The organism is Latilactobacillus parafuchuensis (genome assembly GCF_055271665.1).
This window is the reverse complement of sequence record NZ_CM143875.1, coordinates 461374-576716: the sequence shown is the minus strand read 5'-3', so window position 1 is coordinate 576716 and position 115343 is coordinate 461374. Positions and strand designations below refer to the sequence as shown.

Annotated in this window: 108 protein-coding genes, 1 other RNA gene, 2 pseudogenes, 1 riboswitch and 2 other annotated features (2 of these 114 only partly in view); of the genes and pseudogenes, 97 read left to right on the top strand and 14 right to left on the bottom strand. The window is 41.4% G+C overall.

Going from position 1 to position 115343, the window contains the following annotated elements; genetic code table 11:
* Positions 1-524, top strand: partial view of a metal ABC transporter permease gene (locus ACVPPQ_RS03150; protein WP_035438852.1) — the 3' portion only. 253 nt of this gene lie to the left of the window's left edge; only the last 524 of its 777 coding nucleotides appear in the window; its start codon lies beyond the left edge, outside the window; it ends in the stop codon at positions 522-524.
* Positions 525-730: 206 nt separating this feature from the next.
* On the opposite strand, the gene pepF is transcribed toward ACVPPQ_RS03150, so the two are convergent.
* Positions 731-2539 carry an oligoendopeptidase F gene (gene pepF / locus ACVPPQ_RS03145; RefSeq protein WP_463495657.1) on the bottom strand — a complete coding sequence of 603 codons (1809 nt, stop codon included), beginning with the start codon at positions 2537-2539 and terminating at the stop codon, positions 731-733.
* A 189-nt stretch (positions 2540-2728) separates the two neighbouring features.
* Between pepF and ACVPPQ_RS03140 the strand changes: the two genes are divergently transcribed.
* From ACVPPQ_RS03140 to ACVPPQ_RS03110, 7 genes are all read left to right on the top strand, one after another.
* Complete coding sequence (locus tag ACVPPQ_RS03140) at positions 2729-3922, top strand: LCP family glycopolymer transferase (RefSeq protein WP_463495656.1); 1194 nt, start codon at positions 2729-2731, stop codon at positions 3920-3922.
* A gap of 121 nt (positions 3923-4043) precedes the next feature.
* Positions 4044-5279 carry a NupC/NupG family nucleoside CNT transporter gene (locus tag ACVPPQ_RS03135; protein ID WP_463495654.1) on the top strand — a complete coding sequence of 412 codons (1236 nt, stop codon included), beginning with the start codon at positions 4044-4046 and terminating at the stop codon, positions 5277-5279.
* A 157-nt stretch (positions 5280-5436) separates the two neighbouring features.
* Positions 5437-6168 carry a GntR family transcriptional regulator gene (locus ACVPPQ_RS03130; protein WP_463495652.1) on the top strand — a complete coding sequence of 244 codons (732 nt, stop codon included), beginning with the start codon at positions 5437-5439 and terminating at the stop codon, positions 6166-6168.
* 175 nt (positions 6169-6343) lie between these two features.
* Positions 6344-8707: a phosphoketolase family protein gene (locus ACVPPQ_RS03125; protein WP_463495650.1), complete on the top strand. Its 2364-nt coding sequence runs from the start codon at positions 6344-6346 to the stop codon at positions 8705-8707.
* 134 nt (positions 8708-8841) lie between these two features.
* A complete protein-coding gene (gene gltX, locus ACVPPQ_RS03120; protein WP_463495648.1) occupies positions 8842-10326 on the top strand; it encodes a glutamate--tRNA ligase in 1485 nt (494 codons plus the stop codon).
* A gap of 152 nt (positions 10327-10478) precedes the next feature.
* A complete protein-coding gene (locus ACVPPQ_RS03115; RefSeq protein WP_463495646.1) occupies positions 10479-11249 on the top strand; it encodes a (S)-acetoin forming diacetyl reductase in 771 nt (256 codons plus the stop codon).
* A 269-nt stretch (positions 11250-11518) separates the two neighbouring features.
* Complete coding sequence (locus tag ACVPPQ_RS03110; RefSeq protein ID WP_463495644.1) at positions 11519-11746, top strand: hypothetical protein; 228 nt, start codon at positions 11519-11521, stop codon at positions 11744-11746.
* On the opposite strand, the gene ACVPPQ_RS03105 is transcribed toward ACVPPQ_RS03110, so the two are convergent.
* Positions 11741-12052, bottom strand: a complete 312-nt coding sequence (locus ACVPPQ_RS03105; protein WP_463495642.1) for a helix-turn-helix domain-containing protein — start codon at positions 12050-12052, stop codon at positions 11741-11743. The genes ACVPPQ_RS03110 and ACVPPQ_RS03105 overlap by 6 nt on opposite strands.
* 375 nt (positions 12053-12427) lie before the next feature.
* Between ACVPPQ_RS03105 and ACVPPQ_RS03100 the strand changes: the two genes are divergently transcribed.
* The 10 genes from ACVPPQ_RS03100 (at position 12428) to ACVPPQ_RS03055 (ending at position 21122) form a co-directional block, all read left to right on the top strand.
* On the top strand, positions 12428-12898 hold the full coding sequence (locus tag ACVPPQ_RS03100) for a hypothetical protein (protein WP_463495640.1): 471 nt from the start codon (positions 12428-12430) through the stop codon (positions 12896-12898).
* A gap of 21 nt (positions 12899-12919) precedes the next feature.
* Positions 12920-14047 (top strand): hypothetical protein, encoded by a 1128-nt coding sequence (locus tag ACVPPQ_RS03095; RefSeq protein ID WP_463495639.1) that lies wholly within the window; start codon positions 12920-12922, stop codon positions 14045-14047.
* Positions 14048-14076: 29 nt separating this feature from the next.
* The gene (locus ACVPPQ_RS03090; RefSeq protein ID WP_463495637.1) at positions 14077-15216 is read left to right on the top strand and encodes a hypothetical protein; all 1140 of its coding nucleotides are present in this window, start codon (positions 14077-14079) and stop codon (positions 15214-15216) included.
* 23 nt (positions 15217-15239) lie between these two features.
* The gene (locus ACVPPQ_RS03085; protein ID WP_463495635.1) at positions 15240-16208 is read left to right on the top strand and encodes a DUF4767 domain-containing protein; all 969 of its coding nucleotides are present in this window, start codon (positions 15240-15242) and stop codon (positions 16206-16208) included.
* A gap of 135 nt (positions 16209-16343) precedes the next feature.
* Positions 16344-17042 (top strand): GntR family transcriptional regulator, encoded by a 699-nt coding sequence (locus ACVPPQ_RS03080; RefSeq protein ID WP_463495634.1) that lies wholly within the window; start codon positions 16344-16346, stop codon positions 17040-17042.
* Between the two features lie 101 nt (positions 17043-17143).
* Positions 17144-17776, top strand: coding sequence for an ECF transporter S component (locus tag ACVPPQ_RS03075; protein WP_463495632.1), 633 nt, complete (start codon positions 17144-17146; stop codon positions 17774-17776).
* Entirely contained in the window at positions 17769-18509 is a 741-nt protein-coding gene (locus ACVPPQ_RS03070) for an energy-coupling factor transporter transmembrane component T (RefSeq protein WP_463495630.1), read from the top strand. Before ACVPPQ_RS03075 ends, ACVPPQ_RS03070 begins: the two co-directional genes overlap by 8 nt.
* A complete protein-coding gene (locus ACVPPQ_RS03065; RefSeq protein ID WP_463495628.1) occupies positions 18506-19360 on the top strand; it encodes an energy-coupling factor ABC transporter ATP-binding protein in 855 nt (284 codons plus the stop codon). The genes ACVPPQ_RS03070 and ACVPPQ_RS03065 overlap by 4 nt, the downstream gene beginning before the upstream one ends.
* Before the next feature lie 10 nt (positions 19361-19370).
* Positions 19371-20165 (top strand): energy-coupling factor ABC transporter ATP-binding protein, encoded by a 795-nt coding sequence (locus ACVPPQ_RS03060; protein WP_463495626.1) that lies wholly within the window; start codon positions 19371-19373, stop codon positions 20163-20165.
* Positions 20166-20186: 21 nt separating this feature from the next.
* Positions 20187-21122 (top strand): nucleoside hydrolase, encoded by a 936-nt coding sequence (locus tag ACVPPQ_RS03055; RefSeq protein ID WP_463495624.1) that lies wholly within the window; start codon positions 20187-20189, stop codon positions 21120-21122.
* A gap of 47 nt (positions 21123-21169) precedes the next feature.
* Here ACVPPQ_RS03055 and ACVPPQ_RS03050 read toward each other — a convergent pair whose 3' ends face one another.
* A complete protein-coding gene (locus tag ACVPPQ_RS03050; RefSeq protein ID WP_463495623.1) occupies positions 21170-22012 on the bottom strand; it encodes a MurR/RpiR family transcriptional regulator in 843 nt (280 codons plus the stop codon).
* 150 nt (positions 22013-22162) lie between these two features.
* Here ACVPPQ_RS03050 and gnd point away from each other — a divergent pair, with 150 nt between their 5' ends.
* Positions 22163-23062, top strand: a complete 900-nt coding sequence (gene gnd, locus ACVPPQ_RS03045) for a phosphogluconate dehydrogenase (NAD(+)-dependent, decarboxylating) (protein ID WP_463495621.1) — start codon at positions 22163-22165, stop codon at positions 23060-23062.
* A gap of 36 nt (positions 23063-23098) precedes the next feature.
* Entirely contained in the window at positions 23099-24634 is a 1536-nt protein-coding gene (gene gntK, locus ACVPPQ_RS03040) for a gluconokinase (protein ID WP_463495619.1), read from the top strand.
* 64 nt (positions 24635-24698) lie between these two features.
* Here gntK and ACVPPQ_RS03035 read toward each other — a convergent pair whose 3' ends face one another.
* Entirely contained in the window at positions 24699-27386 is a 2688-nt protein-coding gene (locus tag ACVPPQ_RS03035) for an HAD-IC family P-type ATPase (RefSeq protein ID WP_463495617.1), read from the bottom strand.
* A gap of 366 nt (positions 27387-27752) precedes the next feature.
* Here ACVPPQ_RS03035 and ACVPPQ_RS03030 point away from each other — a divergent pair, with 366 nt between their 5' ends.
* From ACVPPQ_RS03030 to ACVPPQ_RS02995, 8 genes are all read left to right on the top strand, one after another.
* Positions 27753-28919, top strand: a complete 1167-nt coding sequence (locus tag ACVPPQ_RS03030) for a cation:proton antiporter (protein WP_463495615.1) — start codon at positions 27753-27755, stop codon at positions 28917-28919.
* Between the two features lie 230 nt (positions 28920-29149).
* The gene (locus ACVPPQ_RS03025) at positions 29150-29368 is read left to right on the top strand and encodes a hypothetical protein (RefSeq protein WP_463495613.1); all 219 of its coding nucleotides are present in this window, start codon (positions 29150-29152) and stop codon (positions 29366-29368) included.
* Positions 29369-29652: 284 nt separating this feature from the next.
* Positions 29653-31050, top strand: a complete 1398-nt coding sequence (locus tag ACVPPQ_RS03020) for an Nramp family divalent metal transporter (RefSeq protein ID WP_025082647.1) — start codon at positions 29653-29655, stop codon at positions 31048-31050.
* A gap of 167 nt (positions 31051-31217) precedes the next feature.
* Positions 31218-32444, top strand: a complete 1227-nt coding sequence (locus tag ACVPPQ_RS03015) for an ArgE/DapE family deacylase (RefSeq protein WP_463495611.1) — start codon at positions 31218-31220, stop codon at positions 32442-32444.
* Between the two features lie 206 nt (positions 32445-32650).
* Positions 32651-33490, top strand: coding sequence for a PRD domain-containing protein (locus tag ACVPPQ_RS03010; RefSeq protein ID WP_463495609.1), 840 nt, complete (start codon positions 32651-32653; stop codon positions 33488-33490).
* 184 nt (positions 33491-33674) lie between these two features.
* On the top strand, positions 33675-35558 hold the full coding sequence (locus ACVPPQ_RS03005; protein ID WP_463495607.1) for a beta-glucoside-specific PTS transporter subunit IIABC: 1884 nt from the start codon (positions 33675-33677) through the stop codon (positions 35556-35558).
* A 14-nt stretch (positions 35559-35572) separates the two neighbouring features.
* A complete protein-coding gene (locus ACVPPQ_RS03000) occupies positions 35573-37033 on the top strand; it encodes a glycoside hydrolase family 1 protein (RefSeq protein ID WP_463495605.1) in 1461 nt (486 codons plus the stop codon).
* Positions 37034-37644: 611 nt separating this feature from the next.
* Positions 37645-37815 carry a glycosyltransferase family A protein gene (locus ACVPPQ_RS02995; protein ID WP_463496328.1) on the top strand — a complete coding sequence of 57 codons (171 nt, stop codon included), beginning with the start codon at positions 37645-37647 and terminating at the stop codon, positions 37813-37815.
* A gap of 546 nt (positions 37816-38361) precedes the next feature.
* Here ACVPPQ_RS02995 and ACVPPQ_RS02990 read toward each other — a convergent pair.
* Positions 38362-39576: a hypothetical protein gene (locus tag ACVPPQ_RS02990; protein WP_463495603.1), complete on the bottom strand. Its 1215-nt coding sequence runs from the start codon at positions 39574-39576 to the stop codon at positions 38362-38364.
* A 142-nt stretch (positions 39577-39718) separates the two neighbouring features.
* Here ACVPPQ_RS02990 and ACVPPQ_RS02985 point away from each other — a divergent pair, with 142 nt between their 5' ends.
* From ACVPPQ_RS02985 to ACVPPQ_RS02940, 10 genes are all read left to right on the top strand, one after another.
* Entirely contained in the window at positions 39719-41047 is a 1329-nt protein-coding gene (locus ACVPPQ_RS02985) for a PTS sugar transporter subunit IIC (protein ID WP_463495601.1), read from the top strand.
* 84 nt (positions 41048-41131) lie between these two features.
* Positions 41132-41893, top strand: coding sequence for a MurR/RpiR family transcriptional regulator (locus tag ACVPPQ_RS02980; protein WP_463495600.1), 762 nt, complete (start codon positions 41132-41134; stop codon positions 41891-41893).
* Between the two features lie 166 nt (positions 41894-42059).
* A complete protein-coding gene (locus ACVPPQ_RS02975; RefSeq protein WP_463495598.1) occupies positions 42060-42287 on the top strand; it encodes a CsbD family protein in 228 nt (75 codons plus the stop codon).
* 84 nt (positions 42288-42371) lie between these two features.
* The gene (locus ACVPPQ_RS02970) at positions 42372-43073 is read left to right on the top strand and encodes an MgtC/SapB family protein (RefSeq protein WP_463495596.1); all 702 of its coding nucleotides are present in this window, start codon (positions 42372-42374) and stop codon (positions 43071-43073) included.
* Between the two features lie 334 nt (positions 43074-43407).
* Positions 43408-44163, top strand: coding sequence for a DeoR/GlpR family DNA-binding transcription regulator (locus ACVPPQ_RS02965; RefSeq protein ID WP_463495594.1), 756 nt, complete (start codon positions 43408-43410; stop codon positions 44161-44163).
* A 170-nt stretch (positions 44164-44333) separates the two neighbouring features.
* Positions 44334-44801, top strand: a complete 468-nt coding sequence (locus tag ACVPPQ_RS02960) for a PTS sugar transporter subunit IIA (protein ID WP_463495593.1) — start codon at positions 44334-44336, stop codon at positions 44799-44801.
* Between the two features lie 22 nt (positions 44802-44823).
* Positions 44824-45141 carry a PTS sugar transporter subunit IIB gene (locus ACVPPQ_RS02955; RefSeq protein ID WP_463495592.1) on the top strand — a complete coding sequence of 106 codons (318 nt, stop codon included), beginning with the start codon at positions 44824-44826 and terminating at the stop codon, positions 45139-45141.
* 36 nt (positions 45142-45177) lie between these two features.
* A complete protein-coding gene (locus ACVPPQ_RS02950; RefSeq protein ID WP_463495591.1) occupies positions 45178-46656 on the top strand; it encodes a PTS galactitol transporter subunit IIC in 1479 nt (492 codons plus the stop codon).
* A gap of 5 nt (positions 46657-46661) precedes the next feature.
* A complete protein-coding gene (locus ACVPPQ_RS02945; protein WP_463495590.1) occupies positions 46662-46907 on the top strand; it encodes a hypothetical protein in 246 nt (81 codons plus the stop codon).
* 45 nt (positions 46908-46952) lie between these two features.
* Complete coding sequence (locus tag ACVPPQ_RS02940; protein WP_463496327.1) at positions 46953-47666, top strand: class II aldolase/adducin family protein; 714 nt, start codon at positions 46953-46955, stop codon at positions 47664-47666.
* A 107-nt stretch (positions 47667-47773) separates the two neighbouring features.
* On the opposite strand, the gene ACVPPQ_RS02935 is transcribed toward ACVPPQ_RS02940, so the two are convergent.
* Both ACVPPQ_RS02935 and guaD read right to left on the bottom strand, forming a co-directional pair.
* Entirely contained in the window at positions 47774-49105 is a 1332-nt protein-coding gene (locus ACVPPQ_RS02935; RefSeq protein WP_463495589.1) for a uracil-xanthine permease family protein, read from the bottom strand.
* Entirely contained in the window at positions 49089-50438 is a 1350-nt protein-coding gene (guaD, locus tag ACVPPQ_RS02930; protein WP_463496325.1) for a guanine deaminase, read from the bottom strand. Before guaD ends, ACVPPQ_RS02935 begins: the two co-directional genes overlap by 17 nt.
* 267 nt (positions 50439-50705) lie before the next feature.
* On the opposite strand from guaD, the gene yjeM reads away from it, so the two are divergent.
* The 11 genes from yjeM (at position 50706) to ACVPPQ_RS02875 (ending at position 62800) form a co-directional block, all read left to right on the top strand.
* Positions 50706-52196: a glutamate/gamma-aminobutyrate family transporter YjeM gene (gene yjeM, locus ACVPPQ_RS02925; RefSeq protein WP_025082680.1), complete on the top strand. Its 1491-nt coding sequence runs from the start codon at positions 50706-50708 to the stop codon at positions 52194-52196.
* A gap of 319 nt (positions 52197-52515) precedes the next feature.
* Positions 52516-53715 (top strand): quaternary amine ABC transporter ATP-binding protein, encoded by a 1200-nt coding sequence (locus tag ACVPPQ_RS02920; protein ID WP_463495588.1) that lies wholly within the window; start codon positions 52516-52518, stop codon positions 53713-53715.
* Between the two features lie 4 nt (positions 53716-53719).
* A complete protein-coding gene (locus ACVPPQ_RS02915; protein ID WP_025082682.1) occupies positions 53720-54562 on the top strand; it encodes an ABC transporter permease in 843 nt (280 codons plus the stop codon).
* A 13-nt stretch (positions 54563-54575) separates the two neighbouring features.
* Entirely contained in the window at positions 54576-55481 is a 906-nt protein-coding gene (locus tag ACVPPQ_RS02910) for a glycine betaine ABC transporter substrate-binding protein (RefSeq protein WP_463495587.1), read from the top strand.
* A 158-nt stretch (positions 55482-55639) separates the two neighbouring features.
* Positions 55640-56581, top strand: coding sequence for a N(4)-(beta-N-acetylglucosaminyl)-L-asparaginase (locus ACVPPQ_RS02905; protein WP_463496324.1), 942 nt, complete (start codon positions 55640-55642; stop codon positions 56579-56581).
* A gap of 17 nt (positions 56582-56598) precedes the next feature.
* Positions 56599-57315 (top strand): GntR family transcriptional regulator, LSA1692 subfamily, encoded by a 717-nt coding sequence (locus ACVPPQ_RS02900; RefSeq protein ID WP_463495585.1) that lies wholly within the window; start codon positions 56599-56601, stop codon positions 57313-57315.
* Between the two features lie 62 nt (positions 57316-57377).
* Positions 57378-58724: a PTS sugar transporter subunit IIC gene (locus ACVPPQ_RS02895; RefSeq protein WP_463495584.1), complete on the top strand. Its 1347-nt coding sequence runs from the start codon at positions 57378-57380 to the stop codon at positions 58722-58724.
* Between the two features lie 16 nt (positions 58725-58740).
* A complete protein-coding gene (locus ACVPPQ_RS02890) occupies positions 58741-59259 on the top strand; it encodes a GrdB-related putative oxidoreductase (protein WP_463495583.1) in 519 nt (172 codons plus the stop codon).
* A 14-nt stretch (positions 59260-59273) separates the two neighbouring features.
* Positions 59274-60341: a M42 family metallopeptidase gene (locus tag ACVPPQ_RS02885; protein ID WP_463495582.1), complete on the top strand. Its 1068-nt coding sequence runs from the start codon at positions 59274-59276 to the stop codon at positions 60339-60341.
* Positions 60342-60355: 14 nt separating this feature from the next.
* Positions 60356-61459, top strand: coding sequence for a M42 family metallopeptidase (locus ACVPPQ_RS02880; RefSeq protein ID WP_463495581.1), 1104 nt, complete (start codon positions 60356-60358; stop codon positions 61457-61459).
* A 21-nt stretch (positions 61460-61480) separates the two neighbouring features.
* Positions 61481-62800: a Sapep family Mn(2+)-dependent dipeptidase gene (locus ACVPPQ_RS02875; protein WP_463495579.1), complete on the top strand. Its 1320-nt coding sequence runs from the start codon at positions 61481-61483 to the stop codon at positions 62798-62800.
* Positions 62801-62875: 75 nt separating this feature from the next.
* Here ACVPPQ_RS02875 and ACVPPQ_RS02870 read toward each other — a convergent pair whose 3' ends face one another.
* The 3 genes from ACVPPQ_RS02870 to rpiA all read right to left on the bottom strand — a co-directional run bounded on the left by ACVPPQ_RS02870 (position 62876) and on the right by rpiA (position 66366).
* The gene (locus ACVPPQ_RS02870; RefSeq protein WP_463495577.1) at positions 62876-64222 is read right to left on the bottom strand and encodes a C1 family peptidase; all 1347 of its coding nucleotides are present in this window, start codon (positions 64220-64222) and stop codon (positions 62876-62878) included.
* 15 nt (positions 64223-64237) lie between these two features.
* Positions 64238-65560 carry a C1 family peptidase gene (locus ACVPPQ_RS02865; protein WP_463495576.1) on the bottom strand — a complete coding sequence of 441 codons (1323 nt, stop codon included), beginning with the start codon at positions 65558-65560 and terminating at the stop codon, positions 64238-64240.
* Positions 65561-65682: 122 nt separating this feature from the next.
* Positions 65683-66366: a ribose-5-phosphate isomerase RpiA gene (gene rpiA, locus ACVPPQ_RS02860; protein WP_463495574.1), complete on the bottom strand. Its 684-nt coding sequence runs from the start codon at positions 66364-66366 to the stop codon at positions 65683-65685.
* A 193-nt stretch (positions 66367-66559) separates the two neighbouring features.
* Here rpiA and ACVPPQ_RS02855 point away from each other — a divergent pair, with 193 nt between their 5' ends.
* The 14 genes from ACVPPQ_RS02855 (at position 66560) to rplA (ending at position 77288) form a co-directional block, all read left to right on the top strand.
* Positions 66560-67099 carry a dCTP deaminase/dUTPase family protein gene (locus ACVPPQ_RS02855; RefSeq protein ID WP_056950697.1) on the top strand — a complete coding sequence of 180 codons (540 nt, stop codon included), beginning with the start codon at positions 66560-66562 and terminating at the stop codon, positions 67097-67099.
* Between the two features lie 55 nt (positions 67100-67154).
* Positions 67155-68519 (top strand): DNA repair protein RadA, encoded by a 1365-nt coding sequence (gene radA, locus ACVPPQ_RS02850; protein WP_463495572.1) that lies wholly within the window; start codon positions 67155-67157, stop codon positions 68517-68519.
* 30 nt (positions 68520-68549) lie between these two features.
* Positions 68550-69662, top strand: coding sequence for a PIN domain-containing protein (locus ACVPPQ_RS02845; RefSeq protein ID WP_463495571.1), 1113 nt, complete (start codon positions 68550-68552; stop codon positions 69660-69662).
* 60 nt (positions 69663-69722) lie between these two features.
* Positions 69723-69920, top strand: a binding site (T-box leader).
* Positions 69921-69970: 50 nt separating this feature from the next.
* Complete coding sequence (cysS, locus tag ACVPPQ_RS02840) at positions 69971-71377, top strand: cysteine--tRNA ligase (RefSeq protein ID WP_463495569.1); 1407 nt, start codon at positions 69971-69973, stop codon at positions 71375-71377.
* Entirely contained in the window at positions 71374-71778 is a 405-nt protein-coding gene (locus tag ACVPPQ_RS02835) for a Mini-ribonuclease 3 (RefSeq protein WP_025082708.1), read from the top strand. The genes cysS and ACVPPQ_RS02835 overlap by 4 nt, the downstream gene beginning before the upstream one ends.
* A gap of 85 nt (positions 71779-71863) precedes the next feature.
* A complete protein-coding gene (gene rlmB, locus ACVPPQ_RS02830; protein WP_463496323.1) occupies positions 71864-72670 on the top strand; it encodes a 23S rRNA (guanosine(2251)-2'-O)-methyltransferase RlmB in 807 nt (268 codons plus the stop codon).
* A complete protein-coding gene (locus ACVPPQ_RS02825; RefSeq protein WP_463495567.1) occupies positions 72667-73200 on the top strand; it encodes an NYN domain-containing protein in 534 nt (177 codons plus the stop codon). The genes rlmB and ACVPPQ_RS02825 overlap by 4 nt, the downstream gene beginning before the upstream one ends.
* Positions 73201-73275: 75 nt before the next feature.
* On the top strand, positions 73276-73842 hold the full coding sequence (locus ACVPPQ_RS02820; RefSeq protein ID WP_463495566.1) for a sigma-70 family RNA polymerase sigma factor: 567 nt from the start codon (positions 73276-73278) through the stop codon (positions 73840-73842).
* A 63-nt stretch (positions 73843-73905) separates the two neighbouring features.
* Complete coding sequence (rpmG, locus tag ACVPPQ_RS02815; RefSeq protein ID WP_025082712.1) at positions 73906-74055, top strand: 50S ribosomal protein L33; 150 nt, start codon at positions 73906-73908, stop codon at positions 74053-74055.
* A 17-nt stretch (positions 74056-74072) separates the two neighbouring features.
* Positions 74073-74243: a preprotein translocase subunit SecE gene (secE, locus tag ACVPPQ_RS02810; RefSeq protein ID WP_199190592.1), complete on the top strand. Its 171-nt coding sequence runs from the start codon at positions 74073-74075 to the stop codon at positions 74241-74243.
* Between the two features lie 99 nt (positions 74244-74342).
* Positions 74343-74891 (top strand): transcription termination/antitermination protein NusG, encoded by a 549-nt coding sequence (gene nusG, locus ACVPPQ_RS02805; protein WP_463495564.1) that lies wholly within the window; start codon positions 74343-74345, stop codon positions 74889-74891.
* A gap of 192 nt (positions 74892-75083) precedes the next feature.
* Positions 75084-75950, top strand: a complete 867-nt coding sequence (locus tag ACVPPQ_RS02800; protein WP_413476232.1) for an alpha/beta fold hydrolase — start codon at positions 75084-75086, stop codon at positions 75948-75950.
* 116 nt (positions 75951-76066) lie between these two features.
* Positions 76067-76492 carry a 50S ribosomal protein L11 gene (rplK, locus tag ACVPPQ_RS02795; RefSeq protein WP_254680682.1) on the top strand — a complete coding sequence of 142 codons (426 nt, stop codon included), beginning with the start codon at positions 76067-76069 and terminating at the stop codon, positions 76490-76492.
* A gap of 106 nt (positions 76493-76598) precedes the next feature.
* Positions 76599-77288 carry a 50S ribosomal protein L1 gene (gene rplA, locus ACVPPQ_RS02790; protein ID WP_025082717.1) on the top strand — a complete coding sequence of 230 codons (690 nt, stop codon included), beginning with the start codon at positions 76599-76601 and terminating at the stop codon, positions 77286-77288.
* A 77-nt stretch (positions 77289-77365) separates the two neighbouring features.
* On the opposite strand, the gene ACVPPQ_RS02785 is transcribed toward rplA, so the two are convergent.
* On the bottom strand, positions 77366-78550 hold the full coding sequence (locus ACVPPQ_RS02785) for an acetate/propionate family kinase (RefSeq protein ID WP_463495563.1): 1185 nt from the start codon (positions 78548-78550) through the stop codon (positions 77366-77368).
* 161 nt (positions 78551-78711) lie between these two features.
* Positions 78712-78829: a sequence feature (ribosomal protein L10 leader region), on the top strand.
* Between the two features lie 46 nt (positions 78830-78875).
* Between ACVPPQ_RS02785 and rplJ the strand changes: the two genes are divergently transcribed.
* From rplJ to ACVPPQ_RS02680, 21 genes are all read left to right on the top strand, one after another.
* Positions 78876-79379, top strand: a complete 504-nt coding sequence (gene rplJ, locus ACVPPQ_RS02780) for a 50S ribosomal protein L10 (RefSeq protein ID WP_025082719.1) — start codon at positions 78876-78878, stop codon at positions 79377-79379.
* 51 nt (positions 79380-79430) lie between these two features.
* Positions 79431-79796: a 50S ribosomal protein L7/L12 gene (gene rplL / locus ACVPPQ_RS02775; protein WP_025082720.1), complete on the top strand. Its 366-nt coding sequence runs from the start codon at positions 79431-79433 to the stop codon at positions 79794-79796.
* 617 nt (positions 79797-80413) lie between these two features.
* The gene (locus ACVPPQ_RS02770; RefSeq protein ID WP_463495561.1) at positions 80414-81655 is read left to right on the top strand and encodes a hypothetical protein; all 1242 of its coding nucleotides are present in this window, start codon (positions 80414-80416) and stop codon (positions 81653-81655) included.
* On the top strand, positions 81645-82346 hold the full coding sequence (locus tag ACVPPQ_RS02765; RefSeq protein ID WP_463495560.1) for an ABC transporter ATP-binding protein: 702 nt from the start codon (positions 81645-81647) through the stop codon (positions 82344-82346). The genes ACVPPQ_RS02770 and ACVPPQ_RS02765 overlap by 11 nt, the downstream gene beginning before the upstream one ends.
* On the top strand, positions 82339-83448 hold the full coding sequence (locus tag ACVPPQ_RS02760; RefSeq protein WP_463495558.1) for a hypothetical protein: 1110 nt from the start codon (positions 82339-82341) through the stop codon (positions 83446-83448). Before ACVPPQ_RS02765 ends, ACVPPQ_RS02760 begins: the two co-directional genes overlap by 8 nt.
* Before the next feature lie 355 nt (positions 83449-83803).
* Positions 83804-86428 (top strand): bifunctional lysylphosphatidylglycerol flippase/synthetase MprF, encoded by a 2625-nt coding sequence (gene mprF, locus ACVPPQ_RS02755; RefSeq protein ID WP_463495557.1) that lies wholly within the window; start codon positions 83804-83806, stop codon positions 86426-86428.
* A 10-nt stretch (positions 86429-86438) separates the two neighbouring features.
* Positions 86439-87050 (top strand): class I SAM-dependent methyltransferase, encoded by a 612-nt coding sequence (locus ACVPPQ_RS02750; RefSeq protein WP_463495555.1) that lies wholly within the window; start codon positions 86439-86441, stop codon positions 87048-87050.
* 67 nt (positions 87051-87117) lie between these two features.
* Positions 87118-87462, top strand: coding sequence for a hypothetical protein (locus ACVPPQ_RS02745; protein ID WP_463495553.1), 345 nt, complete (start codon positions 87118-87120; stop codon positions 87460-87462).
* A 515-nt stretch (positions 87463-87977) separates the two neighbouring features.
* Complete coding sequence (gene tadA / locus ACVPPQ_RS02740; RefSeq protein WP_463495551.1) at positions 87978-88481, top strand: tRNA adenosine(34) deaminase TadA; 504 nt, start codon at positions 87978-87980, stop codon at positions 88479-88481.
* Positions 88482-88509: 28 nt separating this feature from the next.
* An RNA gene (ffs, locus tag ACVPPQ_RS02735) (signal recognition particle sRNA small type) lies at positions 88510-88596 on the top strand.
* Positions 88597-88739: 143 nt separating this feature from the next.
* Entirely contained in the window at positions 88740-90461 is a 1722-nt protein-coding gene (gene dnaX, locus ACVPPQ_RS02730; RefSeq protein WP_463495549.1) for a DNA polymerase III subunit gamma/tau, read from the top strand.
* A gap of 25 nt (positions 90462-90486) precedes the next feature.
* On the top strand, positions 90487-90795 hold the full coding sequence (locus ACVPPQ_RS02725) for a YbaB/EbfC family nucleoid-associated protein (protein ID WP_254680676.1): 309 nt from the start codon (positions 90487-90489) through the stop codon (positions 90793-90795).
* 21 nt (positions 90796-90816) lie between these two features.
* A complete protein-coding gene (gene recR, locus ACVPPQ_RS02720; RefSeq protein WP_463495547.1) occupies positions 90817-91413 on the top strand; it encodes a recombination mediator RecR in 597 nt (198 codons plus the stop codon).
* Positions 91414-91429: 16 nt separating this feature from the next.
* Positions 91430-91684: a YaaL family protein gene (locus ACVPPQ_RS02715; protein ID WP_463495545.1), complete on the top strand. Its 255-nt coding sequence runs from the start codon at positions 91430-91432 to the stop codon at positions 91682-91684.
* 485 nt (positions 91685-92169) lie between these two features.
* The gene (tmk, locus tag ACVPPQ_RS02710; protein WP_463495543.1) at positions 92170-92814 is read left to right on the top strand and encodes a dTMP kinase; all 645 of its coding nucleotides are present in this window, start codon (positions 92170-92172) and stop codon (positions 92812-92814) included.
* A gap of 14 nt (positions 92815-92828) precedes the next feature.
* On the top strand, positions 92829-93158 hold the full coding sequence (locus ACVPPQ_RS02705) for a cyclic-di-AMP receptor (protein ID WP_463495541.1): 330 nt from the start codon (positions 92829-92831) through the stop codon (positions 93156-93158).
* 3 nt (positions 93159-93161) lie between these two features.
* Positions 93162-94148, top strand: a complete 987-nt coding sequence (holB, locus tag ACVPPQ_RS02700) for a DNA polymerase III subunit delta' (protein WP_463495540.1) — start codon at positions 93162-93164, stop codon at positions 94146-94148.
* 17 nt (positions 94149-94165) lie between these two features.
* On the top strand, positions 94166-94954 hold the full coding sequence (locus ACVPPQ_RS02695; protein WP_463495538.1) for a PSP1 domain-containing protein: 789 nt from the start codon (positions 94166-94168) through the stop codon (positions 94952-94954).
* Between the two features lie 26 nt (positions 94955-94980).
* Positions 94981-95328 carry a DNA replication initiation control protein YabA gene (locus ACVPPQ_RS02690; protein ID WP_463495536.1) on the top strand — a complete coding sequence of 116 codons (348 nt, stop codon included), beginning with the start codon at positions 94981-94983 and terminating at the stop codon, positions 95326-95328.
* 69 nt (positions 95329-95397) lie between these two features.
* Positions 95398-96276, top strand: coding sequence for a 16S rRNA (cytidine(1402)-2'-O)-methyltransferase (gene rsmI, locus ACVPPQ_RS02685; protein WP_463495534.1), 879 nt, complete (start codon positions 95398-95400; stop codon positions 96274-96276).
* Between the two features lie 9 nt (positions 96277-96285).
* Positions 96286-97032, top strand: coding sequence for an acyl-[acyl-carrier-protein] thioesterase (locus ACVPPQ_RS02680; protein WP_463495532.1), 747 nt, complete (start codon positions 96286-96288; stop codon positions 97030-97032).
* A 48-nt stretch (positions 97033-97080) separates the two neighbouring features.
* Here ACVPPQ_RS02680 and ACVPPQ_RS02675 read toward each other — a convergent pair whose 3' ends face one another.
* Complete coding sequence (locus ACVPPQ_RS02675; RefSeq protein ID WP_463495530.1) at positions 97081-98055, bottom strand: asparaginase; 975 nt, start codon at positions 98053-98055, stop codon at positions 97081-97083.
* A gap of 147 nt (positions 98056-98202) precedes the next feature.
* Positions 98203-98301: riboswitch (THF riboswitch) on the top strand.
* Between the two features lie 40 nt (positions 98302-98341).
* Here ACVPPQ_RS02675 and ACVPPQ_RS02670 point away from each other — a divergent pair.
* The 5 genes from ACVPPQ_RS02670 (at position 98342) to ACVPPQ_RS02650 (ending at position 101968) form a co-directional block, all read left to right on the top strand.
* Positions 98342-98872 (top strand): folate family ECF transporter S component, encoded by a 531-nt coding sequence (locus ACVPPQ_RS02670; protein ID WP_025082735.1) that lies wholly within the window; start codon positions 98342-98344, stop codon positions 98870-98872.
* A 148-nt stretch (positions 98873-99020) separates the two neighbouring features.
* Positions 99021-99746, top strand: coding sequence for a tRNA (adenosine(37)-N6)-threonylcarbamoyltransferase complex dimerization subunit type 1 TsaB (gene tsaB, locus ACVPPQ_RS02665; RefSeq protein WP_463495528.1), 726 nt, complete (start codon positions 99021-99023; stop codon positions 99744-99746).
* Positions 99730-100281 carry a ribosomal protein S18-alanine N-acetyltransferase gene (gene rimI, locus ACVPPQ_RS02660; protein ID WP_025082737.1) on the top strand — a complete coding sequence of 184 codons (552 nt, stop codon included), beginning with the start codon at positions 99730-99732 and terminating at the stop codon, positions 100279-100281. Before tsaB ends, rimI begins: the two co-directional genes overlap by 17 nt.
* A gap of 6 nt (positions 100282-100287) precedes the next feature.
* Positions 100288-101322 carry a tRNA (adenosine(37)-N6)-threonylcarbamoyltransferase complex transferase subunit TsaD gene (tsaD, locus tag ACVPPQ_RS02655; protein WP_463495526.1) on the top strand — a complete coding sequence of 345 codons (1035 nt, stop codon included), beginning with the start codon at positions 100288-100290 and terminating at the stop codon, positions 101320-101322.
* A gap of 328 nt (positions 101323-101650) precedes the next feature.
* A complete protein-coding gene (locus ACVPPQ_RS02650; RefSeq protein WP_463495525.1) occupies positions 101651-101968 on the top strand; it encodes a PTS sugar transporter subunit IIB in 318 nt (105 codons plus the stop codon).
* Between the two features lie 98 nt (positions 101969-102066).
* Here ACVPPQ_RS02650 and ACVPPQ_RS02645 read toward each other — a convergent pair whose 3' ends face one another.
* Complete coding sequence (locus ACVPPQ_RS02645; protein WP_463495523.1) at positions 102067-104007, bottom strand: ABC-F family ATP-binding cassette domain-containing protein; 1941 nt, start codon at positions 104005-104007, stop codon at positions 102067-102069.
* A 197-nt stretch (positions 104008-104204) separates the two neighbouring features.
* Here ACVPPQ_RS02645 and ACVPPQ_RS02640 point away from each other — a divergent pair, with 197 nt between their 5' ends.
* Positions 104205-104855: a redox-sensing transcriptional repressor Rex gene (locus ACVPPQ_RS02640; protein ID WP_463495521.1), complete on the top strand. Its 651-nt coding sequence runs from the start codon at positions 104205-104207 to the stop codon at positions 104853-104855.
* A 66-nt stretch (positions 104856-104921) separates the two neighbouring features.
* On the opposite strand, the gene ACVPPQ_RS02635 is transcribed toward ACVPPQ_RS02640, so the two are convergent.
* On the bottom strand, positions 104922-105554 hold the full coding sequence (locus tag ACVPPQ_RS02635) for a lysostaphin resistance A-like protein (RefSeq protein ID WP_463495519.1): 633 nt from the start codon (positions 105552-105554) through the stop codon (positions 104922-104924).
* A gap of 169 nt (positions 105555-105723) precedes the next feature.
* Between ACVPPQ_RS02635 and groES the strand changes: the two genes are divergently transcribed.
* From groES to mutS, 7 genes and pseudogenes are all read left to right on the top strand, one after another.
* A complete protein-coding gene (gene groES / locus ACVPPQ_RS02630) occupies positions 105724-106008 on the top strand; it encodes a co-chaperone GroES (protein WP_463495517.1) in 285 nt (94 codons plus the stop codon).
* Positions 106009-106054: 46 nt separating this feature from the next.
* Complete coding sequence (gene groL, locus ACVPPQ_RS02625) at positions 106055-107683, top strand: chaperonin GroEL (protein WP_463495515.1); 1629 nt, start codon at positions 106055-106057, stop codon at positions 107681-107683.
* A gap of 324 nt (positions 107684-108007) precedes the next feature.
* Positions 108008-109033 carry a C40 family peptidase gene (locus tag ACVPPQ_RS02620; protein ID WP_463495513.1) on the top strand — a complete coding sequence of 342 codons (1026 nt, stop codon included), beginning with the start codon at positions 108008-108010 and terminating at the stop codon, positions 109031-109033.
* A 213-nt stretch (positions 109034-109246) separates the two neighbouring features.
* Positions 109247-111077 (top strand): annotated as a pseudogene (locus tag ACVPPQ_RS02615) (APC family permease).
* Positions 111078-111583: 506 nt separating this feature from the next.
* A complete protein-coding gene (locus ACVPPQ_RS02610) occupies positions 111584-112390 on the top strand; it encodes a TIGR00282 family metallophosphoesterase (RefSeq protein WP_254680516.1) in 807 nt (268 codons plus the stop codon).
* 11 nt (positions 112391-112401) lie between these two features.
* The gene (locus ACVPPQ_RS02605) at positions 112402-112770 is read left to right on the top strand and encodes a YlbF family regulator (protein ID WP_082603736.1); all 369 of its coding nucleotides are present in this window, start codon (positions 112402-112404) and stop codon (positions 112768-112770) included.
* 15 nt (positions 112771-112785) lie between these two features.
* A pseudogene (gene mutS / locus ACVPPQ_RS02600) lies at positions 112786-115343 on the top strand (DNA mismatch repair protein MutS) (it continues 60 nt past the right edge of the window).

The following is a 115343-nucleotide window of genomic DNA, read 5'->3' as shown; positions in this document are numbered from 1 at the left end:
CTAGTTTGTTCATCGGGCTAGGAATATTGTTCTTATCACTGTCGAATCAAAATGCCAGTTACGCGACTAATATTTTGTTCGGTTCGATTATTGGAATTAGTTTAGCCGACGTCTATCAGTTGATGGCGTTGTCGGCCGTGATTATTGTTGGCATTCTGTTATTTTATCGCTATTTAGTTTTTGATTCATACGATCCAATTGGCGCGCAAGCCCAAGGATTGAAGACGAATTTAATTTCAATTTATTTCTTAATCTTATTAGCGATTAGTGTCAGTATCGCCGCCCAAATTGTTGGTTCACTATTGGTCTTCATTTTAGTGACCTTGCCGGCTTTTATCGCGAAATACCTGGCTAAGAGTGTGCCTGCGATGTTGGCTATTTCAGTCGGAGCTGCCTTATTAGGCGTCTGGTTAGGCTTGTGGTTAGGCTACATCACCAATTGGCCGGTCACTTTCTTCATTGCAACGATTGAATTTGGTTTCTATTTTCTGGCCTTGGTGTACCATCGACACGTCAGCAGATAAAAAATGAGCGCTGACTGCACACGGGTATGCTCTGAGCATTAGCCTAGTTCCGTGAATAAAGTCCGGGTTGTGGACTTTGTTTGCGAAACGTAGCTAAGCGGAGGAGCTTGTGTGCAGAAGCGTGTTTTAACGACAGAATGCTGATTCAGCCGAACTTCAAACCAAAAAAGAGCCTCAGACAATGACTGTCTGAGGCTCTTTTCAAGTTAATCAACGAGTGTCGTTAATAATTTTTCTAGTTGGTTTAGCCGTTGTTCGAAAACGGCAAAGGCCCGATTAAGGTAATCAGCATTGGTCATGTCGACGCCGGCTTTTTGCATAATCGCAATTGGATAGTCAGAGCTACCGGCTTTTAAATAGGTCAGGTAACGATCCAAAGCCCCGTCTTCTTGATTGATAATACCGCTGGCCAAAGTAGTCGCTGCGGCAAAACCAGTCGCATATTGATAAACGTAATAGTTCATGTAGAAATGGGGAATGCGCGTCCATTCTAAAGCAATTTCGGGATCACGGGCGACTGATGGTCCGTAATAGCGGGCATTTAAATTGGCATAATAATCAGACATGAAGCTAGCGGTCAGTGGTTTACCAGCGGCTGCTGATTCATGGATGAAATATTCGAATTCAGCAAATTGGGTCTGACGGAAGATAGTCCCTTTGAAACCGTCAAGGTAGTAGTTCAGCAAGTAAGCTTGGACCTTGGGGTCGGTTTGGGTTTTTAAAAGATAGTCCGTTAGCAAATTTTCGTTGGTCGTCGACGCAATTTCGGCGACGAAAATCGGATAATCGCCGTAGATGTAAGGTTGGTTTTGACGGGTCAACGCACTGTGCACGCTATGGCCGGTTTCATGAACCAGTGTGTAAAGATTGTTGAGGTCATCTTGCCAGTTTAATAGGATAAAGGGTTTCGTATCGTAGGCGCCACCGGAATAAGCGCCACTGCGTTTACCTAAATTTTCAACGACGTCAATTTGGCGCGTGGTGAAAATTTCTTTGACGATTGTTTGGTAATCGGGCCCCAGGATTTTAAGCGCTTCGAGAGCGGTCGCTTGTGCCTGTTCGTAAGTATAGGTTAAAGCGGGTTTGCCCAATAACGGGGTATATAAATCATACATGTGTAATTCGGGCAATTTCAGCATCTTTTGGCGTAATTGAATATAGCGGTGTAACAAGGGCAAGTGACGATTAACTTCCGTGACCAACGTCGTATAAACTGTTTCGGGAATGGCTTTTGGTGCGAGCGCTGCTTGGCGTGCATTATCATAATGGTGGACTTGCGCTAAATAATTATGGCCTTTGATTTCGGCCGCTAAGGTGCTGGCGAAGGTATTTTTAAATTGACCATACGTTTGATATAACGCGGTAAAGGCTTCTTGACGGACGGCTTGGTTAGTGGATTGTAATAATTGACTATAAACGCCGTTGGTCAGTTGAATGGGTTGACCAGCATCGTCAGTGACGGATGGAAATTGTAAATCGGAATTATCGAGGACACTGAACGTTTGGCTCGCAGCACCTAAAATATCGCCAGCAGCGGCAATTAGGGCCTCTTCCTGGCCGGATAAGACGTGAGCACGACTAGCAGTAATCGTATCGATGAAATGGCGATACGGGGTTAATACGGACTCATGTGCCAACCAGTCGGTTAATTGGATTTCCGGAATTGCTAAGATAGCGGGTTCCAAAAAAGCAGTTGTCGCTGAGACTTCAGCCGCAAGCGCATCAACTTGTGCTTGATAACCTTGATAATGATTATTGGTCGTGTCCTGGTCGCTTTTCAGACTAGCATAGACGTAAACCGTTTCTAGTTGGCGGAACAAAGCCAAAACGGTCTCAATAGTGGCTTGTAGTTGTAGCGCCGTGTCAAAGGTCACGACGGATTGAAGGGTCGGCATTGTGGCTTTAAGCGTCGACAGGGCGTGTTCAAAGGCCTGGTCATCTTTAAAAATCGTACTGAGATCCCAGGTGAGTTCAGTCGGGATGTTTTCACGTATCGGTTGTTGATTAGTTGTCATTAGTAAAGCCTCCATGAATTACAAGATTTCCCTGTATTTTAACATAAACACGTTAAATTGACTGATATCAGTGATTTGTTAATTATTAAAATTGTGTAACTTTTTCTGAAACTGATTGTTTGATAATATAATTCGGCTATAATACAAATAGCGTACTTAAAGATTGGTCCACACAGAAAGGAACCACCTATGCAAAATTCTAATTATTTTGGCTCGCGAGAAGATAAATATAAAAAAAATAAAAAACATCGTAAATTAAAAGTTTTCATCTTAATTCTAGTTCTGCTAATTGGTGGCGGCGGGGCTTATGCCATGCGCATTAGCGGTCAGATTAAATCGGCGGCCAATAAAATTTATAAACCGGCGGATGGTAAAGCAGTTTCGACATCTATCAAGAATAAGAAATCTTTTTCAATTTTATTGTTAGGGGTCGATACTGGTGCTGATGGTCGGGTGGACAAAGGTAATTCCGATACAATGATTGTCGCCACGGTTAATCCGAAGAAAAACCAAGTTAAGTTGGTCAGTATTCCCCGTGATACGTTAGCGCAATTACAAGGCGCCGAAAGTTTCAATATGCAAAAAATCAACGCGGCGTATAATGTTGGTAGTTCTAAAATGGCGATGTCGACCGTTGAAAAGATGTTTAATATTCCAATTGATTACTATGTCACGGTCAATATGGGCGCCTTATCTAAAATTGTGACCGCTATTGGTGGCGTTGACGTTGATGTACCGTTCAGTTTTTCTTGGAACGGGAGTAGCTTCACAAAAGGCAAAATGCATTTGAACGGGCAACAGGCGTTAGATTATTCACGGATGCGTTATGATGATCCAGAAGGTGATTACGGTCGCCAAAAACGGCAACGGCAAGTGATTACGTCGATGATTAAATCAGCTGTTTCGTTTAAATCATTAACGAATTTTGAATCGATTTTAAACACGCTAGAAGACAGTGTCGCGACCAATCTAAGTTTTGATGATATGGTTTCCATTCAAGCTAATTACCGGAATGCAGCGAAATCAATTAAATCAGATTATTTAAAGGGTCGGGATGCCACAATTGAAGGCTCTTCTTATCAAATCCCAACTAATGATGAAATTCAACGGGTATCGGATGTGCTACGGACGGCGTTGGGCTTGAAGACCACGACAATCAGTAATGCCGAAACGAAACAAAACGACTTAAATACGGATTTTACTGGATTAGAATATCATCAAGAGTTCACGATTTATTCTGAAAGTGTGATGAATGGTGGAACAAGTACTGATACAACAACGAATGACACGAGTACTGATACGACGTATTCAGACCAATCAACAACGACCAATAATACTTGGTCAACCCAAGAATCAACGAGTCAATGGAATAACGGTTATTAATCAAAAAAAGGCCCTGAAATTTAGGGTCTTTTTTTGATTCCTTAGTTTACATTTAAAAGCGAGCAAGGTATCATTTAAAAGGGCCTTTTGTGCTCAAAAAATAGATGGGATGTGACGTAGCGTGTATTTACTCGTGAACGTAATCGGTTTGTTGGTCTTTATCGGTGTCGGCTTTATTTTTTCAAAGAAAAAGAAGGAAATTGATTGGCGTGCAGTCATCACGATGTTAGTGATTAACTTGGTTTTAGCTTGGTTCTTGACCAGCTTTTCAATTGGTCGCGATATTGTTTTAGGCGCTGCTAACGGTTTTAATTGGTTGGTTCAAGTGGCTTACACTGGGATTGCCTTTGCGTTACCAAGTTGGGTTAATGTGAAACAAATGGACTTTGTGGCCAGCGTTTTATTACCCATCTTAATGATTATTCCATTATTTGATATTTTAACTTATATCGGTATTTTACCTTGGATTATCAAGTGGTTAGGTCGTGGTCTTGCAAAGATTACCGGCCAACCGAAGTTTGAATCGTTTTTTGCGGTTGAAATGATGTTTTTAGGCAATACTGAAGCCCTAGCCGTTTCAAGTTTACAATTGAAACAGATGAAGGCGGAACGAACGTTGACGTTAGCGATGATGTCGATGAGTTGTGTGACGGCTTCGATTATCGGGGCTTACACGCAGATGATGCCGGGTCAATTTATTTTAACGGCCATTCCGGTCAACATTATTAACGCTATTATTGTTACCAATATTTTAAATCCGGTTAAAGTTACACCGGAAGAAGACACGATTGCTAAAATGGGTGGCAGTGCTGCTGCCCCCGGTGAAGAAGTCGCTGCAGACGGTAAAATTGAACGCGAACCTTTCTTCTCATTTTTAGGGGATTCAATTTTAAACGCCGGTAAATTAGTGCTCATTATTACGGCGAACGTCATTGCCTTTGTTGCTTTGGCCGCCTTAATTGATAAACTATTACAATTGGTTAATCCATGGATTACACTCGAACATTTACTGGGAATTGTTATGTTCCCATTTGCCTGGTTAATGGGCTTAGATGTCTCACACGCGTTTGAATTCGCGCAATATATGGGGACGAAATTAGTCACCAATGAATTCGTCGTCATGGGTAAAGTTTCCGGTTCAATTCACACCTTTGCACCGCATTACCAAGCCGTATTAACGGTGTTTGTGACGTCATTTGCCAACTTCTCAACAGTTGGGATGATCATCGGCGCTTTCAAGGGCTTAGTTGATCGTGAAAAGAATGATATGATTGCTAAAAACGTCGGCTACATGCTGCTATCTGGGATTTTAGTCTCACTATTATCAGCAGCCACGGTTGGCCTATTCGTTTGGTAACCACGCTGTCTTAAATAAATTAAAAAAAAGGGTCCGACCGATTCGATTTTGAATTGGTTGGGCCTTTTTTTTACGGATTCAGCTAAAAAGTGGCTAGACGGTTAGCCTGAATCATGTATAATGAGCATGTATTCAAAGCCGAAGAAAGGAGTGTCTTATGGCGGATTTAGTTTATCAAACGATTATGGCCGATTTAAAAAAGGCCATTAATGCCAATCAGTTTCCCAGCATGAAACTACCGGATGAACGAACGTTAACTGAACATTACCAAGTGAGTCGTAGTTCGGTTAAGCGGGCGCTGAACGTGATGGCCAACCAAGGCATTATCTTTAAAAAAAGGGGTTCAGGAACCTTTATCAATCCTTTATATTTGAAGAGTGGTTCGTTTTTTAATTACAGTGGTTCAAATCTAGGGATTACTGATAGTTTTAAAGCGGGCAATCGTAAACCGGGGATTAAGTTACTCGACTTTCAAGTCATTAAGCCGAATGAAGAATTGCAACGCGATTTATTTTTGAAACCTGATGATTTTGTTTACGAGATTAAACGATTACGGTTGTTTGATCAAGAACCTTTCATGATTGAAACGGGTTTTATTCCAATCAAAGTCATGCCTGAATTATCTGAGAAAATTGTCTCAGGCTCAATATTTAATTATTTAGAAACAGAAAAGAATCAAGAGGTGACCAAAGCCTTTTTATCCATTTTTGCGGAACCTTCAACCAGTGAGGATCAAGCCCAATTACAGCTGACACCAACACAGCCCGTTGGGATTATGGAGGGTATTTTCTTTTTAGACGATGGCACGCCGTTTGAATTTTCAACGATGCGACTCCATTATCAATACATGAAATACAATACGTTCGTTTCTGTCAGCGGTCGAGAATAGGCCGTTATTTTTATCAAAAATAAATTGGTACGACCCAATTATTAAAATGGTTGACTTTTTCTGAATATTTAGTATGATGTAAGGGTAGTCATAATATTTGCTTTCTGATCAATTTATTTTTAAAGTTAAGTCGTTAAAGACTTTTGGAAAACCCAATAAAAGGAGTGTTATTAGTATGACAGATTATTCAAGCAAAGAATACCTCGCTAAAGTAGATGCGTTCTGGCGCGCTGCCAACTATATCTCAGTCGGTCAATTATATTTAAAAGACAACCCATTATTAAAACGGCCATTGGAAGCAACGGACGTTAAGGCAAAACCAATCGGTCATTGGGGCACAATCTCGGGCCAAAACTTCCTATACGCCCATTTAAACCGGGCCATTAATAAATACAATTTAAATATGTTCTACGTTGAAGGCCCCGGTCACGGTGGTCAAGTGATGGTTTCTAATTCATACCTCGATGGTAGCTATACTGAAATCTATCCAAACATGACGCAAGATGCTGAAGGGATGAAGAAATTATTTAAACAGTTCTCATTCCCAGGCGGGGTGGCGTCACATGCCGCACCTGAAACACCAGGTTCAATCCATGAAGGTGGCGAACTTGGTTATTCATTATCACACGGTGTTGGGGCAATCTTAGACAACCCAGACGTGATTGCTGCAGTTGTTGTGGGTGATGGTGAAGCTGAAACGGGTCCTTTGGCTGCTTCATGGTTATCAAGTACATTCATCAACCCTGCAAATGATGGTGCGGTCTTACCAATCTTAAACTTAAATGGTTTCAAGATTTCTAACCCCACGATTTTATCGCGTAAAACAGATGAAGAATTATCGAAGTATTTCGAAGGCATGGGTTGGACACCAATCTTTGTTGAAGGTGATAATCCTGATTTGATGCATCCAGCCACTGCTAAGGCAATGGATGAAGCCATTGAAAAAATTCAAGCAATCCAAAAGAACGCTCGTGAAAATGGCGATATGACACGTCCTGAATGGCCAATGATCGTTTTCCGCGCACCTAAAGGCTGGACCGGTCCTAAGACTTGGGATGGCGTACCAATCGAAAATTCATTCCGTGCGCATCAAATTCCAATTCCTGTCGACAGTGCTGATATGCAACATGCTGATGCGTTAGTTGACTGGATGCAATCATACCGTCCTGAAGAATTATTTACAGAAGACGGCCAATTGAAACCAGAAATTGCTGAAATCGCACCTAAGGGTGACCAACGAATGGCCGCTAACCCAATCACTAATGGTGGGATCAATCCTAAGGAACTACGTTTACCAGATTATCGCGATTATGCACTTGATAATCAAGAACATGGTAAAATCGTTGCCCAAGACATGATTGTTTTTGGTGAATATGTCCGTGATATTATCACGGCTAACGATGACAACAAAAACTTCCGGATCTTCGGCCCTGATGAAACAATGTCAAACCGTTTGAACCACATTTTTGAAGTCACAAACCGTCAATGGATGGAATCTGTTAAAGAACCCAATGATCAATTCGAAGCACCTGCTGGCCGTGTCTTAGACTCACAATTGTCTGAACATCAAGCTGAAGGTTGGCTAGAAGGTTATGTCTTAACGGGTCGTCACGGCTTCTTTGCAAGTTATGAATCATTCTTGCGCGTTGTGGATTCAATGTTAACCCAACATTTCAAGTGGTTGCGTAAAGCGGATGAACAATCATGGCGTAACAAGTACCCATCATTGAACATCATCGCAACTTCAACGGTTTTCCAACAAGATCATAATGGTTACACCCATCAAGATCCAGGTATCTTGACGCACTTAGCTGAAAAGAAACCAGCATTCATCCGTGAATATTTACCAGCTGATGCCAATACGTTATTAGCAACGATGAATACTGTTTTCCAAAGCCAAGAAAAAATTAACTTAGTCGTTTCATCAAAACACCCACGTCAACAATGGTTTACAATTGATGAAGCAACAACCTTAGTTAATAACGGTTTGAAGATTATTGATTGGGCAAGTACTGATCAAGATGCTGAACCAGACGTTGTGATTGCCGCAGCTGGTACTGAACCAACATTAGAAAGTTTAGCAGCAATCTCAATCTTGCATCAACAATACCCTGACATGAAGATTCGTTTCATCAACGTTGTGGACTTATTGAAATTACGTTCACCAAAAGTGGATCCTCGTGGTTTAACGGATGACGAATTTGATATGTACTTTACGAAAGACAAACCAGTTGTCTTCGCATTCCATGGCTTTGAAGGCTTAGTTCGTGACATCTTCTTTGATCGTCACAACCATAACTTACACGTTCACGGCTACCGTGAAAATGGTGATATCACAACGCCATTCGACATGCGGGTCTTGAACCAAATGGATCGTTACAACTTGTCTAAAGAAGTGGCTGTCGATGTTCTTGGCGATAAAGCAGGTCAATTCGCTCAATCAATGGATGATATGGTTGCTAAACACAATCAATACATTCGTGATGAAGGCGATGATTTACCAGAAGTTGAAGAATGGCAATGGACACCACTCCGTTAATCAGTGGTTTAAATAGACTAGGCAACTGCCTGGTCTATTTTTGTTGATAAATCGGGTTAATCTAGCTTTATTTTTAGGGATAATAACGGTAAACTAGAAGATAAGTATAATTTTAGAAAGAGGCGTATTTTTTTATGGCAAAGAACAAAATCCGCGTGCGTTATGCACCAAGTCCAACTGGGCATTTGCACATCGGAAATGCTCGGACAGCATTGTTTAATTACTTATTCGCACGGCACAACAAAGGGACATTCGTGATTCGGATTGAAGACACGGATACCAAGAGAAACATTGCCGATGGTGAAAAAAGTCAATTAGATAACTTGAAATGGTTAGGCATGGACTGGGATGAAGGTCCCGATAAACCCGGTGACTTCGGCCCATACCGCCAATCAGAACGTCGTGAAATTTATACACCACTTATTCAAGAATTAGTTGAAAAAGGTTTGGCTTATGAATCTTACATGACTGAAGATCAATTGACAGAACAACGTGAAGCACAAAAAGCTGCTGGCGAAGCCCCTCGTTATCTTTATGAATATGAAGGTATGGACGATGCTGAAATTAAAGCCGTTCAAGACGCTGCTAAAGCCAAAGGGTTGCAACCCGTTGTCCGGTTACGTTTGCCTAAAGACCATATTTATAAATTTGATGACATCGTCAAAGGTGAAATCAGCTTTGAATCAGACCGTTTAGGTGGCGATTTCGTCATCATGAAACGTGACGGCATGCCAACCTATAACTTCGCAGTCGTCGTTGATGACCATTTGATGGAAATCACGCACGTCTTACGGGGCGACGATCATATCGCCAACACGCCTAAACAATTGGCCGTTTACGAAGCCTTCGGGTGGACACCACCAACGTTTGGCCATATGACCTTAATCATCAATACCGAAACCGGTAAGAAATTAAGTAAACGTGACGAATCAGTGCTCCAATTTATCGAACAATATCGTGAATTAGGTTACTTACCAGAAGCCATGTTTAACTTCATCGCTTTATTAGGTTGGTCACCAGTCGGCGAAAGCGAAATCTTTAACCGTCAAGAATTCATTAAACAGTTTGATCCAAAACGCTTGAGTAAATCACCTGCTAGTTTCGATCAAAAGAAACTAGAATGGGTTAATAATCAATACGTTAAAACGACTGATAATAATAAAATCATGGATTTAGCTTTAGCAAGCTTGATTAAAGCCGGTAAGATTGCGGGAAATCCTGACACTAAAACGATTGAATGGGCCCGTCATTTGATTGCGTTATATCAAGATCAAATGAGTTATACCGCTCAAATTGTTGAGATGGCGGACGTCTTCTTTGAAGAACCCGAACAATTAGACGCTGAAGCTTTGGAAGAACTCCAAAATGAAACAGCGCCAATCGTCTTAAAAGAATTCAGCGAACGTTTAAACGCCGTGACGTTATTCACGGCGCCTCGGATTATGGCCGTCATCAAGAGTATCCAAAAAGATACGAAGATTAAAGGCCGTCAATTGTACATGCCAATCCGGATTGCAACGACGCGTGAAATGCACGGTCCTTCATTACCTGATTCAATCGAATTATTAGGCAAAGAAAAAGTGCTAGCACATCTCGCTAAAACGCTAAAAGAAATTTAATAGTGTCTCCGAAAGGTCGCATAGACTGAATCAGTTCATGATTCAGTTTATGCGGCCTTTTTTGACATTGCTTGAAATGACGGAAGAGATTAATGCTATCAATGTAAGCGTTTTACTGATATAATCAGGTATACATTTAGGAGGTCTTGATGATGACAAACAAAGTAGCATTTATTACTGGCGCAGCCCAAGGAATTGGGGAAGCAGTTGCAAAACGTTTATCGAATGATGGCTTTTCAGTAGCAATTGCTGATTATAATTTAGAAGGGGCCCAAGCTGTGGCCGCTGAAATCAATCAAACTGGTCAAGCAATTGCGGTCAAAGTTGATGTTTCTGATCGGGATCAAGTTTTTGCGGCGGTTGCAACGACGGTTGAACAATTAGGCGGATTAGATGTGGTTGTCAATAACGCCGGTGTCGGCCCAACGACACCAATTGAAACCATCACACCGGAACAATTCGAGAAAGTGTATGCAATCAATGTCGGTAGTGTTTATTGGGGCATTCAAGCCGCGGTCAAGGCCTTCAGAGATTTAGGTCATGGTGGCAAGATTATTAACGCCTCATCGCAAGCGGGGCAAGTCGGTAACCCAGAGTTGGCTTTATACGGTGGCACTAAGTTTGCCATTCGTGGGATTACGCAAACGGCGGCGCGTGATTTAGCGGCGCAAGGGATTACGGTTAACGCTTATTGCCCCGGGATTGTAAAGACGCCAATGATGTTAGATATTGCTCACACGGTTGGTCAAAATGCCGGCAAAGATGATGAATGGGGCATGCAACAATTCGCCAAAGATATTACGCTTGGCCGTTTATCGGAACCCGAAGATGTTGCGGCCTGTGTCGCTTACTTAGCAGGTCCTGATTCCAATTATATGACCGGTCAAGCGTTAATTATTGATGGTGGAATGGTCTTTAACTAGTGTATAAAAAAATTGCTTATCCTCAATTGAGGGTAAGCGATTTTAGTTTGATGTCCAATTTTTAAAAGTGGATTGTAATTAATTGACAAGGGTGTTAAAATTAATTCCTGCTAATAAGAAGTACTCCTTGGGTTACTGGCAGGAATTAATTCACGTTGTCGTAAGCTATTTACAAATAATAAGGCATGAGCTAAAGTAAGTTTAATCAGTTGATTGAACTTACTTTTTTTGACGTCAAATTAAAATAATAGTTAGAGGTGGGATTGCGGATGATAAGGCAAAATGATCAGTTATTGACTAATCTAAAGAAACTTCAAGATTTTAAATTTGAAATTTATATTCATAGTCAGCACCAATTTGATTTTCATGATTTCGGATTGTACACCGTTAAAATTGATGACGAAATAATCGATCTGACGGGCTGGTTTAAGCAGTATGAAGCGCAATATTCAATCGATCAAATGGCTGAATTGGTTGTTGCACAGTACCATTTATAGATGAATGACTTTCAATAAAGCCGCGGCCACTTCTTCCCGTTTGTCAGCTGGGAGTGTCGCTAAATAGCGCATCAATTCGAGCGTTTGAACACCCGATAACGCCGGATCGCCGAAAAAATCGGCCATGTTTAAGTTTAAGGCTTGCGCAATATCATTTAATTTTTTAAGTTTAAGATTATCGACTTCACCACGTTCAATCCGGGAAATAAAACTATAAGAACTACCAGATTTTTCAGCGAGTTCTTCGATAGTCAGGCCCAATGATTTGCGGCGGTTGCGGATCAGTTGACTGATGGTATCAAGCATGCAATTAGCTCCTATCATAATAGATATAGTTAACGATAGATTATTTTTTTTAGAGTTAAAAGAGCATAGATGCCATTTTATTTTACGAAACATGGCAAAAAAGAGATAAAATGATATAATACTACTATCGATTATCAAATTTTAGGTGATAAATTGTCAATGATAAAAACTGGTCGTTGACTGGGTTATCTAATTGGGGGGAGGAATGGGGTGCTGCAACAGGAAAATGTGTTAGGTTGAGTATCGGAGATTTTAGCACTAGTTTGTTTTTATGGGGAATCCCCAGTGTTGATTTGATCATTCAGCAAATTATCAGTCAGATCGGTCATTTCTTAATGACAATAGCGTACTAAATAAAATTATAGGGGAATTATTATGCAAGAAAAGAAAATTGAATACTCATTATCATTATTGTTTTTCTGGATTAAAGGGGTCATCAGCGTTGATTCACGGTTTATCAAGGTTGAAAAAGGAAATACAATTTTAAGTGTGATTCCAGCCGGAAAAAATCGCGAAAGCATTCCATTAAAGAATATTAGTGCCGTTTCAACGTCATCCAGCTATAAAATGGTACCAATTTTGTTTGGACTTTTCTTTTTGTTAATGGGGGTCAGCACGCTGAGCACTAGTTTTATTGGTGGTGTATTGTTGTTAGCTATTGGTGTGGGTGTCTTAGGTAGTGGCGTGCAAACGGCGTTGATTATTCAACGATCAGGTGCTGACTACATCGTCAATGTGCCGTTCTTTGAAAAAGCCAAGGTGCTTGATATTAAAGATACTGTTGATATGGCATTGGCGAATGATGCCGACAAAACTGACTTAGGCCAATATTTCGATAAAAAATAGAAACTCGGGGGAGTATTAGATATGAAACGACGGTTAGGTATCTTTTTAGGATTAATGTTAGGGATTAGTTTATTTTTAAGTGGCTGTGGTGCTGGTTCACTATTAGATAAGGCCGAATTTGAATTTAATGGTTACAATCAACACGGTTCTGCTGAACTAAAATCGGCTAGTAAATTAGCCGTTCTTAAAGAAGTGGCGTTGTATGAAGGTAAAAAAGCCAAGGTTAGTACCAAAACGATGGAGACCTTTGTGGACAACGCGACTAGCGTGGATGATTTAGAAAGTAATACCGGTTTTAGTCAGATTTCGGCGGCCGCTGATGAGACTGAAAAGATTCAAAATTATTTAACCCATATTAATGAAACGGTTATTAATGGTGATTCGGCCGATGGTTTAAAGAACGGCCAAAAAATAACGTTAAAACTAACGGATCAATCAGGTGAACCCTACTTTAAAACTATTTCGAAGACGTTTAAAGTTAAGGGGCTTAAAAAGCAAACTAAGATTACGACTTTTAAGAAAAGTGATTTTAAAAATAAATTATCGGGTACTAATCACCATGGTTTAGTTCGTATTTTCTATGTGGGACATGGACAACATGTAGATGTAACAGCGGCTTTTTCGAAAAAAAATACGTCAATTAGTAACGGTGATAAATTTACAACAGAGCCTTCAGAAATCGCTGATATTTTGGGTAGTGATGGGCAATATGACTTTGCTGGTCCTAAAAATAAGAAGGTCACGCTAGTTATTAGCGGATTGAAATCAGACCAGACGACTATCAAAAATATTAAGGCAATTGATCAAGCGATTAAGACAAAAGCCAGTGCGGCTAAAGCCGATTCAAGTCTGAGCGACATTTTACTTAATCTTCAAGGAAGTACACTAGTACATGCGGCTATTCTCGATAATCAAGCTCGTTTTTATTATAAGTTAACCGATGGAAAATTTATCAGTTTTTATTTTTTGGTTAAGGAAAAGGATCATACACTGTATTTAAATGATAAAGATGATGACAACAATGGTCAGTTATTAGAAAAAGGCTTGACGGTCACTTGGAGTAAACTGGTACCAGCGAATGCTTCAGAATATAATAGCTATTCAGATTTAAAAGAAACTACTGGAGTCGTTAACATCAAATTATCATAGTGTTTAAAGAAACTTTGGGGGATTAATGCATGAAATATCGATTGCTAGGGCTAGGAAGTCTCTTGTTTTGCATTTGTTTATTCGTCAGTGGTTGTGGCGCTAATGGCTTACTGAAAGAAGCTCAGGTTGATTTCAATGGTTATCAACCATATGGGACTGCAAAGGTCAGTGATCGTAGTCGCCTTGCGGTCATGAAACAAGTGGCGTTGTATGAAGGTCAAAAAGCAAAAGTGAATCAAAAAACGTTAAAATCAGTGATTACCAATGCTACTAATATTAGCGATTTATCCAGTGAATTGAAGTTTATTCGGGCGCAGGGGACGACGGCCGAAATTAGCCACGAGCAAGATTATTTTAACCATATGGCAGCAACTCGGTTAAGCTTGAATCGGGTTAGTAAGCTTAAGAATGGTCAGCAGGTCCAATTAACGTTGGTCGATCATTCTGATGAGCCCTATTTTAAAACTGTTACCAAGAAATTCAAAGTTAAGGCTTTAAAAAAGCAACAAAAAATAACGCGTTTTAAAGCCAGTGATTTTAAGTTTAAAACGGCCGGAACTAGTGGCCATGGGCAGATTAAGATTTATTATCAAGCACAGGGGCGGAATCAAGCGGTTACCCAGTTATTCATGAAAGCCAATCAAACTGTTCGTAATGGGAATCAACTGACTGCAACAACCAATCAATTAGCACAAAAGTTGAATGATGGCGGTCGGTATCAGTATAGCGGTCAGGCGAATCAAACGGTTACGGTTAAGGTGGTTGGCTTAAAAAAGAATCCAGTTCAAATGACGAATTTAAAGGCCATTGATCAGGCAATTAAAGCTAAAGGGGCTAAGTATATTGCTGATTATGAACCGGAGGTGGCCAAAGATTACGTTCAGTTTGCGACCAGTCAGTTGGTACATGCTTATTTAGATGGCGATCAGGCCTACTTTATTTATCGAACGACTAATAATCGGTATATCACGTTGGATTATGCTGTTTCGATTGAACGTCAAGCGATTATCTATCGGAGCGATGAAAAAACAGAGGGCGGTAAAAGTTTGGCGACCATCATTAATAATGACAACCATAACGTTGTCGAACGTGCCGAGGATACCGTCAAAATCGATCCCTACCAAGAAAATACGCAAAATAATCAAAATATCATCGATTTTAAACTGTAACGAAATGGGGGAGTGTTATTGTTATGAAACAACGTTGGGGAATTGTCGGGATGGTGGTGTTAGTCAGCTTGTTGGCGGGGTGTTCTGCTAAGTCAACGGCACCAAGTGCTAAACCAAGTAAAACGAGTTCGAAGGTTAAATCAGTATCCGTCAGTCGGGATAAACCGAAAGCCCAAAAAACGGTTGAGACGACTAGCAGTAGTGCCAGTGAGAATAGTCAAACTAGTGCTAGCCAGTCTAGTTCAGCTAAAACCGCACTGTGGAATGATGCTAAAAAACAAGCGTTGCAAACCTTTATGGGCAGTTGGGGTGCGACGATGGGGCAGTCCTATCAATCATATGATTTAACGCGCGATAGTGATTATGCCGGTATTCATTTTCCAAGTCAATTGACACAAACCGATCTGTCGCTTGATGATGTGCCAATTACCGCTGCTTGGAGTACGGATGGGTCTGGTAGTGCTGATTATAACGTTGTTGCAGTTTATTGTGATGAGGATCAAAAAACGGTGGGTGGTCATTTGTACCTATTCACGTTCCACGATGGCGCACCGGTCGTTTTATTGACGACGCAAAATCAAGCGATGCCGGATAATCGATTGCACTTCAATGTGACGGGCAATACCGATTTAAAAGCCGGTTTTACCAAGATTGTTAACGAGCAAACGACCACTAACACCACGTCAACATCTTCGACAACGGCCGAAAAGGCAATTACCTTCGATGAAGCCGTTCAGATTGTCCTTAAAAATCAGTTACCTTATCATGATGATTCTGCGGCGTTTACTTCTTCGAAAATGAGTAATCAAAATAGTCTACCAAATGGCGGTATTGAAATTAAATGTTTTGGCGGTGCCCAAGGCATGAATTTATTTAAATTAACGCCAAAACCGAATAATAGGGTTAACATCACGGCCCAGTACGGGAGTATCCGTGATGGGCAAGATGGCGAAACAGCACCAATTGCTAAGGATATAACAGTCGCACGCTAATCAATCATTGAAAAAGTATATTCCCGATTTGGTGAATATGCTTTTTTTGCTAGTTGTTGGAATCAGATTAATTAAATCAAATGTATTTATAGTATATAATAGTATTGTTTAATACAATAAGAAAGCGTGGTCGGGATGTATAAATACGAGAATGTTGCTAATAATATAATACGAGATATTGAATTAGAAATATTAAGACCCGGTTTTAAACTATTCACGGATGAACAGCTAATGACGCGCTATCAGGTCAGTCGAGTGACGGCTAGAAAAGCGGTCGAGTATTTGATCGATTTAAAATATATTAAAGCTGAAGGCAATAAACGGCTCATTACGAACTATGCTAAACCACTGACGAAATCGTTAAATCATTTTAAAGCCTTACCGTATCAAATCTCAAAACTGGAAATTACGAACGTTATGACGGAGAGTATTGTAGAAAAGGCGAATCCGTTTAGTGACGATATTTTTAAAAGAAACGTCGGGGCCTATTTTAAAGTTGATTTATGGTATCAAGCGCATAATGCCATCATTATCAATACTCAGAGCTTAATTCCAGCGGAAATTGTGTCCGATACTGAAACGGATATGTATCGTAAAAAAGAGATTCAGGATTTAATTGAAAATCAAATTTATGCTTTGGGTCACAATGCGGATATCGAAATCACCGTGGTTGATCCTCGGAAAGTAGGCTTTGCTCACGCGATTCAAGGCGTTTCGAATGCCGCTTTTTATCAAATTAAGGAAACGGTATTTAATAATAATCAAAAAGTTATTTTATACAATGAACACTACGCGTCAATTAAAAATGTCGAACTCATTTTGCAAACGAAATAAAAACAATACTATTTTATCACGTTGACTAGCCGCCAATCCTAATGTAATTTAACGTTAGATGCAATCGATTGCATGAATAAATGACGGAGGGTTATTCATTAATGAATAAAAAGCAGATTGGTCTTAAATACGATTTCAATTTATTGGCATTATTATTGATCCCGATTGGTGTGTCGTTAAGTGTGGTTGGCTATCAATTATCGACGATTCTGAAATTACCGATTTTTATTGATTTAATCGGGACTGTAATGGTTTCGATGATTGCCGGTCCTTGGGTTGGTGCAGCTACCGGAATTCTAGGCAATTTGGTGAACGGAATGTTAAACCCAATTTCAATTCCGTTTGCGTTGGTCTCACTTTGTACCGCGTTAGCCACGGGTTATTTATCCCGTTGGAAAATGTACACGAACGTTTTTGGATTAGTGATTGCCGCGATTATTGTTGATATCGTATCCGCCGCAGCTTCTGCTGTTGTGACGGTGCTATTATTTGGCGGGGTGACCGGTACCGGAACTGATTTTTTAACAGCGGCGTTTCTAGCAACTGGTCAGCAAATCTGGGTATCCGTGATTTCAACTAATTTAATTTCGGGCACCATCAACACAGTGATTAACATGGCGTTGGCCTTATTGATTATTCATAATATTCCACCACGTTTCCTTGTGAAACTCAACTATGGTTGGCACTATATTCCTAAGAAGTTGAAAGAGTTGGAGGAATCTATGCATGAATAATCCAATTAAAAAATTATATCCGACGACCAAATTTTGGTTCGTTTTAGGCATTATCATGTGTGCCGTTTTTATACCCGGCTATCAATTTCAATATAGTGTTTTTATCATCATTGGGATTGTGGCCGCGTTAGGCAACGTGTTAAAGCCCTATTTATTACTGTTCTTTAAATCGATTTTTATTATCTGTCTATTTATATTTATCATTCAATCGGTCTTTATTTATCATGACCAGATTATTTGGCAGTGGCATTGGCTAAGCGTTTCGGCAACTGGTGTCCAGACCAGTTTATCGATGACTTCCAAAATTATTGCAATTGGTGCAACGCTAATTTGTTTTTTCCAAGTGACCGAAGTGAAACAAATTGCAGCCGCGATGCAGAATGCCGGTTGGCCTAAAAAATTTATTTTTGTCATTTTATCAACGATGCAATTGATTCCACAAATGACGGCGCTAACCGCTACGATTACGGATGCCCAAAAAGCACGCGGGGTCGAAACCCAAGGTGGTCTCTGGCAACGGCTTAAATCACTAGTGCCAATGTTGGGCCCAGTTGTGTTAACCGCAATCGAACAAAACGAGGAGCGGGTATTAACGTTACAATCGCGGGCCTTTTCGAATCAGGTCCGACCAACGTTGATGATACCAATGAAGAAGACCACGGTTGATAAAGTGGTTGGGTGGGTAATCATCGTCGCCTTTTGTCTGATTTTCTACGTGGGGGTGTTTAAATGAAACCGTATATTACCTTAGATCAAGTCAGCTATCGTTATCCACTAACGACTGAACTGGCGCTTAAAAATATTTCACTAACCGTTGAAAAGGGTGAAATATTAGGCATTATCGGGGTTAACGGTTCTGGTAAAACAACGTTATGCAATATTATCAGATCGTTTATTCCTAACTTCTATCAAGGAACCTTATCCGGCAGTGTCACCGTTGATGGTCGGGCGCTTGAAACCTATTCAGAAACGGAATTAAGTACGTTAATCGGGTATATTTTTCAAAATCCATTTACCCAAATTTCGGGCGTTAAAGACACGGTTAAAGAAGAAATCGGCTATGGCTTAGAGAATCTTGGTCAAGCGGCTGAGGTGATTCAAGCCAGAGTTAACGAGGTTATTACATTATTAAACCTTCAAAAAATTGAAGATAAAAACCCGTTTGATCTATCGGGTGGTCAAAAGCAGTTAGTCGCTATCGCTGCGATTCTGGCGATTGATCCGGCCATTTATATCTTTGATGAACCAACTTCGCAATTGGATCCGGTTGGTACTCGCCAAGTTTTTGAGATTATCAAACAGCTAAAAGCTAAGCATAAAACGGTGATTATTGTGGAACATAAAGTCGATTTGATGGCGCAATTAATTGATCGGGTGGTTGTCTTGAATCAGGACGGTCAGCAAGTGGCGTTTGATGAACCCGGCCGTGTTTTTGCCCAACTCGATGAACAATATACAGCCGGATTACCGACGGCAACGCAAATTTATAAACAATTAAAAGTTAAATATCAGCTTCCCGAGACGAATACAGTACCAATCAAGACAGAAGAAATTGTCGCCATCATTAATCAGTTGAAAAAGTGAGGTTTTAATCATGAGTATCGTTAAGCTTGAAGATGTTTCGTTTGCCTATCGTCACGATCAAATGGTGATTGAGGCTATCAATTTACAATTTGAAACAGGCACCGCTACTGCGATTGTGGGTCAAAATGGCGCGGGTAAATCGACAACGGTTAAATTAATGAATCATTTATTAACCCCGACTAAAGGGAAAGTACTGATTGAAGGCCAAGACGTCCAAGGTGAATCAACTGCGCAAGTGGCTCGGCGCGTCGGTTATGCGTTTCAAAATCCGGATGATCAGATTTTTAATAACACCGTCAGAAAAGAAATTGCGTTTGGTCCTAAGATGAGTGGTCTGGGGAAGGCTGAATTGGAGACGCGGGTGCAACAAGCTGCCCAGATGACGGGTTTGGAAAATGAATTAGATGAACATCCGTATAACTTCCCGTATTCATTACGTAAATTTATTTCGATTGCAGCGATCATCGCAATGGATCCTGCGGTCTATATTTTTGATGAACCCACAGCGGGGCAGGATTTTGTCAGCCGCCAAAAGTTGGTGGGGATTATTGATGAACTGGTTAATCAAGGCAAATGTGTGATTGTGATTACCCATGATATGGAATTTGTAGCGGCTCATTTTAAACGAGTGGTGGTATTATCTGAACAGCATGTTTTAGAGGATGGGACACCAACAGAAGTATTTGGCAATGCCGAACTAATGCAACGGGCGAATATTGAAGCACCAGAAGCGCTCAAGATTGCGCAACAACTAAATTTAACAGAAAAACCATTAACGGTGACTGAACTGGTTAAACAACTATGAATTTGAAAGGATTATTGATTGATGAAAAATATTATTTTTGATTGTGATCCAGGACACGATGATGCGCTAGCCTTGTTTGAAGCGATTGCGCACCCGGAGGCACTCAATATCCTGGCAGTCACGACGATTGGGGGCAATCAAACTCTGGAGAATGTCACCCAGAATGCCCAACATATATTGGCTGTGACACACGCTAACATTGAATTGGCAACCGGTCAATCGAAACCGTTGGTGAAAGAATTTTATCCGGCGACCAATGCTCACGGACAATCAGGGATGGACGGGCATCTTTTTGATGAACAAGATTTAAATTATCCGATTAGTAGTCAAAATGCGGTGACTTTTTTACGCAAGAAACTACAAATGGCGCCGGCTTTAGTGACGATTGTTGCAACCGGACCGTTAACCAATATCGCGCTATTATTGAAAGCTTTCCCGGAAGTGAAGGATGATATTGAAGAAATCGTCATCATGGGCGGGGGCCTGGATCACGGGAATGTGACCAAATCCGCTGAGTTTAATATTTGGACTGATCCTGAAGCCGCTAAAATTGTTTTTTCAGCAGGCATTCGGATTGTGATGGCCGGGTTAGACGTGACTGAAAAAGCGTATCTGACGTTCGACGAAATTGAAGCCTTTAATCAACAAGGACCGATTAGCCAAATTGTCTATGATTTATTAAGTTTCTATTTTGAATCAGGCAAACAATTTGGTTTTAAGAATAGTCCGATTCATGATTTGTGTACGATAGCTTATTTATTAGATCCAACGATGTTTATGGGTCAAGAATATTCGGTTGATGTTGTGACGGATGATTCGAGTGCCCGGGGGACGACAATCGCGGATAAACGATTGTTACCAGAAAATAAAAACACGACGTTAGTTTTATTGGATGTTGAACGTGAACGCTATCGAGATTTAATCTGTGAATCAATTCGTCAATTAGATTTAGTCTAAGCTTAGCAAACAATCAAAAAAAGTGGCCCCGACTGGGGCCACTTTTTTTATAGTCTTGTGCGATCAATTTCGGTGCGGATTTCTTGGAAGGTTTGTTCCGTTTGGTCTCCGTTGCTGATGGCAACCATCATGAACAGACTATCAATCAAACTGATTTGGGCAATTAAGGCGTGTAGGGCCTCGGCTTGATAATTGGTTTCTTCAGAAATTGACAGTAAAGTGACGTCCCCGAGATTGGCCAAAGCTGAATTGCCAAAACTAGTGACGACGATCAATGGAACCTGCCGTTCTTTTAGAATGCGTGCGAGTTCGAGCGCGTCTTTATTTTGACCGCTGTGCGAAATGATAATGGCGCAATCGGTCTCTGTTAGTTTCGTTGCTTGCATTAGTTGCATATGATAATCTTGCTGGAAGACGGTCGGGATTGTGGTCCGTAAGAATTTATGATAACCATCTTGGGCGACAATTCCAGAAGCTCCTAAACCAAAGAGACCCAGTAATTTAGTCCGGTTGATGAGACTAACGGCTTTTTGTAATTGGGTTTCAGTCAATAGTGACCAAGTGGCTTTTAAGGCGTTACTATTGGCTGAAAAAATTTTTTCGGCCATTGTCACGAAACTATCTTGTTCGCCAATTTCATGAAAGAGTGGCGATTTGAGTGGTTCTTTGGTTAATAAGGCTAATTTTAAAGCTTGGAAGTTAGTGAAGTCGAGCGCTTTGGCAAAACGCGAAATAGTCGCAGTTGATACCTGACAATCGGCAGCCAGCTCCTGAATGGTTAATTCGGGATTAAAATGTGTTTGTTTCAAAATATAATCAGCAATTTGTTGATATTTATCACTTAAACGGTCGTAATAGGAATGGATTAATGAATCAATATTTTGTGGCATGGGGTAGAACCTCCTGAATTGATTATCATCAGTATAGCATAGCGATATCTAATGAAAATTTTTTTCTTGAAAATGCTTGTGTTAAGAAAAAAGTTTTCATATAATAATGATAGTGTTGAAAATACGGATAATGACAAGGGGATTTTACAGATGAAATTAGCGATGATCGGGTTAGGCAAGATGGGGATTAACTTGGTGGCTAACTTACGCCGCAACGGCCATGAAGTGGTAGCCTATGATTTGAATCAAGCAGCAGTCACGGAAGCCACGAATTTAGGCGCAATTGCCGCTACTGATTTAGACGATGTCATTGCCCAATTACCAACACCAAAGATTGTCTGGGTGATGTTACCCGCTGGCAAGCCAACCGATGCGACGATTCAAACGTTTAGCGAAAAACTAAACGCCAACGATATCTTAATCGATGGTGGTAATTCATTTTTTGAAGATTCCCTGAAACATAATGAGTTGTTAAGCGCGCAAGGCATTAAGTTCTTCGATGCTGGGACTTCCGGTGGGATGAGTGGTGCTAATCACGATGGTAACTTCATGATTGGTGGCGATGACGCCGAAGCCTTTAAGATTATCGAACCGATTTTTGAAGGGATTGCCCAAGAAAATGGTTACCTGTATACCGGTAAAGCCGGCAGTGGTCATTATTTGAAGATGGTCCACAACGGGATTGAATACGGGATGATGCAATCAATCGCTGAAGGGTTCGACGTTTTGGAACATGGCCAGTTTGATTATGATAACGAAGCCGTCGCTAAAGTTTGGAGTAACGGTTCAGTGATTCGTGGTTGGCTCATGGAACTAGCTCAATCTGCCTTTTCAAAAGACCCTAACTTGGAACAACTCAAAGGTGTCATGCATTCTTCTGGCGAAGGCAAATGGACTTTGGATGAAGCCTTGAAATTACAAGTGCCAACACCGGTCATCGCGATGTCATTGATGATGCGCTACCGGTCAATGGAAGATGATACCTTTACGGGTAAAGTCGTCGCGGCTTTAAGAAACGAATTTGGCGGGCACGCTGTCGATAAAAAATAAATCGGCTAATGGCACGCTTAAAAGTGGGGGTTAACGATGAAATATATGATTGGCATTGATGTTGGAACTACGAGTACTAAAGCGGTTCTATACGATTTAACCGGGCAAGTGAAAGCCTCCGCGAATATCGGCTATCCGTTATACCAAACGACACCGGAGATGGCGGAAGAAGATCCGGCCGAAATTTTTGATGCGGTGATTACGGTTTTAGGGCAAGTCATGCGTGAAGGTCATGTTCAATCAGGTGAACTGCAGGGCGTTAGTTTTTCCGCAGCGATGCACAGTTTAATTTTGATGGACGCTCAAAATCAACCGTTAACGCGCGCGATTACCTGGGCGGATAACCGGGCCGCTAAAGAGAGTCAGAAATTGAAGGACAGCGACGTTGGCCAAGCAATTTATCAACGGACGGGGACCCCAATTCATCCGATGGCCCCCTTGTCTAAGATTATCTGGTTACACCGGGAAAAGCCTGAATTGTGCGCCCAAGCAGTCCAATATATTGATATCAAAACCTATATTTTTCAACGTTTATTTCACACTTACAAAATGGATTATTCAATCGCTTCGGCGACGGGATTGTTCAATATTTTTGAACTAGATTGGGATCAACAGGCGCTAGAGGTTGCCGGAATTACTCGAAATCAATTGCCGGAATTAGTGCCTCCGACTGAGCAAATACGAGGCTTGGCTGCGGCCTATTGTCAAATGACTGGGATTAGTACTGACGTGCCGTTTATCTTTGGCGCTAGTGACGGTGTTCTATCCAACTTAGGGGTCGGCGCAATCGACCCCGGAGTGGTTGCGGTGACAATTGGGACCAGTGGCGCCGTGCGCGTCGTTGTCGATCAGCCAGTCGTTGATCCGGACGGTAAATTATTTTGTTACGCGTTGACAAAAGACAAGTGGGTCGTTGGCGGACCGGTCAACAACGGTGGGATTGTGTTCCGTTGGGTCCGCGAGCAATTATTTGCGCCTGATCAATTGGCAGCGGCACATAAACCGACCGCAACCTACGATCAATTAACCCAGATGGCTGCTAAAATACCGGCCGGTTCAGACGGGTTATTGTGTCATCCCTATTTAGGGGGTGAACGCGCCCCCCTCTGGAATGCAGATGCCCGTGGTTCATTTTTCGGGTTAGCACGCCAACATACGCGTGCGCATTTAGTCCGCGCGGCTTTAGAAGGTGTGGTTTATAATCTCTACCAGGTGATGCAACTGATTGAAGCGGTGTCTGGAAAACCGAAGCGAATTCAAGCGACCGGCGGATTTGCCCAATCTGAACTATGGCGGCAAATGTTAGCCGACGTTTTTGAACAGGATGTGACCATTCCCGCTAGCTTTGAAAGCTCGTGTTTGGGAGCGGCCGTGTTAGGGATGCAAGCGCTAGGTCTGATTGATGATTTGGCAGCCGTTAAAGACATGATTGGTGTCACGCAGGTTCATCAACCGAATAAGGCCAATGTTGCTGTCTACCGCGAATTATTGCCGATTTGGTTGCGACTGACGCATGAGTTGGATTCAGAATACAGTGCGATTGCTGATTTTCAACGGCGGCATGTACATTAAATGATAATTCAAAAAGCAGTTGAAACGTCCTGAAATGGGCGCTTCAACTGCTTTTTTAGAGATTTTATTTCGTTTCTTTGGCTTGACGCGCTGCGCGGTGGTAGATTAAACGGATAATTTTATCAATTTCGGTGAGCACTAAAATTAATAAACCAGCGGCAATCGCGACACCCCATTCAAGCATCGTTAAGGGTTCGGTGTAGAAAACGTGTTGCATGAATGGTACGTAAGTTAAAATCAATTGTAACGCGAGCATTAATGCGATAATCAAGAAGGCTTTCGGATTGGTGAAGAAGGCTTTTGAGAAAGCTAATTCTTTGGTCCGAATGTTAAAGAGATAACCAATCTTACTGATGATAATCATATTGACCATCATCGTGCTGGCAGTCGCTTGGTCAACGCCCTTGCTGATCAACCATTGATAGGCGATTAAACCGAACAAGGCCATCAAAATTGAAACGTAGGCCATTTGGAAGACATCGTGTTTGTTCATTAAAGATTGACCGGTTTTGCGGGGTTTACGATACATAATCCCAGATTCAGCCGGTTCGAAGATAAATGCGAACTGAATCGTAATCGCGGACACCATGTTGATCCACAAGAGTTGCGTCGCTTGGAGTGGCATCGGTTGTTGCATTAAAATCGTGAACGCAACAATCAAACCTTCAGCAAATGAAGTTGGCAATAAGAATAAGATACTCTTCTTGATATTGTCGTAAATCCGGCGCCCTTCAAAAATCGCTTTCGACATGGTTGCGAAGTTATCATCGGTTAAAATCATATCGGCCGAATCTTTGGCAACATCGGTCCCTTTAATCCCCATGGCAACGCCAATATCAGCTTGTTTTAAAGCAGGGGCATCGTTGACACCATCACCGGTCATCGCCGTGACTTTATGGCGTGCTTGGAGTGCTTGGACGATTTCGAGTTTATTCTTCGGTGTTGTCCGTGCAAAAACTTGATGGTCAACAGCAGCGGCTTCTTTTTCTTCAGCGCTTAACTGTTCCCATTCAGCACCGGTAATCGCTTTGATTTGGTCGGCTAATCCTAATTGTTCGCCAATGGCTTTGGCAGTAGCGGGGTGGTCACCGGTAATCATCTTAACGTCAATGCCGGCACGGTTCATTTCTTTTAAGGCTTGAATGACTTCATCACGTGGGGGATCAATAATGCCAGCTAAGCCGAGTAATTGAATCCCGGTATTGAGTTGTTCATGCGTTACCTTATCAATCGTGTCAGCGACGTCGAGATAACCAACCGCAATCACCCGTTTACCTTGTTCTGATAAGCGTTGAACGGTCGTTTGCCAAGGTGTAGTGTCAAAATGGGCATCGAATTGGGCTGCCATTGGGAGTAATTTATCTGGTGAACCCTTTAAATAAATCCGGTGTTGGCCAGTCGGTAAGGTCACCAGTTTAGCCATGTAACGGTAATCAGAATCGAATGGTAACATATCGAGTTCTTCGTTGGCTGGAATTGTTTGGTCGGGGTGGACTTTATAATAGGCCGTTAAGAAGGCACCATCGGTTGGTTCACCATTGATCACCCAGCCCTGATCCGTTTTCACTAACGTGGTATCGTTGGCTTCAAAGCCCGCTTCTAAAAAGAGGTTCAAGCGATCGTTGAGTTCAACCGGTTGACCGTCGATTTGAATGGCACCTTCTGGGACGTAACCGTTACCAGTTACTTGATACGTTTGTTCGGGGGTGATGATTTCTTTAATCGTCATTTCATTTTTAGTTAACGTCCCGGTTTTATCGGTCGCAATGACATCGACTGCGCCTAAAGTTTCAACGGCGGGTAACGTTTTAACAATGGTATGTTGCTTTTTAGCCATTTCGCTGACACCCATCGCTAAAATAACGGAAGTCGTGGCTGGTAAACCTTCAGGAATCGAACCAACGACCATAGCAACGATTGCGACGGCTAAGACGGAGACCGAGTAAGTCCCGAAAACGAAACCTAAAATAAAGAGTAAGACGGCGGCACCAATCACGACGTAAGAAACACCGGCACCAACGCCGTTGATTTCACGCATTAATGGTGTGACGCGCGTTTTCGTTTGATTAACGGCCGTTGAAATTTGGCCAATTTCAGTTTGGTCGGCCGTTGCGACAACGACCCCCATCCCACTACCGTTGGTTACGGAAGTTGAGGCGAAGGCCATGTTCAGTTGTTCGGCCAAAGGCACTGCGGAGTCGGCCAAAGGTTGATCCGTTTTGATGACTGAATCGGCTTCACCGGTTAAAGTTGCTTCTTGAATCCGCAGGTTTTCAGCGAAGACAATCCGTAAATCAGCTGGAATACTATCGCCAGCTTCTAAAAAGACGACATCGCCGACGACCAATTGATCAGTCGGGATATCGATTCGTTGACCATCTCGATAAACCGTGGCTTCAGTGGCCAATAATTGTTTGATGCGTTCTAAGGCATTCGATGCATTGGCTTCTTGATAGTAGCCAATGACGGCGTTAATAATCACCACTAACCCGATAATAATCGCATCTGAATAATGGCCCATTAATAAGGTTAATAAAGCAGCCAATATTAGAATGTAGATAATCAAGTTATTGAATTGTCTTAAAAAAAGGACCCATTTAGAGGTCTTATGACTGACGAGTCGGTTAGGACCGTCTGCCAATAATTTAGCGGCCGCGTCTTTTTGACTTAAGCCTTGTTCGAAGTCATTCTCCGTATAATGAGACTGTAGTTCTTCGATGGTTAACTGATGAGCGTTTGATATTTTTGTCATGGTAAAACTCCTTTATAATAGTGACTGAATACGGGGTTGCACCCACGGCTTATTCTTGTCTAAAAAAAGGAATCTCAAAATAAATCAAACACGACGCCTCGTCAGAGCTATCTGTCAAACCAAGTCACCTCCTAAAAATTTAATCACTAACACTAAAATATCAAGAAATTGTATTTATGTCAATCTAATGAGAATTATTAGCAAATATTTAATGAAAACGACTTTGCCAGGGGAAAAAACTGTGCTAGGATAGAAGTACAAATAAAGTTAATTCGGTTGAAGCATTGCGCATTCAAGATTTCCTTCTTTAGGGTGGTAGAGGGGAATTTTGGTGCGCTTTTTTGATGAAATGAAAGGAATTTTTAGATGGCAACTTTAGCAATTATTTTAATCAGTACCTTATTAGCAGGACACCTCAGTAAACGGGTGGGCTTACCCGCGGTGATTGGTCAACTGCTAGTCGGGATTATTTTAGGTCCAGCCTTATTGGGGATTTTACATGAGGATAGTTTTATCCATACCTTTTCAGAAATCGGCGTGGTCTTGTTGATGTTTATCGCTGGATTGGAAAGTGATTTGGCATTATTGAAACGGTATCTCAAACCGAGCGTTGTCGTGGCGGTCTTGGGTGTCGTTTTACCCGTTGGGGCGATTACCGTCTTATGTCGACTATTTGAAATTAGCGCATTAGAAAGTTTATTTATAGGTGTGATTTTTGCCGCAACTTCGGTTTCGATTTCGGTTGAGGTGTTGCGTGAATTAAATGTTCTGGAAAGTAAGGAAGGCACCATTATTTTAGGGGCTGCCGTGGTCGATGATTTATTAGCGGTGATTATTTTAAGCGTCCTAACCAGCTTGTTTGGCGATCAATTAGCCACTTCTAGTAGTAGCCATTTAAGTTTGGGGATTAGTTTTGCCTTACAAATTGCATTCTTCGTTGTCGTGTATTTCAGCGTGAAATGGTTGGTACCCGGCATTATGCACCTTAGCCAACGGTTATTGGTGCCATATTCGAATGCCATTGTTTCGTTAACGATTTGTTTCCTATTTGTTTGGTTAGCAGAAGCGGTCGATTTGAGTACCGTTGTTGGTGCCTTTTTTGCCGGAATTGCGATTTCACAGACACCGTATAAGGCAGAAATCAATCGGCATATTGAACCAATTGGTTATACGGTTTTTATCCCGGTTTTCTTTGTCAGTATTGGATTATCGATGACGTTTAACGATTTAAACCGCCATTTAGTCTTCATTATATTGTTGACTATATTAGCAGTTGTCACTAAATTAATTGGTGGTAGTTTGGGTGCTCGCGGTTTTGGGGTCTCAAAAGCGGGGGCTAAAACGATTGGTGCGGCGATGGTCTCTCGTGGTGAAATGGCGCTAATCATTGCTCAGATCGGTTATGGTGCTAAGCTAATCAGTGAGACGTATTATTCAGCCATTATTTTTGTCATCATATTAACGACAATCATGGCCCCACTGATTTTGAAAGGGGCCATTAAGCGACAACAAATGACGGAGGCTGAAATTTAAAAATGACTGATGGGCTAAATATAGAAAGGACAATCTGTCTTTAACTGAGTCATCAGGACAGTCAGACATAATTAGTTGATTAATGAATTAATAAAGGGTGTGCACTATTAAATAATAGACAACCATTATAAAATTTTTCTAATGATAAGCATAGGTAAATTGTTGACTTGTGAAGTTGAACACGATATACTTTATTCACGGTCAAAAATTAATTAACGAGGTATGTAATCATGACAATTGTTGTAGGTGATTTAGTTCGCTGTCAGTCCAATGAATTGATGACGGAAACTTACATTGGTAAGGTCATCGCGAAGTGGGATCATTCAGTGCATGTGCTAATATTGCATTATGCGCCGAATGATCGACACGTTGTTCATGAATTGATGCAGCGGATTATTGTGCATCGACAGCAATTAAGCAATATCTCGTTAACTAAATTGACTTGTTAAGATTAATTCATTCCTCCCCCCTAGTAAACAGTCGTTAACCTCCCCCGGTGACGGCTGTTTTTGTGTGCGCTGAAATTGGATTCGGTTTCAAATCAAGTGGTGTCAAGAATAATGGAAATGTCATCAATTTTTTTAAACGAGTTCTAGGACAATTGAAACAAGTTATGCTAAACTAATGAAGGATTATGTGAGCGGTGGGGACCAGTAAAGTTAGGTTATCCTAAAATCAAAGTCATTGAATCCTAATAGTTGTACGACTCAATCGAAGAGAAAGAGGTGCTTTTATGGATAAGAAGCAGCGAGAGAATTCACAACAAAGTGAAGTCGATCAAGAAAAGCATGAGAAATTTATTCATTATGCTGATGGTAGTAGTTTGGAAGAAATCAACAATACCGTTGCGATTCCAAAGAACGCGGGTTTTTGGAAGACCTTAATGGCTTTCATGGGACCAGGGGCGTTAGTCGCAGTAGGTTACATGGATCCCGGTAATTGGATTACGTCAATTGCCGGTGGTGCTCAGTATGCTTATACGTTGATTAGTGTTATTTTAGTATCAAACTTAATTGCCATGTTGCTCCAAGCAATGGCAGCCCGGCTCGGAATTGTGACGGGCATGGATTTAGCCCAAATGACGCGGGCTAAGACCGGCAAGAAAATGGGGATTTTCTTGTGGATTGTCACCGAATTAGCCATCATGGCCACCGATATCGCCGAGATTATTGGTTCGGCAATCGCGTTAGAATTGATTTTCAATATCCCGCTATTATGGGGCGTTCTCATTACTGCATTTGATGTATTATTGCTATTATTATTGATGAAACTTGGTTTCCGTAAAATTGAAGCCATTGTGGCGACTTTAGTGGCCGTTATTCTATTCGTCTTTTTATATGAAGTGATTCTAGCACAACCTAATATGGTCGACGTTGCAAAAGGCTTTGTACCAAATCCTAAAATTGTCACGGATCGTAAGATGTTATTCTTAGCATTAGGAATCGTCGGGGCAACGGTGATGCCGCATAACTTGTATTTACATTCATCAATTGCCCAAGCACGGCAATACGACCGTGATGATGTTGCTGAAAAACGGAAAGCAATCAAGTTTACGGTTATTGATTCTAATATTCAATTATCGATTGCATTCATTGTTAACTGTTTACTATTAATCTTAGGGGCCGCAATGTTCTTCGGGACTAATAGTGAGTTAGGACGCTTTGTTGATTTATTTAACGCCTTACAAAACAAAGAAATTGTCGGCAGTATTGCCAGCCCAATGTTGAGTTTATTATTTGCGATTGCCTTATTAGCTTCTGGGCAAAACTCAACGATCACCGGGACGCTTTCAGGACAGATTGTCATGGAGGGGTTCGTCCGCATGAAGATTCCATTGTGGGCAAGACGAGTGATTACGCGGGGATTATCAATTCTACCCGTTATCATCTTTACGGTTTATTATCACGGTGACGAAGCCCAAGTCGAAAACCTATTGATTTATTCACAAGTTTTCCTCAGTGTGGCGTTACCGGTATCTATGATTCCATTGACGATGTTTACCAGTGATGAAAAAATTATGGGACCATTCGTCAACCGACCATGGGTTAAATACACCGCTTGGTTTGTAACGGTTGTGCTAACTCTTTTAAATATCTATCTGATTTTACAAACAATTGGCTTAGTCGCCTAAATCAAAAAGCTGTCCGTCACTCGATAATGTGAGCGATGAACAGCTTTTTTTGATAGGGTTACATTTATTGGTAATTATAGTTTTTTAGCTAACCTGGTTAAGGACCACTAGTTGTCAAGCTTGCATTAGTCTATACTAACCATAACGAAATTATATGGAGGTAGGTTATGAGTCCAGCAGAGAAAGTCACTATTTTACAGCATTTGGTTGAAATTAAATCGGTGAACAATCATGAAAAATTGGTTGCCACGTATCTTAAAACGCTGTTTGATGAAGCGGGGATTACTAATCAAGTGATCCCCCTAGAAGGTCAGCCAGAGCGCGCCAATTTGGTTGCTGAAATGGGCAGTGGCCATCCGATTCTGGCGGTTTCCGGTCACATGGACGTGGTCGATGTGGATGTGGCTAATTGGACAACCGATCCGTTTAAGCTGACCTCAAAAGGCGACCAACTATTTGGCCGAGGGACGACCGATATGAAGGCTGGTTTAGCGGCTTTAGTAATTGCGATGCTCGAATTAAAAGAAAGCCAGGCGACTTTCAATGGGACAATTCGGTTATTAGCGACTGCCGGTGAAGAAGTTGGACAACCAGGGGCTGAAGCACTCGAGATGGCTGGTTACAGCGACGATGTAGATGCGTTGTTAATTGCAGAACCGACCGGCTATTATAATATGGTGTACGCCAATAAAGGTGAATTGGATATTGAAATTAAATCCGTTGGCAAAGCCGCGCACAGTTCGATGCCCGCATTAGGCAATAACGCGATTGAACATTTACTGACGGTTTTAGCACAAATTAGAACGCAAATTGATCAACTAACGGCCGGTGTTACCAATCCGGTCTTAGGTGAAACGTTATTAAACGTTGATACGATTAGTGGTGGTAACCAAATCAATGCGATTCCTAGTTTGGCAACAGTTGGGTTGAATCTACGGACGATTCCAGAAGTCTCAAACGACCAAATTTTGAACGCGATTGATGCCGTGGTGGCCAACTATAATCAAACGACGACCGGTCAAATCAGCGTCGAGGTGTCGATGAACATTGTTTCGATTTTAGGGGATGTCAACGCACCACTATTAACCGACGTGCAACGGATTGCGGAACCATACGCCAGACGGCAAAAAATATCGGCCACTGAAGCAGAACAGTTGAAACAGGCGGCGCTTGCTGCGGGGGTTAAAGACTATCGTCCGGCCGAATTTTTAAAAGTTGGGATTTCTGGTGGCACCGACGCCGCTAAATTGTTAATTAAAAATCAAACTGGTTTTAGCTACCTGGCCTATGGACCGGGAAATAATACACCGCATCAGGATAATGAATCAGTTTCAAAGGCAATGTTCTTAGACTTTATTGAAATCTATCAGACGTTGTTTAAGACGTTGGGATGATTGAGTCTGATGCACTAATGATTAGCACTATTTTTTAATGAAGACAGAAAAAAGTACGATAGTTAAGATAACGTTTGACAGCGCTTTCTGATACTGATATGATGAACTCATCAGATAAGGATTGTCACTGACTAGATCAGGCATTACCTACTGGTAGCCGTTTTATGTGGCTATCAGTGGGTATTTTTTTACGAGGAGGTCTTAAAATGTATTTCATCAAAAAAATAAATAATAATGTTGCGTTAGCAAAAGATGAAAATAATATTGAATGGATTCTTCTTGGAAAAGGAATTGGTTTTGACAAAGAAGTTGGCAGTCTAATTGAAACCGCATCGATTGATCGCCGGTTTAAGGCGCAAGGGGAACTAGAAAACCACCAAGAGATGTCAGATATCATTAATCAAATCGATGGGAATACGTTACAACTCGCCACAGATGTTAGTAATCAAGTATCTGAATATTTAGGGATTGTGTTTAGTAATTACAACTACTTAGCATTAGCGGATCATCTTAACTTTGCTTTAGAAAGAATTAGAAAAGGAAATGACTATCCAAATGAGTTTCGGTGGGAAGTTCGAAGCTTGTATCCTAAAGAATATCGAGCCGCTGAAAAATCGTTAGATTATATTAAACAAAGAACAGATATTGAACTACCGAAGAGTGAGTTAACTTTTTTCACGTATCATTATGTCAGCGCTCAAAACAAAGAAACACCATTGGCAGATACGATTGAATTAACCGCAGTGATTAATCAAATTCTAGAGATTATTGGGTATCATTTTCAAATGAAATTAGATACAAGTTCAATGAACTATGCTAGATTTTTGACACACTTAAGATATTTTATGATTCGTCAATTAAATAATGATGTTAATGGCAAAGAATTGGACCCGATGATTAGTACGGTGATTAAGGAAAAATATCCAAGAGCTTATCAAGCGTCAGACAAAATTAAAAGGTATTTAAAAACAACCAAAAATTGGGATATTTCAAATAATGAAATGATGTATTTAACGCTGCATATATGGCGCTTAACAAGAGAATAGCAATATTTAGGATTGTCACTGATTCGATCAGGCATTACCCGAATATTTTTTGAGGTTAGTAACGATAATGGTTACTTATCTCAAAAAGTATTTGGGTATTTTTATTTTCAGGATATTGGCCAAATACTGGAAATAGCTTAAATATGAATAGCTTTTTTAAAAGAAGAAGGGAGTACATCAAGATATGGATAAGAATAAAATAATCGCCAATGAAGTTATTAAAAATATTGGTGGTAAGAATAATGTTGAGAATGCATGGCACTGTGTCACCAGATTAAGATTTAATTTAAATGACAAAAATGTTGTCGCAATAGATGAAATCAAAAAAATTAATGGCGTTATGGGGGCTCAATTTTCGGGCGATCAATTCCAAGTCATTATTGGAAACAATGTTGGGGCGGTTTTTGAAGAAGTTGATCAAGAGTTAGGGGAGATAAGTTTAACGTCAGAGAAGCAAAAAAATAATGGGTCTAAAGAAAGCCTTGTTTCAAAATTAATGGATGTTATTTCTGGTATTTTTACACCAATTATTCCGGCGTTAGCGGGGACTGGTTTAATTAAAGGGTTATTAGCATTAATTATTACTTTAGGTTGGTTATCAGATAAAAGTGGTCTGTATCAAGTTATCTACATGATTTCAGACAGTGTGTTTTATTTCTTACCGTTCTTTATTGCCGTTTCAGCTGCTAGAAAATTCAAAACGAGTGAATATCTAGCACTCTGTGTGGCAGGCGTAATGTTGTATCCAACGATGATTAGTGGCGTTGGTGCCTTAGCGACGGGTGGACCAACGGCCATAAAACTTTTTGGAGCGTTGTCAATTCCATATATCAGTTATACTTCGTCAGTTATCCCAATCATTTTAGCAACTTGGTTTTTAACCTACGTCTATAACTGGGTTAAGAAGTGGATGCCAAGTGCGATTACATTGATGTTTACACCAATGCTAACGCTATTTATTGTTGTTCCTGTAACCTTGATTATATTAGGACCTTTGGGAACGTATGCTGGGAATATTGTTGCAGTTGCGATTTCTTGGTTATTTGTTCATGCTGGTCCGTTGGCAGGTATTATTTTAGGGGCAACATTCCCATTGATTATTATGACGGGGATGCACTATGCCTTTGCACCGATTGTGATTAATAATTTTAATGTTTTAGGTTATGATGCCACCATTATGCCACTTAATTTTGTGACCAACATGGCACAAGCGGGATCAGTATTTGCGGTTGCTGTTCGTTCTAAGAATAAGGCAACGCGTCAGTTAGCAACCTCTTCAGGGTTATCAGCATTGCTAGGGGTCACAGAACCAGCGATGTATGGGATTAATTTAAAGTTTAAAAAACCATTCTATGCCGCTTTGATTGCCGGTGGTTTGGCCGGCGGGGTGGTAGGGTTCTTCGTTGTTAAGGCTTTTGCACTGCCAGGTTTAACGGGGTTGACTGCCTTGCCAGTATTTATTAGTAAAACCAATCCGATGAATGTTGTTTATCTCATATTAGGATTAGCGTTGAGTTTTGTGCTTGCTTTTGTATTAACCATTATATTTGGATTCGAAGAAGATCTTGAAACGGAACAGGCAACACCAAAAGTTAGCAATGATAAGAAAATTGAAAATTCAATTTATGCACCTGTACAAGGGGAAGTTGAACGACTATCTAGCGTCAAAGATCCGACGTTTGCGCAAGGTATTATGGGGAAGGGCATCGCGATTATTCCAGCAGACAATCAAATTGTTGCGCCAGTCTCTGGCGAAATTATGATGTTACCAGATTCGAAACATGCGATTGGTATCTTGAGTGATGATGGAACAGAATTATTAATTCATATTGGCATTGATACCGTTGAATTAAAGGGCCAGTATTTTCATCCACAAATAAAAGTCGGTGATCAAATCAAAATGGGCCAACCCATAATGACTGTTGATTTTGAACAGATAAAGGCGGCTGGCTACGATCCAACAGTCATGGTGATTGTGACTAATACGGCTAGTTTTTTAGACATACTATCAATGAATGAATCTGGCTTAATTTTTCCAGAGGAACAATTATTAGTTGGCATTAAATAAAAGGAGATGTAATTATGTATCAAACAGACTATCCAAAAGGATTTAAAAATGATTTCTTATGGGGCGGAGCAACAGCAGCTAATCAAGTTGAAGGTGCATGGCATGTTGATGGCAAAGGCATCACAACTGCTGAGGTGATTCGCAAAGCTGAGGACCGAATGGATTTAACGTTTAATGAGGTGACAAAAGAATCAATCGAGCAGGCGATGGCTGATTCAACAACAGCCAACTATCCTAAACGGCGCGGTGTTGATTTTTATCATCATTATCAAGAAGATATTAAGTTATTCGCGGAAATGGGCTTTAAGGCTTATCGGATGTCGCTGGCCTGGTCACGTATTTTTCCTAATGGGGATGAAACAGAGCCCAATGCGGAGGGACTAGCATTCTATGATCGTGTCTTTGATGAACTCGCTAAATATGATATTGAACCAATTGTAACGTTGTCGCATTATGAAATGCCATTAGCGTTAACGATTAAGCAAAATGGTTGGGAAAGTCGTGATACGATTGCCAATTTCACCCATTATACAGAGGTTGTCTTTAAACGGTATCGCAATAAGGTTAAGTATTGGCTGACGTTTAATGAAATTAATGCGAGTATTTTTGGCTTTATGGGAACCGGCGCGATTGATAGTTCATTATCTGAAAAAGAACAATTGCAAGTTCGATATCAGGCGTTGCATCATCAGTTCGTTGCAAGCGCATTAGCGGTTCAGATAGGCAAAAAAATTAATCCAGAATTTAAGATAGGCAACATGCTTGCTAGAATGCAAACTTATCCATTAACGCCTAATCCGACGGACATTCGAGCTGCGCAAGAGAATGATAATTTGAATTTATTTTTTACGGATGTTCAAGTACGAGGCGAATACCCTGAATATATGAATCGCTACCTTAAAGAACACGGAGTGATACTTGATATGCAACCGGACGATGAGGCCATTATTAAAGCCGGGACGGTCGATTTTATTAGTTTTAGCTACTATATGTCAACCGTCACTTCCGCGAATAATGTTGGTGATAAATCAGTCGGTAATATGTTGAACGGTGAAAAGAATCCTTACCTAGAAACAAGTGAATGGGGCTGGCAGATTGATCCGATTGGACTAAGAGTCACTTTAAACGAAATGTGGAATCGTTATCGAGTGCCACTGTTAATTGTTGAAAATGGCTTAGGGGCAGCCGATAAACTAGAATCTGATGGTAAAGTACATGATGATTATCGGATTAAATATCTACATGAACACATTATTCAAATGAAGGAGGCCGTGATGGACGGTGTTGATTTGATGGGCTACACAATGTGGGGCTGTATTGATCTAATTAGTGCTTCAACCTCTGAAATGAGTAAACGTTATGGCTTTATCTACGTTGATCAAGATGACGCTGGTAATGGCACCTTAAAACGTTATAAAAAGGACAGTTTTGATTGGTATCAAGAGGTTATTAAAACGAATGGTAGCAAACTTTAAGTAAAAAATGGCAAGATAAATTGAAGTCATTATCAAGATAGTTTGGTTAGTAAGAGTGTTAGAAAACCACATGATTTATATTGTGTGGTTTTTTGATGGCTTTAAAAATGGTAGATATCAATATTTTATTCTAAGGTAAGTCGTCGTATTCTATACGGCCTTGCCTTTTTTTGATTAATCCTTTTGGTATTAAACCAGTTGAGATGTGTTTCAAGCTGTTCAATAAAATCCGTGGTATTTTTTAAAAGAAAGTCGAAAAAGTTCAATGATGTATCATCGAGGTAGTTTCTTATAGGGGGCATACTTTGTGTACATTACGTAGGATTAGGACTGCAATGCATGTGGAAAAGTGACCCATTTATGAGACGAAATATTATAAAGATATACATAGATCTGTTTTAAATAATGAGACTATCGTAGTTGCTGTTGCTAGTTCAGTACGTGTGTCGAAGGTATAAAAGATTTACTTGGCATAAATACGGATTGCAGAATTCTGAGTATAGATTTAATGACCAATAAACTCGAAAAATTGATGCCTAACGAAGAAAAATATATTGAACGTTGTTTGAAAGTACTATTGGCGCAAAAAAACGGCCGTTAATTACGAGGTAATTATTGCTGATGATGGCAGTACTGATAAAACGCAAGAGATAGTTAATCGTTATGTCAATCAATTTGGAAATATATTTAGATATTTTTACAAAGAAAATAGTGGGCAGGGATTATCTAGAAATTTTGGGATTCAAAAGTCAATTGATTCAACAATTAAACGAACATTTTAAAGATAATCAATATATTAACGAAAACAAATATGTTAGCGGTGTTAAATATCTGACAGCGGTTGATTTATTGAAAAATAATATTTTTGTGAATAGTGAAGCGACTTTTGATTCGGTTTATAAGTATAGATACGATAATTAATTTTGAGAATAAAACCTGTCATTATTCTGATTTAGAATTGGGGGGAGTATGCTAGCGAAAGGAATTGAAATAAGCTCTCCAATGGGTTATTTACGAACACTAGGCAATTTTGTTATTTTAGGAAAGATAGTAAAGTAATCGTAGCGGGTTTAAAACACCGTAGCTTAATGACCCAACGACTATTTTTAAAAAGTCAAAGCCTAACGCTAGATGACATTATGGCTAAAATTAATTCATTAATTAGCGCAAAAGAAAATATAACATTTGATGTCAAGATTTATAAGATGTTAGATTCAGAAAATAAGTAGCACATGCAAGAGAAAAGTAAACGTTAAACTATAATACGGACTAACAAAGGCGTGAGGTGTGAAGACATCTCGCGCCTTGTTATGTGATTAATTAAAGTATCATTTGGCTTTTTCGACTGCGACGATGTCATCGACGAACTGATCAGCCATCCCTGCTAACAGAACACTGTTATAAGATTCGAAGTATTGACCAAACACTTCCTGATTAACAGAATAACCACGGTAGTCATTCGCTAACGTAATTAAGACTGTTGGTTTGTTGTCAGCATTGCGGATGCGCGTCCCCAATGCATTGACTAGCTCCCCAGGGTAAGTAACAATTCGAAAGTCAGGCGTTTCAAAAAGCCAAGCGGTTGTTTTGAAATGGGTATGGCCATAGTAACGGATATGGGTGTACGTGTTTAAAAAACCAGTTAATGATGTTCGATGGTCATTTGTGGCCGTTTTGACTTGCTGGTTGATTTGGTGCCAGAGCACATCAGCTTGCGAATTTGTAATAGGATCGTAGTCGCAAGCCATTTCAATATTTTTAATTTGGAGATGACTAATCGAAATAGGAAGCTGCCAATCATCTTTTTTTAATGCGTTGACGATTTGATCGCCGAGCCGGGTAGTCTCAGAAAAAGTACTCTCGCGACGTGTAAAACGGGTACTGGTATCCCCGCAATCGGTCAACATGATGACTGGTCGAATCCCAAATATGGATTGATAGCGGCTTCTAATTGCTGCAACTAAATCGGCAGATAACAAGGTATTATCAGCATTCATAACTGTGGGGTGACTGCCAAGGAGCAACAAAGAAGCGAATAACCGATTTTGGTCATCAAAAACGACCAAACGCAGTAATTGACCGTTATAAGGTGCATCAATCTGATTACGATTCGCGTAGATACCAGTTGGAATCTGGCTAGACCGCAGTTTGGCATGGCCAATCTGCGTGTGCTCAATGGCTAGCTGGACGGACTGAATGACTTTTAATGTTATTTGGTGCCAATAGGATTCATCAATTTGCGGCATGTCTAGTAGCAAATCAGTGACGGTTGGACCGGAATGGCTGTGAACAGCGGCAATAATAATTGATTTAGCTTGAACAGTTGTCTTTTCAACGATTAGTCGTTTGAGACGATCAACACGGTAGGCCGGGATAGCGACTAGATCAAGTGCAATCAGCAGTATTTGTTGAGGCGTATCTTCAAGATAGATAACGGACGCGGTGAGGTCATCGTGTTGTCCTGTGGCAAAGCGACTTTCATAACCTTCCATTTGGCAACCCATTGGTGGATTGATGACTTGATAATTTGTTCCAACGCGCATAACGAATTCTCCTTTGTTTAACTACTCACTATTATATTCCTTTTGATATAAATATCAAACTTAAAAATATTATTGATATTTATATCAAAAGGAATATAATAAGTTATGCAAAGGTTTTCAATAAATTTTGGAGGTATGATGAATGCAAAAAATGAACCGCTTCTTTAAAAAAGTTCAGAAATTCATGGAAGCTAAAATTGTTCCCGTTGCTAATCGAATTTCTAATCAGCGTCATTTATCGGCATTACGTGATGGTTTAACGAATTTAGTACCTTATACGATTGTCGGTGGGATTGCACTAATGATTGCAAATCCGCCAGTTAATACACAGTTGGTCCAACCAACTAATCTATTTTATAAATTTCTCCTAATGTGGATGCACTGGGCGCAAACCAATTATGATGTTTTAACGGTTCCATTTAATTTATCAATTGGTGTGATTTCATTATATGTCGTACTCGGTGTTTCTTATCAATTAGCCAAAACGTATAATATGGCTGCTTTCCCGAATTCATTAGTTGCTTTAATGACTTTCTTGGCAGTGGTTGCGCCACCAACTACCGTTCAAAAGGTGTTAAGAATTGATACAACCTTACTGGGTTCAAATTCAATGTTTTCTGCCATCATTCTTGGACTCGCAGTGATTGAAGTCAATCGGTTCTTAATCAAGCATAAGATTGCGATTCGGATGCCAAAGCAAGTGCCACCAGCTGTTGCAGCACCCTTCGAAGTATTGATTCCGTTAATCGTCAATTTATTATTATTTGGTGGCATCAATGGTATTATGGGTTATTTTGGCACCAATATCGGGACCTTCATCTTTGCGATTTTCCAACCCATCATGCATGCCGGCGCATCGTTACTATCAATGATGGTGCTTGCTGAACTTGCTTTAATCTTTTGGTTCTTCGGGATTCACGGTGATAATATGATTAGTGCCGTCACCACTCCAATTTGGACTGCCGGCTTGATTCAAAATTTACAGGAGTATGCAGCACATGAACCGTTAACCAATATTTTTGTTGGTAATTTTACCTTTATTTTTGGGGAAGCGGCAGTCTATATAGCTATTTTAGTCAGTATGCTAGTGTTTGCTAAATCGATTCGACTGAAATCATTATCAAGATTAGCTTGGCCCGCAAGTATCTTTAATATCAACGAACCACAAGTGTTTGGGATTCCAACTGTTATGAATTTATTCACGTTCATTCCAAGCTTTATCTGTTTATTAATTGACTTGCCGATTGCGTATTATGCTACGACTCTTGGTTTTATGAGTAAAACGGCGATGAGTGTGCCATGGACGTTACCGGCACCATTATATGCTGTTATTTCCACCTTAGACTGGCATGCGTTAGTTGTTTGGGGTGTCATCTTTATTATTGATTTTGTGATTGTCGCACCATTTATGATTGCGTATGATCGTCAAATCATTAAAGAAGATGAAGCAGAAATCGCAAGCGCGGAATAGTAACATACGTAAAAAGCCACAATTAAAAATTGTGGTTTTTTAATGTTATAATGATATAAATAAGAGAAAAGTGGTGACCATTCAATGGATTTAGAAGATCGTATCGGTATATATTATATGACTTTAACCAAGACCGAACGGCGTATTTACCAATCAATACTTGCAAATCCACAGGCCGGGATGGTCCTTTCTATTCAAGAGGCCGCTAAGGAATACGGAGTATCAGTCGCGTCTATCCAACGATTTGTAAAAAAAGTAGGTTATCAAGGCTATCCAGAATTCAAACTGGATATCGCCAAACTAATTCAAACTAAGAAGACGCCGTCGTCAGTAGAGACACGACTGCAACGAATGATGCATAGTTATGTCCAAACGTTTAATATTTTAGAACAGATGGATTTAGAAGAACCGTTACTCAAACTGGTTAAAGCGATGCATCAACATAGTTCCATCAAAGCGATTGGTATCGGGAATTCGGCGCTATCTGCTGAGCAGTTAGTCTATTCGATGTACTCAGAAGAACGCTTTATTGAGGCCGTCTCGGACCGAATTAAGATTGAGTATCTAGAGACTGCCATGACTGCCAAAGATTTATTAATTATATTTTCCGTTACTGGTTCTACAACCAGTTATCAAAGGTTAATGACAACGGCTAAACGTAAAGGGAGTCCTACTTTTCTAATCACGATGAATCCTGAAACAGCCTTAATTAAGTTAGCAACGACTTCATTAATTCTGCCAACTACTCATATCAACGACTTAGAGAATACGCCACACCAAATTGATAATCGGACGATTCTGTATAGTTTTGCGGAAGTTATTTCATATTATTATGCAACAACTTAATTTAATGAATAAATCAACGTAAAGTGCGAACTCGCTTTGCGTTTTTTTGTAGCATGAGGTTATCATACAAAATTGAAGATGGGTACCTTTATTGAGCACCTTTTTTGACCCTGCTTACTTCAACTTGCTACGATTGAACTAATCAGAAGAAAGTGAGGTTTTACAGATGACAGATAAAACTGATCAGATTAAAGGCAAAGTGCAAGAAACTGTGGGCAAGGTGACTGATAACGAACAGTTGGAAGCCAAGGGCAAAGCCGAAGAAATCAAAGGCAAAGCTTCTGAAAAAGCGGACGATTTAGGTGATACGATTAAAGAAAAGACCGGTGAATTAAAAGATAAAGTTACTGATGTTTTCAATAAGCTAGTTGATAAAGTGGACGGTAAAGATTGATTAATTAGTATTATTAGGCTGAGTTCGCGCTCAGCCTTTTTTGTGTGCTAAACTAGTGTTAGATAGGTTATAGGGGGGATTCATTTGTTTGAAGTCACAACGGTCCATATTTTAATTCGACTCACTTTAGCAACCGTGATTGCCGGGATTATCGGTTCGGATCGCGAATATAAAAATCGTCCCGCGGGGATGCGAACGCATATCTTGGTTTGTTTGGGCGCTTGTGTGATTGCGATGATTCAACAGGAAATCGCGGCGCAAAACGTCCAGTTTGCGTTGAGCCATTTGGCGATTGCGACCGTCATTCGATCTGATCAAGCGCGTTTAATTGCGCAAGTGGTCAGTGGGATTGGTTTCTTGGGGGCTGGGACAATTATTGTCACTCGCCACAAGATTCAAGGACTCACCACCGCAGCCTCACTGTGGGCGACGGCCGGTATTGGTTTGGCCGTTGGGATGGGGTATTATCAGATTGCCGTCATTAGTTCAGTTTTTGTGATTTTCGTGATTGTTTTCTTGAAGAAGATTATTCACATCAATACGTTGAAGAAAATCGAAATCAAATATAAACATAAAGTCGCCACTAAAGAATTTATTCAGGATTATTTTGAGACGCACCAGATTCAAGTGCGCGATGTTAATTTTTCAGTGACCCAAGATGCAAATAATACGATTTACACCAACGTTTATCGCATCGAAATTCCCCGGGAAATGAAATATTCGCAGATTGTCGAAGATATCTCGATGAATAAGAATATTATGACGATTCGAATGGTCAGTGTTTAAGGCTATATAGAGACTAACATAAAAATAGGCGTCATTATTTCTGGTATACAGAAATAATGACGCCTATTTTTATATCAATAATCGGGATTGGATGGGGTACCTATCTATGGGGCTTAAATTAGATTCCTAACATTTTATAATGATATTAGACGAATGTCTTGTGAATTTTTGGCATACGCATTTATCGAATCTATATTTTGGGGGATATTTGATGCAAAAATTTGATTTATAGGGAGGTGCGTTATAAATGTTACAGATAGTTAATTTAAAAAGAGATTGATTGTTTCGATGATGAGTTAACCAGTATTAAATTAAACCCGGAGGTTAAGTGGATATGTTTAAAAATGAGCGATTGAATATGATTTTAAGTGAGTTACAACACAGAAGAGTTATGACGACTGTCGAATTACAAAAGATATTGTACGTTAGCGATTCTACATTGCGGCGGGATTTAATTGAATTGGAGGAATTGGGTAAGGTTATCAGAAAATTTGGACGTGTTGAGTTAGTTCGACCGGATAATATCGAGCTGTCTTATCTTTTTAGGGAGCAAGAGAATGAAATTGAAAAGCGGTATATTGCTGAAATAGCGAACACTTTTTTAACAGATAATCAGGCTATTTTTGTCGATTCAAGTAGTACAGCATCATTTTTGGCTACTTATTTTGCTAAATTAAATAATTTAGTGATCATTACAAACGGTCTACGATTGGCGGTCGAATTGGACGGTATTGAAAAAGTAAGAACTTTTGTCCCAGGTGGATGTTTACATCCAGGAGCAGGTTCAATTCTAGGTGATAAGGTTTTAGATTTTTTAGATGATTTTCGAGGTAATTTATATTTCTTGTCTTGTACTGGAATCACTACAAATGGGGTTTTTATGTCCAGTGAAGAGCAAGCGAGTGTTAAAAAGAAAATGATGAGGTTCAGTGATAGAATCGTGTTGCTATGTGATCATTCTAAATTTGATATCAAAGGTTATTACAAATTATGTGACTATGACCAAATCGATATTATTATCACGGATGAGAAACCACCAAGAAAATTTGTAGAAATATGGTCCCAATTAAATATAGAAATCTTATATTAGTGTTTGATTGATGAATAAGTATGAAGAATATTTGTACAATTTTTGACGAAGTTTCAAAAATTGCACAGGGCCTTTAAAACACTGGTGAAAGCGTTTAATCTATTGATGTAGTAAATATTATTAATTCAATTTTGAGGAAAGTAATTCAATAATTTAAGGAGGATTTTACGATGAGTGAGTATGGTGACTTATTTGATCGGAAATTAATTTTGAACGGAATAACTGCTGAAAATCGTCAGGATCTATTTAGTCAGGTTTCTCAAATTTTAGAAAAAGAGGGTTATGTTGAAGAAACTTTTTTAGCGGCATTGAATAGCCGTGAGGACGAATTTCCGACAGGCGTGATAACTGAGTATTTGCCGATTGCTTTACCACACGCTAACCCAGTTAATGTTAAGGAACCGTTTATTGCTGTTGTTCAGCTAGATAGTCCAATTCATGTATTACAGATGGGATTAAATGAAGATGAGCAGACGCAAACCTTTTTCTTTTTAGGAATCGTTAAAGAAACTCAAAATTTACAGGTTAAGTTATTACAGCGATTTATGCAACTAATGAATAACCAAAAATTCGTTGATAAATTCAAGGCTATCGAGAATTCGGATAAGATGTATCAATTATTAACGACTGAATTTTAAAGATATGAGGAGTGTGAGAATAATGTTAAAAGTGGTCGTAGCTTGTGGTAGTGGTGTTGCAACTTCAGAAACCGTAGTTGCCAATTTGAAGACTTTTTTAGAAGATCATCATGCAACCGGGATAGATGTACAAGCAACCGATTTTAAGCAGTTATCAGGTGTGTTATCAAACTATGATATTTATGTTTGGTTAGCAAGGCCCACACCTGAAATTCAGGAGATCTGTCAATCAAAGGGGATTCCAGATGTCAATGGGGTCGATATTTTAACTGGTGCAAAAGGGGAAAAGACTTATTTGCCTTTCGTAAATGCGTTAATGCAACTTAAGACTGCGCAGTAAGAAATCTCATTTTCCTAATATGAGGAGGATATCGGTATGACTATTTTGAAGGATGTTGTTAACTATGTTTTAGGTTTAGGGGCACCAGTTTTTGTCCCACTAATTATGTTTATAATCGCAATGGCTGCACGTTTGAAATTGAGTCGTGCTGTTAAAGCGGCTTTGATCTTAGGTGTCGCTTTTAGTGGAATGACCTTAGTCGTTAACTATATGATGGATTCGATTTCACCAGCGGCTAAGGCCATGTCGAAATTATTTCATTTAAGTTTGAATGCTATTGATGTTGGTTGGACAGGTGTTGCGGCGATTACGTGGTCGTATAAATCAGCCTTTCTATTCTTCCCATTGCTACTTGCTATTAATTTTGTGATGTTGACCTTTAAAATGACGAAGACATTGAATGTTGATATGTGGAATGTTTGGAATAAGATTTTCACATATGTTGTGGTTTTATATTTCACAAAAAATGCCTTGTTTGGGTTTATAGTAGCTAGTTTGCAAATTATCTTAGAATTAAAGGCCGGTGATATGTGGCAACGACATGTTGAAGATTTAACTGGGATGCCGGGGGTAACAGTCCCCCATTTTATTACATTATTTGCAGTATTGTTGCAACCTTTAAACAAAATTTTGGATTTTATTCCAATCATGAATAAACCGGCAGATGCTAATGCTTTGCAGAAAAAAATTGGCATCTTTGGGGATAACACAGTGATGGGTGCTATTATCGGGATGCTATTGGGGTTTGGTGCCGGTTATTCAGTTTCAGGTTCTTTAAAATTGGCGATTGAGGCTGCAACTGCCATGACACTGTTTCCGATGGTTTCCAAGTTATTCATGGAAGCTTTATCACCAATTGCGGATGCTATGAATACAATGATGAAAAAACATTTTCATGGTCGCGAAATTTATATTGGATTAGACTGGCCCATCCTAGCGGGGCGCAATGAGCTTTGGGTCACTGTCATTATATTGGTTCCCATTATGTTGATTATGGCAATGCTATTACCAGGTAATACCGTATTGCCATTTGCTGGGATTATTAATCTTTCATTTGTGGTCGCAGCATTATTGTTAACAGGTGCGAATCTATGGCGGATGTTAACATTGGGGATTATAACAACACCTATTTTTCTATATGGGGCAACATATTTTGCGCCGATTATTACAAATTTGGCCAAAACAACAGGCGCGGTAAAAGTACCCGGGGGTCAACAATTATCTTGGTCAACTTTTGAAGGTCCTGATTTCCGGTTGTTCTTTGCACAGGCATTCAATGGTCAGTGGTGGGCGATTTGTTTGTCACTACTATGGTTGGCAGGGTTTGTGTGGTTGTATATTGATCAGAACAAGATTGCAATACCAAGTAAACGATATAGCGTTGTAGCAGACACAGTAGGTGTAGTTGTGGAACAAACAAGGTCCGCCCAGCCAGTAACGAATGAATCTAAAGAATATAAAATTAGTGATATTGATGGTGTCGATTTTAGTGATATATCAAAGAAACGTAGGTGAGAATAGTGACAGTTGAACAAAAAAATAGATGCTTAAAAATGATGTGGTTGCTAGTCTTAGCATTAGACATCATATTTACAATTACTGTTGTTAGTGCGGGAAATTTAAAAGGGTGTTTGGTGGCGATTGTATTAGGATTGATAATTACTTATAAGGGTAATCCTATTATTTTTGCGCAATATGATGCTGAGCGAGAAGTTCGTTATGAAAAATTAAAATATGAATCTAAAAAATTGAAGAGAGCTAAATAAATGAAAGGAAGTTTTAATATGTTGTCAAAAGTTATAACTGCTGAAATGTTACCATTTGAGATCGAACGTAGAGATTTAGCCGAGGTTGCGCGTGAAATGTTTAATCGTAAGATGACAAATGTTGCTGGGGGGAATATCTCAGTTAAATTAACACCTACGGAATCGTTTACTTATGATGGTGTGACCTATTCAGCAGGGCATGATTATTTAATCATGACGCCAACCTTTATGTCAGAAGCTTGGTTTGCTAAATTATCGGCTGCACAAATTTTAGTCATTGATCTTGAAACGGGTAAAAAATTAGCTGGTGAGGGACAGTTGACGCGTGAGATTAATATGCACGAGGAGGCTTACAAAGCTAATTCAAATATTAATGTTGTCTATCATTCTCATGCTGAAAGTTCGATGTTCTGGGCAACGATTGGTGAAGATATGCCCAACGTTACTGAAGTGACTTCAGTTAATATGCCGTTAGGAAAAATTAAATGTTTACCATATCGGGAAGCTTGTTCCAAAGCCTTGGCAGAGATGGTGCATGATGCTTTAGTTGAACTGGGAGATGCTGCAGAAGAAAATATTTTTTTATTAAATAGTCATGGGATTTTGATTACTGAAACTGACTTACATGCGGCTACTCGGGTGCTTGAAACGGTCGAATGGAATGCAGATGTTGCCTATAAACAAGCTGTTTTTAAAAAGTTAGGAATCATCAATAATTATCAATCATGTGGGAAAGATACTACCGCTTTTCTAGATTAGTTGTAAGGTTGGGGTTGAGAATAATGATATTAGTAGCTGTTTAAAGAGCCATAAAAAGACCGTTTCGAAAACCAGATAATTGGTTTTTGAAACGGTCTTTTGTTTACTTAAAATGTAATCTTGCGATCTTTTGGGAGGATTAAATTCAGGACAATCGCGGCAATCGCACAGATTGAAATCGGTGAACCGAGTAGGTATTGGACGATTTGTGGCGTTGCTTTGACGAGTGATTGGGGCATAATGATGATGGCGATACAGATGATAATCGGAATCCCGATAATGTACATGTCCCGTTCTTCTTGTTGACGGGTTCGTAAGACGTTGAGGCCGTTGAGCATGATTGTGGCACAGATGATGGCGAAAATACCGCCAATGACGGGTGCTGGAATCGCTGATAGGAAAGCGGCCAGTTTATTGAAGAAGCCGAAGATAATAAACCAGATACCAGCTGAAATGAAGACTTTCTTACTTGCGACACCGGTGATTGAGACAATGCCGGCGTTGGTCGCGTAACCAGTAACCGGTGAACCCCCTAATACGGCCGCGATTAAACAGCTGAGGCCTTCGCCGATAATTCCGTGGTTCCATTGCTTCTTCGAAATTGGTGTTTCGGTCACGGCGCTCATTGCGAACCAAGTACCGGTGGTTTCCGTCATTAAGACGGCGTAGATAATAACGAAGGTTAGAATCGCGGAACCGGAAAAGCGGATGCCGTAGTGGAGCATCGTGAAATGGGGCAGGCTGAACCAACTAGCCGACTGGACGCTTGACCAATCGAACTTACCCATTAAGGTTGCGAGTAAAGTACCGCCTAACAATGCGATGATAATGGAACTGACTTTAAATAGTTTTTGCAGTTTGGGGAAATAGATGCCTAGTGAGACGCAAGCGACCAGAATCGCAATCGTCGTAATCGCGAGAATCAGGTTATCGCCGACATTGCCGGAAGCTTTGAAAATGTTATCGCCTAATGCGGAAGGCATCAAGGATAGTCCAACGACGGTGATGATTGTGCCACCGACAAATTGGGGCACCAGACTATTGATGATTTTTTGAAATAAGCCGGTTAAGCCTAATAGAATTAAAATTAACGCACCAATCACCGAGGCTCCTAAGACGGTCGCCATCCCACCATTGGCCGCGCCACTGGCGAAATAAACGCCGGCAATGGCCCCAATTGGTACAAAGGATGGTCCTTGTGAAACGGGCATCTTCATGAAGTATTTCGTTTGAATAATCGTGCCAATTCCGGCCGCTAAGAAAGTGGCTTGAATTAAGCCAGTTTTAGCGCCCATACTCATGGCAAGTAGACCGGCAATAATGACGGGTGGCACGTAAACATCCATCGCTAAAACGTGTTGTAGGCCGAGTAAGCCAGCCTCTTGATTCGAAATCGACTCATCGGGGCCGATTGTTAATTGTTTATTGTGCGTTGTCATACCAATTTTGCTCCTTTTGATGGACTAATTGACCGTTCACATAGACGGCCTTGATTTGTTGGGCGGTGTGGTTGAATAAAAGATGGGTCAATTGATCGGCTGGCGTGAGGGTTGTGAATTGGGGCGCCGCTTGGACAATTTGAAAATCAGCAAGCATCCCCGGTTTAATTTGACCAGCGTTAATGGCTAAACTAGCTGCGCCGCCAGCGGTCGCAAGATAAAAAGCTTCTTCGGTGGTGATGCGGCTGTCAGCAACGCCACGGGAGTCAGCCGGTAATCGGGCGTCGACACCGTCCTGACGCATTTGTGAAGCAGTGACGGCCGTTTGCAAGTTAGTGTAGAGACTGGGACTATAACCGCCAGCGATATCGGTCCCCAAACCGATTTTTAACTGTTGGTCTAATAATTGTTTAGTGGGGAAGACGCCATTGCCGAAATAGGCGTTAGAGAGCGGACAATGGGCAATTGCTGCTTGTTCGGCTTTAATTAATTGTTGGTCGGTGGCGGTTAGTTGCGTCGCATGCGCTAAGATGGCGTGTTGGTTTAATAAACCGAATTGTTGTAAGACAACACTGTCGGTTTGTCCGAATCGGTCCAAAACATATTGGTGTTCCCAATTACTTTCACTACAATGCGTTTGGACCCGTAGTTGGGTTTCCTGTGCTAAACGGCCTAATTGGGCTAGCGTTTCGGTTTGGCAACTGGGAATGAAACGCGGGGTGATGACCGGTTGAACCAATTGATCAGGATGTAGATTTTGAATCGCCTGGATGAAGGTTTGCGTCTTACTAAGCGCCGTGGCTGAATTCGCGTCACGATAATTAGCGGGTGTTTGTTCGGGATTATCCATGACGACGGTCCCGATAAAAGCACGTTGGCCCAATTGTGCGCAAATTTCGGCTAGTTTTAAATTGGCATTATTATGGATAGAACCAAAATAAAGGGCGCTAGTGGTACCGTTGGTTAATAAGGTATGAACTAAGTCGCGATAGACGGCCGTCGCATAATCTAAATCCGCAAAACGGGCCTCTAAGGGGAAAGTGTAGTGATTGAGCCAATCGTTGAGTGGTCGATCAAGTGCAATTCCGGCTTGCGGCCATTGCGGTGCATGGTTATGCAAATCGATGAAGCCTGGTAATAAATAATGACCAGGCGCTATGGTGATTAATTGATCAGTGGTTTGGGCCGCTGTTAGGGTTTTCTGGTAATCTGGATCTGATTGATGAATAACTTGGCCAATTTGCCCGTTTTCGATCAATTCAATTAAAGATTGTTCGTGAAATTCGACGTTATTCGGGGCATTTGCAGAAAAATAGGACGCTTTTAATGTAATAGCCAAACGATAAACCACCTTCCGTTAATTGTGTTATCAGTATATCACAAACTTTTTTGTTTTTGTATCTAAATAATGTTCGTGTTTTATTCAGGATGAACGCACCGCCGTTTTCTGAGAATACGTTGTTAATAGTGAAGTGCATGAAATGATAGATATTTGCATATTTCAATCCGATACAGCGCTATCAATTCAGAAAACGTTGACAATATACCGAATAAATTGTATATTGACAGCGATAAACAAATCAGAAAGGGACTGTATATAATGGAAAAATCAAAAAAAATTAACGTCACTGGACTAATCTTAATGATTTTTGGGTCAATTTTTGGTTTTGCAAACACGACGGTGGCCTTCTACATGATGGGGTATGCCAGTATCATCTGGTATATTCTAGCAGCCATCTTCTTCTTCTTACCGACTTCATTAATGTTTGCTGAATTTGGTTCTTCTTTAAAGGAAGCGCGTGGGGGACTATATTCATGGTTAGAAGAGTCAATCGGTGAAAAAGCCGCCTTTATCGGGACTTTTATCTGGTTAGCATCTTGGATTGTTTGGATGGTTTCAACCGCCGTTAAGGTGTGGATTCCGTTTTCAACCTTCTTGCAAGGTTCAGATCAAACCGCTAGCTGGCACTTTATTGGTATGACCGGTACCCAAGTTGTTGGGGTATTGGGGATCATCTGGATTTTAGTTTTAACTTTCCTATCGAGTCGTGGGATTGATAAAATTCAAAAATTTGCTTCGTTTAGTGGTGGGGCGGTTGCCTTTTTATTTGCGGCCTTCTTAGTCATTAGCTTAGCAATTCTATTTAAAAACGGGTTCCATTTAGCGGAACCGATTCATGGTGTGACAACATTTGTGAAGAGTCCGATGGCCAGTTATCAATCACCAATCGGGATGTTATCATTCGTCGTCTTTTCAATTTTTGCTTATGCAGGGATGGAAACCATGGGTGGCGTCACGGATAGTATGGATCAACCTGAAAAAACTTTCCCGAAAGGGTTATTAATTGCCACTGCAATGATTACGTTAATTTACGCTGTGGCCATCTTCATGTGGGGCATTTCAACCAACTGGCAACAAATATTAAGTGGCAACAAAGCCAATTTAGGAAATATCACGTACGTTTTGATGCAGAATTTAGGGTTCCAATTTGGACACGCTTTTGGAATGAGCCAAAGTGTGGCACTTGAAATCGGAACAATTTTTGCACGAGTAACTGGTTTAATTATGTTTGTTAGTTATCTAGGCGCTTTTGCGGTTTTAATTTATTCACCATTGAAATCATTTGTACTAGGAACACCTAAAAAATTATGGCCTAATGGTTTTGCGGATGTCAATAAAAATGGGATGCCTGAAAAAGCGATGTGGGGCCAAGCCGCTTTGGTTTGTCTTTTAATCGCAGTCATTTCATTTGGCGGGAAAGCTGCCGGTGATTTCTATAACGTATTAACGCTGATGGCGAATGTTTCAACGTCATTACCCTATTTATTCTTAGTCACGGCCTTTCCGTATTTCAAGGCGCGGCAAGATTTAGATCGGCCATACGTTTTCTTTAAAACACCACTGGCAGTTAAAGCGGTCACCGTGGTTGTCGATTTAGTCTTAGTCTTCGGGATTGCTTTCACGATTATTCAACCAATCATTGAAGGCCAATACATGGATGCCTTCTGGATGGTGATTGGACCAATCGTCTTTGCCATTCTAGCAATGGGCTTGTATCATCGTTACCAACAAAAAAATAAAACGGCCTAATTAAGCCGAGTATCAAGGCTCCGAGTCAGTTTAACTGACTCGGGGCCTTTTTTGATGTATTCCGTGAAAATAATTAAAAAGCTCATTTAATTTTAATTTAGGTAACGAAATAGTTGCATTTAAGACTGAGTGTGTCTGTCGATTTTAAATCATGGTAAATACTGTTAATATGGTGGCTCAAGAATTATCAGGATTTTAAAGGCGACCGGCTAATCAGTGCCAATATGAGAATATGATGAGTCAAAAAAGATGCTGTCTGCAACTTTTGCTGTAAACGACTATACTTATTAAGTACACTTTTCAGAAAAAGGAGGATTCTATGACTGTCAAATTACAAGTCAAAGAATTAACGAAAATATTTGGTAAACGAATTCCTAAAGCCAAAGAGTTATTACAACAGGGCAAAACGAAAGCCGCAATTTTAAAGGAAACCGGGGCAACAATTGGTGTTGACCGGGCTAATTTTGAAGTTGAATCCGGTGAAATTTTTGTGATTATGGGATTATCCGGTAGTGGAAAATCAACGCTAGTGCGGATGATTAATCGCTTGATTGAACCGACAGATGGTAGCGTCTTAATCGATGGCGACGATTTAATGAAAATCGATAAAAAAGCGCTACGCGAAGTCCGCCGCAAAAAAATGAGTATGGTCTTCCAAAACTTCGGACTCTTTCCGAATCGGACCATTCTCGATAACACGGCTTATGGCTTAGAAATCCAAGGTGTTGATAAAGCGACGCGCAATCAAAAAGCAACCGATGCCTTGAACTTAGTCGGCCTAGATGGTTATGGCAATCAATACCCAACGCAATTATCCGGCGGGATGCAACAACGGGTCGGCTTAGCTCGAGCGTTAGCCAATAATCCAGAAATTCTGTTGATGGATGAAGCCTTTTCGGCGTTAGATCCATTGAACCGTTCCGATATGCAAGATCAACTATTGGATTTACAGGCGACGATGCATAAAACGATTATCTTTATTAGTCATGATTTGAATGAAGCCCTAAAACTGGGGGATCATATTATGATTATGAAGGATGGCGAAATCGTTCAGACCGGGACACCGGAAGATATTTTGACCCGGCCAGCGGATGAATACGTTGAGAAATTTATCGAAAATGTCGACCGTAGTAAGGTTTATACGGCTGGTAACGTGATGATTCGACCAACGACGATTAATATCGATAAAGATGGGCCACGCTTGGCCTTGAAACGAATGCGTGAAAATGAAGTTTCAACCGTCTACGTGGTCAACAACCAACGCGAATTGGTGGGGATCATTGATGCGCGCGATGTCTTGGAATTAGTTCGTCAAGACAGTCGCGATTTACAATCGGTGATTAATACCGCCGTGCCAACGACGACGGAAGAAACCCCAATCAATGAAATTTTAGATGATATCTCGCAAACTGGGATTCCATTTGCCGTTTTAAACGAACAAAAACAACTCCGCGGAATCATTATTCGTGGGGCAGTCTTAGGCGCACTTGCTGGAAATGAGGTGAACCATCTTGCTTAATTTAATGACAATTCCTAAAGTCCCTTTAGCAGACTGGATGGATCACTTTGTTGACTGGTTAACACAATTTACCGGATTCTTTAACGGTCTGACAAACTTCATTGGCGGTATTATCAACGGATTCCAGTGGGTCTTTGATCTATTGCCAATCTGGCTCTTTATCGTAATCGTGGTCGGCGTGACGTACTTAGCCAATCGCGACACTAAAAAATGGGGTCTGATTATCTTTGAAATTCTCGGTCTTCTATTGATTTGGAATTTAGATTTCTGGCGCGATATGACCCAAACGTTGACCTTAGTGTTAACGTCGAGTCTTATCTCGCTAGTCATCGGGGTACCGCTTGGTATTTGGATGGCGAAAAGTGATATTGCCCAGGCAATATTTAAACCGATTTTAGATTTCATGCAAACAATGCCGGCCTTTGTTTATCTAATTCCGGCAGTCGCCTTCTTTGGGATTGGGATGGTACCGGGCGTTTTTGCATCAGTTATCTTCGCAATGCCACCAACGGTTCGGATGACTAATTTAGGCATTCGCCAAGTGCCAACCGAATTGATTGAAGCGTCTGATTCTTACGGTTCAACCGAATGGCAGAAACTGATTAAAGTCCAGTTACCACTCGCTAAATCGACCTTAATGGCTGGTATCAATCAAAGTATGATGTTGGCCCTCTCGATGGTCGTCATTGCATCGATGATTGGCGCGATGGGCCTCGGTACACGTGTTTACTTTGCCGTTGGCCGGAATGATGCTGGGGGCGGTTTTGCTGCCGGACTTGCCATCGTCATCTTAGCGATTATTATTGATCGGTTAACACAGGCGTTGAATCGCGAACGAACAAAGTAGGGGGAGATTTTTGATGTTTAAAAAGAATAGAATAATCACCCTATTGGCCGTAATCGGATTAGCGACTGTCCTGGGGGCTTGTAGCTCGCAAACTAAACCCTATGATGCGCAACAAAAATTAGGGTCACAAATCAATTACACGATTACCGGGATTGATGCCGGCGCTGGGATTATGGCGTCGACGCAAAAAGCGTTATCGGCATATGGCCTTGAAAATCAAAAGTGGCAGTTACAAACCAGTTCAACGGCTGCGATGACCAGCACTTTGGGTAAAGCGATTGCTGATAAGCGGCCGATCGTGGTCACTGGTTGGCAACCGCATTGGATGTTTACTAAATATCCCATTAAATTTTTGAAAGATCCTAAGAATGTTTATGGTAAGACGGAACACATCAATACGATTGTTCGCAAAGGCCTTAAAAAGTCGATGCCAGAAGCTTATACCATTCTGGACCGATTCCATTGGACACCGACTGAAATGTCAGTGGTCATGTTAAAGGTCAATGATGGTGTTGATCCACAAAAAGCGGCGAGTGATTGGATTAAAGCCAATCCCAAACAAGTTGCTAAGTGGACCAAAGGGGTTAAAAAGGTCAAAGGGACCAAGATTAAATTGACCTATGTGGCTTGGGATTCTGAGATTGCTTCGACCAACGTGGTTGCCGAGGTTTTACGTCAACAAGGGTATGAACCAACCATCCAAGCGATGGAAATTCAACCGATGTGGGCGTCAGTCGCGACTAATGCTGCAGATGCACAGGTCTGTGCTTGGTTACCGAAGACCTCTGGTTTATATTATCAAGATTATAAAGGTCAGGTTGAAGATTTAGGGCCCAATTTAGAAGGGGCGAAGGTCGGCTTGGCCGTACCGAAGTACATGACTAATATTAATTCGATTGATGATCTAAAAAATAAATAAGTTATTTAAAAGCAGCTTTCTCGTTGAGAAGGCTGCTTTTTATTTTGTTGACGTGCTATTTAATGAAATTCCGGATTGATTGTATATACAATCTTGATTATACTTAGTTTGTGTTAAACGCTTACATATAAATGGAGATGATGATTTTGACGTATGCAATGATTGGGACTTGGCGCATGGCGCACGAAGGATTGACAGCTGCAATGGCAGATTTAAAACAAGGTGGTCGCAGTACCGATGCGATTGAGACCGCCATTCAAGCGGTTGAAGACTATCCGTTTTTCAAATCAGTTGGTTATGGTGGCTTACCCAATCAACAAGGATTAGTGGAGATGGATGCTGCTTTTATGGATGGAGACACGTTTGCAATCGGGGCCGTTGCTGGCATTAGCGATGTGAAAAATCCGATTAGTGTCGCCCGCCAACTCAGCAACGATCATTTTAACAGTTTCTTAGTCGGTACAGGGGCGTCGCAGTACGCGATGTTTAATGGTTTTGAACGGCGTAACATGCTAACTGAACGTGCGCATAAACTCTGGGCTAAACGAGTTAAAGAAATTAATGAAAAGAATTTAAGCCCGTATGATGGCCATGATACGGTCGGTATGATTAGTTTGGATCAACAAGCCAGTATGGCAGCCGGCACTTCGACCTCTGGTTTATTTATGAAAAAACCAGGTCGAACCGGTGATTCAGCTTTGTCGGGTAGTGGCTTTTATGTCGATAGTGAAATTGGTGGCGCGGCTGCCACGGGGTTAGGCGAAGATCTAATGAAGGGCTGTCTATCTTATGAAATTGTGCGGTTAATGGGAACTGGTTTAACCCCACAACAGGCCTGCGATCAAGCTGTTTATCCTTTCGTTGAAAAATTAAAGAAACGTTACGGTAAAGCCGGTGAATTTTCATTGGTGGCTTTGAATCCGCAAGGGCAATGGGGCGTTGCCACGAACGTTGAATTTACCTTCTCTGCAGGCAATGATGAACAAGCCCCCCATATTTATATGGCTAATCCGGGTCCGGACCAGACGACAACCATTGAACCGATTTCGGCTGAATGGTTAGCCGCTTACGAGAAGAGAATTAAAGCACCAGTTGATTAGAAGGAGCATTTTGAAGAATGGCAAAGTATTTATACGTTGAAATTGCAGAAAAATTGAGTGCCGATGTTCGGACGGGGATTTATGGAATTCATCAAAAGTTACCCTCTGAAAATGATTTGGCACAACAGTTTAGCACCACTCGGTTAACAATTAGAAAAGCAATCGATTTATTGGAAAAACGACAAGTCGTCGTTCGTGATCGTAATCGCGGGACGTATGTTTTAGCGACCCGCGGTAAAATTTCGAGTGGGGCCAGTGGCTTGATGGGTTTCACCGAAGCCGCGAAACAATTCCAATTAGATGTCAGTACGCGTGTGCTGGATTTACGACGAACAATTGTCTATCCCGATTACGTGGAAGCGAAGTTAGATCTTGTTGCTCAAGAACCGGTTTGGCAAATTGAACGATTGCGGTTTGTTGATCATGAACCGATGACCCACGAACAGATTTATTTAAAGCAAAAAATTCTACCAAAATTAACAGCTCACGAAGCACAAGGTTCATTGTATAAGTTAATCGAACAAACGATGGCGATTGGTTACGCTAATCAAGAACTTGAATCGGTCTTGTTAGAGGACGGGATTAGCCAACTTTTAGAAACTGAAGTTGGGAAACCGGCCTTTTTAGCCCATACCGTTGCCTATTCGATGGACGGTTATCCAATCCTATACGATAATTCGCATTATCGAGCTGATAAATATACATTCCATAATATTTTGTACAGAGAACATTAGTAAGTGAAAGGGCGATACAGAAATGATGCTGAATTAGGATAATTATCTAGGGAGGAATTAAAATGTTTGATAAATTAGAAAAAGTTTTAATGCCGTTGGCCGTCAAACTGGGGAGTAATAAGGTATTACTTGCAATTCGTGATGGTTTTTTAATCACAACCCCATTGATTATTGTTGCATCCATCTTCTTGTTAGTTGCGAACTTTCCGATACCACATTGGTCGGAATTTTGGGGGCAGTATCTAGGCACTGGTTGGGAAAGTTGGTTTACCAATGTTTCTAGAGCCGTTTTTAATACCGTTGGATTGTTCACTTGTTTTAGCACTGCCTATGCTTATGGGAAACAAAGAAAAACGGATGCCATTCAAGCGGCAGCAGTTGCTTTGGTTGGTTTTCTAATTTTAACCCCCACTCAAATGATTGTTGAGGGGTTGAAAGAACCTGTTGATGGCGCCTTAGATATGAATTTCTTAGGGACTAATGGGATTTTCTTAGGATTAGTAGTGGCTTTTATCGCTGTCCCGATTTATTGCTATGTCTCTGAACGCGGTTGGACGATTAAAATGCCAGATGGTGTCCCACCTGCAGTGTCTCAATCTTTCGAAGCTTTAATTCCAAGTGCGCTTGTTATGTTCTTGTTCTTTATCATACGGATTGTTTTTGGATTGACGCCTTTTGAGACCGTTTACAATTTCATCTTCCAAACCCTACAAGTACCGTTGAAGGGTGCCGGGAATACGCTAACAGCCCAGATTATTTATGGATTTGCTTGTACTATTTTCTGGTTCTTTGGGATTAACGGTCCCGCAGTAGCTAATTCAGTTTTCTCACCGATTTCTAAAGTATTAACGATGGAAAATTTGGATGCTTTTCAAGCCGGTAAAAAGCTCCCCAATATTTTTACAGATCCATTCTCAAACTTCTTTACGAACTTTGGTGGTGGTGGGAGCACGTTATCATTACTACTGGTGATGTTGTTAGTGTGTCATTCACAACGAATCAAACAGTTAGCTAAATTAGCGATTTTACCAGGGATATTCGGTATTAATGAACCAATTATCTTTGGGCTACCAATTGTTTTAAACCCAATTTTGATTATTCCGTTTAACTTGGTGCCATTAGTGAACTTATTACTATCAACGCTGGTCACTAAACTAGGAATCATTCCGTATACGACGGGTGTTGCTCTACCGTGGACCACACCTATCGGCTTTTCAGGGTACTTATCGACCGGGAGTTTTGTCGCGGCGCTCTATCAATTTGCACTGCTAGGATTGGGTTGTTTAATTTACTATCCATTTATTAAAACGCTTGACCGTCAATATTTAAAAGAAGAACGGGATGCAGCTTTGGAAAAAGCGGAAGATATCTCATTTGATGATTTGACAGAAACAGATTTGACTCTATAAAGGTGGGTGATTTGTAATGGAAATATTAATTGTATTAGATCAAATTCAAGCTGGATTAGGTGGAACCGAACATGGCGATTTACCATTAGGTGGAAAAACGATGGCAATGGGCTCGGCCGACATGTTTGATAAATATTTAAACGCGGATGAAAAAATCACCACCACACTATATTGCGGTGATCAAAATTATATGGATCATAAAGATGAAGTCAGTTTGAAGTTGGCGGCAATGATCAAAAAAATAAAACCAGATGTTGTGATTTGTGGTCCTGCATTTCACTATGTTCAATATGCGGCAATGTGTGCACACACTGGCGCGATTGTGAATGAAAAAACCGACATTCCGGTGGTTGTGACAATGTCCAAGGAATGTCAAACGGTCATTGATCAATACAAAGAACGAGTTGATATCGTTAAGATGCCCAAAAAAGGTGGGACCGGCTTAAGTGATGCTTTGAAAGATGTATTGGCATTATGCCGTTTAAAAGTGGCGCATGCAGATACGACCGAATTTAGACAAACTAAAATATATTGAATCTAGGTGGACTGATGAACTCTGAAAATACGCTCGAATTGATGCAAGAATTATCGGCGATTAATGGTGTGGCGAGTAATGAACACTTGATATCGGCTAGGTTGAAAGCATACTATGACGAGTTGGCTGATGATGTTATCTATGATAATTTAGGCTCGATTTATGCGGTCAAAAAAGGGACCCAGGATAATCCCTTAAAAGTAATGGTTTCTGGACACATGGATGAATTAGGCTTGATTATTACTAATTTTTTGGATAATGGATTGGTTAAAGCATTATTGTTAGGCGATGTTGCTTCGAATAGTCTACTGGGTGCAAGCGTTCAACTTGATACGGCGACTAATCAACATTATTCAGGAACTATTCTGGCTTACAAGGAAGATGGCTCGGTTGTTGATCCATCTGGCAAAGTACTAGTTGATTTAGGCTTTTTAAATAAAGCCGATCTAGAAAATGCTGGGTTGCAATTAGGGGATTCATTAAGTTTTGATAGTGCATTTGTCGTGAGTGATTCAGGGGCTATTTTTAGTCGCAATTGGAATGGTCGTTACGCACCAATTCTGGGAATCGAAATATTACGACAATTGAAATCTGTTAAGTTACCGTTTGATTTGTATGTCGGTTGTACGGTTCAGGAACAAGTCGGTTTGCGGGGAATTCAAACGGCGACTAATAAAGTGGCACCGGATTTAGCGATTATGCTAGATACGGAAAGCGCGTTTGATTATCAAAGTGATTCGGAAGATTCAATTGGTCAGTTAGGCAAAGGCGTTTTATTAACGTATTACGATAAAACAGTATTGCCTAATCGATTATTATTGCAAAGCTTCAAAACAATTTGTGAAAACGAAAAAATTCCTTATCAATATTACTATTCATTAGCGGATTCTGAAGCTGGATGGGTCAATAAATTACGAACCGGTTGCCCATCATTATTAGTCGATATCCCGGTGCGCAATATGCAGACCCCTCGATCGGTGATTGCTAATGATGATTACGAGGCGGCTAAAGCTGGTTTAGTAGCCTTCATTCAGCAACTAGAGGTGCAACAGATCGTTGCATTTAAAGCAGAAAACCGATGAAGTAGGTGAGAGAAATGTGTGATAAATCAATTGATATCAATCTGTTGCGCCAATTAAGTGAAGCTGATGGGATTGGTGGTCGTGAAAGAGAAGTTAGCCGGATTGTCCACCAGTATGCAGAACCATACGTTGATACGATTAGTTATGATAATTTAGGCTCGATTATTTTAAAACAAGCAGGCCGAATTTCAGATGGTCCTAAAGTGATGTTCTCGGCCCATATGGATGAAGTGGGGTTTGTTGTTCGACAAATAACGACTGATGGTTATTTGAAATTATTACCGGTTGGCGGTTGGTGGGGACACGTGATGCCAGCTCAAGAAATGACGGTGACGACGGAAGATGATCACAAATATATCGGTGTCATTGGTAGTCGGGCACCCCACGGTTTAGCGCCGGCGATTAAAGAAAAAGTGATGACACCGATGTCGATGTTTTTGGACATGGGGGTTAAAGACCAAGCCGCAATCGAACGATTGGGGATTAAGATTGGCGATATGATTACGCCATACGTTCAATTTAGACCAATGAATGATCCTAATTATTTATTAGGTAAAGCTTGGGATGATCGGTTTAGTTTGGCGGCGGAATTAGAAGTGATGAAGCGGACCGCTAAGCAGCCACACGATGCTACTTTATATTTTACTGGGTCGACACAAGAAGAAGTTGGCATTCGGGGGGCTCGGACGGCGGTTCACACCATTCAACCCGATTTAGCCATCGCATTGGATGTGACGACCGCTAAAGATACGCCATTGGATAATGAGGGAACCAACTGCTTAGGTGGCGGGGTTGTGTTGGCCGTTTTAGATTCATTAACGATGGCTAATAAAGGCCTTTTGGAACGGATGAAACAATTAGTTAACCAATTAGCGTTGGATGTTCGATTTGATTTTATGACTGTTGGTGGCACCGATGCTTGTAATATCCATAAAGCGCTGGATGGTGTGGTAACGATGACCATCTCGATGCCAACGAGGTATATGCATTCTTCTAGATTGATGGTTAACCTAGAAGACTACCGCCAGACGATTGCTTTGTTGACGGAATTTGCACAGAGTGTGACTAAAACGGATATTGAAAACTTTAAAAAAACAACGCGACAAGCATTGTCATAAAATTAGAAAGAAGTCATTCCATTGAAAAAAATTCGGACCGATTTTCAAACGTTATTTAGTCAGTATGAAATCGATTTTTTAGCTAATTTACGGCGTGTTCTACGTGTCCCTAGTGTCGCTGGCCCTAAAACGTTTGGGGCACCCTTCGGAATTGGGCCTAAACGGGCTTTAGAGTTGGTTTTACAAATGGGCAAAGAAATGGGTTTTCGAACGGGACAAGTCGCCGATTGTGTTGGTTGGGTGGAATACGGACCAACGGCAGACCAACAAAGCGATTATTTTGGGATATTGGGTCATTTAGACGTTGTCGATGTCGAAGATGACTGGCAGTATGCGCCGTTTGATCTGACGCGGGTCGATAATTATCTGTATGGCCGAGGTGTTTTAGACAACAAAGGGCCGTTACTGTCGACGTTGTTTGCTTTATATTTAATCAAAGTTCAACATATCGAACTCAAACAACGGGTACGAATCATTTTCGGGACGGATGAAGAATCGGGTAGTCGCGATATTCCGTTGTATTTACAGCATGAAAAGGCGCCAATTGCCGGTTTTACGCCGGATTGTAAATTTCCGGCGGTGTATGGCGAACGTGGATTGTTGGATATCCAACTGACACTACCGCTAACAGATGATTCTGCCCAACAGATTAAGGCGCTGGGCGGACATTTTGATAAAAGTTTTATTCCCGATCATGCGAGCCTAACATTGGCTGATGGTACTGTTAAACAGTATGTGGGGCGTAAAGCACCCAGCAATGCGCCAGAACTTGCCGAAAACGTCTTACCGCAATTGGTAGTCGATGGCAGTCAGTTGAGCGGCCAAGTCGGCCAGTTTTTCGACTGGCTCACGACTAAGATTGGGACGCAAACAACGGGCCAAAAGTTAGGAATTGATTTTCAGGATGCGGATTCCGGAGCGTTGCAGTTAGCTTTTTATGGGCTGAGTTTTGAAAACAAAAGTCTTAGTGGCCACTTAACGTGTCGTTATCCAATTTCAACGACGGAAGATGCACTATTAACGCAAATTCAAACCGTGTTGTTACCGACGATGACGGTGACTGTTAAACGGCGTTATCCAGCACAAGTGACCAATCCAGAACGACCTTTCATTCAGCAGTTGAGTGCAATTTACGAGGCCGATACCGGTTTAGATGGGACACCAGTGACGACTACGGGGGTAACCTATGCGCGCGCATTACCGAATATCATCGCGTTTGGCCCGTCTTTCCCCGGTCAAAAAGGCATTGCCCATAAAGGTAACGAATGGTTGAGGTTCAGTGATTGGCAAATGATGATGCAAATTTACTACGATGCATTGATTGCATTGAACCATGATTGAATAAAATCGCAATAAAAAAGTCGATTAACCGGCTTCCTGAGATGGAGGCTGTTAATCGACTTTTTATATTTAGAACTACCGGCTAGCTAAGGCACCCATTGGATCCCAAGGTGCAAGGACGGTTGGTTTGTCTTGTTCGTCAGTTTCAATTTTTTGAAGATTTTCTGGTAAGAACTGTTTGTTGATGACGATTTGGTAAACAAATTCATCAAACCAGCTGTCGCTCATGACGAAATAGCCTTTAGTGCCGACTTTATCGCCCCATGAGTTTTCAACCTTCCATTTAGTGGGTTGGCCTTCAACGAGGTCGACACCAGTAATGACCATGGCGTGAGTCATTAGGCTTTCACCGTAGTCCAAACGTTGGCCTTTACTGATTGAAAGGTCCATGTCGAGCATTTCTGCTTGTTGATAGATTTCAGTGTCCATAATCCCTAATTTACGATCAGAAGATTGACCGACATCACTACCGAACCAAACGGATTCACCAGCTTGGAGTTGTTTGATAGCGAGTTGTTTGAAGGTGTCGATATCGAGGTTTAAATGGCGAACTTCACGGCCACCAACGACGTTACCCAGCATTTCGACGGTGTAAAGGTGGTTGTAAGGTTTGTCATCAGTTGGTGAATTGATGATTGAAACGTAGTCCGCTAATTGCCAGCCGACGTATTTTTCGTAGAACGTTTGCGGTGTGAGGTTGCGATCGATATGGTAGTTCTTGTCGTCATCGCGGTATTCGAAATCAAATTCAGTTGGTACTGCGCCTAATGCATAAGTTAACATCCGGTAAACTTCCGTTAACATGGCATCTTTCTTAACTTGAATATCAGCAGCACTGACACCATCAGCGACGAGTTGACGGAGGGTAACGGCATCTTTACGGAGTTTTAGGTTTAAAACACTATTGAGTTCACTCGATTTTTCACTGTTATAAGTTTCGGGCATAACTGACTTAGGTACGATGCCGTATTTTTCAATCAAGGCGCATAACATATCCCATTGGCCGCCATCTTGTTGAGGTGTCGTCATTAAGAAATCAACTTTACGATCACCGATTGGAAGATCAGCCGTTTTTAAGACGTTTTCGTAGAAGTAGTTCGATTTTTCGAATTTATCCCAGAAGTTAGTGTAGTTTTGTGACAATTCGAAATCTTTAATTTTGAATTCGGCTTGTAAGCTATGACGCATCGTATTTAAGGCGGCAAACATCCAGCAACGGCCAGATTGTTTTTGGTTAGCAACCGCGCCGGTTGTTAAATCGATTGAGAAAACGGGATCCATCGCAGCTTTGGAATCGGTGTTTTGACTGCTTGCTAGAAAGCCGTTGTTGCTAATGCTGTTTTTAATCGTGTTTGATTGTGGTACGGCTTGGAAGTCCGCTTTGAATTGTTTGATATTTTCAGGTGTAATTGATTGAACCATGTTAAAGTCCTCCTTTTATTGTAAAGCATCCCAAGGGGCTAATGCGATTGGGGTTTGTGTTAATAGTGCTTGTTCAGCAGTAGTTAATGAAGATTTTCGAACAACGACTTCGTAAACGTAATCGTCAAACCAAGCATCACTCATTGAGAAGTAACCCTTAGTGCCGACTTTATCACTCCAAGAGTTTTCAACTTTCCATTTAGTGGGTTGGCCTTTAACGAGGTCAACACCGGTTAATGTCATGGCGTGTGAAACGACGCCTTGACGGTAATCTAGACGTTGGTCTTTCGGCATCGTGAGATCGATATCGAAGAGACTTGAATAATCGTAGAGGTTGCGGTCTAACCAGCCTTTAGGACGGTCTAAATCGGCGAGAACGTCATTGCCGAACCAGATTGTTTCTTTGTTTTGGAGCGCATCGAGTGCGAGTTCTTTTAGCCGGTTAGGGGCCAAGTTTAATAGACGCATGGGATGGCCTTCGACAACGGTGTTTTGTGATTCAAGACTGTAGAGTTGTTGGTATTGTTTGCTACTTTGGGGGCTGCTAACAACGGTAATGTAGTCATCGAAGTTGCGGTCAAAGTATTTTTGATAGAAGGCAACTGGGGTTAGCTGTTGGTCAAGATGGTAGTCTTCGTCTTTGTTCCGATATTCGAAATCAAACGTTTCGACGGGTGTCCCGAAGGCGTAAACCGATAATCGGTAAACTTCGCTCAGAAAAGCAGTTCGCGTGTTAGCGATAGTCGCGCCATCAGCACCGTCAGCGACGAGTTGACGCAATTGAATGGCATCAGTCCGTAGTTTTAAGTTTAAGGTGTTGTTAAATTCAACGGTTAATTCACTGTTATACGTTTCGGGCATGGCGGTCTTAGGCACTAGACCGTATTTTTGAATTAGCGCTGCAGCGTTGTCAAACTGGCCACCATCGAAATCGGGGCCGGTTAGGGTGAATGCAACTTCACGATCAGTAACTGGTTTCGTCGCAGTGGCTAGAATCTTTTCATAGAATAAGTTGGCTTTTTCGATCCGATCCCAGAAGGATAAATAATTTTGAGAAAGTTCGAAATTTTTAACGTTGTATTTTTGTTCGAAATCGTGACGCAGGGTATTAAGGGTCGCAAATAACCAACAACGGCCACTCTTTTTTTGGAACGTGACATCACCGGTTGGTAAGTCGATTGAGTAGGTTGGATCAAGTGTGACAGCGGCTTCTGGTCGTTGGCTGACAGCGTTGATACCATTAGTCATGACGGCGTTGCGTAACGTGCTTGATTGCGCAACGTTTTTGAGGTCCGCTTGCATCTTGATTAAATTTTGATGTGTAATTTCTCGGGTCATCTAATCACTCCTTAATAATAATATAGCTCAATTCTAGTTGATTTGAATTGAGAAGTAAACCAAAGCTCAAAATAAAACAAAAAGTGTGGCCAAAACCAATCGTTTTGGTCACACTTTTTTGATTAACGAGCCGTTAGAATTTCAACGCCTTCAGGGGAGCCAACGACAACTTGATTCACAGTGTCTAAGAACAAACCATGTTCCACGACGCCGACTTGTTCGCTTAACCAAGTGGCTAATAAGTGGGGATGGTTGATTTGACCGAGATGTAAATCAATCACATAATTCTGTGAGTCGGTTAATACGCGTTGACCAGCTTCAGTTGTTCGGAATTCAGGATTGAGCCCTTCTTTCAGTAACCGATCAAAAACTTGTTGGCTACCAAACGGAATGACCTCGACGGGTAATGGAAATTGGCCAATCGTGTCGACAACTTTTTCACGATCAACAATCCAGATATTGCGGGTTGAAGTCGTTGCGACTAATTTTTCAAACAAATGAGCTGCGCCGCCGCCTTTAATACCTTGGAAGTTAGCGTCGACTTCATCAGCGCCATCAATCGTTAAGTCGATGTGATCGACATCGTTGAGTTCCTTAACCGGAATACCGAGTGATTTGGCTTGGTCTGCGGTTCTAATTGAGGTGCAGACACAAGTTAAGTGAAGGTTCTCAGCCTTAACACGTTTAGCGAGGGCTTCTACCATGAAGGTCACAGTTGAGCCGGTGCCTAATCCTAAAATCATATTGTCTTCGACGAAGTCAACGGAGCGTTCCGCTGCCATTTTTTTCATTGCATTTTTATCCATCAAAACACCTCTTCTTTTAGCGTTAATTCTATTATACGCAAATCAATTTGAAAAAGCGCTTTAATTTTGGTCTTTTTTGGTAAAAGTTTTATTAAATCAGTCTTAGGGATTATTCACAAGGGCTTAAGTTTCATGGTATGATTAATAGGTATAGACAGGACCATCAAAGAACTAAAAATTAGGAGTTTATTAAATGAAAAAACGTGGTTTTGAAATTGTGACTAAATACGCAGAAGCAGATTTAACATTGCCAGTTCGATCAACGGCAAATTCGGCAGGCTATGACTTTGCTTGTTCGGAAGATTTTGTTTTACCATCCATTTGGCATTATAATTTTGTCCGTTTATTCCGGATGATTCGGAACGGGAAACCATTGGTCGATGATGATTTTGAACGGGCTTCAAAAACATTGAAACCTTTCTTAGTGCCAACGGGGATCAAGGCCTACATGCAAGATGATGAATATTTGATGATTGCCAATCGTTCAAGTAATCCGTTGAAAAAGGGCTTGATTCTACCGAACGGGGTCGGGATTATTGATGCCGATTATTATGGAAATGACGCCAATGAAGGTGAAATCTTCATTCAATTGGTCAACTGTAGTCCCCGCGATGTGATTATTCGTAAAGGGGAACGTATTGGGCAAGGTATCTTTATGCCTTATCTGACGGCTGACGATGAAAAAGCAGTGACGACGAAACGAACTGGCGGTTTTGGGTCATCTGGTCGTTAATGTAGTTTAAAACCAAATTGCGCACTATGTTAAAATAAAGATGGGGGTGAACTAAATGGCAAAAATTAAAACGCAGTTTGTTTGTCAAAATTGTGGTTATAGTTCGCCTCGATTTTTGGGGCGCTGTCCCAATTGTGGGGCATGGAATCAAATGGTCGAAGAGCGTGAACAACCAGCGGCCAGTGTTAAAACCAATTTTTCGATGTCCGGTCGGGCGACCGAACCAGAACAAATCAGCAGCGTTAATATTCAAAAAGAACCACGAATCAAAACGGAACTAAATGAATTAAACCGGGTTTTGGGTGGCGGTGTCGTGCCGGGTTCCTTAATCTTAATTGGCGGCGATCCAGGAATTGGTAAATCAACATTATTACTACAAGTTTCGGGTCAACTTGAGAAAAAAGGTAAGATTCTCTATGTTTCGGGTGAAGAAAGTGCATCGCAAATTAAGATGCGGGCTAACCGGTTAGGCGTCAATGGCGATCAATTATATCTCTATCCAGAAACCGATATGGGCAGTATTCGTCAACAAATCGAAACGATGCGCCCCGAATACGTGGTGATTGATTCGATTCAAACGATGAGTGAACCCGATATTACGGCGGCGGTTGGGAGTGTGTCGCAAGTGCGCCAAGTGACGGCGGAATTGATGCGGATTGCCAAGACCAACCAAATTACGATTTTTATCGTCGGACATGTCACTAAGGAAGGCGCGATTGCCGGACCCAAGATTTTGGAACATATGGTGGATACCGTTTTGTATTTTGAAGGGGACACTCACCATACTTACCGGATGTTACGTTCGGTCAAAAACCGGTTTGGGTCAACCAATGAAATCGGAATTTTCGAAATGCGCGAATCTGGTTTGCAAGAAGTCGCTAATCCATCGGAAATCTTTTTGGAAGAACGACTAGCCGGTGCAACTGGATCAGCCGTCGTCGTTTCGATGGAAGGCACGCGCCCGATTCTGGTTGAATTACAATCATTAATCACGCCGACGCTATTCGGTAATGCCAAACGGACGTCTTCAGGTTTGGATCATAATCGGGTGTCGTTGATCATGGCGGTTCTAGAGAAACGGGCCAACTTGATGTTACAGAATCAGGATGCTTATTTGAAAGCGACCGGCGGCGTTAAACTTGATGAACCGGCAATTGATCTGGCGATGGCGGTTTCGATTGCCTCGAGTTATCGTGATAAAGAAATTCCAGCAACGGATTGTTTCGTGGGTGAAATTGGCTTAACGGGTGAGATTCGCCGTGTTAATCGGATTGAACAACGGGTTAGTGAAGCTGCGAAACTCGGTTTTAAACGGATTTATTTACCGAAGAATAATCTCCAAGGTTGGAACCCACCCACGGATATTCAAGTGGTTGGCGTGACAACGATTGCGGAAACATTAAAGAAAGTCTTTAACTAAGGAACAATTTAGTCGAGAGGGGGGTTAACGATGAACAAAAAAACACTTACGAAAAAACAAGTATTAGGAATTGTCGCCGTTGTTTTAGGCGCGGCATTAGGTATTACGATTTTCCCGATTTTATGGGTAATCGTTAGACTGAGTCATGTCGTCTATTTAAATAACGGGGTGACCAATGCAATATTAGGGGCCATTATTTTTTATTTATTATTCTTAGCATTGGCGCAACCTATTTTAGGCGCTATTCGGCGGGTAGAAAAGGCGGTCATCAAACAATCACCAAGTTTTATCCTATTTGGGAGTTTGTTTTCCTTGGTTGGTTTATTATTGGCCAATGTGATTTCGATTCCGTTATACCGGATGCCAATTTTTGCATTGAATACCGTGGTCCCAATTCTATTGATGATTGCGCTCGGTTATTTTGGGTTTCGAATCGGAACCACGCGTTTAGATGAATGGCGCCGGTTAATGCAACCCAAAAAACGCAATACGGATATTTTAGAACGCAAAGTTGATGATAATTTTCGGAAATATAAGATTCTCGATACGAGTGTGATTATCGACGGCCGGATTAAAGAAATTGCTAAAACCGGTTTTATTGAAGGGACATTAATGGTTCCGAACTTCGTCTTACACGAATTACAATTGATTTCAGATTCTGCCGATAACCTGAAACGAGCACGTGGTCGGCGGGGCTTAGATATTTTAAATGAAATCCAAAAAGATCAAACGTTATCTGTTGAAATGTACGATGGCGATTTCGAAGATTTGACCGAAGTCGATAGTAAATTGGTGAAACTGGCCAAGTTATTAGATGGGATTGTTGTGACTAACGATTACAATTTAAATAAAGTTTGCGAATTTCAAAACGTGCCGGTGTTGAACATTAATCAATTGGCCAACACGTTGAAACCGGCTGTCTTACCGGGTGAAGCGATGAAGGTGACGGTCGTTAAGACTGGGACCGAACGGCAACAAGGGGTGGCCTACTTAGACGATGGCACGATGATTGTCGTTGAAGATGGTCAACACTATGTCAATAAACCGTTAGACGTGATCGTGACGAGTGCGTTACAAACGGCAGCTGGTCGGATGATTTTTGCTAAACCAGCACATCAACAAAAAGGGATTAAAGAAAAATAGTTCAGCAGATAGCTTTACAGATTCATGAATAATCGGTATTATTGAGTCAATCTATTGTACGTAAAATTAATGACGAGAAGAAGTAAATTTAGCCGAATTCAAAGAGAGCTTCTGGGTGCTGTGAAGAAGTAATGAGGCGAATTGAAATGCATCTCAGAAATGCCAAGATGAAGACAGTAGTTTTGGTCGGGACACCGTTATCTGGTTGAGGCATTTTTGCAAAGAAAAGTGGAACCACGCTCAAGCGGCGTCTTTTGTTAATTAACAAAGGGCGCTTTTTATTTGGATTAAGGGAAAGGAAGATTGCTATGTTAACTGTTTACAATACATTGACGCGCCAAAAAGAAGCTTTTAAACCGATTGAAGCGAATCAGGTCAGTATGTACGTTTGTGGACCAACGGTGTATAACTATATCCACATTGGTAATGCGCGCAGTGCGATTGCGTTTGATACGATTCGCCGCTATCTCGAATACCGTGGCTACCAAGTCAATTACGTGTCGAATTTTACCGACGTTGACGATAAGATGATTAAAGCGGCTGATCGTGATGGCGTGACAGTTCCAGAATTAGCTGAACGTTACATTAATGCGTTCAAGGCCGATACCAAGGCGCTTAATATTGAACCGGCGACGACTAATCCGCGGGCGACTGAAAATATTCCCGAGATTATTGTTTTTATTGAAGGGTTAATTGCTAAAGGTTATGCTTACGCAGTTGATGGGGATGTTTATTACCGGGCGCGCAAGTTTGCTCACTATGGTCAATTGGCGGGTCAAGATTTAGATCAACTCGAACAAGGCGCTAGTGAACACACGGCGACTGAAGAAACGTTACGCAAAGAAGATCCGATTGATTTTGCGTTGTGGAAAGCTGAAACGGGCACGGCCATTGCGTGGGATTCACCATGGGGCAAAGGTCGGCCGGGTTGGCATATCGAATGTTCCGTGATGTCGACGAAGTATCTCGGTCAAACTATCGATATTCACGGCGGTGGTCAGGATCTGGAATTCCCACATCATGAAAATGAAATTGCGCAAAGTGAAGCCCAAACTGGTCAGAAGTTTGTCAATTATTGGTTGCACAATGGGTTTGTAACGGTTGGTGATGATGATCAGAAGATGAGTAAATCACTCGGTAATTTCGTAACGGTCCATGATTTAATTCAAGAAGTGGATCCACAAGCACTCCGTTTCTTGATGAGTAGTACTCAATATCGCCGGCCAATTCGTTACAGTCAAACGTTATTAGCGGAAGCTCAGATTAATCTCGATCGGTTAAAGACGACGCTCAATAATCTTGATTTTCGTCAAAAAACGGCGCAACCTGGTTCGAATGAAACAATCGTACAACAAGCGGCCGGGTTGGAAGACGCCTTTGTGACGGCGATGGATGATGATTTTAACGTCCAAAACGGGTTGACCGTGTTGTATGATTTAGCGAAATTGAGTAATCAATATTTAGAAGACGAAGTGGTTCAAACGGCCACGTTGACCGATTTAACACAACGCTTAGAACGGTTATTATTGATTTTTGGTGTGGCGTTTAAGGCCGACCAATTATTGGACGCCGAGGTCGAACAATTGATTGCCGAACGACAAGCAGCGCGGGCGGCTAAGGATTTTGCCAAGAGTGATGCGATTCGGGATCAATTAAAGGCGCAAGGGATTATGTTAGAAGATACGCCACAAGGAATGAGATGGAGACGCGCATGAAAGATGCTTTACAATTAAACGGGATTGCGTTGGCTTACATGGGTGATTCAGCCTATGAAGTCTACGTCCGTGCCCATTTATTAGAACAAGGGTTAACCAAACCAACCCGTTTGCAACAAGTCGCGACGCATTACGTGTCAGCCAAGGCGCAAGCCGCACTGATTGGTTTAATGATGGACGATCATTTCTTAACGGAAGATGAAGTCAATATTTTTAAACGCGGGCGTAATGCTAAGAGTTATACGAAGGCAAAAAACACCAGTGTCACCACGTACCGGACCTCAACCGGCTTTGAAGCCGTTTTTGGTTATCTCTATTTAACAGGACAACAAGCACGCGTCGCAGAATTAGCACAATGGTGCATTCAACAAGTCGACGACGGGAGGACGCATGAAAACTAATAAACCGTACCCTAAAAAACGCGACAATGACTTTAATAGTCAACGCAGTCAGAAGAATAATGGTGGGAAGCCTAAACGCCGGCCTATGCCGGAAAAACGGGCACTAAAACCAGTTGAAGCTGAAAATATAGAAGAACAAACGGATTTCGTCATTGGCAAACACGCTTCAATCGAAACGTTAAAAGCACCGGATGCGGCCACTAAGGTCAACAAGATTTTCCTACAAGACGGCTTGAAAGCTGATTTTGTGCACGATGTTTTGAAACTCGCCAAAGAAAAACGGTTAGTCATTCAAAATGTGCCGAAGAACAAATTGGACTTATTGAGCGACCGCCAAAATCATCAAGGGATAATTCTTGCAATCGCACCGTTTGAATACGCCACAATCGATGATATTTTTGCCAAAGCAGCGGCGAAAGACGAACCGCCTTTTATCTTAATCCTAGATAATTTAGAAGATCCGCATAACTTAGGTTCAATTATGCGAACAGCCGATGCAGTGGGCGTGCACGGGATTATTATTCCGAAACACCGAGCAGTTGGCTTAACGTCAACGGTCGCTAAGACCTCAACGGGCGCGATTGAACACGTACCAGTGGCACGGGTCACGAACTTAACGCAAGAAATTAAGAAATTAAAAGAACGTGGTTTGTGGATTTTCGGAACAGACATGGCTGGTGCCGATTACCGTCAATGGGATGCGACCGGTCCAATCGGATTAATCATTGGTAATGAAGGTAAAGGTTTATCACCGATTATCAAAAAAGAAGTCGATCAAACGTTGACGATTCCGATGGTGGGTCACGTTCAAAGTTTAAACGCGAGTGTGGCTGCGGGTGTTTTGATGTATCAAGCCTATAACAGCCGCCAACCCTTGGCCCCTAAAGTATGAAACGCCAAATTCTAATTGCGGATGGCTATAACATCATCGGCAATTGGCCGGAACTCAATAAACTGAAACAGAGTGATCGGTTTGCCGATGCGCGTGATAGCTTGTTGCATACGCTAGCGGAATACCGCAAATATCGCGAGATTGAGATTATTTTAGTGTTTGATGCAATGTATGTGCCTGGCATTAAACAAAGTTATGAACAATATAATTTGGAAGTCGTCTTTACGCAAGAAGAACAGACGGCGGATAGTTATATTGAAATTTTGGCGGCAAAATTGATGTCGCCAATTACCCAAGTGACCGTGGTGTCGAGTGATCAAGCCGAACAGTGGACTATCTTTTCACGTGGGGCGCTCCGCGTGTCATCGCCCGATTTCAAACGTGAGATTGAACGGGCTAAGACTGAGATTAATCATGATGCCAAACATTATCATGATCGTGAGATGCAGATTAATCGACCATGGTCGGACCAACAATTATCGGCATTAGCGAAGATGCGCGATCAGTTAAGTGCCAAAAAGCTTGATTAAACAGGCGTTCGCTTACTAAAGTAGCGGGTGCTTGTTAGAATGAAGATGTGGTTGTTGCGCAAAGGGGTGTTTCCAATGACGAAACCAACAGAGCGCGATGCAGAATTGATTACGGCGGTTATAAATCGAGATTCAGATGCTTTAGAAATTTTATTTAAAACTTATTTACCGATGGTCTACCATACGTATGCACCATATTACATCCGGCTTTTCGAACATGAAGACTGGCTTCAAGAAGCTCGACTGGTATGCTTTGAGACGTGTCAATGTTACGATTGCCACTGCGGTAAAAGCTTTGGTGGTTTTTATAAATTGCGATTTCAACACCATATTGATAATTTACTACGTAAAGAACTGGCCCAAAAACGCCGGATTGATCATCAAGCTTTATTGTGTGCTCAGTGCCCAGAAAAACGGGCGGTTGGCGAAAATTCAGTCGCATATTATCAGTCTCAAGCTATGTTGATGGCCTACCTTGAACGGTTATCACCGTTTGAACTGATGAGTTTCCGGGTACTGAGCGGGACACTGGATATCGATCAGGCCTGTCAACAATTCGATTGTACTTTAGTCCAATTGGAGCGGGGCCAATCGCGCTGTCGGACGAAATTAAAACAGTATTATCAAAATGATCCAGATTGACAGTCATCAAAATGAATGATAAAGTAAACGGGATAAACATCAAAAAGAGAGGGGCTTTTAGTCATGGGTGTTAAGAAAGTCGCCTTAGGCTGTACGGTTTGTGGTTCACGTAATTATTACGTTGCTGAAAATAAGAACCGGACAGAACGTCTAGAGTTAAATAAATTTTGTAAACATTGTGGACAATATACGCAACATAAAGAAACTCGCTAGCAGGAGGATTCAGCATGATTAAGTTCATTAAAAGCGTTGTAGCAGAAATGAAAATCGTCGCTTGGCCAGACGCCAAACAGACACGTAAAGATTCATCAACCGTCATCATGACGTCAGTTTTATACGCTATTTTCTTTGGCGTGATTGACTTGGTTATTTTGGAACTATTACAATTATTTATTTTTTAAAACTAGCTAATTTAAGCTGGATTTGCTATACTGATGGCAAGCAAAAAAACTTCGCGTGGTCGAAGTTTTTTTATTTTGGTATTTAAAAGGAGAACAAACATGGTTGAATCAATCGAAAAAAGCTGGTATGTCCTACATACCTATTCAGGTTACGAAAATAAAGTGAAACAAAATCTAGAATCACGTGCGCAATCAATGGGCATGGAAAATAACGTCTTTCGTGTTGTGGTTCCTGAAGAAGAAGAACATGAAATCAAGAACGGTAAAGACAAAGTTGATATGAAGAAGACTTTCCCCGGTTACGTGTTAGTCGAAATGGTCATGTCAGATGAAGCTTGGTTCGTTGTGCGGAATACACCTGGTGTCACTGGGTTCGTTGGTTCACACGGTGCCGGTAGTAAACCAGCCCCATTATTAGACGAAGAAATTACCCAAATTTTACGTCAATTAGGGATGAGCACGCGTCATTTGGATGTTGAATTCAAAGTTGATGATTCCGTTAAAATTATCGAAGGTGCTTTCTCCGGTTTAGTCGGTAAAATCACTGAAGTTGATGATGAAAAGATGAAATTAAAGGTCAATATCGATATGTTCGGTCGCGAAACAGCCACTGAACTCGATTACGATCAAGTTGACGAATTAGTCTAAAACATAGATGTGCCCATCTTTTGATAATAGGATGGTTGCTTTTCTATAACGCGTGACGTCACGCATCAATTTTCGCCAAATTAAAAAAATAGCCTATCCTCAATTCGGGATAGGTTATTTTTCAGACCTGGTCCGCAATTGATAACCGTGTGATGGCACAGCTACTATTTTTTGAATCGAGAGTGTGCTCATATGTGGCAATCTATCATCGGTATTTTAATTTCATTAGGGAGTCTAGTGGGGCTAGGCGTCTTAATCACGGGGTGGGATTACCACCGAGTCGGCCATGTGCAACATTGGTGGCAGCCTAAATTAGCGCAATACACGACAATCCCGACGCTATTTATTCATGGTTATCGGGGCAATCGTTATTCGTTCGGTCATTTATTAGGCCGGCTTCAAAAAGTGGGGCTGGCCAAAAAGACATTGGTCGTCAAAGTGTCGAAACGTGGGGAATTAACCTTTAGCGGTCTGTCACGCTTAAGTGCGGTCAACCCGACGATTCAGGTCTTGTTTGCTAATAATCACGCTGACGTCCAAGTTCAAGTCGGTTGGTTACAACAGATTGTGGCCACCTTACAAGCGGATTACGATGTTGAAGCCGTTAATTTAGTCGGTCATTCGATGGGCGCGATTACGGTTTTGCGTTATCTGTTAGTCCCTCAAGTCATCCCCGTCCAGCAGGTCATTTTGATGGCAGCCCCGGTCAACGATCCGTCGATTGGGCCCGATACGGAACGTATTTTTTGGAGTGAGTTAACCCAACGAGGACCCATTCGTAAAACGAAGAACTATCAGTATTTAGCGCAACGGGTGACCCAGTTTCCAACTGATTTAGCGATTTTGAATATCGCGGGTGAATTATTAGGGACTAATCGGCATGACGGTTCCGTCGCGGTCGATAGTAGTTTTGCGCTCCGCAGCCTACTGAAAGATCGGGTGGCAGCCTACCAAGAAATGTTAGTCCGAGGGCCGGGGGGTGCGCACAGTATGTTGCACGAGAATCGATTAGTCGATCAAGCCATTTGCGATTTTTTATGGACCCGTCATCACGAATAAAGCTTGCTTTTTGAGTGATGGCTTGGTATAGTGTTCTAGTATGTTTTCATACATTAGTGGGAGGCCAAATATAAGGGCCATCTTAACCACATCACGGACTTAAGGAGGTATGTTTCGTGGCTAAAAAAATAACAAACATCGTTAAACTTCAAATTCCTGCAGGTAAAGCAACTCCAGCACCACCAGTAGGTCCAGCATTGGGTCAAGCCGGTATCAATATTATGGGCTTTACAAAGGACTTTAATGCTCGGACAGCTGATCAAGTTGGGTTATTAATCCCAGTTGTTATCTCTGTATACGAGGATCGTTCATTTGACTTTGTAACGAAAACTCCACCAGCTGCAGTTTTATTGAAAAAAGCTGCAGGTGTTGAAAAAGGTTCTGGCGAACCAAACACTAAGAAGGTTGCTACGGTAACTAAAGCTCAAGTGCAAGAAATCGCTGAAACTAAAATGCAAGACCTAAACGCTGCAGATGTTCCAGCTGCTATGCGCATGGTTGAAGGTACTGCTAGAAGTATGGGCTTCACTGTTGAAGGCTAATTAAAAAACCATACTTTGACACTTTCAGTCGGATTTTCAATGAAAGTTGAAAAATCAAGTGGGAGGTCAAAAACCGTTCACCACAATTGCAAGGAGGAAAACCCTAATGGCTAAAAAAGGTAAAAATTATTTAGAAGCTGTAAAATTAGTTGACGCTACTAAGACATATACTGTTGAAGAAGCAGTTGATTTAGTAAAGAAAGCTGATTTTGCAAAATTTGATGCATCTATCGAAGTTGCATATCGTTTAAACGTTGATCCTAAACAAGCTGATCAACAAATTCGTGGTGCTGTCGTACTACCAAATGGTACAGGTAAGACACAACGCGTGATTGTTTTCGCTCAAGGCGAACAAGCAAAACAAGCTGAAGCTGCTGGTGCTGAAATCGTTGGCGCAGAAGATTTAGTTGAAAAAATCCAAGGCGGCTGGTTAGATTTTGATGTTGCAGTTGCAACACCACCTATGATGGCTCAAGTTGGTCGTTTAGGCCGTGTCCTAGGACCTAAAGGCTTAATGCCTAACCCTAAGACTGGTACAGTTACAATGGACGTTACGAAAGCTGTTAACGACATTAAAGCTGGACAAGTGGCATACCGTGTTGATAAAGCCGGTATCGTTCACGCACCAATCGGTAAAGTATCATTTGATGCTGCTAAATTAGTAGAAAACTTTAAAACAATGCAAGACGTGATTGTTAAAGCACGTCCTGCATCAGCTAAAGGTCAATATATTACAAGCTTATCAGTAAGCTCAACATTTGGCCCTGGTGTTAAAGTTGATATTGCTAGTTTCTAATTAGCAATCAATTAAAAAAGCATCCACTTAGGTGGGTGCTTTTTTTGTGTGGAGATTTAAAAACGAAACGAGTTGGATTACAGTTTAGCTTTAACGTGTTTAGCAATCGCTAATTCTTCATTAGTCGGCAACATCAGGACTTGAATCGCTGAATCATCGGTACTGATGACGCGTGGACCGTGGCCGTTCAGATTGCGGTCCTCGTCAAGCTGAACGCCTAAAACGGCTAACTTGGCACAGATATCAGCGCGCGTGACGGCGTCGTTTTCGCCGATACCGGCTGTGAAGGTGATGACGTCGGTGCCACCCATCTCAACGTAATAACTACCGATGAATTTAGCGGCTGACGTGATGAACATCTCATAAGCGAGCTTAGCGCGCGGATTGGTGGTGACGGCGGCTTGGATATCGCGCATATCGGCGGAGATACCAGAGACGCCTAGAATCCCAGATTGCGTATTGAGTCGATTGATAATTTCTTCAGCGCTTTGATGGCGTTCGGTCATCAAGAAGGGCACAATCGCCGCGTCTAATGAACCAGCGCGCGTGCCCATTGGTAAGCCTTCAAGTGGGGTAAAACCCATCGAAGTGTCCACTGGATGCCCATTTTGACTAGCAGTAATGGAAGAGCCACCACCTAAATGCAACGTAATCAATTTCAAATCTGCGACCTCTTTTTGGAGGAAACGCGCTGTTTCGTGGAGAATGTATTCATGACTAATACCGTGTTCACCGTATTTACGGATTTGGTATTTTTGACTGTCTTCATAAGGTAAACCGTAATAACTCGTTGCTGCGGGCATGTCGAGATAGAATTGGCTATCAAAGACCGCAATTTGCGGAGTTTGATCCGGTAAGACGTGCATTAAGGTTTCGATGCAGTCGACTTGAACTGGGTTGTGGAGTGGGGCGTATTTACCCAACGCCTTTAGCGTGGACAAGTTTTCTGGGGTGATTAGCGTTGGCGCCTCGAAGGTCGTCGCGCCCGCGACTACGCGGTGACCAACAGCGATGATATCGCTAGGACTTTGGATAATAGCGTTGGCTTGGAGTGTTGCTAACAAGCGGTTGACCCCGTCCTCATAAGAAAGATTAGCGATTTTCGTTTGTTCTTTTTGACCTTGATACTTGAATGTAAAACGCGCTTCGGGTGTCTGCATCCGTTCCATGACGCCACTGGCAATCATGGTTAAGTTAGTGTGCTGGAAAAGTTGCCACTTTAAAGATGAGCTACCAGCGTTAATGACTAAGATATTTTTCAAATTGAAACACCTCTTGATTTATTTTCATGATTCTACTTAATATTATACTGTCTTTTCAGAAAAATAAAATAAGCAGAATGTGATATTAGTATAATGATAAAATATCGGGGATTTAATCATTGATAGTGGTTGACGTTGGCGATAATCAATGGTATATTTGTATTTGGTTATTTATGCTACCGAAGACTCAGGTGCCGCAAGGCTTAATATCCTGCCGAGGAAGATACGTTGAAATCCCTCTCTATGTCTTGGTGGACATGGAGTTTTTTATTTATTTAAGAAACTCTTGACCACAAGCTTTAAAAATCTAATGGAGGTGAATCAATTGAGCGAAACAATCATCGCACAAAAAGCCCAAGTTGTTGACGCAGTTCTTGAAAAATTCAATAGTGCTGTTTCTATCGTTGTCATGGATTACCGTGGTTTAACAGTAGAACAAGTGACTGAATTACGTAAACAATTGCGTGAAGCTGGCGTACAAATGGAAGTTGTTAAAAACACTTACTTGCGTCGTGCAGCTGACAAAGCTGGTTATGAAGGTTTAGATGAAACATTCTCTGGCCCTACTGCAGTTGCATTTTCTAACGAAGATGTTGTTGCACCAGCTAAGATTATTGCTGAATTTGCTAAAGGTGCAGAAGCACTTGAAATCAAAGGCGGCATGATCGAAGGTAAAGTAGCTACTCTTGATGAAATCGACGCCTTGTCTAAATTGCCAAGTCGCGACGGTTTATTATCAATGTTACTTTCTGTATTACAAGCACCAGTCCGCAATGTCGCATATGCTGTTAAAGCTGTTGCTGACAGTAAAGACGAACCAGCTGCATAATTTTGCAGTCTTGTAACACCAAAAATTACCCAAAAAATGGAGGAAACAAAAATGGCATTAGACGTAAATGCAATTGTTGATCAATTAAAAGAATCATCAATCTTAGAATTAAGTGACTTAGTTAAAGCAATCGAAGAAGAATTCGGTGTTTCTGCAGCAGCTCCAGTAGCAGCAGCAGCAGCTGGTGCAGACGCAGCAGCTGAAAAAGACAGCTTTACTGTTGAATTATCAGAAATCGGCCAAGAAAAGGTTAAAGTTATCAAAGCCGTTCGTGAAATCACAGGCTTAGGCTTGAAAGATGCTAAGGGCTTAGTTGATAACGCTCCTTCAGCTCTTAAAGAAGATGTTTCTAAAGACGATGCTGAAGAAATGAAAGCTAAGTTAGAAGCAGTTGGCGCTGTAGTTAACTTAAAGTAATTTAAGTTAATCAAAAAGAATCGGGCATTCGCTCGGTTCTTTTTTTTGTGCGTTGAAAATCAATATAATAATGTTTTATTTAGTGAACGTAACTCTTTTCGGGAATAGGAAGCATGATAAAATATTGAACATAAAAATACACTTTTATAAGTCAGTTACATATAAATGGCCAACTAAGGTTTGTACTAAGCGCTTCATAGTGGACGTTAATTTAGATAATGGCGTAATTACGTTAAAAAATATATAAAGTTTAAAGTAATGTTGACATTACTTTTTTACAGCATATGATGAAGATATAGAGATACATTTCACAAGAAAGATATTATGAAAAATAAAATTCTTAGGATTAGTATTTAGTGGCATTTTTGCACTGGGTTTAGGTAACGTTTCACCGGTTGTTGCGGCAACTACAAATCAATATTCGAAAGAAGAAAATATACCGATTTTGGTTTTAAAGATACAAAAAAGCTTTACAGAGTTGTCTATATCGGTAATGCAACTTATATGGGTTATTACCGATAATTATTAATTAAAAATGAAATGTATTTCTAAATTAGTTGTTTCCTTTAGTCTATTAATCTTATGGATTAGGGGGATCTTTTTTTAGAGGGATATAAATGATAAAATTCGAACTACGAAAATTATTTCGTCAACAACGGTTAACGAATTGTTTGTTGCTGTTACTTTTATTAATGATCAGCTCACTAGAAATTTCAATTTATGCACGTAATCAACATTTGACGAAAGGTATCAATGATTTTAGAGACTATCTAACTATTTATCAAGCCACTACACCTGCTGATACTAAAGAAAGTCAAATACAGCTACAGCTTCGTAGAGATGCGTATAATGCTCTTAAGGTGGATGATGGTCATCAAGCTCAGGTACTCGCTAATAAGACGATGAACTTACGGAGTCCTTGGCTTAACTACTCTGGGGATTTCTTGATGACCAATCTCCATGCTGGTGAAGTAGAAGCCACTAGAAAAGAGCTTCAATATATCAAGAAATACCAGCTTTCAGGGATAATGCCGTTAACAATTTTAACCAATCCTAAAACAGAAACAACTAATAGTCTTTCCAACGATGGTTTAAGTAATTTTTCTGATTTAACTAAACGTTATTATACAAAGGGGTTCGAACAAATTTGGTTTTGGGCTAAAACTGCTGGGATATTTATTTTATTAACCATTATAAATATCTTTTTTGGTGATATATTCAGTATGGAATGGGACCATAAAACCAATTATATTTCCTGGTTAAATTTAAACGGTGTTAAAACATCTAAAATTATTGTTAGCAAGTTTTTGATTCATTTTTTGAGCTCGGTTGTTTTATTATCAGTGGCAACGATGCTATTTCTTATTTATGCAAAGTTTCGTTCTGGATTAGGCAGCTTGCAGTATCCGGTTCAGAATTGGCAAATAGGCTCGAATATCAAGACGCATTATTTCTGGCTGACAGCAAATGATGATGCTAATTATTTTGCGCCATTTCAAATTATGTTTAAACCATTATCAGATTATTTATTAAAGTTCACCTTTTTTAGTATTGCGCTAGTATTACTAAATAGTGCTTTAACGATTCTTGTTAATTATGTCGTCAGAAATAAAATTGCTTCAGTAATTATTATGGCGTTATTACCATTAAGCTATTTTGTTTTTTCGGCTGATATTAAAACACAAGTGCGATTTTTAAATTTTGATTGGCTGACGACGGGTTATTTAAATTATCTTAATCGTACGACGACACCATTATTTAATGAAGTCATCTTGATATTGGTTCTAGGGGCAGTTGTTTTATTAACAATCCCACTACTCTGGAATTTACGAACGGAAAGGAAACGTTATGGTCGATAATGAGCTAAAGATAGCAGATTTAACTTTTTCATTTCATAAGAAAATAATTTACCAAGAAACCAACTTAAATTTAGTTGCTGATGGTGTCTATGGACTAGTTGGACCCAACGGTGCTGGCAAAACAACACTTTTTAATTTGATTACAGGTTTACTGAAACCGAAGCAAGGCATAATAACATTCAATGATGCTGTATTAACACCAGATGTGGTTTTTAAACAGATTTCCTATATTCAAGATAATTCAGTTCTTTATCCATATTTAACTGGGCGTGACCATTTAAATTTCGTTAGTAGCCAACACCAAGTATTGGCTGACAAAGTAGTACACACTTGTCAATTATTGGAGTTGACTTCGTTCATTGACCGCCCCATCAAAAACCTTTCTCTAGGGCAACAACAACGATTGTTAATTGCATTAGGACTTTTGCCGAATGCTCAAGTGATTTTGATGGATGAGCCTTTAAATGGACTTGATCCCGACAGTGTAATTGTTATTCGTGAACTGCTTAAATCATTGAATAAGCGGCATAAGTTAGTTGTGGTATCGTCTCATAATCTTGATGAGCTATCTAAAGTGACGGAAAAAATTATCTTCAAAACAGATACCGGTCTTTTCTTAGAGGAACATTTGGTGAGTGCTGAAAAACGGTATGCTGAACTTTATCGACGAGGTGAGTTATGGCATGACTGAAATGATACGATTAAATCTGATTCGGATGCATCGACGGCATTTTTTATTAGTTGTACTGGGAATTGCCTTAGGGCTCGTCGGATTAATGTTAACAATAACGACCCAACAAATTAATCAAGCCAATGAAAAAATAATCTTGAAATTAGACAAACAAAGTGAATTTTTAGCGCAAGAACTACAAAATGTACCAGCCAAACCGGTGAAGATTAACGAAGAACAAGCAGATTATTGGTCATTAGTGAAGCTAAAGGAGCAACTGCTAGTGGATCTGGTTCAAGCCAAGAAGGCTAAGCAAACTAAAAATGAAATTAATTTTCGCCATTATCATCGTAAAATCTTGATTGAAGCGCAGGGTATGAATAAAATTAGTTCGAATGAAGCTGACAAATACTTGCAACTTAATAAGCAATCAATTAAACAGATGTTAAAACGGGATAATTTTTTGGAAAAAAGTGGTCAAACAATCATGATCGACAATTATTCTTTATCAACAGCAGGCTTTTTAACACTCTTATTGACGGTGTTTGTTAATCCGATTGTGATGGCCTTATTAATATTGGTATTAAATTGGACCTGGCGTGAAGATTTTGATTCAGGAACAGGACGACTATTATTGTTGGGGACCGGCAATCGCCATTATATTTTATATGCCAATCTTTTAGTTAATATGGTACTGTTCGGTATTTTATTGTTAATCACTGGGATACTAGGCGCGATTGTGTGCCAATTATACAACTCGCCGGAACAAATTACTTGGCAGTATTCATTAGCTAAAAACTTATCACTTACTCGACAAGCGGGACAGTTGATTTTAGCGGCTATTCCTATTGCCATTTTGGTGACATTAATCAATAATTTAATAACCATTTTTGTTAAACAACTTAACTTGCGAATTGCGTTAAACATGATTGGCGTGTTGGCGATGACTCTAATACCGCAGCTTCATGTGACTTATAATCCGTTATGGCAAGTTTGTAAACAGCTGTATTTGCCAGAGGTCATACCGGTTAAGGCCTTTTTAGGTGCCAATTTTGGCATTTTTATTATGCTCGTTGCCCTAAGACTAGTTTTAAATAATTATTCGATTAAGAGACAACGTTGAAAATTCCAAAGTACCGTGAAGTTTAAAGGAACGGTAAGTGGTTGTAAAAGAATATCGATATATAATGAAGTGGCGATTATATATGCGCCAATATAATAATGCCACTCAAAAGTGGTTAGGCGTTTGGGTTCCAGCTAAATAAATTTAAACTCTTCCGACGAATGTATTGAAAAGGACTTGCGTGATTGCAAGCCTTTTTTAATTACCTCTAGTATATTTCAGTTATAAAATAGATGCGTTGAAAATCGATTGCAATCAACTTAATTGCGAATTTAACTAACAGAATTGTCATTTAGCTGAGATTTTGAGTTTAATCGCTTATAATGAAACTAATCATTACTAAAAGGAGTTCGAGATGAAAAATTGGGGTCAACGATTTTATCAAAAAATTCAAAAACATTTGACGTTGTTAAAAGCGATTTTTATTTTATCGGTGTTAGTATTCGTTATCTTAGAAGTCGGTCGCATTTTTAGAGATTTAAACGGCCAACAAATCCGGCAAAGTTTAACGACGCAAAGTCCGTTAACCTTAATCGCGATGTTAGTTTTGGGGTTCATCGCGGTCTTACCGATGCTCAATTACGATTTTGTGATTAGTGAGTTGTTACCAGAAGATTATTCGTTTTGGTACCAAGTGAAATCGGGGTGGATCGTCAATTCATTTACGAATATCGCCGGCTTTGGGGGCTTTTTAGGGGCGAGTCTCCGGGCCAATTTCTATGGTAAAAAGGCGACTCAAAAAGAAATTTTGATGGCCATTTCGAAAATTGCGCTCTTTTTATTAGCGGGCTTGTCAATCTGGTGTTTAATTAGTTTTATTTTAATCTTTGGATTTGGCATCGGTCGGGTATACGCGACTTACTGGTTATGGTTAGTCGGTGGGGCGCTGTATTTCCCGATCCTGTTAATGAGTACTCGGTTGAAGAACGCGAGCTTTTTCAGCGATCTATCGATTCAACGGGTGTTACGCTTAACGTTGGGTTCATTTTTCGAATGGGGTTTTGCGGGTAGTTTCTTCTTAATCATCGGCTGGTTCTTAGAAGTGCCGATTAATTTCTTGCAAGTCTTACCATTATTCATGATTGCTAATATTATCGGCGTGATTTCGATGGTCCCCGGTGGTTTAGGGACGTTTGATTTATTCATGATCTTTGGGTTAAGTGCCATTGGGGTCGGTAATGCGACCGCCGTTGTTTGGTTGTCCTTCTACCGAATTTTCTATTACATTATGCCGTTCTTAGTCGGTGTTGGCTTGTTTACCCACGATGCGGGGAGTCGGTTGAATCAATATTTACAAGGCCTCCCCCGGCAGATGTTACAAAAAATGGCACACCGTTTCATCGTTTTCTTTTTATATTTCTCCGGTATTATTCTATTGGTGGTCGCAACGGTGCCTAATTTTGCAGTCACGAATTCGGTGATTGGTCGGCTTTATCCGTACACCTTCTTTTTCTTAGATCGGGTGACCAACATTATCGTGGCGTTTGTGATGTTAGGTTTAGCCCGTGGGGTCGCCAACCGGGTCAAGAAAGTTTATTGGCCGTTGATGATGCTATTAACGATTGCGATTATCAATACACTTTGGCGTGATTTTTCAATCAAACTCGCCGTTTTCTTAGTGCTCGTATTAGTGGCGAGTGTTTTATTGAAACACGAATTGTATCGTGAACGGCTTGAATTTTCGTGGAGCGATCGCTTGATTGATGGCAGTTTGTTTGCCGGGGCCTTTATCCTCTACGCATTGGTCGGGATTACCAATTCACCACATTTACACCGGCATAAACCGATTCCGACGGCGTTATTATTTCCGTCTGAGCGCATCTGGTTACTCGGGTTTATCGGAATGTTAGTCGCTGCGGTGACTTTATTCTTAGTTTTCCGTTATTTGAGTCGTGGCGGGCAGTCTACGTTAGCAACACCGTATGATGAAGCCCGGATTCAGGCGGTGATTAAACAGTTTGGCGGCAATGAAGTTAGTCATCTGGCTTATCTACAAGATAAAGCTGTTTATTTCTATCAAGAAGATGGCGAAGATCAAGTTTTCTTGTTATACCGTAAGAAAGCGGATCGGTTGATCATCATGGGTGAACCAATTGGTAATCCGGATAAAATTTTATTGGCGATTGAACAATTGATGCGTGAAGCGGATTTAATCGATTGTCATTTAGCTTTTTATGAAATTTCGGCTGAATTAACGATACAGTTACATGAAATTGGATTTGACTTTATCAAGTTTGGTGAAGAAGGGTACGTCCGGTTGGCAGATTTTACGTTAACGGGTAAAAAACGACGGGCCGAACGTGCGTTAATGAATAAATTTGAACGTGAAGGCTATCAATTCAAGGTTTTAGAACCACCGTTCGATACTGATTTATTGGCGGAATTAAAAGCTGTTTCGGACGATTGGCTAGACGGACGCGCTGAGAAGGGCTTTTCATTAGGGTTCTTCGATGCCGATTATTTACAAAAAGCACCCATTGCCGTCGTCTACGATACTGACGGCCAAATCGTGGCGTTTGCCAACGAAATGCCAACTGGCACGCAAACCATAACGAGTATTGATTTAATGCGCCACCGCAAATCGGCCCCATCTGGTATAATGGATGAGATATTTATTAATCTTTTCCAAGAGAAACAAGCGGCGGGTTACGAATACTTTAATTTAGGCATGGCCCCTTTGGCGAACGTCGGGACTTCAGAATTCAGTTTTATTGAAGAACGGTTGGCCCATTTAATCTACGAATATGGTTATCATTTTTACGGCTTCCAAGGGTTGCGGACCTATAAACAGAAGTACACGACTAAGTGGTTACCGAAATACATTGCGTATCAAAAACGCAGTTCGTTGATTTTCACCATGTTACAAATATTATTGGTCGTTAATCAAAAAGTGACTGATCAACCGCAACAACATGGTTTGGTGGGCCATTTAATCCGCTCTGTGCAGATTGGTAATTTATCAGATATCAAAAATAAATGAGGCAAAAACAATGACTGAATATTACTACTCTAAGAATCCTGAAGTAGCCCATTTTGAAAAAAACTGGGATTTTGAATTACGGGGCTTTAATTTTAAATTTACAACGGATAATGGCGTCTTTTCAAAGAATACCGTGGATTACGGGTCACGGGTCTTATTAGACGCGGTTGACTTAGTGGAAGTGCCAGATGGTCCGGTTCTAGATATGGGCTGTGGTTACGGTCCAATCGGGATGACGATTGCCAAACTAGCACCACAACGTCGGGTTGATATGGTCGACGTCAATGAACGCGCACTAGGTTTAGCGCAAACCAACTGTCAATTAAATCAAATCGAGAATGTACGGATTTTTGAATCGGCCGAATATCAAAATGTGCCGGATCAATACGCTGCAATTTACACCAATCCACCGATTCGCGCGGGTAAAGAAGTCGTTCAGAATATCTTAACCGGGGCCTTTGACCATCTTTTGCCAGAAGGTGAATTGAACGTGGTTATTCAAAAAAAGCAGGGCGCGCCATCCGCTAAAAAGACGATGCAAACTGTTTTTGGTAACGTCCAAATCATTCATAAGGATAAAGGCTATTACATTTTACAAAGCATAAAATTAACGGAAGCTTAAAGCTATTTCCAAGGTAAATCTGAGCTGAATATGCTATCATAAAGGTATCAGCAAGGAGGTCGATATGATGAAAACCAGATATAAGATATTAATTGGTGTTGGCGCAACAGCAGCGATTGGTGCCACAACTGCTTTTGTGGGTTCCAAAGCATTATTTGAAAAAATTGAACGTTATCGGAAACGTTTAGCGGTCAAAAGCTTTGTCAAAGAGAAGTTACATGGCAACCAAAAAGCATTAGCGTTAGTGGATCAATTGTCGGATACTGATGTCAATAATTTGTTAGGCGCGGCCGATAAGTTAAACGACTTAAAAAACAAATTAGGCGAACAAACCGATAATATTCCAGAAATGGTCAATGATCTACGACAAACCCTGACAGCGTACGCAACAAAAGTAAAAGAACATTTATAAAGCGAAGTGCTGACTCAGCCGATTAACTTCTGAGTATAGCCTAAAATAAGGAATTGTGACGGTCTTGGTCGCAGTTCTTTATTTGTAGCTAGACGGAAGAAGTTGGCTGAGTTAGCGCGTTAAAGAAGTTGCTGATTCGAGTGTTTAATCTTCGAGCATAACCTAGAAATGACAATTATGGTTGTTCTTAACCATGATTGTCATTTCGTCGTTAGGCGGAGAAGATTGCTCGAGAAGCACGTAAAAAAGAAGCGCCGTGAGTTGCGCTTAGCAACTGAGCATTAACAGAAATCGACCAGTTATCTTGGGCTTAAGATAATTGGTCGATTCGTAGTTAACCGGAAAAGGCTACTTGAGAAGCACGTAAAAGAAGTTGCTAACTCATAAGCCCCCAATTAACCATTATCTTTTTTAGATAATGGTTAATTTTTGTTTTAATCTTGCAAGCTGAATTGCAGGTTAAAACCGGTTATGGTTAAATAGAACGTAGACTAATTGAGAGGGTGTGATGCAGAATGGCGTATACTGAAACCGAAATTGATCAGTTTATGCAAGCGGCGATTGATGAAGCCAACCAAGCACGAATCATTGGTGAAGTGCCAATTGGGGCCATCATTGTTCACAATGGCGAAATTATCGGTCGCGGGCATAATATTCGCGAACACGCCCAAGATGCAACGTTGCATGCCGAAATTCTCGCCATCCAAGAAGCGTGTATGGTCGCCAAGAGTTGGCGCTTAGAAGAAACTGCAATTTTTGTCACGTTGGAACCCTGTCCGATGTGTGCGGGGGCGATTATTAATAGCCGAATTCCCAATGTTTATTTTGGCGCAAGCGATCCGAAGGCCGGTGTGACTGGGACGTTAATGAATCTACTGACCGATAAGCGGTTTAACCACCAGGCACAGGTCACTGGTGGGGTTCGCGAAGCTGAATGTGCGGCGCTCTTGCAGATTTTCTTTAAAGCGATTCGGGCCAAAAGACGGTTAAAAAAGAAAAACGCTAGTAATTCAAAGTAAAATCAGTTATAATAGTAATTGCCGAAAGGCCTTGAGACAATGATGAGCCTACGAATCGTGTCAGGTTCGGAAGAAAGCAGCACTAAGTTTGTTTTATCATGTGTCTTAAGTTTTTGTAAAATTAACCAGGATTAGGTCTAACGACTTAATCCTTTTTTAGTGCATTGGGTCTTAAAAAACCGCTAAAATATGCTAAAATAGAACAAGTAGTTTTTAAACGGCGTAGCTGTCATATTTTAAAAGGGTGGAGGCAATTAAATGAGCTATCAAGCTTTATATCGTGTTTGGCGACCACAACGTTTTGACGATGTGATTGGGCAGGAAACGATGACCCAAACGTTGAAAAACGCGATTATGACCCAACAAACGAGTCACGCTTATTTATTCACAGGACCACGCGGAACCGGGAAAACGTCGGCGGCTAAGATTTTTGCCAAGGCGATTAATTGTCATCATCAAAAAGATGGCGAACCGTGCAATCAATGTGCGACTTGTCAGGCGATTACGATGGGGACGTTGAACGACGTGATTGAAATTGATGCGGCTTCGAATAACGGGGTCGAAGAGATTCGTGATATTCGGGATAAAGCGAAATATGCGCCGACCCAAGCGGATTATAAAATTTACATCATTGATGAAGTCCACATGTTATCCACTGGTGCGTTTAACGCGTTATTGAAAACTTTGGAAGAACCACCCGCCAATGTCGTCTTTATTTTAGCGACGACTGAAGTTCACAAGGTACCAGCCACGATTATTTCGCGGACGCAACGGTTTAACTTTAGACGAATCACGGCAGCGGATTTATTCAAACGAATGGCCTACATCTTGGACCAAAAAGTGATGACCTATGATCCCGCAGCCTTAAAAGTGATTGCGAAAGCGGCTGAAGGCGGAATGCGGGATGCGCTCAGTATTCTCGATCAAGTGTTATCCTTTAGCGATAATCACGTGACCCTCGAAAACGCCTTAGACGTGACGGGGAGTTTAACCGAATCAATGTTGGCCGATTACGTGCAAACGATTCAAGATAGTGACACTAAACAAGCGTTGGCCTTATTGCAACAGATTTTGGCAGAAGGTAAAGATGCCCAACGGTTTATTGAAGATTTAATCGAATATAGTCGCGATTTGTTGTTGTATCAACAAGCACCCGAATTAGTTCTCGCAAACGAAATGGACTTGTTGGATGCGCATTTTAAAACGCTCAGTACGCAATTGCCAGCCGAACGATTATACGCGGTGATTGATGTGTTGAATGAAACGCAACAGCAACTGCGCTTTACCAACCATCCCGAAATTTATTTAGAAGTTGCAACGGTGCGTTTAACGCAACCCCAACCGGCGACTGCCAATCAGGTTCCAGCGCCGGCCACAACGGTTGCGTCGGCTGATTCAGCAGAAGTCAGCGCGTTACAAAAAGAATTAGCACAGTTACAAGCAACGGTTGCCCAACTAACGGCCAATGAACCGGCAGCACCAGTGCAACCTAAAGCCAAACCGGCTAAGAAAATCAGTAAAAAAATCAACCGCCAAGCGATTTATCCGGTGTTGGCGGACGCCACCCGTGCGAACTTAGAACAACTGAAAGAAGTTTGGCCGGATCTATTAAACATGTTAAACGTCACTAAACGCGCCGTGATGAAGGTTTCAGAACCCGTTGCAGCGAGTCAAGGTGGGGTCGTTGTGGCGTTCAACTACGCGATTTTATTTGAACGGGCGAACAATGATCAAGAATTATTAACGACGTTAGAAAGTGGTTTAAACCGCTTGACGGGTAATCCGTTTAAAGTCGTTTTAGTCCCGCATGATTCTTGGCCGGATATTCGACAAGAATATCTCCAAAATCATGACGTGACCAGCGATGGTGAATCAACACCGGCTGAAGCCGGCCAAGCACCAGCAGAACCACAAACAGCTGAAGTCGTCCAAAAAGCACAGGATTTATTTGGCGAAGCGGTTGTCGTTCAACCAGATTAATTAAAAATTGAAGGGAAGTTTTAATATGCGTGGAATGGGTAATATGCAAGGTATGATGAAACAAATGCAAAAGATGCAAAAGGAAATGGGCCAAACGCAAGAAGCATTAAATAGCACTGAATTTGTTGGTCAAGCCTCTGATGACATGGTCGTTGTAACGATGACGGGTGACAAGAAGATGAAGGATATCGCGATTAAGCCAGAAGCCATGGACCCTGAAGATCCCGATATGTTACAAGATTTAATCATCATGGCGGTCAATGAAGCCATGGGTAATATCGACCAACAAACCCAAGCAAAAATGGGTAAGTTTACTAAAGGTCTCCCACTCTAGCCTTAATAAGGAAGTGCACAGATGCAATATCCAGAACCAATTGCAAAGTTAATTGAAAGTTACATGAAATTACCGGGGATTGGCAGTAAAACAGCGACACGGCTCGCTTTTTATACGATTGACATGAATGAAGACGACGTGACTAATTTTGCCAAAAATCTAATTTCGGCGCGGCGTGATTTACATTATTGCAGCGTGTGTGGCAATATTACTGATGATGATCCGTGTGAAATTTGTCGCGATACAACGCGGAGTCAAGATATGATTCTGGTTGTCGAACAACCTAAAGACGTGATGTCGATGGAACGCATGAACGATTATCACGGACTTTATCACGTCTTACACGGGGTCTTATCGCCGATTGAAGGCAAGGGACCCGACGACATCAATATTGCGAATCTGATTAAACGACTTCAAAAAACACCAGCGAAAGAAGTAATCATTGCCACCAATGCGACCCCAGAAGGTGAAGCAACGGCGATGTACATTTCACGGCTGATTAAACCGGCTGGTATTAAAGTAACGCGCTTAGCCCATGGTTTAGCGGTCGGCAGTGATATTGAATACGCCGATGAAATGACGCTTTTAAAAGCGGTTGAAGGCCGACAAGAAATATAGAAACGGTGGGATTGGGATGTTTGGAAAGCGAAAACCAACGTTAAAAGAACAAGGCGATCAAGCACTCCTTGATTTGGTTTTTAAAGTCAAAGATCAATGGCAGTTGGCGCAAAAAACACAGGAAAACGTTCGTGGATTGGATCGAACTTTGGAAATGGAAAGCAAATTGCAACAGGCTAAATTTGAATTTCTATTCCGCCAAGCGCGCCGACGTAAAGTTGCGGGTGAAGTGGTCTCCAAAGAGGTCGCAAACCGGAATATTTTTAAATAAAGAAGTGCTCACACAAGCGGTTTGATCTTGAGCATAACCTAAAAATTGCCCGTATGATTTGAACTTTAATCATATGGGCAATTTTGTAGTTAGGCGGAAAGGTCTGCTTGAGTTAGCACGTTATTAGATAAGTGCGTTGAGTTGCGGAAGTTGTTGTAACTCAAAAGCACGTTAAGATCGAAGTGTCTGAAACTCACGGTAGCTTCAGAGCATTAGCCTAGTTTCGTGAATAAGTCCGGTCTATGGACTTGTCTATGAAACGTCGCTAAGCACAGGAATCAGTGGGCGTTGGCACGTTATGACCTGAGTGTTGATTCAAGTCGGTCAGGCTTTGAGCATTAATAGAAAATCCCTCAGTTATCTTGAGTTTAAGATAATTGAGGGATTTTTTAAGCCACAATAATATTCAATTGATGACTTGCCTTTACCTTGTGGGCACAATCAAGTAAAATATAGATAAGACTATTGATGAAGAAGGTTGTTTTGTGGCAGGTCAATTTATTACGTTTGAAGGTCCTGATGGGGCTGGCAAAACCAGTGTGTTAGAAGCCGTTGTACCGATTTTACGCGAAATGAGTTCGAAAGAAATTGTCGTCACGCGTGAACCGGGTGGCAATCCAATTTCAGAAAAGATTCGTCAAGTGATTTTAGACGTGGCCAATACAGCGATGGATGATCGGACGGAGGCTCTGTTATACGCAGCAGCGCGGCGGCAACACATCGTTGAAAAGATTCAACCGGCACTAGCAGCAGACCAAATTGTGATTTGTGATCGGTTTGTGGATAGCTCAATTGCCTATCAAGGTGCGGGCCGTTCGATTGGTGAAACGGCGGTTGCACAAATGAACCTATTCGCAACCGACGGGCTAACGCCAGATTTAACGTTGTATCTCGATGTACCTTCAGAAGTGGGAATTGCCCGCATTAAGCAACATCGCCAAACGCAATATGACCGGCTAGACCAAGAGAAGTTGGCCTTTCATCAGAAGGTCCGTCAAGCTTATTTAAAACTCGCACAGGCTGAGCCCAAACGGATTCAAACCATTGATGCGACGGCTTCATTTGAAGCGGTTGTGGCGCAATGCTTGACGGTTTTAAAACAACATTATCCGACGCTTTTTGAAGAATAATAGGAGGTATTATGATGAAATTATTACTCGCAATTGTGCAAGATAAAGATAGCAATCTATTAAGTAGTGAATTAATTGATGCCAATATTCGGGCCACTAAGTTATCAACAACGGGTGGTTTCTTGAAATCTGGCAATACCACTTTTATTGTTGGGATTGAAGATGAACGGGTCCCTGAAGCTTTAAAAATTATTGAAGAAACGTGCCAAGCACGGGAACAATTCATGACACCACCAGTCAACATGGACGCGACAATGGATAGCTCAATGTCATATCCAATCGAAGTTCAAGTGGGCGGCGCAACCGTCTTTGTGATGCCGATTGAACAGTTCCACCAATTCTAAGCGATGACGCAGTTAACCATTAATCAAATGCAACCGAAGTTAATCAGCCAACTGACCCAGGTCATTGCGCACGGCCAATTGGCACACGGTTATTTATTGGCGGGTGCACAGGGTGTTGGTAAAGTACAATTAGCACAATGGCTAGCGTTACGACTCTTTTGTCATGCGCTGACACCAGAGGGACAACCTTGTCGCCAATGTGCTGAATGTCAACGAATCATCACCGGTAATCACCCGGATGTGGTTGTGATTCAACCGGAAGGTCAAAGTATTAAAGTCGCTGATATTCGCTATCTTAAAAGTGAAGTCGCTAAAAGTGGGATGGAATCTAGTCAACGGATTTTTATCATTGAAGCGGCTGAAACCTTGACCGCCAGTGCCGCTAATAGCTTATTGAAGTTCTTAGAAGAGCCGGCACCCAACGTCTACGCCTTATTATGTACACAAAATAAAAATTTAATTCTACCGACCATTTTATCGCGATTACAAGTCATTGATTTACCGGCGTTACCGTTGGCGATGGTCAAAAAACAATTTGAAGCTGCGGGAATTTTACCAGCCACCGCGCAACTATTAGCGCATCTGACGAGTGATTTAGCCGAAGCACAAGAAATGTTAACAGATGATTGGTTAACACAAACCACGAGTAAATTAACGAATTGGGCGCAGAAAGTGGCCCAACAAGATTTAGAGAGTTTTGTTTTAGTCCAGACACAACTATTACCGTTGTTAGCCGATCGGCAACAACAAACGCGCGGGTTAACCTTAATCGGCTTATGGTTCCAAGATTTGTTGAATATACGCTACGGGTTAACGGACGAATTGTGCTTCGAATCGTCACAGCCACAACTACAGTCAATTAGTCAGAATATGACGGTAACCCAATTAGTGAGCCAAGTTCAGGCAGTTCTAGCGGCACAACGCGCGTTGACGCAAAATATTAGTTGTCAAAATGTTTTAGAAAGTCTAACGTTAAAGCTAATCGGATAATGGGGGATTGATTAGGAATGAAAAGTTATCAAGTCAGTTTTATAACGAACAATCAAATGGGGATTGTCGTTGCGGCGGCAAGTTATGCTGTTGGGGCCCAAGTGGTTGTTCAAACTGCGGAACATCAAGAAATTGCGACGATTAAACAGGAATTGACTGAAACGGAAAATAATAATAATCAAGCAACCATTATTCGTTCAGTGACCAAGACTGATTTAGAACGGCAACAGGCCAATCAAGCACTGGCTGAACCAGCGTTGCGCTTTGCCAAAAAAGCAATCGCTGATGCGCAATTAGAGATGAAATTAATTTCAACCTTCTATACGTTAGACCGGCATAAACTGATTTTTAATTTCACGGCGGCTAAGCGGGTTGATTTTCGCGAATTGGTCCGCGAACTGGCGCGCCAATTTAAAACTAGAATTGAACTACGCCAAGTCGGTGTCCGGGATGAAGCCAAGATATTAGGTGGCATTGGACCGTGCGGACGCCAATTATGTTGTCATACTTTTTTAGGTGATTTTATTCCAGTTTCGATTAAGATGGCTAAAAATCAAAGCTTATCGTTAAATCCGGTTAAGATTTCCGGGTTGTGTGGTCGGTTGATGTGTTGTTTACAATACGAAGATGAGACTTACGTGGCGTATAAAAAAGCCCTACCTGATATTGGCGCGCGGGTCCAAACCGCGGACGGGGTTGGTAAGGTCGTTGGCTTGAATTTATTGAGTCAGATGCTTAAGATTAGATTGGATAGTCATCAGGTCGCAACGGTCTACGCCGCGACTGAAGTACAAAAATTAGCTTAGTAGCCATTAATGGGAGGGTATCGACGTTGAGTAAAACCGATATATATGAACGCTTATTGACGATTGAACAACAGGCCAAGTTAACGTTTGATGGCATTACGGAAATGAAGGAAGTGCTCTCTCAAGTTCTTGAAGAGAATGTCGAATTAGAGATTGAGAATAAACACTTGCGCGAACATTTACAAGAATTGCAACCGACGACGGCCGCTGCTAAGGAAAGTACGCACGGCTTGTCCAAATCGAAGCAAAATCTACAGAATTTGTATGAAGAAGGTTTTCACATCTGTCCCTATTTTTACGGGTCACGACGCGAGAACAACGAACCATGCGCTTTTTGTAACGATGTGATTTATGGTGAACGAACGAGTGATTAATAGTGACAGGGCAAAAGACAGCACGTTTTTTGGCCTGTTTTTCTATTAGAACGTTGAAGGGATAACAAAATGCAAACACAATCGAGTTTTAAAACAACCACAACCGGTAAATTATACTTAGTGCCGACCCCGATTGGTAATTTAGGGGATATGACGTATCGGGCGGTTGAAACGTTGAAAGCTGTCCAATTGATTGCGGCTGAAGATACGCGCAATACGCAAAAATTATTGAATCATTTTGAAATTGAAACGAAACAAATTAGTTTCCATGAACACAATACGCAACAACGGATTGATGAGTTGCTTGTTAAATTGGAAAATGGCGATGATGTTGCCCAAGTCAGTGATGCGGGAATGCCATCTATTAGTGATCCGGGCCATGAGCTCGTTAAGGCCTGTATTGAGGCCAATATCGCGGTTGTGCCACTACCAGGCGCCAACGCCGGGTTAACCGGTTTAATCGCTTCTGGCGTGCTTCCACAGCCATTCACGTTCTTTGGTTTCTTGCCGCGTAAAGGGAAAGAGTTAACGGAAACCGTCACGCAATTAGCGTTAAAACCCGAAACCACGATTTTTTATGAAGCACCACACCGGTTGAAGAAGACGCTCCAAGCGTTAATCGTTGATTTTGAACCCGAGCGGCAAGTCACACTGTGTCGTGAAATCACCAAGAAGTTTGAAGAATTCATTCGCGGGACATTACAAGAAGTCCTCGATTGGGCAACCACAACTGAAGTACGGGGCGAATTTGTGATTATCGTTGCCGGTAATCCAGACCCACAAGCGATGACGGCCGTTCAAGAAACGGTGACTTTATCGTTAGCCGAACAAGTAGAAGCGCAGATTCAACAGGGAGCGAGTCCCAATATGGCGATCAAGACGGTTGCCAAAGCCAACGATTTAAAGAAGCAAGTCGTCTATAATGAATATCACGAATTAACAGAATAGAGGGTTCGAATGTCAGGCAAGCAATATTCAGAAACATATAAAATTCCGTATTTTGAAACGGATATTAAAGGCGAATTAACACTAGCGTCACTCGTTAATATTTTAATATTGGCATCGGAACATCAATTAATTAACTTAAACGTCGGTGAAGCGACGATGCACAGCTTGAACCTAGGTTGGGTCGTGACCCAATACCATCTCGATATTACCCGGATGCCGCGGGTTGATGAAACGGTTAAAATTGTAACGGAAGCGGAAAGTTATAATAAATATTTCTGTTATCGTAATTTCTGGCTTTACGATGAAGCGGGCAATCAATGTGTCGCCGTGCAAAGTATTTTTGTGATGATGTCCTATGAAACCCGTAAAATGGTGGCGGTGGTGCCTGCAATTATGGCGCCGTTTGAATCGACCGAAATGAAGGGCAGTAAACGATTCCCCCGGATTCAAAAAGTCGATCACGCTTTAGCAACGTCGAAAGCCTACCGAGTGCGCTATTTTGATATCGATGGTAATCAACACGTCAACAACGTCCATTATTTCGAATGGATGTTGGACGCGCTTGATTACGATTTCTTGATGGATCACCGAGTGGCGAGCGTTGATATTCGGTATGGCCATGAGATTCAATACGGTCAAATGACGCAAAGTTTAGTCCAACAGGTGACCGAAGAAGCAGCGATTACGACGCGGCATAAAGTGGCCGTTGACGATTTAAGCGCTGCTGAAGCGATGATTACGTGGCAACCACGTTAAAACACAAAAAAACTTATCCTGAAAATTCGGGATAAGTTTTTTTGTATTTTATGAGACCGCGTTACTGACAAAATTCGTTAAATCAGTGCCAGTTTTACCAGCGCTGAGGCCAACTTGTAGTTTGAGACGGGCTTTAGGACCGTTGAGACCTTGGCAGAAAGTGACGCCCATCTTCTTGAGTTGAATCCCACCGCCTTGATAATCGTAAACATCTTCAGCCACGCCGTTAAAACAGCGAGAAACTAAAACAACTGGTATGTTTTGATCCAGCAAGCGTTGGACCGCAGGTAAGGTAGCGGGTGGTAAATTACCGGCGCCGAGCGCTTCAATCACGATGCCTTTAGTTGTTGGTTGGTTAAGTCCATCGAATAAGGTAGCGTCCATACCAGCGTAAGCTTTTAATAGAAAGACGGGTTCAACTAAATGATCAATATCGCAGATTTCAGAACGAATTAGCTCTTGGAAAAAGTTGGCTGCGTGTTTGCTGACAAACCCTAATGGTCCAAAAGTGGGTGTTCTAAAAGTAGCGACGTTCGTAGTGTGTGTCTTGGTCACGTAACGGGCCGTGTGAATTTCATCGTTCATCACAACCAGCACCCCTTTATCGCGGGCATCATCGGAAGCGGCCGTCCAAACGGCGCTAATCAGATTATGTAGGCCGTCAGAACCGATTTCATTGGAAGAACGCATCGCACCAGTGACCACGACCGGAATTGAATTCGGTAAGGTTAAGTCTAAGAAATAGGCCGTTTCTTCTAGTGTATCGGTACCGTGAGTCACCACGATACCATCGATACCTTTAGCTTCGGCTTGTTGGATTCGTTTTTGGAGGGACAACATGACGGCTGGCGTAATGTGTGGTGACGGTAGATTCGCGAATTCTTCGCTGATGATAGTGAGTTGGTTATCAAATAATTTTTCGAAACCGGCCATTGGATTTTGACCAGTTGGGGCAACCGCGCCATCTTGATCAGCAGACATCGCGATTGTGCCACCAGTGTGTAATACGAGAATTTTTTTCATTAAAACCAGTCACCTTTCTGATTCGAACTTGCTTATTCTTTCAGTATAGCAAATATTGAATGTAAAAGAATGACGAGATGATGAGAATTAAGCCACTTCAATTGTGTCAAATTAAAAAACGTGGTACATTTAATCCGTTCTAAAAGATTCGGGGTAGGGACTAAAGCGTTAAGTGCTGATGGAACGGAATGTGAACGTCAGACGAAAAGCAGTAATGCTTGCGGTTTTGGTCCCGCATTCGCCGCAGTATTATTTGTGGCAACTCCAAAAAGGAGATGCTTTTTTTATGTTCAATAGTCAGACTTTAGGTGGCAAGCTAGACACCAGACGTGTTGTTTTACTAGCGATTTTAGTGGCTTTGCAACTGGTATTAGCCCGGTTTGCAATTCCACTAGTGATTTTCAGAATTAGTTTTGGCTTTATCGTGACCGCCTTAATGGGCTGGTGGTTTGGACCGTTATGGGCCGGATTAGCCGCCGTTGTTGGCGATTTAATCAATAGTCTAATGATCGGCGTGCCTGGTGGCTATTTTCCAGGGTTCACGTTATCGGCGTTTTTAGGCGCCTTTATCTACGGTTGTTATTTCTATCGACAAAAGATTACGTGGTTACGTGTGATTCTAGCGGTGTTGACCGTGGTGTTATTCGTTAATCTATTTCTCAATTCATGGTGGGTGGCGATCTTAAGTCACACACCAATCACATACCACCTAGGGGCGCGTGCAATCGGTGAAATTGTGACGTTAATCGTTCATCCGATTATATTGTATGCTGTCATGCATTTCGAACCAGTTGTCCGACTCAAAGAACGATTGTAAGTCACAAAATTTGTTTAAGATAACGTATCAGCCTTATCAATTAACTTTGGTGGGGCTTTTTTAATGGCGTAGTGGCCAGGCACGAGTCGATTTAATCCGCGATTTATGCTAAAATTACAAGGATTATAAGCAGAAGAAGGATGACACGATGAAGTTATTGGCAATGGATACCGCTAACCAAGCAGTGAGTGTGGCACTGTTAGAAGACCAACAAATATTAGGCGAAATGACGGTCAATATTCGCCAAACCCACAGTCAAACGTTGTTACCAATGATTGATCAATTATTAAAACAAACCAAGACGTCGATTGAAACTATTGATCGGTTTGTTGTGGCGCAAGGCCCTGGGTCTTACACTGGCTTGCGGATTGCGGTCACAACCGCTAAATCGTTAGCGTGGACGTTACAAAAAGAACTCGTTGGATTGTCCAGCTTAGCGTTATTGGCAGGCAATGTCACGGATCGGACCGATTTAATCGTGCCGTTGTTTGATGCGCGCCGCGAGAACGTCTTTGCCGGTGTTTACCAATGGCAACAGGGCAGACTCCAAAATGTGGTTACTGATCAACACGTGGCATTAAGCGATTTGTTGGCACAATTGGCATTATTAAAAGAACCGGTCTACTTCGTCGGTAATGATGTTGCGACGTTTAAAGCAATCATTCAAACGACTTTGGGGAGTCAGGCGCATTTTGTTGGTGCGAATCAGAATTTACCCCACGCCGCTGTTTTAGGCCAGTTAGGGTTAACCGCGACACCCGTCAGTGATATTCACGGATTTGGACCCCACTATTTACGAAAAACTGAAGCAGAAGTTAATTGGGCTAAGACCCATGTCGATCAAGGATCTCAAGCCTATGTGGAACAAGTTTAAAGTTTATTTACAACCACGAGTTTGGTTGAAACGGGAATTGCCGTATACCACGGAGCAAGTTGAAATCGATGCGCAATCCTTTTATTTAGCGCGGGCGGAACAAAGTGATATTCCAGCATTAATTGAGATTGAACGTGCCGTCTATGCGGGGAAAACCCCGTGGGACCGGTGGGCGTTTGCCAGTGAACTGAATAAACGGCGAACGTCAATTTATTTAGTGTTGTGTCAAGGCTCTGAAGTGGTCGCGTTTATTGGTGCCTGGTTTTCAGCGAATGAAGCGCACATCACCAACATTGCGGTTCGGCCGAGTTATCAACGGCGCGGGATTGGCCACTTCTTAGTGCATAAGATGGTGCAACTTGCGCGTGACTATCCAAGTCAAAAAATTACGTTAGAAGTGCGGGCTAGTAATGAAGGCGCCCAATCGGTCTATCAACGGATGGGTTTTAAGGTCGTCCGGACGCGGCGTAATTATTATATTCAAGAAAAAGAGGATGCATTCAGTATGTGTCGTTTATTAAGTCAGCAGGGGTAATTTAAAATGGCGGAAAAAAGAGAATTAATCTTAGCATTTGAATCGAGTTGTGATGAAACTAGTGTGGCAGTCATTGAAAATGGCCACCATATTTTAAGTAATATTATCGCAACGCAAATTAAGAGCCATCAACGTTTCGGGGGCGTGGTGCCAGAAGTGGCTAGTCGCCATCATGTGGAACAAATTACACGTTGTACGGAACAAGCGTTGGCTGAAGCAAACGTGACGTATAGTGATTTAACCGCGGTCGCCGTCACTTATGGCCCTGGTCTGGTGGGTGCGTTATTAATCGGCGTGACGGCCGCTAAGGCGATTGCTTATGCCCATCACTTACCATTGGTGCCAGTCAATCATATGGCGGGGCATATTTATGCAGCGCGCTTTGTCGCGCCACTGGCATACCCATTACTCGCGTTACTTGTTTCCGGTGGTCACACCGAATTAGTCTATATGCCCGCAGCTGGTGAATTCGAAATCATTGGGGATACACGGGATGATGCGGCCGGTGAAGCGTACGATAAAATTGGGCGGGTGTTAGGTGTGCCTTACCCAGCCGGCAAAGAAATTGACCGTCTCGCACATTTAGGCCAAGATACGTTTAATTTTCCACGCGCCATGCTTAAAGAACCCAATCTTGATTTTAGTTTCAGCGGGTTAAAGAGTGCCTTTATCAATACGGTGCATCACGCGGATCAAATTGGCGAACAACTGGACAAGGCGGATTTGGCAGCTAGTTTTCAAGCTAGTGTGATCGAAGTCTTGGTGACTAAAACGCTGAAGGCAGCTCAAAAATTGCAAGTCAAACAATTAGTCGTTGCCGGTGGTGTTGCGGCGAATCAAGGGTTACGTGAAGCATTAACCAGTGCGATTCAAGCCCAGATGCCCGAATTGCAATTAATCATGCCACCATTACGATTGTGCGGGGATAATGGCGCAATGATTGGGGCGGCTGCACACATTGCATTGCGCAAAGGCACGTTAGCCGATTTAACTTTAAATGCGATTCCGGGATTAGATTTTCCATACCAAGCAGAAGTATAAAAAGCTGATTATCCTGAACTATCAGGATAATCAGCTTTTTTTGAGTTGAACGGCAATTGATGTCTTTTGGCGCGCGTCGACGAAAATTATTTATTTAATTTTAGCGCATTAAGGGCAATCTTTTTTATTTTCAATTAATAAAATAACGGATGATTTTATTGAATAATCGGTGTATTGCTTAGGATTAGGGCTGTTTTTATTTTAAATAACAATTATTTGACAAAATTAAAGAAAGCGCTTATACTAAAAATATAGAAAATTGAAAACGCTTTTAAAACATTGCGTCCTTTCTATCAATTCAATATTAAAACTTAAGGGGTAATTTATTATGGCAGAAAAAACAATCATGTTATGTTGTGCAGCAGGAATGTCAACGAGTTTATTAGTGACAAAAATGCAAAAAGCAGCTGAAGAACAAGGAATTGACGTTGAAATCTTTGCAACTGGTGCTTCAGATGCAGACAATCAATTAGAATCTAAAACAATTGACTGCGTATTATTAGGACCTCAAGTCCGCTTTATGGAAGGTCAATTTAAAGAAAAATTGGCTCCTAAAGGGATTGGCGTTGAAGTTATTGATATGAAATCATACGGTATGATGGATGGCGCAACTGTCTTGAAACAAGGATTAGCTTTAATCAAATAATCTCAATTAACTGTGACCTCACACAGTTAATTAAATACTAAACTCAAAAATGGTTGATTCCAATGTTCGGAATCAACCATTTTTTGGTTCGTGCTTTTTTAGTCAGATAAACCTTCAAGTGCGAGGGCTTGTTCTTCCCATTCGGATTCAGTTTGGGCTAATTGGGCTTGAACCGTTTCGAGTTTTTGTTGTAATTCTTGGAGGACTAAGGGTTTAATGATCGTCTCACTTTGGGCCATTTCTTCTTGGATTGCAGTGGCTTGTTGTTCCAAATCGGCCATCTGATTTTCAAGCTGTTCCACTAAACGCGCTAATTTGCGTTGGGCGCGTTGGGTTTCTTTGCTAGCTTTGTAACCATCTTGTGCAGTGACGATTGTTTGAGTGGTGGCCATTGGCGCATCAGCAGCAGCGAACGCTTCTTCCTCCGCTTTTTTGGCTAGATAATAATCGTAATCGCCCAAATAACGTTTACTGCCGGTATCGGATAATTCAATAATACCGGTCGCGACTTGGTTGATAAAATAGCGGTCATGGGAAACGAATAGGACGGTACCGTTAAAGTCACGCAAGGCCGTTTCAAGGACTTCCTTACTATCGATATCTAAATGGTTAGTCGGTTCATCCATGATCAGGAAGTTATCGTGATTCAGCGCCAATTTAGTCAACAGTAGGCGGGCTTTTTCGCCACCGCTTAATTGTGAAACGACTTTTAAGACATCGTCGCCACTGAAGAGGAAACTACCGAGTAACGTCCGAATTTCTTTTTCGGGGGTGGTCCGGTGATCGTCCCACAATTCTTCTAAGACGGTTTTGTTAGCGTGCAGGTTCCGTTGTTCTTGGTCGTAATAACCGACCGACACGTTACTGCCTAATTTTTCTTGACCTTTGATAAATGGAATTTTGTGGAGCACACTTTTGAGAAGGGTTGATTTACCAATCCCATTGGGGCCGATAATTGCTAGTCGTTCTTGGCGATTGACTTCGAAATTAATCGGTTCAACCATAATTTTATCGGGTTGATAGCCAACCGCAGCCTCGGTGACTTTTAAAACTTCATTACCACTCGGTTGGTCGGTTTCAAAATGGAAATGGATTTTAGCGGCATCATTTTGCGGCCGATCCAGCTTATCCATTTTTTCGAGTTGTTTACGCCGACTTTGGGCTTGTTTAGTCGAGCTGGCGCGGACAATATTTTTATCGACGAACGTTTGTAATTTTTCAATTTCGGCTTGTTGTTTTTCGAAGGCCTTCCATTCTAACGTCAGGTTATCGGCTTTTAGGGTTAAAAAATGACTGTAATTGCCGGTGTAATGCGTTAATGTATGGCGGCTCATATCATAAACTTCCTTGGTAATTTTATCGAGGAAGTAACGGTCATGTGAAACCGTTAGTAAGGCGCCGGGGTAAGTTTGCAGATAATTTTCTAACCAAGTTAAGGTTTCGATATCCAAATGGTTGGTGGGTTCGTCTAAAATTAAAACGTCTTTTTTAGCTAATAATAATTTAGCGAGGGCTAAACGCGATCGTTCGCCACCAGAAAGCGTGCTGATTGGTTTTTCGAATGTTTCTTCGGGAAATTGGAAACCGTGGAGCACACCACGAATCTCGGCTTCGTAACCGTAACCGTTAGCTTCTGTGAAATCATGTTGAATTTGATCGTAGCGTTTTAATAAATCTGCGTAGTCAGCATTTGCATGGTCAGTGCTCGAATCAGCAATGGCTGATTCAAGCGCGTGCATTTGTTGTTCCATTTTGCGTAATGGTTCAAAGATGGTTAGCATTTCAGCGTAAATGGTTCGTTCTGAACTGAGGCCGCTGTCTTGGGCTAAGTAGCCGACTTGGACGTTTTTACCCAGAATGATTTGGCCGTCATCGGGCGTGGTGATGCCGGCAATCATTTTGAGCAATGTTGATTTACCAGCACCGTTGGGGCCGACTAAAGCGACCCGAGCGTGGTCTTGGACTTCTAATTGAGCATTTTTAAATAAGTAATCGCCACCGAAATGGCGCGCAACTTGTTGAACTTGCAGTAATATCACGATAAAAATTCCTTTCGTATAGTGGTTTAAGAAGCTTAAATTTAAGAAATTAGTGGGGCAACTTTACTTATCATAACAGATTTAAAGGTTTGACTGGTGAAATTGTAAATTAATTGCTTTTCACAAGAAAATTCAGTATGATTTCAATAGCGTACAACGCTAAATTTCACAAGCAAAAAATAAATGGAGGTTCCAAAATGGCTGAAAATAAAATTCCAAGAGCCACAGCGAAACGTTTACCTTTATATTATCGCTATTTGAATTTTTTGAATAATGCAGGCACGGCAAAAATTTCATCTACCGAACTATCTGAAGCAGTTAAAGTGGATAGTGCAACGATTCGTCGCGATTTTTCATATTTCGGGGCGTTAGGTAAACGGGGCTATGGTTATGACGTTGAATCATTATTAAACTTTTTTAAGAAGACTTTAAATCAAGACCGTTTAACGAATGTCGCTTTGATTGGGGTGGGTAATTTAGGCCATGCGCTTTTAAATTATAATTTCCGCCAAACCAATAATATTCGGATCAGCGCCGCTTTTGATGTTAAAGAAGAATTAATCGGCACGATTCAAACGGGTGTACCGGTTTACCCAATGGCCGAAATGGTTCAAGAATTAAAAAACCAACAAATTGAAATCGTAATTTTAACGGTGCCAATTGATGTCGCTCAAAAAGTCACTGACGATTTGGTCGAAGCCGGGATTAAAGGCATCATGAACTTTACACCGATTCGAATTTCAGTACCCAAGGGGATTCGGATTCAAAACGTTGATTTGGCCAAGGAATTACAAACTTTAATTTATTTCTTAGACAATTATAACGACGAAACCAAAACAGAACAATAGTCGCCTTTAAAATAGCGTTTAAACAAGTTATCCAGCATTAGATAGCTTGCTTAGACGCTATTTTTTTTAACGGAATAGATAGGTTAGCGTCACGAGTAGATTCATACCAGCGTGGCTGATGATGGTCGTGTATAGTGAACCAGTCTTGCGGTAGAGCCAGCATAGAAACAAACCAATGGCTGCGTAGATAATCAGATGACCGTCTTGGTGCAGTAAACTAAATAATAAGCTAGAAATTAAAGCAGCCCAAAGCGGGTTAATGGTGCCGGCCAAACCGCCGAAGATGGCACCGCGAAAAACAATTTCTTCCATCACGGGTGCGGCAATCGTGACGGCTAAAATGAGCCACGGTTGTTGGCGCATCGCGGTCATCAACGTAATCGTGTTTAACGAGTTAGCCGAATTCTTAAAAATTAGATGATCCACAATTCCGGCGAGCACTTGGACCAGTAAGGTTAGGAGAATCCCACAAATTCCCCACATAATGCCTTTTTTGAGTGGTAATGGTTGGTGTTCTAATGAATTGATTGGGCGGTGCTGATTGAATAGTAACAACCCAATCGCACCAATCAAGTCAAAGACAGTTGTTAATAAGAAAATTTGCGGTGTTAGCTTGAAAAGTTGCGCACAAGCACTCGGTAAGACGAGCACGATTAAATAAGTTAAAATAATTCTAAAATTTTGTTTGTATAAAGTCATCACGTATCTCCTCAAAGGTTGATGTGACAATAGTTTAGCGTATTAGCACTCGAAATGCAAAGTGCCAGCAAAATACTTGCAATGTTCTGAAAAAATGCTATGATAAAAAATGTAATTAGCACTTGAATTACGAGAGTGCTAAAAAGAAAAAGTGATGGAGGGATTTTAAGTGTTAAAACCATTAGAAGATCGCGTGATTATCGCAGTTAAAGACGAAGAAGAACAAACCGTTGGTGGGATTGTGTTAGCCAGCAATGCGAAACAAAAACCACAAACTGGTAAAGTTGTTGCAGTCGGTGAAGGAACCTTTACTAATGACGGCCAAAGAATACCGTTATCCGTCAAAGTGGATGATGAAGTCCTCTATGATAAATATGCTGGCTCAGAAGTGGACTATGCCGGCGCTTCATATTTAGTTTTACATGCTAAAGATATCATGGCAATTGTTGAATAAATCAAATATAAATCGTTACAAAAATATTTAATGAGGTGAAATAATTATGGCAAAAGAACTTAAATTTTCAGAAGATGCTCGTTCAAAAATGTTAGCGGGTGTTGATCAATTAGCAAATACCGTTAAAACAACTTTAGGACCTAAAGGCCGCAACGTCGTTTTGGAAAAAGCGTACGGTTCACCTGAAATTACCAATGATGGTGTCACAATCGCTAAAGCCATCGAATTGGAAGATCATTTCGAAAATATGGGCGCTAAATTGGTTGCAGAAGTTGCTTCTAAAACCAACGATATCGCTGGTGATGGGACAACTACGGCCACCGTTTTAGCCCAAGCGATTATTCGCGAAGGCATGAAGAACGTGACTGCCGGCGCTAATCCTGTTGGCATCCGTCGTGGGATTGAACTAGCCACTAAAACAGCGGTTAAAAAATTACACGAAATTTCACATCCCGTTGAAAGTAAAGAAGCTATTGCCCAAGTAGCGGCTGTCTCATCTGATAATAAAGAAACTGGACAGTTAATCGCCGATGCCATGGAAAAAGTCGGTAACGACGGTGTCATCACGGTTGAAGAATCAAAAGGGATTGACACTGAATTAAGCGTCGTTGAAGGGATGCAATTCGATCGTGGTTATTTATCACAATATATGGTGACTGATAACGACAAGATGGAAGCCGATCTCGACAACCCATACATCTTAATTACAGATAAGAAGATTTCTAACATTCAAGATGTTTTACCATTATTACAATCAATCGTTCAAGAAGGCAAAGCGCTATTAATCATCGCTGACGATGTTGATGGTGAAGCTTTACCAACCCTTGTTTTGAATAAGATTCGTGGGACGTTCAACGTTGTTGCGGTTAAAGCCCCTGGTTTTGGCGATCGTCGCAAGGAACAACTTGAAGATATCGCAACCTTAACGGGTGCAACGGTTATTACCAGTGATTTAGGCCTTGAATTGAAAGAAACAACTATCGATCAATTAGGGACTGCTGGTAAAGTGACAATTACAAAAGATAATACAACCATCGTTGAAGGTGCTGGCAGCAAATCAGCCATTGCTGAACGGGTTGAAAACATCAAGAAACAAGTCGCTGAAACCACTTCTGATTTTGATCGCGAAAAATTACAAGAACGTTTAGCTAAATTAGCTGGCGGCGTCGCAGTCATCAAAGTTGGGGCTGCTACTGAAACTGAATTGAAAGAACGGAAATACCGGATTGAAGACGCCTTAAACGCAACGCGCGCAGCCGTTGAAGAAGGTTATGTTGCCGGTGGCGGAACGGCTTTAATCGACGTCATGAGCAGTGTTGTAGCCTTAAAAGAAGAAGGCGACGTTCAAACTGGGATTAATATCGTATTACGTTCACTTGAAGAACCTGTTCGTCAAATTGCAACCAACGCAGGCCTTGAAGGTTCAGTGATTGTTGAAAAAGTGAAATCTCAAGACACTGAAATCGGCTATAACGCCGCTAACGGTAATTGGGAAAATATGATTGAAGCCGGAATCTTAGACCCAACTAAGGTCACGCGTTCAGCATTACAAAATGCAGCCAGTGTTGCCGCATTAATGTTAACAACGGAAGCAGTCGTGGCTGACAAACCAGAAGACCACCCAGCAGCACCAGCCGGTGGCATGGACCCATCAGCAATGGGCGGAATGATGTAGAGTGCTGACTCAGCCGTTTAGCTTCTGAGTATAGCCTAAAATAAAAGCTTATGGCCTGAACTTTGGTCATAAGCTTTTATTTGTAGCTAGACGGAAGAAGTTGGCTGAGGAGGTACGTTTTAAAGCCGAGCATTAGCACCCACGGCAACTTCTGAGTATAACTTAGGAAATAAGGTGGTGACGATTTTAGTCACCACCTTATTTTTATGATCAAACGAAAAATATGAATCATTTTAACGTATATCATAAGTGAGGGACAATGAGTCGTAAACCCTATTAATTATTTAAATATTGAGTATAATGAACGTGGGGAGTGATATTAGAATGATTAAAAAAATAATGAGCGGCATGGTGACACTATTGATGATGGGCCTATTTTTAAGTGGTCATTCTGAGGTAGTTAATGCAACACCAGTTGAGACGCAAGTCGCAATCAAGACGGCGCAGACTGGTTTATCTAAGCTCAATAATAATATTAGTAATTTAACGGTGACCGCCGAGCAATTGAAAACACAAATGGCGGCCAAACAAACGCAAATAACAGCAACTCAAGCGACATTGGATCAAACGAATACCGCTTATGAGAAACAAGTTAAGTTAATCGAAGGCAACTTACAACAACTGCAAGCCAAAGACAGTAGTTTTAATATAGCGATGCTAGACAGTTTATTAGACAGTCGCAACCTTGGCGACTTGTTCCAAAAAGGCGCGATTATGGATCGGTTAATGAACGCCAAAGTTTCAAACGCAACGGAAACAGAAGACCTTGCTAAGCAGGTCACGAAACAGAAACAAACCTTAGAAAGTCAACAAACCAAACTAAATGAACTAGCAAAAACCAACACCGAGACTTTGAAAACGTTGAATCAACAAAAAAAGGCGGCTAATACGCAACTTAAGCAATTGCAGGCAAAGTATAAGACAGAGTTAGCGGCTCAAGCTGCTGCGGCTAAGGCGGCCAGTAAAGTGGGTTTAGCGGCTGCTACTGGTAATCCGGCAATTAGCAATAACGTAATTGTCAAAACCACTCTGAAATATATTGGCGTTCCTTACGTTTGGGGTGGGACATCACCGAAAGGTTTTGACTGTTCGGGGTTGGTGCAATACGTCTTTGCCCAAAATGGACAGCAACTACCACGGACCTCACAAGAACAAAGTAAATTGGGGAAAAATGTTGCTTTGAAAGATTTAAAGCCGACCGATTTACTCTTTTGGGGTGGTGTCGGGACTGCCCACCATGTTGCGATTTATATCGGTAATGGTTACTTTATTCAAGCGCCCCAACCGGGGGATCACGTTCGCGTGACTAAGTTAACGGATTACGCACCAGATTTTGCACGACGGCTATAAGATGAGAATCCACTAAGAGCGATTAGTTCGATTGTAAATTTTGGTAGTAATTTGAAAATAATTGTAGTAGAATACCTTGTGTTTGATTAATCGGCTATTATTATTTTTTTAGAACAATTTATTTTCAAAAGTCACCGTGTGAAATGGTAACATGCGATTATCACACGAGGGCTTTTTATGTTAAGAAATATGACTTAGAGGAGCTAGTTTGTTATGCAACAGTTAAAACGTTTTTTTATCGGGAAACCGCTAAAAACTTCAGATGAAGGTGATCAAAAATTAGGGCGATTCAAGGCTCTGGCTTTATTATCTTCAGACGCTTTATCATCCGTCGCCTACGGACCAGAACAAATTGTGGTGGTTTTAACGACCTTATCGGCGGCCGCAATTTGGTATTCGATTCCAATTGCTGCGTTTGTGTTAATTTTACTTTTAGCGTTAACGTTATCGTATCGTCAAGTGATCCACGCTTATCCAGGTGGCGGTGGTGCGTACGTCGTTTCTAGTGAAAACTTAGGTAAAAATGCCGGGTTGATTGCCGGTGGCTCACTATTGGTCGATTATATGTTGACCGTGGCGGTTAGTATCTCAGCGGGGGCCGAAGCAATTACATCGGCGATTCCACCATTGTACGGGCATCAAGTCGGCATTTCGCTGGTGATTGTCATTATTTTAATGGCGATGAACTTACGAGGTATGCGCGAATCAGCGTCCTTCTTGATGGTGCCGGTCTACTTATTCGTTGTCATGATGACGATTATGGTGATTGTCGGCTGTTATAAAATCTTTTCAGGTGCGATTCCGTTCCACGCTGCGTCAACGGTTGGGGCGGTTGTTCCCGGGATTTCGATGGCGTTAATCTTTAGAGCCTTTTCATCAGGTTCGTCATCATTAACCGGGGTTGAAGCGATTAGTAACGCCGTACCATTCTTTAAAAAACCACGGGCAGTCAATGCCGCAGCAACGTTGGGCATCATGGCCGCAATCTTAGGTTTCTTCTTTGCCGGGATTACGTTCTTAAACTATTGGTACGGGATTGTCCCAATGGCGAGAGTAACGGTGCTTTCACAAGTGGCCTTACAGACTTTCGGTAAAGGGTTCTTCTATTACATCGTTCAATTTGCGACGGCCTTTATTTTGGCAGTGGCAGCCAACACCGGCTTTTCCGCCTTTCCAGTGTTAGCTTATAATTTAGCAAAAGATAAATATATGCCACATATGTACATGGATCGTGGTGATCGTTTAGGTTATTCTAACGGGATTATCACGTTGGCCATCGGGTCAATGGCGTTGATTTTCATCTTTAACGGTGACACCTCACGCTTGATTCCACTGTACGCGGTCGGGGTCTTCTTGCCATTTACCTTGTCACAAGCGGGCATGTTGCGTAAATGGTGGTCAGAACGACCAAAACATTGGTTCAGCAAGTCAATTGCGAACTTCGTTGGGGCGTTAATTTCATTTGTGATTTTAATTATTCTCTTCGTCTACCGGTTACCTGATATCTGGCCATTCTTCATCATCATGCCAATCATGTTACTGATTTTCTATAAGATTCATGATCACTATAAAAAAGTGGCCGTCCAATTACGGGTCAGCGCCAAAGAAGCTGAACTGCATGATTACGATGGTTCAACCGTGATTGTGTTAGTCAGCAACGTGACGCAAGTGACACGGGGTGCGTTGGATTATGCACAATCAATCGGGGATTACGTGATTGCAATGCACGGTTTCGACGGATGAAAATCCGACTAAAGAACGGGAAACGCAAGTTGAATTTAAAGCTGACTTCCCGAACGTCCGCTTTGTCGATGTCCATTCATCTTACCGGTCAATCCAAAAACCAATTGTGCGGTTCGTTGATATCGTCAGCAAAAATGCCCAAAAACGTAATTTTACAACAACGGTGTTGGTGCCTCAATTTGTGCCGAAGAAACCTTGGCAAAACATTTTGCATAACCAATCAAGTTTACGTTTGAGAAACGCATTTGCGAGTCGCGAAAACATTATTATTGCGACTTACAGTTATCATTTAAAACATTAAAAGCTGTGACAGAACTCGGTTATTAATTGAGTGCCTACACCCACGGGTTGATTCTGAGCATTAGCCTAGTTTCGTAAATAAGTCCGATTTATAGGCTTGGTTACGAAACGTCGCTAAGCACAGAAATCAGTAGGTGTTGGCACGTTATAATTTAAGTGCTAAACTCAGCCGATTAGATTCTGAGTATAGCCTAGAATTGCGAGTTATGACTGGGTTTAGTTATAACTTGCGATTCGTAGCTAGACGGAAGAAGTTGGCTGAGAAGCACGTTATCAATTGAGTATCAAGTTGAAAATGCTGGTTATCCCGAACTAAGGATAACCAGCATTTTTGATTTGAACGGAAATTGATGAGTTCCGGTGCGCGTCAAATAAAAATGGTTATTTAATTTAAGAACAGCATGATTGACAGCTTATTTTTTGAATGGCGACAAAACTTTTTATTCGCGTTAAAAATTGCTACAATAGAAGCTAACGAAGTTTGAAGACAGATTAAAGGGGCGCAACATGCGAATTTTATTTATTGGGGACACAGTTGGTGCAATGGGCCAAAAGATGATTAACGATTATTTGCCATTATTGAAACAAGAATATAAACCACAAGTCACGATTATCAATGGTGAAAATATTGCCGATGGGAAAGGGATGACCCAAAAGGATTATAAGAATCTATTACAAGCTGGTGCTGATGCGATTACGATGGGTAATCATACTTGGAATAAACGTGATATTCTAGATTTCATCGATGATGCTAAGAAATTAGTGCGACCAGCGAATTTTCCTAAAGGGACACCCGGCCAAGGGATGACGATGATTAAAGTCAACCAAGCGAAACTCGCCGTTATTAATTTGCAAGGTCGCGCTTTGATGAATGAATTACTCGAAGATCCGTTCAGTATGTTGGATGAAATGGTGGCCGAAGTCAGCAAAGAGACCGATTGTATTTTTGTTGATTTCCATGCGGAAACTACGAGTGAAAAATTAGCGTTAGCTTGGTATTTAGATGGTCGCATTTCGGCGTTAGTCGGCACACATACGCACGTTCAAACCAACGATGCGCGTGTTTTACCAGAAGGCACAGCTGTCTTAACCGATGCCGGGATGACGGGTCCCTATAACGGGATTTTAGGCGTTAAACGCGAAAAGATTATCAATCGCTTTATGACGCAACGACCAGAACGGTTTGAACTCGTCACAGAAGGGCCAGGTCAATTAAACGGTTGTCTGATTGAAATTGATGATCAAACCGGCCGGGCTAAATCAATCAAACCGATTCAAATCTCCCCAGATCATCCGTTTGGCAATCGCTTTTAAGGAGCTCAGTCATGACAGAAGAAAAAATGTTAGCACTAGAACCCGCAATTGTCGCTGAATTAGACCGTTTGACAACGCTGATTCAGGCCAATCAAACGGTGCAACGGTTTCAAGCCATTGAACAGACGGTTAAGCAACATCCTGAAATTGCGCAGTTGCAAACCGATATTGAAGCCGCTCAAAAAGAGGCTGTCCAAGCTGTCCATTATAATAAGCCCAACGCTGCACGGGTTGATAATCAAGTAGCAGATCAGTTAAACCAGCAGTTGGCGGATAATCCACTCGTGCAAGAATACCGAGCGGCGTTATACGAAGCCAATGCGACGTTGGAATATATGACGACTTATTTACAATCACAAATTGATGGTTTAGACGAGTAAAGGGGATTTTGAAACATGCCACAAAAAACAAAATCAACGCCAATGATGGCGCAATATCAAAAAGTGAAGGATCAATATCCGGATGCCTTTTTATTTTATCGTCTAGGCGATTTTTACGAATTATTCAATGAAGATGCGTTAAAGCCTCGCAATTGTTAGAATTAACGTTAACGGCCCGTAATAAAAGTGCTGAAGACCCGATTCCGATGTGTGGCGTCCCGCACCATGCCGCGCAGAATTACATCGATATCTTAGTCGATCAAGGGTACAAAGTCGCCATTTGTGAACAGATGGAAGACCCGAAGACCGCTAAAGGGATGGTTAAACGCGAAGTCATCCAACTGGTGACACCAGGGACCATGATGGACGAAAAAGCGGGGCATTCGAAACAGAATAACTACTTAACCGCCGTGGTTGCCGAACAAGGCCAATACGGTTTTGCGTACACTGATTTATCGACTGGTGAAATTAAGGTCAGTTTAATCGATAGTTTGGATTTGTTATTAAACGAAATGTTGAGTTTGCAAACTAAGGAAGTCGTTTTAAACCAATCAATGCCAACCGAAGTCGTCCAAGCGTTTGTCCAACAACAAATTTTGGTTTCTTATCAAGGCGACACTAACGATACGGCTGAGATTAGCTTTGTCTCGCAAAACATTGCACAACCACTCGAATTGGCGGTCATCAAGCAATTAGTGGGTTATTTAGCGGCGACGCAAAAACGGCATTTAGGCCATTTACAACGGGCACAGGAATATGAACTCTCTCAATATTTGAAATTAGATCATTCGGCAAAGATGAATCTCGAATTGACGGCTTCTTTACGTACCGGGCACAAGAGCGGCACTTTATTGTGGTTATTGGATGAAACCAAAACCGCAATGGGTGGTCGGTTATTAAAACAGTGGTTGGAACGGCCCTTATTGGATGCAAAAGCGATTCAAAATCGGCAAAATCAAGTCGCTAATTTTTTAAACCACTATTTCGAACGAACTAATCTACAAGATAGTTTAACCAAGGTTTATGATTTAGAACGACTAGCGGGACGCGTGGCTTTTGGGAGTGTTAACGGGCGCGATTTGATTCAATTGAAGACTTCTCTCGAACAGATTCCAACGATTAAAGCGACGTTAGCGACGATTAATGACGATCATGCTTTCGACCAAGTCTTAACGCAACTCGATCCGGTCGATGATGTCCGTCAATTGATTGAAACGGCCATCATGCCGGAACCGCCGATTTCGATTACTGACGGTGGCTTGATTCAAAACGGCTACAATCAAACGCTAGATGATTATCGCGACGCCATGTCTAACGGTAAGCAATGGCTGGCGCAACTCGAAGCCAAAGAACGGGAAGCAACCGGTATTCATACCTTGAAGATCGGCTTTAACCGAGTTTTCGGTTATTACATCGAAGTCACGCGCGCTAATTTAGCGGCGTTGCCAGAAGGGCGCTATGAACGGAAACAAACGTTAGCCAACGCCGAACGGTTTATTACGCCAGAATTAAAGGCTAAAGAACAATTAATTCTTGAAGCGGAAGAACGGTCAACTGCGTTGGAATACGAATTGTTTACGCAAGTCCGCGAACAAGTTAAAACGCAAATTGAACGTCTGCAAAAATTGGCCAAAGGTGTTGCAGCCTTGGACGTCCTACAGAGTTTCGCGGTGGTCAGTGAAAACTACCATTATGTTCAGCCCACTTTTAAAACGGACAATCGTGAAATAGATTTGGTCGAAGGTCGGCATCCGGTCGTTGAAAAGGTATTGGGTCGCCAGAAGTACATCCCGAATGATGTTCAAATGGGGTTAGGCACCGATATTCTGTTGATTACGGGCCCCAATATGTCTGGTAAAAGTACTTATATGCGCCAATTAGCGTTGACGGTGATTATGGCGCAGATGGGTTGTTTTGTTCCCGCCAAATCAGCGAACTTACCAATTTTTGATCAAATTTTTACGCGAATTGGTGCAGCTGACGATTTAATTTCAGGTCAAAGTACGTTCATGGTCGAAATGATGGAAGCCAACCGCGCGATTATGAGTGCGACGCCGAACAGTTTAATTCTATTTGATGAGATTGGGCGAGGAACCGCCACTTATGATGGGATGGCTTTAGCACAAGCGATTATTGAACACATTCACGATCACGTGCACGCTAAAACTTTATTTTCGACCCATTATCACGAATTGACTGCGCTGGCAGACACGCTAGCCGCTTTGAAGAATGTTCACGTTGGGGCGGTTGAAGAAAACGGTGAATTGGTCTTCTTACACAAAATGTTAGCCGGACCAGCCGATAAATCATACGGGATTCACGTCGCTAAATTAGCGGGGATGCCTGATGATTTATTGAAACGCGCGGATTTAATATTGGGCCAACTGGAACAAAAACCAACCGTGACGATTACGTCACCGACTGCGGTTGAACCGATGCCAGTTGAAACAGAGACGCCTGGAATTGCTGAAGTCGACGAACAAATGGCGTTATTCGAACCGGAAACGGTGACGGTCAAAACAGACCCAGTCGCTGAAAAACTAAAAGCCGAAATCAAAGAGTTCGACCTCATG

Coding starts and splice junctions, on each gene's coding strand:
- ACVPPQ_RS02835 (WP_025082708.1), top strand. CDS start 71,374: ATGAAAGATGCTTTACAATTAAACGGGATTGCGTTGGCTTACATGGGT.
- ACVPPQ_RS03140 (WP_463495656.1), top strand. CDS start 2,729: ATGCAAAATTCTAATTATTTTGGCTCGCGAGAAGATAAATATAAAAAA.
- ACVPPQ_RS02845 (WP_463495571.1), top strand. CDS start 68,550: ATGAACAAAAAAACACTTACGAAAAAACAAGTATTAGGAATTGTCGCC.
- ACVPPQ_RS02940 (WP_463496327.1), top strand. CDS start 46,953: ATGTTACCATTTGAGATCGAACGTAGAGATTTAGCCGAGGTTGCGCGT.
- ACVPPQ_RS03100 (WP_463495640.1), top strand. CDS start 12,428: ATGCAAGAAAAGAAAATTGAATACTCATTATCATTATTGTTTTTCTGG.
- ACVPPQ_RS02825 (WP_463495567.1), top strand. CDS start 72,667: ATGAAACGCCAAATTCTAATTGCGGATGGCTATAACATCATCGGCAAT.
- ACVPPQ_RS02885 (WP_463495582.1), top strand. CDS start 59,274: ATGAACTCTGAAAATACGCTCGAATTGATGCAAGAATTATCGGCGATT.
- ACVPPQ_RS02960 (WP_463495593.1), top strand. CDS start 44,334: ATGAGTGAGTATGGTGACTTATTTGATCGGAAATTAATTTTGAACGGA.
- ACVPPQ_RS02675 (WP_463495530.1), bottom strand. CDS start 98,055: ATGAAAAAAATTCTCGTATTACACACTGGTGGCACAATCGCGATGTCT.
- ACVPPQ_RS03000 (WP_463495605.1), top strand. CDS start 35,573: ATGTATCAAACAGACTATCCAAAAGGATTTAAAAATGATTTCTTATGG.
- ACVPPQ_RS02610 (WP_254680516.1), top strand. CDS start 111,584: ATGCGAATTTTATTTATTGGGGACACAGTTGGTGCAATGGGCCAAAAG.
- ACVPPQ_RS02880 (WP_463495581.1), top strand. CDS start 60,356: ATGTGTGATAAATCAATTGATATCAATCTGTTGCGCCAATTAAGTGAA.
- ACVPPQ_RS02620 (WP_463495513.1), top strand. CDS start 108,008: ATGATTAAAAAAATAATGAGCGGCATGGTGACACTATTGATGATGGGC.
- rimI (WP_025082737.1), top strand. CDS start 99,730: ATGTGGAACAAGTTTAAAGTTTATTTACAACCACGAGTTTGGTTGAAA.
- rpiA (WP_463495574.1), bottom strand. CDS start 66,366: ATGGATAAAAATGCAATGAAAAAAATGGCAGCGGAACGCTCCGTTGAC.
- cysS (WP_463495569.1), top strand. CDS start 69,971: ATGTTAACTGTTTACAATACATTGACGCGCCAAAAAGAAGCTTTTAAA.
- ACVPPQ_RS03070 (WP_463495630.1), top strand. CDS start 17,769: ATGAATAATCCAATTAAAAAATTATATCCGACGACCAAATTTTGGTTC.
- ACVPPQ_RS02900 (WP_463495585.1), top strand. CDS start 56,599: ATGGCAAAGTATTTATACGTTGAAATTGCAGAAAAATTGAGTGCCGAT.
- ACVPPQ_RS02820 (WP_463495566.1), top strand. CDS start 73,276: ATGACGAAACCAACAGAGCGCGATGCAGAATTGATTACGGCGGTTATA.
- ACVPPQ_RS03025 (WP_463495613.1), top strand. CDS start 29,150: ATGACAATTGTTGTAGGTGATTTAGTTCGCTGTCAGTCCAATGAATTG.
- radA (WP_463495572.1), top strand. CDS start 67,155: ATGGCAAAAATTAAAACGCAGTTTGTTTGTCAAAATTGTGGTTATAGT.
- ACVPPQ_RS03095 (WP_463495639.1), top strand. CDS start 12,920: ATGAAACGACGGTTAGGTATCTTTTTAGGATTAATGTTAGGGATTAGT.
- ACVPPQ_RS02985 (WP_463495601.1), top strand. CDS start 39,719: ATGCAAAAAATGAACCGCTTCTTTAAAAAAGTTCAGAAATTCATGGAA.
- ACVPPQ_RS02750 (WP_463495555.1), top strand. CDS start 86,439: ATGACTGAATATTACTACTCTAAGAATCCTGAAGTAGCCCATTTTGAA.
- ACVPPQ_RS02905 (WP_463496324.1), top strand. CDS start 55,640: ATGATTGGGACTTGGCGCATGGCGCACGAAGGATTGACAGCTGCAATG.
- ACVPPQ_RS03105 (WP_463495642.1), bottom strand. CDS start 12,052: ATGCTTGATACCATCAGTCAACTGATCCGCAACCGCCGCAAATCATTG.
- ACVPPQ_RS02725 (WP_254680676.1), top strand. CDS start 90,487: ATGCGTGGAATGGGTAATATGCAAGGTATGATGAAACAAATGCAAAAG.
- ACVPPQ_RS03055 (WP_463495624.1), top strand. CDS start 20,187: ATGAAAAATATTATTTTTGATTGTGATCCAGGACACGATGATGCGCTA.
- ACVPPQ_RS02990 (WP_463495603.1), bottom strand. CDS start 39,576: ATGCGCGTTGGAACAAATTATCAAGTCATCAATCCACCAATGGGTTGC.
- tadA (WP_463495551.1), top strand. CDS start 87,978: ATGGCGTATACTGAAACCGAAATTGATCAGTTTATGCAAGCGGCGATT.
- ACVPPQ_RS03085 (WP_463495635.1), top strand. CDS start 15,240: ATGAAACAACGTTGGGGAATTGTCGGGATGGTGGTGTTAGTCAGCTTG.
- nusG (WP_463495564.1), top strand. CDS start 74,343: ATGGTTGAATCAATCGAAAAAAGCTGGTATGTCCTACATACCTATTCA.
- tsaB (WP_463495528.1), top strand. CDS start 99,021: ATGAAGTTATTGGCAATGGATACCGCTAACCAAGCAGTGAGTGTGGCA.
- ACVPPQ_RS02760 (WP_463495558.1), top strand. CDS start 82,339: ATGACTGAAATGATACGATTAAATCTGATTCGGATGCATCGACGGCAT.
- ACVPPQ_RS03115 (WP_463495646.1), top strand. CDS start 10,479: ATGACAAACAAAGTAGCATTTATTACTGGCGCAGCCCAAGGAATTGGG.
- ACVPPQ_RS02855 (WP_056950697.1), top strand. CDS start 66,560: ATGAAAAAACGTGGTTTTGAAATTGTGACTAAATACGCAGAAGCAGAT.
- groL (WP_463495515.1), top strand. CDS start 106,055: ATGGCAAAAGAACTTAAATTTTCAGAAGATGCTCGTTCAAAAATGTTA.
- ACVPPQ_RS03060 (WP_463495626.1), top strand. CDS start 19,371: ATGAGTATCGTTAAGCTTGAAGATGTTTCGTTTGCCTATCGTCACGAT.
- ACVPPQ_RS03010 (WP_463495609.1), top strand. CDS start 32,651: ATGTATTTCATCAAAAAAATAAATAATAATGTTGCGTTAGCAAAAGAT.
- ACVPPQ_RS02890 (WP_463495583.1), top strand. CDS start 58,741: ATGGAAATATTAATTGTATTAGATCAAATTCAAGCTGGATTAGGTGGA.
- ACVPPQ_RS02955 (WP_463495592.1), top strand. CDS start 44,824: ATGTTAAAAGTGGTCGTAGCTTGTGGTAGTGGTGTTGCAACTTCAGAA.
- ACVPPQ_RS03065 (WP_463495628.1), top strand. CDS start 18,506: ATGAAACCGTATATTACCTTAGATCAAGTCAGCTATCGTTATCCACTA.
- recR (WP_463495547.1), top strand. CDS start 90,817: ATGCAATATCCAGAACCAATTGCAAAGTTAATTGAAAGTTACATGAAA.
- rlmB (WP_463496323.1), top strand. CDS start 71,864: ATGCCGGAAAAACGGGCACTAAAACCAGTTGAAGCTGAAAATATAGAA.
- gntK (WP_463495619.1), top strand. CDS start 23,099: ATGAAATATATGATTGGCATTGATGTTGGAACTACGAGTACTAAAGCG.
- ACVPPQ_RS02800 (WP_413476232.1), top strand. CDS start 75,084: ATGTGGCAATCTATCATCGGTATTTTAATTTCATTAGGGAGTCTAGTG.
- ACVPPQ_RS02870 (WP_463495577.1), bottom strand. CDS start 64,222: ATGGTTCAATCAATTACACCTGAAAATATCAAACAATTCAAAGCGGAC.
- gltX (WP_463495648.1), top strand. CDS start 8,842: ATGGCAAAGAACAAAATCCGCGTGCGTTATGCACCAAGTCCAACTGGG.
- ACVPPQ_RS03020 (WP_025082647.1), top strand. CDS start 29,653: ATGGATAAGAAGCAGCGAGAGAATTCACAACAAAGTGAAGTCGATCAA.
- ACVPPQ_RS03125 (WP_463495650.1), top strand. CDS start 6,344: ATGACAGATTATTCAAGCAAAGAATACCTCGCTAAAGTAGATGCGTTC.
- ACVPPQ_RS02605 (WP_082603736.1), top strand. CDS start 112,402: ATGACAGAAGAAAAAATGTTAGCACTAGAACCCGCAATTGTCGCTGAA.
- mprF (WP_463495557.1), top strand. CDS start 83,804: ATGAAAAATTGGGGTCAACGATTTTATCAAAAAATTCAAAAACATTTG.
- ACVPPQ_RS02745 (WP_463495553.1), top strand. CDS start 87,118: ATGAAAACCAGATATAAGATATTAATTGGTGTTGGCGCAACAGCAGCG.
- ACVPPQ_RS02915 (WP_025082682.1), top strand. CDS start 53,720: ATGACAATTCCTAAAGTCCCTTTAGCAGACTGGATGGATCACTTTGTT.
- tsaD (WP_463495526.1), top strand. CDS start 100,288: ATGGCGGAAAAAAGAGAATTAATCTTAGCATTTGAATCGAGTTGTGAT.
- rplL (WP_025082720.1), top strand. CDS start 79,431: ATGGCATTAGACGTAAATGCAATTGTTGATCAATTAAAAGAATCATCA.
- ACVPPQ_RS03050 (WP_463495623.1), bottom strand. CDS start 22,012: ATGCCACAAAATATTGATTCATTAATCCATTCCTATTACGACCGTTTA.
- dnaX (WP_463495549.1), top strand. CDS start 88,740: ATGAGCTATCAAGCTTTATATCGTGTTTGGCGACCACAACGTTTTGAC.
- pepF (WP_463495657.1), bottom strand. CDS start 2,539: ATGACAACTAATCAACAACCGATACGTGAAAACATCCCGACTGAACTC.
- ACVPPQ_RS02935 (WP_463495589.1), bottom strand. CDS start 49,105: ATGACAACGCACAATAAACAATTAACAATCGGCCCCGATGAGTCGATT.
- ACVPPQ_RS03005 (WP_463495607.1), top strand. CDS start 33,675: ATGGATAAGAATAAAATAATCGCCAATGAAGTTATTAAAAATATTGGT.
- ACVPPQ_RS02965 (WP_463495594.1), top strand. CDS start 43,408: ATGTTTAAAAATGAGCGATTGAATATGATTTTAAGTGAGTTACAACAC.
- rsmI (WP_463495534.1), top strand. CDS start 95,398: ATGCAAACACAATCGAGTTTTAAAACAACCACAACCGGTAAATTATAC.
- gnd (WP_463495621.1), top strand. CDS start 22,163: ATGAAATTAGCGATGATCGGGTTAGGCAAGATGGGGATTAACTTGGTG.
- ACVPPQ_RS02715 (WP_463495545.1), top strand. CDS start 91,430: ATGTTTGGAAAGCGAAAACCAACGTTAAAAGAACAAGGCGATCAAGCA.
- ACVPPQ_RS02650 (WP_463495525.1), top strand. CDS start 101,651: ATGGCAGAAAAAACAATCATGTTATGTTGTGCAGCAGGAATGTCAACG.
- ACVPPQ_RS02920 (WP_463495588.1), top strand. CDS start 52,516: ATGACTGTCAAATTACAAGTCAAAGAATTAACGAAAATATTTGGTAAA.
- ACVPPQ_RS03030 (WP_463495615.1), top strand. CDS start 27,753: ATGGCAACTTTAGCAATTATTTTAATCAGTACCTTATTAGCAGGACAC.
- ACVPPQ_RS03110 (WP_463495644.1), top strand. CDS start 11,519: ATGATAAGGCAAAATGATCAGTTATTGACTAATCTAAAGAAACTTCAA.
- ACVPPQ_RS03080 (WP_463495634.1), top strand. CDS start 16,344: ATGTATAAATACGAGAATGTTGCTAATAATATAATACGAGATATTGAA.
- rpmG (WP_025082712.1), top strand. CDS start 73,906: ATGGGTGTTAAGAAAGTCGCCTTAGGCTGTACGGTTTGTGGTTCACGT.
- ACVPPQ_RS02895 (WP_463495584.1), top strand. CDS start 57,378: ATGTTTGATAAATTAGAAAAAGTTTTAATGCCGTTGGCCGTCAAACTG.
- ACVPPQ_RS02975 (WP_463495598.1), top strand. CDS start 42,060: ATGACAGATAAAACTGATCAGATTAAAGGCAAAGTGCAAGAAACTGTG.
- ACVPPQ_RS02680 (WP_463495532.1), top strand. CDS start 96,286: ATGTCAGGCAAGCAATATTCAGAAACATATAAAATTCCGTATTTTGAA.
- ACVPPQ_RS02635 (WP_463495519.1), bottom strand. CDS start 105,554: ATGACTTTATACAAACAAAATTTTAGAATTATTTTAACTTATTTAATC.
- ACVPPQ_RS03015 (WP_463495611.1), top strand. CDS start 31,218: ATGAGTCCAGCAGAGAAAGTCACTATTTTACAGCATTTGGTTGAAATT.
- ACVPPQ_RS02705 (WP_463495541.1), top strand. CDS start 92,829: ATGAAATTATTACTCGCAATTGTGCAAGATAAAGATAGCAATCTATTA.
- ACVPPQ_RS02765 (WP_463495560.1), top strand. CDS start 81,645: ATGGTCGATAATGAGCTAAAGATAGCAGATTTAACTTTTTCATTTCAT.
- ACVPPQ_RS03075 (WP_463495632.1), top strand. CDS start 17,144: ATGAATAAAAAGCAGATTGGTCTTAAATACGATTTCAATTTATTGGCA.
- ACVPPQ_RS02695 (WP_463495538.1), top strand. CDS start 94,166: ATGAAAAGTTATCAAGTCAGTTTTATAACGAACAATCAAATGGGGATT.
- ACVPPQ_RS03090 (WP_463495637.1), top strand. CDS start 14,077: ATGAAATATCGATTGCTAGGGCTAGGAAGTCTCTTGTTTTGCATTTGT.
- ACVPPQ_RS02670 (WP_025082735.1), top strand. CDS start 98,342: ATGTTCAATAGTCAGACTTTAGGTGGCAAGCTAGACACCAGACGTGTT.
- ACVPPQ_RS02640 (WP_463495521.1), top strand. CDS start 104,205: ATGGCTGAAAATAAAATTCCAAGAGCCACAGCGAAACGTTTACCTTTA.
- ACVPPQ_RS02910 (WP_463495587.1), top strand. CDS start 54,576: ATGTTTAAAAAGAATAGAATAATCACCCTATTGGCCGTAATCGGATTA.
- ACVPPQ_RS02770 (WP_463495561.1), top strand. CDS start 80,414: ATGATAAAATTCGAACTACGAAAATTATTTCGTCAACAACGGTTAACG.
- holB (WP_463495540.1), top strand. CDS start 93,162: ATGACGCAGTTAACCATTAATCAAATGCAACCGAAGTTAATCAGCCAA.
- rplA (WP_025082717.1), top strand. CDS start 76,599: ATGGCTAAAAAAGGTAAAAATTATTTAGAAGCTGTAAAATTAGTTGAC.
- ACVPPQ_RS02950 (WP_463495591.1), top strand. CDS start 45,178: ATGACTATTTTGAAGGATGTTGTTAACTATGTTTTAGGTTTAGGGGCA.
- ACVPPQ_RS03035 (WP_463495617.1), bottom strand. CDS start 27,386: ATGACAAAAATATCAAACGCTCATCAGTTAACCATCGAAGAACTACAG.
- yjeM (WP_025082680.1), top strand. CDS start 50,706: ATGGAAAAATCAAAAAAAATTAACGTCACTGGACTAATCTTAATGATT.
- ACVPPQ_RS02980 (WP_463495600.1), top strand. CDS start 41,132: ATGGATTTAGAAGATCGTATCGGTATATATTATATGACTTTAACCAAG.
- ACVPPQ_RS02865 (WP_463495576.1), bottom strand. CDS start 65,560: ATGACCCGAGAAATTACACATCAAAATTTAATCAAGATGCAAGCGGAC.
- ACVPPQ_RS03130 (WP_463495652.1), top strand. CDS start 5,437: ATGGCGGATTTAGTTTATCAAACGATTATGGCCGATTTAAAAAAGGCC.